A 112,499-nucleotide genomic window follows, 5' to 3' on the forward strand; every position below is an offset into this window, starting at 1 on the left:
TGAAGCTGTGATAGAAGGGCAGCTTGCGCATCTGGTCGGTCGCCGCCTGCACCAGCCGCTCGTTGTTGAACCCGAGCGCTGCGCACCAGAGGCCGGCCACCGTCTCGATATATTCGCGGCCATTGGCATCCGTGACCCGCACACCCTTGCCCCCGGTGATGATCAGCGGGCCCTTCGCGCGGTGCGCCTTGTGCTCGGTGTAGGGGTGCAGCACGTGCGCCACGTCCCGATCGGCGGCCGAGTTGGCGCCGGCGGCGGCGGAGGCGGGAGGGGGAGGGGTCATGGCGGTGGCTCCAGCAGGAACGGGAGATGGCAGACTACGCCCCAGGGTCACGAGCGCAACCTGTTGCAGCGATGGCCTGGGCTTGGCCACGTCGTGCAACCCAGCCTGCCGCCGCTGGTTGAGCCAGCAGGCGACGGCACCCCGGCCGTCGCGCCGATCAAGGAGAACCATGCCATGACGACGCAGCCACGCACGGAAGCGGACCAGGCGGCGCGGCAGGACGGCTCCTCGCGTGAGCCCAGCGACGTGCGGAAGCAGGAGAAGGCCATCGACAAGAGTGTTGAGGACACCTTCCCCGCCAGTGACCCGCCGGCCCAGTCGGAGCCAGGGACCTCGGTAGGGTGGGATGCGCCCGAAGGAGAGGGCAAGGCGAAGCCCTGAGCGCCGGTCCGTCCGGCAAGACCAGGATTGGGCAGCGCCGAAAGGCGGCTGCCCGATTTCCGTTTGGGATGCCCCCAAGGATCGCTGTCATCTTAGCTTCATAAAAGTGAAATAGAAGCGTCGTGCCCATGTCCTAGAACGCCGCCACCGAACCGGTCCTGGCTGCCGCCACCTCAGGCGGCCGCGGGACCCACAAACGGAGAGACATGGTGAGCAATCGGCTTTTGGCCCTGACGGCCGGCATGGCGGTGGCGATCGGCATCACGGCGGCGGCTTCCGCCCAGCAGGCCAGCATCACCGGCGCGGGCGCCAGCTTCCCCGCCCCCCTGTACCAGAAGTGGGGCGAGGCGGCGCGGCAGGCGGCCGGCATCCAGCTCAACTACCAGTCCGTCGGCTCGGGCGCCGGGCAGACCCAGATCCGCAACCGCACCGTGGATTTCGGCGCCAGCGACGCGCCGATGACCGATGAGCAGCTGCAGCAGAACAACCTGCTCCAGTTCCCGAGCACCATGGGCAGCATTGTTCCCATCGTGAACATCCCGGGCGTCGCCGACCACCAGCTGAAGCTGACCGGTGAGCTGATCTCCGACATCTACCTCGGCAAGATCACCAAGTGGAATGACCCGAAGCTTGTCGAGCTGAACCGGGGCGTCGAGCTGCCGAACGTCGCCATCGCGCCGGTGTACCGCGCCGACGGCTCCGGCACGACCTATGTGTGGGTGAGCTACCTGTCCGCCGTGTCGCCGGAATTCAAGCAGAAGGTCGGCATCGGTACCTCGGTGAAGTGGGTTTCCGGTACGGGCGCCCGCGGCAATGAGGGCGTGGCCGGCACGGTGCGCAATGTCCGCGGCGCGATCGGCTATGTCGAGCACGCCTATGCGGCGCAGAACAAGCTGACCACCACGCAGCTGCGCAACAAGGACGGCAATTTCGTCGAGCCGACGACGACGAGCTTCCAGGCCGCCGCCGAGAACGCCGACTGGTCGGCGCCGAACTTCGCCGCCAACCTAGTGGACACGCACGGCGCCACCTCCTGGCCGATCGTGACGCCGACCTTTATCCTGCTGCCGAAGAACCCGCAGGATGCGACCAAGGCGCAGAACGTCATGAAGTTCTTCGACTGGGCGTACAAGGACGGCGACGCCATCGCCACGGAGCTGGAATACATCCCGCTGCCGCCGAAGGTCGAGGATGCGATCCGCGCCGCCTGGGCCGGCATCTCGGCCGACAACAAGCCGCTCTGGCCGGCTCGCTGAGCCAAAGCTGACGCCACGGGCAAGCGGGCGGGCCGAAAGGCGCCGCCCGTTTTGTCCGCCCCGCCAGGATCCCGGGCGGATCAAGGAGTGTGACCTTGCAGCAGGCCGTTTCCCTTTCTGCCGACGCGTCCCGTGGGCCTGAGCCCGGCGGATCCGCAAGCGGTGCCATCCGGCGGGGCAGCAGTTCCGGCGTCCTGGGCGACGCGATCTTCGCCGGCGCGTGCCGTGCCGCGGGCGTGTTCGTCCTGCTGCTGCTCGGCGCCATCATCCTGCAGTTGTTCCTGGGCGGGCTCGATGCCTTCCGCGCCTTCGGTTTGGGCTTCGTCACCGGCACGGATTGGGACCCGGTGCAGGAAGTGTTCGGCGCCGGCGTTTCCATCTACGGCACGGTGGTCACGGCCGTGCTCGCCCTGGTGATCGCGGTGCCCGTCGCCTTCGGCATCGCCTTCTACCTGACCGAGCTGGCGCCCGAATGGCTGCGGCGCCCGGTGGGCACCGCGATCGAACTGCTGGCGGCCGTGCCTTCGATCATCTATGGCATGTGGGGCTTCTTCCTGATCGTGCCATTCATGTCGATGCACCTGCAGCCCTTGATCATCGACACGATCGGCACGCTTCCCGTGATCGGCGAGCTGTTCGCCGGCCCGCCCTTCGGCACAGGCATCCTGACCGCCGCCCTGATCCTGGCGATCATGGTGCTGCCCTTCATCGCCGCCACCATGCGCGACGTCTTCCTGACCGTGCCGCCGGTGTTCAAGGAAAGTGCCTACGGCCTCGGCTGCACCCAGTGGGAGGTGGTGCGCAACGTTGTGCTTCCCTATACGCGGGTATCCGTGGTGGGCGGCATCATGCTGGGCCTCGGCCGCGCGCTGGGCGAGACCATGGCGGTGACCTTCGTGATCGGCAACGCCAACCGCATCTCGACCAGCCTGTTCGGTCCGGGCAACACCATCGCCTCGGTGGTGGCGCTGGAGTTCGGCGAAGCCACGATGGGCAGCCTCAAGCTGTCGGCCCTGCTCGGCCTCGGCTTCATCCTGTTTGTCATTTCATTCATCGTGCTCTCCATCTCGCGCCTGCTGCTGCGCCAGCGGCTGAAGGGCTGACCCGTTTCATGAGCGCGACCACCCTCCATCCCGCCTCCGGCCCGGCCAAGGATCTTCGCGTCGCCGCGGCGCTGGGCCGCCGCCGGCGTGCCACGACCACGGTGATCAAGGTCGCTTGCTACGCGGCCACCGCCATCGGCCTGCTGCTGCTGCTGTCGATCCTCGGCACCCTGGTCTGGAACGGCGGCTCGGCGATCTCCCTGCGCGTCTTCACCGACGTCACCAAGCCGCCCGGTTCCGATGGCGGCCTGCTGAATCCGATCATCGGCAGCCTGATCCAGACCAGCATCGGCACGCTGATCGGCACGCCGATCGGCCTGCTGGTGGGGACCTACCTGGCGGAATACGCCAAGTCATCGCCCCTGGCGAACGCGGTCCGCTTCGTGTCCGACATCCTGCTCTCCGCCCCCTCCATCCTGATCGGCCTGTTCGTGTACCAGTCGCTGGTGGTGCCGATGGGCGGCTTCTCCGGCTGGGCCGGCTGCGCGGCGCTGGCGATCATTGTCATCCCGGTGGTGGTTCGCACCACGGAGGACATGCTGCGTCTGCTGCCCGACACGCTGCGCGAGGCGGTGATTGCTCTTGGCGCGCCGAAATGGAAAATGATCACGCTGGTCTGCTGGCGCGCCGCGGCCTCCGGCATCGTCACCGGCGTGTTGCTGGCGGTGGCGCGGGTGGCGGGCGAGACGGCGCCGCTGCTGTTCACCTCGCTTGGCAACCTCAACTGGTCGCTCAGCCTGGGCGCGCCGATGTCCAGCCTGCCCATCACCATCTATTCCTATGCCGGCTCGCCCTATCCTGACTGGATCGCGCTGGCCTGGGCCGGCGCCCTGATCATCACGCTCGGCGTGCTCGGGCTCAACATCGTCGCGCGCAGCCTGCTGCGCGGCAGGAAGTGAGGTTCACCATGGGTGATTCCATGACCAAGGCCAACGCATCCGCCGCGCCGCAGCAGGCCGGGCTGCACGCCCGCTCCAACGCCGCGCTGAACGAGCCGCGGATTGCGGTGCGCGGGCTGGATTTCTTCTACGGCAGCAACAAGGCCTTGAAGAACCTCGATTTCGACCTGCCGGAACGCCAGGTGACCGGCATGATCGGCCCGTCCGGCTGCGGCAAGTCGACGCTGCTGCGGGTGTTGAACCGCATGTACAGCCTGTATCCGGGCCAGAGGGCCACCGGGCAGGTGCTGATGGATGGCCAGAACATCCTGGACGACAGCACCGACATCAACGCCCTGCGCTCGCGCATCGGCATGGTGTTCCAGAAGCCCACGCCGTTCCCGATGACCATCTATGAGAACATCGCCTTCGGCATCCGGCTGCACGAGAAGCTGTCCAAGTCGCAGATGGACGAGCGCGTCGAGTGGGCGCTGACCCGCGCCGCCATCTGGGGCGAGGTGAAGGACCGGCTGAACAGCTCCGCCATGGGCCTGTCGGGCGGTCAGCAGCAGCGCCTGTGCATTGCCCGCACCATCGCGGTGCGGCCGGAAGTCATCCTGCTGGACGAGCCGACCTCGGCGCTCGACCCGATCAGCACCCTCCGCATCGAGGAGCTGATCGACGAGCTGAAGCGTGACTTCACCATCGCCATCGTCACCCACAACATGCAGCAGGCGGCACGCTGCGCCGACCAGGTTGCCTTCTTCTACCTGGGCGAGCTGGTGGAGGTGGCGCCGGCCGAGCAGATGTTCACGGCCCCCAAGCAGAAGCGCACCCAGGAATACATCACAGGCCGGTTCGGCTGATCCATGGAGACGGGAAAGATGCCCGGCGAGCACATTGTCCGCTCCTATGAGGAGCAGCTGAAGCGGCTGCGCGAGCTGGTCGCGCGCATGGGCGGTCTGGCCGAGCGCCAGGTGGCCGACGCCGCCACCGCCCTGATCCGCCGCGACACCGAGATGGCCACGGCCGTGGTCGGCCGTGATGGCGAGATCGACGCGCTGGAAACAGAGATCGAGAATTTCTGCGTCCGGCTGCTGGCGCTGCGCCAGCCCATGGCGGCGGATCTCAGGCTGATCGTGGCGGCGATGAAGGTGTCGACCGACATCGAGCGCATCGGCGATTACGCGCGCAACGCCGCCAAGCGCGCCATCGTGGTGTCGCAGCAGCCGCAGATCGGCAGCCTGAACGGTTTCCAGTGGATGGCCAGGCTGGTGCAGGAGAACCTAAAGGACGCAATCGACGCGCTGGTGAAGGAAGACGCCGTGGCCGCCGAGCGCGTCTGGGCGGCCGACGCGCCGGTCGACGACATCTACAACGGCATCTTCCGTGAGATGCTGACGCACATGATGGAGGACCCGCGCAACATCACCGCGGCCACCCATCTGCTGTTCATCGCCAAGAATTTCGAGCGCATCGGCGACCATGCCACCAACATCGCCGAAACGGTGCACTACGCCGTTCTCGGCCACATGCTGCCCGAGGACCGGCCGAAATCCGATGCTTCCGCATACACCGTTGTCCGCCCTCCGGTCTGAGCGCGGAAGGAGCCATCCAATGGCCGAGCTGAACGGCATGTCGCGCCCCACCATCCTGGTGGTGGAGGACGAAGCACCGCTGCTGACCCTGCTGCGCTACAATCTGGAGAAGCAGGGCTTTCGCGTCGACGAGGCGGCCGATGGCCAGGAAGCGCTGATGCGCGTGGCCGAGGCGCCGCCCGACCTGGTGCTGCTGGACTGGATGCTGCCGGCGCTGTCCGGCCTGGAGGTGTGCCGCCAGCTGCGCCGCCGTCCCGACACGCGCGACATGCCGATCATCATGGTCACGGCCCGCACCGAGGACCAGGATGCCGTGCGGGCGTTGGACACCGGCGCGGACGACTACATCGCCAAGCCCTTCGTGATGGATGCGCTGCTGGCGCGCATCCGGGCGCTGCTGCGCCGCTCCGGCGGCGTCGCCACCAAGGGCACGCTGGCTTGGCACGACGTGTCGATGGACCAGGATGCGCACCGCGTCACCCGTGCCGGCCGGCCGCTGCATCTGGGCCCCACCGAATACCGGCTGCTGGAGTTCTTCCTGCAGCATCCGGGCCGCGTCTTCTCGCGCGAGCAGCTGCTGGACGCCGTGTGGGGCCGCGACATCCATGTCGAGCCGCGGACGGTGGACGTTCATATCCGGCGCCTGCGCAAGGCGGTGAATGCCGAAACCGAGATCGACATCATCCGCACCGTGCGCAGCGCCGGCTATGCGCTCGACCTGGAGCAGCACTGAGGCAGCCTTCGTCATCGTTGCGCGCCGGGGACGGGCCGGGGAGCGATCTCCGGCCCGTCCTCATGGACGCCAGGGCAGCGTCCCGGCCGGCAGCTTCCGCCCCAGCAGCGTGGCCGTGCCGATCAATCCGATCACCAGCAGCAGCGACAGGCAGGACACCGCGGCGGCTTGGGGCGACTGGCCGCCATCCTGCAGGTTAAACACCAGAACGCCCAGCGTCTGGGTGCCGGGACCATGCAGCAGGCTGCTGACCGTGACCTCGTTCACCGCCAGCAACATCACCAGGATCGCGCCAGCGCCGAGGGCCGGGGCCAGTGGCGGCAGGTGCACGGCGACCAGCCGCCGCAGCGGCCCGGCTCCCATGCCGCGGGCCGCGTCCTCCAGCGCCGGATCGAGCCGGCTGGCGGCGGCCGCCACCGGGCGCAGGGCCAGCGCCTGGAAACGCGCGAGGTAAGCGAACAGGATCAGGCCGATGGTGCCGTACACGGCACCGCCGCCCGGCAGGCCCAGCACCAGCAGGATCACCGACACCGCGGTGCAGGCGCCCGGCAGCGCATAGGGCAGGTCCACCCCGAGCGTGGCCCAGCGCACGAGGCGGTAGCGCAGCGCCAGCGCCACCGGCAGGGCCGCCGCGCCCAGCAGCAATGCCGCTCCGCCGGAGAGCAGCAGGGAATTGCCGAAAGCGGACAGAGTGTGGGCACCCGGTGCCACGGTGGCGGCGAAATGCCGCAGGGTGGCCGTGGCCGTCGTGACCGGCATGCCCATGGCCGGCACCAGGGCCGAGGCAAGCAGCGCCAACAGCGGCAGGAGGAGCACCAGCACGAGGTAGACACCGAGGGGAACCATGGCGAGGCGGGACCATGCGGTGGCCGCCAGCGGCTCAAAGGCCCGTCCGCCGCGCCATCCCGCGCGACGGGCTGCCAGGAACTGCGCCAGCAATCCCGGCAGCGCAACCGCCGCCAGCAGCAGCGACAGTGCCGCGACCTGAGACAGCGCCGCAGGTCCGGTGGCCGACAGGCGCTGCCAGATCAGCACGGTCAGCAGCGTATAGCGGCCGGGGATACCCAGCATGGCAGCGATCCCGAAATTGCCCAGCGCCGCCACGAAGGCAAGACCGGCGCCGGCCATCACGCCGGGCAGCAGCAGAGGCCATACCACCTGGCGCAGCGCCTCGGCGGGCGAGGCGCCGAGGCCGCGCGCCGCGGCCAGCAACTCGCCCGGCACGCGGCGCACCAGCGCGGCGATGGCCAGGAACACCAGCGGCGCCCCCTGGATTCCTAGCAACAGCATCATGCCGCCGGGACCGTGGAACGGATTGGCGCTGCCGAGCGGCGGGGCCAGGCCGAGGGAGATCAGCAGGGGTGAGGAGGGGCCGCCCATCTGGGTAAAGGCCAAGGCCAGGATCTGCGGCGGCACCAGCAACGGCAGGATGCTCAGGAAGATCCACAGGCCGCGTCCCGGCACCGCGCGCAGCAGCAGCAATCCGGCCTGCGCGGCGCCGATCAGCGTGGCCAGCAGCGTGGCGCCGGACGCCACCAGCAGGCTGCGCCAAGCGGCGCGCCAGATCCCGGGATCCTGCAGCATGGGCGCGAAGGCGGGGCCGAGCGCCTCCGCCAGCAGGCGCAGGGCTGGGGCCAGACCGATGGCGGCGAGCCACAACACCGCCACCAGGGCCATCAGGGGCGGGTGTCGTCCGGCGCGGCGGCGCTGCTTCGGCGGGGGCGGACCGGGAACCGCGCGCGGCGCGAGGAGATTACTGGCCGACAAGCTGGTTGAAGCGTCGCAGATCCTGCTCACCGTTGGCGGCGGCCCGCGCGGCGTCGAAGGGCAGCAGCTTGATGCTCTTGGGGTCCGGGAACCCCGCGGGCGGGGCCACTTCGGGGTCGGCGGGCAGGAAGCCCTGGCTTGATGCCAGCTGCTGGCCGTCGCGGGACAGCAGGAAGGACACGAAGGCGGCGGCCGCTTCCGGATTCAGGGTGGTCTTCAGGATCGCCACGGGCTCGGTGATGGCGCTGGCGCCTTCCTCGGGGAAGATGAACTTCACCGGGGCGCCCTTGGCCGCCTCGCGGATCGGCATGTAGTCGACCACGATGCCGAAGGCGCGCTCGCCGCCGGCCACCGCCTGCATCACCGCGCCGTTGCCGCCACGCGGCTGCAGCCCGGCGCCGGCCAGCTTCTCCCAGTAACTCCAGCCCAGGCCGGGCGCCTGCGCCACCGCCTGCACATGGATGGCCGCCGCGCCGGACACGGAAGGAGACGGCATGGCGGTCATGTTGCGCGCCTCGGGCCGCAGCAGGTCGGCCCAGCCCGTCGGCGTGAACGGCGCGCGGGTGTTCATGACGATGCCGGTGGTCAGCAGCTTGGTGCCGAAATAGGTGCGGTCGGGGTCCTGAAGCGCGGCGGGGATGTTGCCGGTCTGCACCTCCGGGCTCGGGCGCAGCAATCCCTCCTTCTTCAGCCCCTCGAAGGTCAGGCTGTCGGCCAGCAGCAGCAGGTCGGCCCGCGGCGCGCCGGCGGCGATCTCGGCCCGCAGCCGCGGCATGATCTGGTTGGTGCCGCCGCGGATCCACTCCACCTGGACCTGCGGATGCTTCTGGCGGAACAGCTCCACTGTGCGGGCGGCATCCGGCTCCAGCTGGCTGGTATAAAGCACCAGCCTGCCTGCGGGCTCGGCCTGCGCAGCGGTGCCGGCAAGAGGGGCTGCCAGCAGGGAAAGGCCAAGAAGCAGAAAGCTTGCGCGCCGCATCGGGTGGTCCTCAGCCAAGGGTCGGCCTCCCCTAGCTGGAGCGGCGGCGAAGGGGCAGGGGGGCTGGATGAACTTTCCATGAACCCCGGCCTTGCGGCACCCAGTTTACAGCCTCCCAGCGCATCCGTAAGACCGGGACGGGGCGGCTTGAACCCTGCAAGACCGGGAAGGATGAATCATGGACGCCAAGGTGGACACCCAGGACGAGATCCTGTTCGAACGGCTGGAAGGCGGGATCGCCCGCGTGACCTTTAACCGCCCACAGGCCCGCAACGCCTTCACCTTCTCCATGTATGAGCGGCTCGGTGAATTCTGCGGGCAGGCCGGAGAGGATCCCGAAGTCCGCGCCATCATCCTGACGGGTGCCGGCGACAAGGCGTTCGCGGCCGGCACGGACATCAACCAGTTCCGCGCCTTCAAGACACCGCAGGACGCCATCGAATACGAGGCCCGGATCAGCAAGATCCTGTCCGCCATCGAGGCGTGCCCGAAGCCCGTGGTCGCCGCCATCAACGGCGCCTGCACCGGCGGCGGCGGCGCCATTGCCGCGGTGTCCGACATCCGCATCGCGTCCGCCCATTCGCGCTACGGCTTTCCGATCGCCAAGACCCTGGGCAACATCCTGTCCATGGCGTCGTTTTCCCGGCTCGTGTCGCTGGTGGGCCCGTCCCGTGCCAAGGAGATGATCTTCACCGCCCGCCTGATCGGTGCCGAGGAAGCCCTCCAGGCCGGACTGCTGCACGAGGTGGTGCCCGAGGGCGGCGACCTACAGGCCCGGGCGCTGGAGGTGGCCCGCACCATCGCCGGAAACGCGCCGCTGACGCTGCGCGCCACCAAGGAGGCGATCCGCCGCCTGGGCCAGAAGATTTCGGCCGAGGAGGGCGAGGATCTCGTGCTGATGTGCTACATGAGCGAGGATTTCCGCGAAGGCATGGATGCCTTCCTGAACAAGCGGCCGCCCCAGTGGAAGGGGCGCTGAGCGCAACCGAAAGACCGCCCGCCCGATGATTCCGCGCCTTGCCGGCCTCCAGCCTCCGGCCACGCCCGCTATTTCCTTTCTGGAGGAGCTGCGGCTGCGCGGCTTCTCGGGCGACCTCACGGCGCGGGATGATGACCGGACGCTGATGGCGACCGACAACTCGATCTATCAGCGCTGGCCGCAGGCGGTGTGCTTCCCGCGCACGGTGGAGGATCTGGTGCGGATCGCCAGGGTTTCGGCCGATCCGCGCTTCCATGGCGTGCATTTTGCCCCGCGTGGCGGCGGCACCGGCACCAATGGCCAGTCGCTGACGGATGGCGTGGTGGTGGACATGTCCCGCCACATGAACCGGATCCTGGAGATCAACGAGGCGGAAGGCTGGGTCCGCGTCGAGCCGGGCGTGGTGAAGGACGCGCTGAACGCAGCGCTGAAGCCGCTCGGGCTGTTCTTCGCGCCGGAATGTTCCACCAGCAACCGCGCGACGATGGGGGGGATGATTTCCACCGATGCCTGCGGCCAGGGCTCCTGCCTTTACGGCAAGACGCGCGACCACGTGCTGGAGCTGACGGCCGTGCTGCTCGACGGCACGGTGTGGACCTCCGCGCCGATGGATGACGCGGAGCTGTCCGCGGTGACCCGGCGGCAGGACATGGTGGGCGCCATCCACCGCGTCGCCGACGGCATCGCCCGCGAGCAGGCGGGGCTGATCGCCGAGCGCTTTCCCAAGCTGAACCGCTGCCTGACCGGCTATGACCTCGCGCACCTGCGGGACGAGCAGGGCCGCTTCGACCTGAACTCGGTGCTGTGCGGCTCCGAAGGCACGCTGGCGATGATCGCCGAGGCCAAGATCCGCGTGCTGCCGATTCCGAAGCGCAGCGCCCTGGTGAATTTGCGCTACGGCTCCTTCGACGCGGCGCTGCGGGATGCGCAGGTTCTGATGGCGCTCGGCGCCGCCTCGGTGGAGACGGTGGACAGCAAGGTGCTGGAACTGGCACGCGGCGATATCGTCTGGGAAGGCATCAAGGAGTTCTTCCCCGACGACCCGGAGGGTGTCGCCGCCGGCATCAACCTGATCGAATTCGTCGGCAACAGCGAGGATGAGGTGCGCGCCAAGCTGGCACCGGTGGAGGCGCGGCTGGCGGCGGAAGGAAAGCAGTCCGGCCGCCGCGGCTACACCCTGGCATGGGACGCGGCGGGCGAGCGCATCCAGGGCATGCGCAAGCGCGGCGTCGGCCTGCTCGGCAACATGCAGGGCCAGAAGCGGCCGATCGCCTTTGTCGAGGACGCCGCCGTTCCACCCGAGAACCTGGCCGATTTCATTGCCGAGTTCCGCGCGGCGCTGGACCGGCGCGGCCTCGAATACGGCATGTTCGGCCACGTCGATGCCGGGGTGCTTCACGTGCGCCCGGCCATCGACATGAAGGAGGAGGGCGCCGAGGCGCGCATCCGCGCCATCTCCGACGAGGTGTTCGCGCTGACCCGGAAGTACAACGGCCTGCTCTGGGGCGAGCACGGCAAGGGGGTGCGCTCGGAATACGTGCCGGAGGTGTTCGGTCCGCTCTACCCGTCGCTGCAGGCGCTGAAGGCGGCTTTCGATCCGCGCAACCAGCTCAATCCCGGCAAGATCGCGGCGCCGGATGGCGAAGCGTTGCTGGCCATCGATGCCGTGCCGATGCGTGGCCAGCTGGATCGCACCGTGCCGGCCGGCGTGCGCGCCGCCTATGAGGAAGCGCTGCACTGCAATGGCAACGGCGCCTGCTTCAACTACGATCCCCAGGATGCGATGTGCCCTTCCTACAAGGGCACCGGGGACCGCCGGCACTCGCCCAAGGGCCGCGCCATGCTGTTCCGCGAATGGCTGCGGCAACTCTCGGCACAGGGCGTCGATCCGGCCGCCGAAGCCCGGCGGCTGCGCGCCGCCTCGCCGCTCTCCGGCCTGGCCGGGCGCATCCGCAACAGCCTGGCCTGGCGCCGCGGCGAGCCGGATTTCTCCCATGAGGTGAAGGAAGCCATGGATGGCTGCCTCGCCTGCAAGTCCTGCTCCGGCCAATGCCCGATCAAGGTGGATGTGCCGACCTTCCGCGCGAAGTTCCTGGAACTCTACCATGGCCGCTACCTGCGGCCGCTCAAGGATCACCTGATCGGCCAGCTGGAGGTGATGCTGCCGCTGGGCGCCAGGATGCCGAAGCTGGCCAATGCGGTGATGGGCAGTGGTGTTGGGCGCGCCCTGGCGGCGCGGGTCGGGCTGGTGGACGCGCCGCTGTTCTCCGGTACCGAGTTGATGGCCGAGGCAAACCGGCGCGGCTTCGGCCGGGCCACGCCCGAGGTCCTTTCGGCCGTGCCGGAGGCGGAGCGAGAGCGCCATGTCGTCATCGTGCAGGACGCCTTCACCAGCCATTTCGAAACGGCGCTGGTGCTGGACTTGGCCGAGGCGTTGCGGCTGATGGGATTCACGCCCTGGATCGCGCCGTTCCGTCCCAATGGCAAGCCGCTGCACGTGCATGGCTTCCTGGCGCGTTTCGGCCGGCAGGCGGAGCGCAACGCGGCGATGCTGCGCGATCTCGCCCGTAGCGGCATCGGGCTGGTGGGCGTTGATCCATCCATCACCCTGACCTATCGCGGCGAATATCGCGACGCTGTGCGGGGCGAGGTGGCGCCGGTGCTGCTGCCGCAGGAATGGCTGGCCAAGCGGCTGCACCTGATCCCGGCCCGTGCCGCGGGCCCGGGCTTCTCCCTGTTGCCGCATTGCACGGAGCGCACCAATGCCGCGTCCTCGGTGAAGGACTGGCAGGCCGTGTTCGCGCATCTGGGGGCGCCGCTGGCGGTGCTGGCTTCCGGCTGCTGCGGCATGGCCGGCACCTTCGGACACGAGGCGGAGCATCGCGACCTGTCGGAGAAGCTCTACGGCCTGAGCTGGAAACCGCATGTGGCCCGAGAGGGCGAGCGGCTGCTGGTCAGCGGCTATTCCTGCCGGTCCCAGGTGAAACGCTTCGATGGCATCACGCTGCCGCACCCGGTGCAGGCGCTGCTTCTGCGGCTGCGGGAGGCCCCGGTGCCGGCGGCGCGGGAACGCGAACTCGCCTGACGCCACCTTGCGGCCAGCGCGCTCTCAGGCTTCGACAGTGTTGCCGGCCCCGGCGATCCCGGGCCGTGACGCGGCGATCGACGGATCCAGGAACGCCCGCACGATGCGGGCCCGCGCGGGGTTGCGCGTCCAGACCAAGCCGACGCGGCGCGGGGGAACCTGCAGCGGCAGGGGCAGCTTCAGCAGCGACAGCCCGGCCGGCCAGGGCGGCGCCCAGTCGGGCACCAGTGACACGCCCAGGCCGCGATCCACCATCACCGCGATGGCGTCCAGCGCGTCCAGCTCGAAGCGTTCGCGCGGGCGGAGACGCGCCTCGCGCAGATAACGATCGGCCAGCCGCCCGCCCCATTGCTGGCGGTCATAGCGGATAAACGGCTCCCGGCTCAGCAGGGCATGCGGGTCCTGGCCACCCAGCGAAGCGGGGACCAGGGCGATCAGCGGTTCCTCTCGCAGCAGGCGCCAGTCGCAGCCTTTGGGCAGGGCAAATTCCGGCTGCACGATCAGCGCGATGTCCAGCTCTCCCGCCACCACCCGCCCATAGAGGTCGGAGGAGATGCCGGGCGAGACATGCACCTCCAGCTGCGGCAGGCGCGCCGCCACGGCGGCCAGCAGCCCCGGCAGCAACCCCGTCAGCCCGGTGGCGATCGCGCCGAGGCGCAGCTCGCCCGAGACACCGCTCTCGGAGGCGCTGTCGCGCAGGTCCCGCAGGTCCCGCAGCAGGAGGCGGGCACGCGGCAGGATGGCGAGGCCGGCTTCGGCCGGCACCACGGCGCGGCCGGCCCGCTGCAGCAGGGGGGCGCCGAGTTCGGCTTCCAGCGTCTGGATGCGCTGGGCCAGGGCCGCGGGAGTCAGGTGCAGGCGGCGGGCGGCGGCGGCGATGGAGCCTTCCTCCACCACCGCGACGAAGCTTTCCAGGAAGCGGGTATCCATAAGGAAAACCTATCGAATGAAAGCAGGAAAGGAAGGGTTTTCCGATCCCTCTCCGGTGGCGCAGGATGAGGTTCCATGACGAACAAGGAAGGCCCTGCCATGCCCGTCGACGTTCAGCCGCTTGATCCCAAGGTGGTGGAGGTGCTGTCCGGCATCTCCACCGCGACGCTGACCACCGTGCTTTTGAAGAAGGGGCTGCGCAATGTGTGGATGCGCGGCACTCGTCCGTTGAAGCCGGGCCAGCCGCGCCTCGTCGGGCGTGCTTTCACGCTCCGCTTCGTGCCGGCGCGCGAGGATCTGGCGACGCCGGAATCCTGGTCGAACCCGATCTCCACCCGCTCCGCCATCGAGGCGATGCCGGAGAACGTGATCGTCGTGGCCGATGCCATGGGCGTCACCGATGCCGGCATCTTCGGCGACATCCTGTGCGCGCGCATGGCGAAGCGGCAGGTCGCGGCGCTGGTCACCGATGGGGTGATGCGGGACGCCTCCGGGGTGATCGGCACCGGCCTGCCGGTGTGGTGCCAGGGCGCGGCGGCGCCGCCTTCCGTGGCGGGGCTGACCTTCGTGAACTGGCAGGAGCCGGTGGGCTGCGGCGGCGTCGCGGTGTTCCCCAACGACGTGGTGGTGGTGGATGACGACGGCGCGGTGCTGATCCCGCAGGCGTTGCTGGCCGCCGTGGTGGAACTCGCCACCGAGCAGGAGGCGATGGAAAGCTGGATCATGTCGGAAGTCGAGGCTGGGGCCGCCTTGCCCGGCCTATATCCGCCGAATGCGGAGAACAAGGCCCGCTACGAGGCCAGCCGCCGCAAGTGAGCTGATCCGCCGCGACGGCCACGCCTCCACCCAAGAGGGGCGGGCCGGCGAGGGCGCCAGAGAACCAAGGGAGACAAGGAAGATGACAGTGAACCGTCGCGGCTTGATCGTGGGTACGGCGGCCCTGGGAGCCTTCGCGGCCCTCGGGCGCCCCGGCTTGGTCCGGAACGCCCGGGCCGCATCGGCTTGGCCGGAGCGGCCAATCACCGTGGTGGTGCCGTTCCCGCCGGGTGGTGGCGTGGATCAGATGGCCCGGCTGATGGCGCAGGCGGCGCAGCGCCACCTGCCGAACAGCACCTTCATTGTCGAGAACCGCCCTGGCGCCGGCAGCCAGATCGGCATGGAATACGCCTTCACCGCCCGTCCGGACGGCTACACGCTGTGCGCCGTGACGTCACCGGCGATGATGACCATTCCTTACGAACGGCCGGTGCGATACCGAGTGGCCGAGTTCGACTACCTGGCCAATGTGGTGGACGATCCGGGCGGGTTGTGGGTGAAGCAGGATTCACCCATCCGCGACCTCGGTGACCTGCTGCAGCGAGCCAAGACCACGTCCGGCGGGTTGAGCCTCGGCACCACCGGCATCGGCTCCGACGACCACCTCCTGATGCTGGAACTGGAGCAGGCGGTGCCCGGCGCCAAGTTCAGCCACGTGCCGTTCAACGGTGCTGCGCCGTTGCAGACCGCAGTGCTGGGCGGCCACCTCGATGTCGGCTGCTTCAACGTCAGCGAAGGCAATCCCGGGTTTCGCGACGGCCGCTTCCGCTGCCTAGCCCAGGCGGGCGCGCAACGCGATCCGGCGCTGCCGGAAATCGCCACGCTGACCGAGCAGGGCGTCGCGGTCGTGGCCGGGGCGCAGCGCGGCATCGTCGGACCGCCGGGCATGCCAGCCGAGGTGCGGCAGGCGCTGCTGAGCGCCTTCGGCGCGGCGCTGGCCGATCCGCAGTTCCAGGCCGATGCCCGGAAAGCGCAACTGCCGTTGAAACCGATGGTGGGGGAGGAGTACCGCAAGGCCGTGCTGGGCCTCGATGCACGGCTGCAGGAGATGTGGTCGCGCAAGCCCTGGCGCGATCAATAGGCACTACGGCGCGGCGTCGCTTCCCGGCGAGCGGCGCCGCGCGATCCGTTCAGACGGATTTGCGCAGGTTGGGCGACGGCTTGAAGCGCACGGTCTTGCTGGCCTTGACCTTCACTGGCTCGCCCGTGCGCGGGTTCATCGCTTTGCGCGCCTTGGTTTTGCGCACGGAGAATGTGCCGAAGCTCGGCAGGGTGAAGCCGCCATGTTTTTTCATTTCCTCGACAATGGACGAAATCAGTTCGCCAGCGGCACGATTCGCGGCGACGCCCGTGCAGCCGGTCGAATCCTGGATGACCTGGGTGATGAAAGCCTTGGACATTGTGTCTCTGACCCGCTTTGCCTCTGCTGAACCTTTGGCACGCGATCGTTTTCGATGCTGTGCTGCCCGACGATCCTTGCCTTGGCCGTGCGGAATGTTCGGCCGCACTGTGGCAGCAAAAAGGCAGAAGCGCCGGCCGTGCCGGCGCTTCCCCTCAGCCCGCCTGAGCCAGCCGGGCCGGTTTGTGCGAAGCCTTCCAGGCGCGAAGCCGCTCCAGGGCCTCGCGCAGCACCTCCACGCGCTTGCAGAAGGCGAAGCGGACGAAGTGGCGCGGCGCATCGGGACCGGCGTAGAAGGCTGACACCGGGATGGCCGTGACCTTGGCCACTTCCGTCAGGTGCCGGCAAAACGCCACGTCATCCCCGGCAAAGCCGAGCGGCGTGACGTCGGCAGTAACGAAGTAGCTGCCCTGGCATGGCAGCATGGCGAAGCCGAGTTCCGTCAGTCCATTCGCCAGAAAATCGCGCTTGTCCTGCAGATCCTCGGACAGCGTGGCGAAGTAAGCATCGTCCTTCTCCAGGCCGACCGCCACGGCCCGCTGCAGATTGGGCGGCGTGGTGAAGGTGAGGTTCTGGTGCGCCTTGGCGACGTTGGGTGCCACAGCACGGTCGCAGGTGACATAGCCGACCTTCCAGCCAGTGAGGCTGAAGGTCTTGCCGGCCGAGCCGATTCGCAGGCAGCGCTCGCGCATGCCGGGCAGTGTCATCAGCGGGATGTGCTTCCAGCCGTCGAACGTCAGGTGCTCGTACACCTCGTCGCACACGGCATAGGTGTCGTGGCGCTGGCACAGCTCGGCGATGAAGGCCAGCTCCGCGGCGGTGAAGACCTTGCCGGCCGGGTTCATGGGCGTATTGAGCAGGATCGCCTTGGTTTTCGGACCGAAGGCGGCGGCTAGTTCGGCGCGCGGCAGCTCCCACTTCGGCGGTGTCAGCCGCACCAGCCGCGGCACCGCGCCGAGCAGCCTCACCACCGGCAGGTAGGTGTCGTAGAGCGGCTCCAGCACCACCACCTCGTCACCCGGATTCAGCACCGCCATCAGCGAGGCGGTGATCGCCTCGGTGGCGCCGGAGGTGACGATCACCTCGGCGTCCGGGTCCACGGTCAGGCCGTAGAACCGCTGGTTGATCCCGGCCACGGCGCGGCGCAGCTCCGGCAGGCCGGTCAGCGGCGGGTATTGGTTGCGGTTGTCGAGCAGCGCGTCGGCGGCGGCGCGCACCACGTCCTCGGGCCCCTCGTAATCGGGGAAGCCCTGGCCGAGATTGATGGCGCCGTGCTGCATGGCGAGCGCCGACATGACCGTGAACACCGTGGTGCCGGTGGCGGAGAGCAAATCGTTCTGCGGCTTCATGATGGGCTTCGGACCGGTCCCGTGATGGGCCCCGCGGCAGAGGCGGGGCATGGCGCGGCCCGCTGCTCCGGGGCGCATTGCACCCCCGCCCCGGCCCCGGGCGCAGCACGATCATGCGGGGGAGGCGGCGCCGATGCAACCGCAACCACCGCATGGCTGCCTTTTAAGAAGGCAGCCTGCCTTCGCCGCGGGCGCCAGCTTGTCCGGAGCCGGGAAAAACCGCGCGGCATCCCATTGCCCGGCCGCCCCACGGCATGCGACACAGCAACCGAGCCGCCCTGACGCCCGAGACGGTCACGGCCGGGTGCGGCATCCGGGGCGGAGAACCCGGGAGGAAGGAAGGACGGGACGCATCCCGCGGCGGCAATGCCGCTCCGGAATGGGGGCCGTAAACGGAGCCGATGAAGAAGATCGAGGCGATCATCAAGCCCTTCAAGCTCGACGAGGTGAAGGATGCGCTGCACGAGATCGGGCTGCAGGGACTGACCGTGGTGGAGGCCAAGGGCTTCGGCCGCCAGAAGGGCCATACCGAGCTGTATCGCGGCGCCGAATACGTGGTCGACTTCCTGCCCAAGGTAAAGATCGAGGTGGTTTGCGCCGATGACTTGGCCGAGCGCGCCATCGAGGCCATCCAGGCTGCCGCCCGTACCGGGCGCATCGGCGACGGCAAGATCTTCGTCTCCGACGTGCAGGAGGTGATCCGCATCCGCACCGGCGAGCGCGGCGAGGACGCGGTCTGACCGCAGCCCCAGGAATTTCTGCCGCCGCCGCCCAGCCGGGTGTGCGGCTCGCACGGGCGCGGCCCCTGGGATGGCGTGAACTCCGCCATTCCGCAGCCGCCACGGTGGCAGGGGCAGGCCCCGGTGCCGTGACGATGGATACTGAGTGTCGTTAGGGAACAGGACCACACACGATGGCGAAGAAGCCCGCAGCCGCAGCGCCCAACGCGGTTTCCAAGGTCATGGAAATGATCAAGGAGAACAGCGTCGAATACGTGGATTTCCGTTTCACGGATCCGAAGGGCAAGTGGCAGCACACCGCCCAGCACGTTTCCACCGTCGAGGAGGAGATGTTCACGGACGGCATCATGTTCGACGGATCCTCGATCGCCGGCTGGAAGGCGATCAACGAATCCGACATGATCCTGATGCCGGACGCGTCCTCCGCGTGCATGGACCCGTTCGCCGCGAAGCCGCAGCTGATCCTGATCTGCGACATCATCGAGCCTTCCACCGGCCAGGCCTATTCGCGCGACCCGCGCTCCACCGCCAAGAAGGCCGAGGCCTATGTCGCCTCCACCGGCATCGGTGACGCCGCGCTGTTCGGCGCCGAGGCCGAGTTCTTCATCTTCGACAACGTGAAGTTTGGCACCGGCGGCAATTACGGCATCTACCAGCTCGACAGCATCGAGGGCCCGGGCGCCAGCCTGAAGGACTACCCCGAGGGCAATATGGGCCATCGCCCGGTGGTCAAGGGCGGCTACTTCCCGGTGAACCCGGTCGACAGCGAAGTCGACCTGCGCGCCGAGATGCTGTCCACCATGATCGAGATGGGCGTGGCCGGCGAGAAGCACCATCATGAGGTGGCGCAGTCGCAGCACGAGCTGGGCACCCGCTTCGGGCCCCTGGTGCAGCATGCCGATCACATGCAGATCTATAAGTATGTGATCCACAATGTCGCGCACAGCTACGGCAAGACCGCGACCTTCATGCCGAAGCCGATCTATGGCGACAACGGCTCGGGCATGCATGTGCACCAGTCGATCTGGAAGGGCGGCAAGCCGGTCTTCGCCGGCAATGGCTATGCCGATCTGTCGAATGAGGCGCTGTATTACATTGGCGGCATCATCAAGCACGCTAAGGCGCTGAACGCCTTCACCAACCCCTCGACCAATTCCTACAAGCGTCTGATCCCAGGCTTCGAGGCGCCGGTGCTGCTGGCCTATTCGGCCCGCAACCGCTCGGCCTCCTGCCGCATTCCCTATGCCACGAATCCGAAGGCCAAGCGCGTTGAGGTCCGCTTCCCCGACCCGACCGCCAACCCGTATCTGGCCTTCGCCGCCATGCTGATGGCGGGTCTGGACGGCATCAAGAACAAGATCCATCCGGGCGAAGCCATGGACAAGGATCTGTACGACCTGCCGCCGGAAGAACTGAAGGGCATCCCGACGGTGTGCGGCTCGCTGCGCGAGGCCCTGGAGGCGCTGGCCGCCGACCACGAGTTCCTGCTGGCGGGCGACGTGTTCAGCCAGGACCAGATTGAGAGCTACATCGAGCTGAAGTGGCAGGACGTGTACCGCTTCGAGCACACGCCGCACCCGGTCGAGTTCGAGATGTACTACTCCGTCTGATCGGCGGGCGATCACGGCAGGGCCAGGAGCGGCAACGTTCCTGGCCTTTCTTGTTCGGCCGCGGGAGCCCGGCTTCGCCCCTCGGACCGGCGTTGTCCTATCCGGCCTCGGCCAGATGCTTCGCGCCGGCTTTCAGCGAGGCTTCGCTGATGCGGATGCCGAGCCCCGGCACCTCCGGCACCACTACCGCCCCATCGTGGTTGGCGATGCGCTCTTCCAGCACATCCTCGGTCAGGACGTGGTGCGGCATGTAGAACTCGCAGCCGAGCGAGATGCCGGGCGTGGCCGCGATCAACTGCGTGCCGGCAGCCAGCGCGATGCCGCCCTCCCACAGCGTGCCGCCATAGCCGGGCAGCCCGGCCGTGTCGGCGATCGCCATCATCGCCTGTGCCTTCAGCAGCCCGCCGCATTTCATCAGCTTCACACTGATGGCATCGGCCGCCTGCCGCCGGATCACTTCCAGCAGGTCCGTGGCATCGAAGCAGCTCTCATCGGCCAGAACCGGAGTATCCAGCGCAGCCGCGAAGCCGGCCATGGCGTCGAGGTGGCGGCGCGGCACCGGCTGCTCGATGAAGGTGGGACGGAAGCGGTCCACGTCGCGCAGCACCGTCATGGCGCGGAAGGGTTCCAGCGCCTGATTGTAGTCCAGCCGCAGGTCGATCGTGTCGCCGAAGGCATCACGGATGGCCTCCAGGTGCGCCATGTCCTCGCGATGCGGCTTCACCCCGGTCTTCACCTTGAACACGCGGTGCCCGGCCGGAACCATGGCCCGCATGCGGGCCATGTCCGCCGCGAAATCCGGATCGGCGATGGAGAAGGAGAGGGGGATCGCGTCGCGCACCCGCCCGCCCAGCAGATCGGCCACGCTCAGCCCGGTGGACTGCCCGAGAATATCGAGCAGCGCCATCTCCACCGCCACCTTGCTCTCCGGATGGCCGACCAGGACCCGGTCCATGGACGCCATCAGCGTGCGCAGGCGGCGCGCATCTGCGCCCACGACCAGCGGGCGCAGATAGGTGTCGAGCGCCGCGAAGGCAGCTTCCGGCGTTCCGGTGAACACTTCCCAGGGCGCGGCCTCGCCCCAGCCCACGATGCCCTCGCGCGTGGTCAGCTGCAGCAGCACCCGCTTGACGCTGCCCTTCACTGCGCCCACGCCCTGGGCGCGGGGCATCCTGATCGGGCTCTCCACCAGCATGACGCGCATGCGGCCGATGACGGGCGCGCGCATCGGCGCGGCGATGGACACCTGCATAGGTTCAGCCTTCGCGCTGGCGGTGGAAGTGGGACAGGAAGGCCCGCGTCGCGTCCTGCCGTGGGGTGTCGATCACCTGCCGCGCCGGGCCGTCCTCGACGATAACGCCGTCGCGCAGGAAGACGACGCGATCCGCGACCTCGCGGGCAAAGGCGATCTCATGCGTCACGATCACCATGGTCATGCCCTCGGCGGCGAGCGACTGCATGACCCCCAGCACCTCGCCCACCAGCTCGGGGTCCAGCGCACTGGTCGCTTCGTCGAACAGCATCATCTCGGGCTGCATGGCCAGGGCGCGCGCGATGGCGACGCGCTGCTTCTGCCCGCCCGACAGGCGTGACGGATACTGCTCCGCCTTGTCGGACAGCCCCACCTTGTCGAGCAATTCGCGCGCCAATGCCTCGGCCTGCGGCTTCGCCATGCGGCGCACCGTCAGCGGCCCTTCCATCACGTTCTGCAGCGCCGTCCGGTGCGGAAACAGGTTGAATTGCTGAAACACCATACCGGTGGTCGCGCGGAACTTCGCCAGGGCGCCGGTGCCGGGCAGGGCGTCGCCGCCGCCGAAATCGAAACGCCGCTCACCCATCCGCACGGTGCCGCCATCCGGCACCACCAGAAGGTTCAGGCAGCGCAGCAGGGTCGACTTGCCGGAGCCCGAGGGGCCGATCAGCGCCACCACCTCGCCGCGGGCGACCCGCAGATCGATGCTGCGCAGCACGGTGTTGTCGCCGAAGCGCTTCTGCAGGCCGGCAACCTCGATCATGGTGTCGCTCATCGCCGTCCTCCTCAATCCGCGCGCGCCAGCCGGCGTTCCAGCCGGCCAACCAGCAGTGTCAGCGGAAACAGCACCACGAAGTAGATCACTGCGATCAGGGTGTAGATCTCCAGCGGCCGGTAGCTGTCATGCGCCGCAGCTTGCCCCTGGTAGAGCAGATCGGGCACTGCCAGCACCGAGACCAGCGAGGTGTTCTTCAACTGGATAATGGATTGGTTCATCAGCGGCGGCACCATCCGCTTCAGCGCCTGCGGCAGCACGATGCGGCGCATCGCCTGATTCGGCGTCATGCCCAGCGCCAGCGCCGCCTCGCTCTGCCCCGCCTCGATCGAGTTGATGCCGCCGCGGATGATCTCGGAATAGAAGGCGCCGCCATACAGGGACAATGCCAGCACCGCGGCGGTGGTGGCCATCATCTCGATGCCGGCCAGGATCGGCAGCGCGTAATAGAACCACACCAGCTGCACCAGGATCGGCGTGCAGCGGAACACCTCGACATAGGCTTGGCTGAGCCAACGCAGCGGAGCGAAGCGCGAGAGCCGCAGCAGCCCCGAGAACAGCCCGACCGCGAGGCCCAGCAGCACGATGGCGGCGGTGAAGGCCAGCGTCACCCACAGGCCGTTCACGAACAGCCAGCGGTATCCCCAGAGAATACCGAAATCCCATTGATACATGCGGTGCGGTCCGGCAGGTGGCACGTGGCGACCCGCCACGCGCCGGTTCAGGTCAGAGCGTGATGCCCGGCGGAAAGTCGGCCTCGGTGATGCCGACGAGGTCCATGTTGGACACGATGGCCGAGCGCACCGCGCCCAGTCCCTTGTTGAACTCGATCCAGGTGTTGACGTAGTCGCGCCAGGTCTTGTCGGCTTCCCGCCGGAAGCCGGCGTTGGATGTGGTGGCGAAGACCGGGGTTGGCACCACGATCTCGGTGTTCGGCATCTTCTTCTTCGCCACCAGCGACAGCATCATCACCAGGCACTGCGCATCGACGCGCCCGGCCTGCACCGCCATCGTCGCCTCGTCGGCGCTTTTGAAGCGCGACACGGTGGCCTTGGGCAGCAGCCGCGTCACCACCTGGTCGTGCGAGGATCCGGTATCAACGGCGAGCTTCACCTCCGGCTTGTTCAATTCGTCCCAGCTTTTCGGCTGAAAGCCCTTCTTGGCCAGGAAGGAGAAGGCGTTGTTGAAGCAGGGCACCGAGAAATCCACCACCAGGGCGCGCTTCGGCGTCGGGTTCAGACCGAAGAAGATGTCGATCTTGTTGGATTGCAGATCGAGGACCGCGTTGCCCCAGGTGGTCTCGGTCAGTTCCAGCTCGGCTTCCAATTCCTCCGCCAGCATGCGGACGAGATCCACATAGAAGCCGCGCCACTGACCGGAGGCGAGATCCTTGTGGTAGTACGGCGCGGCACCCACCACGGCCGCGCTGCGCAGCTTCTTGGTGCGGCGGATGCGGTCAAAGGTCGTCTCGCCGGCGGGCGCCTGGGCGGCGGCGGGATGTGCGGTGGCCGCCATGGCCAGCGCGAGGCCGGCGGCGGTTCCCATCATGCGGCGTGACACCATGGTCCTGATCTCCTGCTCTGCGGGACGGCGACTGAACCGCGATGCGCTGCACCCGATCCGCGTCGGTGCCGACACCGGGCACAGCCATGGCCGCGGCACGCCGTCTTCATAGACGCTTCCGCCGGACAGCGGGAAGCCATGTGGCGGTTCGATGCCGATTGCTGGAACAGGCGGGCCGATCCTACTCTTGTTGCATCACAGCAACTGCAGGGAGCGCTGCCTTGGACCGATTCTTTGGCCTCACCGAGCGCGGCACGAACCCGCGACGGGAGATGCTGGCCGGCCTCGCCACCTTTCTCACCATGGCCTACATCGTGGTAGTCAATCCGGGAATCATGGCCGCCGCCGGCATGGACCAGGGCGCTGCTTTCGTCGCCACCTGTCTCGCGGCCGCGATCGGCTCCGCCCTGATGGGATTGCTGGCGAACTATCCGGTGGCGCTGGCGCCGGGCATGGGGCTGAACGCGTATTTCGCCTTCGCCGTGGTCGGTGCCATGGGCGTGCCCTGGCAGGTTGCGCTGGGCGCCGTGTTCCTGTCGGGCGTGATCTTCTTCGCCGTGTCGATCGCCGGCTTCCGAGAGTGGTTGATCAACTCCATCCCGATCTCGCTGAAGCTCGGCATCGCCGCTGGCATCGGCTTCTTTCTCGGGCTGATCGGCCTGCGGGGCATGGGGCTGGTGGTGGACAACCCGGCGACGCTGGTGTCGCTCGGTTCGCTGAAGGACACCGCGACGCTGCTGTCCTGCATCGGCTTCGTGCTGACGGCGGGGCTGGTGGCGCGCGGCGTCACCGGCGGCATCGTGATCGGCATTCTGGTGACGGCGCTGCTCGGCCTGCCCTTCGGCCTGACGCAGTTCAACGGCATCTTCTCGATGCCGCCCTCGCTGGCCCCGACCTTTCTGCAGATGGATCTGGCCGGAGCCATCGGGCTCGGACTCCTCGGCATCGTGTTCACCTTTTTCATCGTCGACCTGCTCGACAATGCCGGCACGCTGATCGCCACGACCCACCGCGCCGGCCTGATGCGCAAGGACGGCTCGGTGCCGCGGCTCGGGCGGGCGTTGATGGCGGATTCGGGCGGCGCCATGATCGGTGCCGTGCTCGGCACCTCCACCACCGTGTCCTACATCGAGAGCGCCGCCGGGGTGCAGGCGGGCGGCCGCACCGGCCTGACGGCGCTGACCGTGGCGGTGCTGTTCCTGCTGACGCTGTTCCTGGCCCCCCTGGCCACCTCGATCCCCGGCTTCGCCACGGCGCCGGCCCTGGTGCTGGTGGCCTGCCTGATGGCGCAGAGCCTGCGCGACATCGAGTGGGAGGATACGACCGAGTACCTGCCCGCCATCGTGACGGCGCTGGCCATGCCCTTCACCTTCTCCATCGCAACCGGCATCGGCCTCGGCTTCATCGCCTATGCGCTGGTGAAGGTGGTGGCGGGCCGCGCCAGCTCGGTGGGCGGTGCGGTCTGGGTCATCGCCGCGGCCTCGGCGGTGAAGTTCTGGTTGCAGAGTTGAGGAAAGGGGCGGCCGGCCTTCCGGCCGCCCGCCGGATCAATCCGGCGCTTCGGCCAGTTCCAGCAGCGCCTGCCCGTCGCGCCGCATCCGCGCCATCTGGCTGCCGCCGCAATTCGGCCGGCCCAGCGCGGTACTGCCGGGATGCGTCACCTGCAGCTTCGCCTCGACCCGGCAGACCAGCTTGTTGTCCTTCGGTCCGGCTCCATTCCAGCGCCGGATCGCATCGGCCCAGTTGCCGAGGCTATCATGGTGCCGGCGCAGGTAGCGCGCCGCCCAGTCTGCCGAACGGAGCGGATCGAGCGGCCAGTCGCTGGTGCCTGCATGCACCTTGGCATTGACCTGCACGCAGCCGGCCATCACCGATCCCCCGGCCGAAGACCGGGCCAGCAGGGCCCGGGCTTCAGCCCGGGAATCGGGGTAGAAGGCACGCCCGCCCACACTGATGGCATGGGCGTGGAGGCCGGACTCCGCCAGCGCCACGGCCACTAGCAGGCCGTCGGGCAGGTCGTATTTTGCCTCGGCCGCGCGAACGGCATCGAGGCAGGCGGAACGCGGGCCGGCTTCGGCCGGGGTTCCGAACAGCAACGGTGCCGCCAGCAGGGCAACACCGGCGACAAGCCCCTTCCACCCTTTCGGTGGGCTTCTGCGGGGGGCGGTTGGGCCTCTCGGGCGAGGCGGGAAGGCGCTCCTTGCCTCATGGCAGTGGAACGCCGCGGGGCTCGAACGACGGGTAACCGCCGTTCCGCGGATCGCGGGCGTCATGTGTCTTCCGCTACCACGCACCCGCGAACGGGGGAACCAAATTCCGTCTTTGGGGTCCAGTCTTGATCAAGGAAAACGTGGGGTTAAGCCAGCGATGCTGGTCGCCCGGCGATCTCCCGCACCAGCTTGGCCCGCAAGGCGCGGGCAAAATCGGCCCGTCCGGCCGCCGCCATCACGAAAGCGCCGGGGCCACCGATCACCTCCGCCTCGTAGCGCTCCAGCAATCCGCCGCCCTGCTGCTCGATCGCCAGGGCGTTCACCGTGATGCCGGCGGCCACCGCCGCGTCACGGGCCTGCGGCGCGGGTTGCCGGCCGCGCATGTCGGGCGCATCACCGGAAAGGTCGATCACCGCCCGTGTCGCTTCGAACGGGCAGGTGCTGATCAGCGCCGCGGCATGCACCAGGGCGTCCCCGATCGCATTCCAGCTCTGCCGCGAGCGCGGCGCGTCCCGGAAGCGGTTCGCCAGCGCCTCCGCCTCGGCCGGGCTGCGCACCGCCTGCCACGGCACCACGGTGGCCGCGCCGCCCGGCGCGCCCCATTCCACCATGGAAATTGCAACCCCACCCAGCAGCCCACCGCTGATGGCCGCCAGCGCGGCGGGGTGCGTCACCGCTTCCGCGCAGCCTTCGCGCTGGAGGCGGAACTCCTCCGGGCCGATGCTGCCGGAGGCATCCACCGCCAGCACTAAAGCCACATCCACGGCACCACCCAGTGCCGGTGCCGGTGCCGGTGCCGGTGCTGGCTGGGCGCGGCCCGGAACTGGAAGCGGAAGCAGCAGGGCAGAGGCGAGCAGGGGGCGTCGGCGCATCGGGCGTCCTGACTGTTGCGCGGCGAGATGCCAGCGCCCCAGAGTTGGGCGGCCTCGTCAGGCTGGCAAGGCGCTGCCGGACAGGGGAAGCGCGTCGGAGGTGAACGCCCCGGCCGCATTGTGCCGGCGAACGCTGCCGGGACGGGCAGCACTGGCGCCGGCTTGGGCAGCCGGCTGGCCGCGGCGGCCCGGCCCGACCATAATGTTTCGTGATGCCGGCTTGCGCGAACCGCCTGTGGCGCGCTCAACTCCCCTGTCGCCGCCGCTGCGGAGGTCGCCTGCGGGACCAGGGCCCGCCGGCGGGGGCGACGAAGCGCTGCGCAACCCATGAGGACGCCGAAAGAAACGTGGCCGATCGCCCTGCCTCCGCCTTCGATGAGATGCACGCCGATGGTGGCATCCGATCTCCGTACACGGAAATGGCTCAGTTCCTGGAAGCAACCGGGCAGGGCGTGCTGGAGCAGAAGCGGCGCGAAGCGGAGCTGCTGTTCCGGCGCATCGGCGTTACCTTTGCCGTGTATACCGAGGGCGGCGATCCGGAGCGGCTGATCCCCTTTGACGTGATCCCCCGCATCCTGTCCCGCGAGGAGTGGGAGCGGCTGAGCCAGGGGCTGGAGCAGCGGGTGCGGGCGCTGAACGCCTTTCTGGCCGATGTTTACGGCCCGCAGGACATCATCAAGGCCGGCCGCATCCCGGCCGAGCTGGTGCTGCAGAATGAAGGCTACCTGCCGCAGATGGTGGGGTTCACCCCGCCCGGCGGCGTGTATACCGTGATCTCCGGCATCGACCTGGTGCGCACCGGTCCCGACCAGTTCTATGTGCTGGAAGACAATTGCCGCACCCCTTCCGGCGTGTCCTACATGCTGGAGAACCGGGAAGCGATGTTCCGCCTGTTTCCCGACGTGTTCACCCGCCACCGCGTCGCCCCGGTGTCGCACTACCCTGAGGAGCTGCTGGAAACCCTGAAAAGCATCGCGCCGGCCGCCTGCCAGGGCGAGCCGCGCATCGTCGTGCTGACGCCTGGTCCCTACAACAGCGCCTATTACGAGCATTCCTTCCTGGCCGACGAGATGGGCGTCGAACTGGTGGAAGGGGCCGACCTCTTCGTGCGCGACAAGGTGGTGTACATGCGCACCACCGCCGGGCCGCAGCGGGTGGACGTGATCTATCGCCGCATCGACGACGACTACCTCGACCCCGAGGCGTTCCGGCCGGACAGCGCGCTTGGCGTCGCCGGGCTGATGGCGGCCTACAAGGCGGGCAACGTGGCGCTGGCCAATGCCCCCGGCGCCGGCATCGCCGACGACAAGGCGGTGTACCCCTTTGTGCCCGAGATGGTGCGCTTCTACCTCAAGGAAGAGCCGATCCTGCAGAACGTGCCCACCTTCATGTGCGAGCGCGAGGCTGACCGGGACCACGTCCTGGCCAACCTCGACAAGCTGGTGGTGAAGCTGGCCCGCGGTTCCGGCGGCTACGGCATGCTGGTCGGGCCGCACGCGACGGAGACGGAGCGCGCCGAATTCGCCGCGCGCATCCGTGCCCGCCCCGGCGACTACATCGCCCAGCCCACCCTGGCCTTGTCCACCGTGCCGACGCTGTGCGACGGCGGGGTGGCGCCTCGCCATGTGGACCTGCGGCCCTTCATCCTGTTCGGCCGCAGTGTCCGGATGGTGCCGGGCGGGCTGACCCGGGTGGCGCTGCGGGAAGGCTCGTTGGTGGTCAATTCCAGTCAGGGCGGCGGCACCAAGGACACGTGGGTGCTGGACGACCCGCTGGCGCCGGGCCAGTCGCAGTCCATGGGACCGCAGGGCATGACGCAGAGCATGGGCGGCATGAGCCAGACCATGCCGCCCATGTCCCCCATGGCACCGATGCCTCCGCTTCCGGGGCGGCGTGGCCCGGCCAATGATCCCGGCCAGGGGGGGCGCTGATGCTGTCCCGCACCGCCGACAGCCTGTTCTGGCTCGGCCGTTACTCAGAACGCGCCGGCAATGTCGCCCGCGGACTTGGCGCCACGCTGCGCATGGCGCTGCTGGCCGAGCCGGTGGACGGGGTGGAGCGCGAATGGCGCGCCCTGATGGTGGCCGCCGGCTGCGAGCCGGGCTTCCGCGAGCGGCACGACACCGCGGCGCAGGAAGCCTCGGTCCACTGGCTGACGCTGGACCCGGCCAATCCTTCCGGCATCGCCGCCTGCGTCGAGGCGGCGCGGCGCAATGCCCGCACCGTGCGCACGGCCCTGACCGTCGACATGTGGGAGGCCATCAACGACACCTGGATCGAGTTCCGCCGCTTCGACTCGGGCGCGATCTGCGGCGACCGGCTGCCCGGCTTCCTGGATTGGGTGAAGTCGCGCACCCTGCTGTTCAACGGCGCCGCCGCCGATACCATGCTGCGCGACGATGCCTGGCGCTTCACCCATCTCGGCACCATCCTGGAGCGCGCCGACAACACTGCCCGGTTGCTGGATTCCCGGCATGGCGCCTTTGCGCCCGATGCGGCGGCGGATGCCGCCTGCTACGCGCACTGGCAGGCGGTGCTGCGCTCGGTGGGCGCGTTGCGGGCCTATCAGCACGTCTACCACACTCGGCTGGACCCGGCGCGGGTGGCGGAACTGCTGCTGTTGCGCCCCGAGCTGCCCCGCTCGCTGGTGTCCTGCTACGCGCAGGTCGAGCGCACGCTGGAGGCCATTTCCGCCGCCAATGGCGGCAATCCCGGGGAATGCCAGCGCTTGGCCGGCGAGCTGCACGCCCGGCTCCGCTTCGGCCGCGTCGGGGGCATCCTCGATCACGGGCTGCATGATTTCCTGACCGGCGTGATCGAGGAGAACATCACGCTGGGCCAGGAGATCGCGAGGCGCTATCTGAACGGCCAGACCGCCTGACGCGCGATCATTCCCGCACCAGGATCGCCCGCCCAATCGAGGAGAATGGTGCCGGCATGACCTACTGCGTCGGCTTGTGGCTGGAAGAGGGCCTGGTGATGCTGGCCGACACCCGCACCAATGCGGGCGTCGACCACATCTCCACCTACTCCAAGATGTACACCGCCACCGTTCCCGGGGAGCGGATGCTATGTCTGATGGCGGCCGGCAACCTGGCCATCACCCAGGCGGTGTGGAGCCGGCTGCAGGAAGGCGTGGTGCTGGAAGGCGAAACCCACACCCTGACCAGCGTCGGCAGCATGTTCCGCGCGGCGCAGTTGGTCGGTGCCGCCATCCGCTCGGTGTATGACCATGACGGCCCGATGATGGAGAAGCAGGAGGTGCGCTTCTCCGTGTCGCTGCTGCTGGGCGGCCAGATCGCCGGCGGGCCCATGAAGCTCTACCTCGTGTATTCGGCCGGCAACTTCATCGAGGCCACGCCCGAAACCCCGTTTCTGCAGATCGGCGAGCACAAATACGGCAAGCCGATCCTGGATCGCGCCGTGAGCCGGGCGACGCCGCTGGAGGATGGGGTGAAGCTGGTGCTGGTCAGCATGGACAGCACGCTGCGGTCCAATCTGACCGTGGGGCCGCCGCTCGACCTGCTGGTATACGAGGTGGACAGCTTCCGTATCCGGCTGCAGAAGCGCATCACCGAGGAAGACCCTTATTTCCGCAATCTGCGCGACGCCTGGTCGGCAGCGCTGCGGGATGCCTACCGGCTGGTGCCGGCGCCCGGCTGGTTCTGAGCCTAGCCGCCGAACCGCAGCGCGGTTGAGACCTGCCCGGCGGCCCGGTGCTATCGACCCAGGCCACCGCCCGCGGCCCGGCCCGCCCGCGCAGATCCCGCGCTATCGCTGAGGGCGTGGCTGCCGGGGTGGCGCCGCCACTCCACCCTGGCCCGCCGGCCGCCTGGCGCAGCCAAATGCCGCGCCGCGCATTGATACGGTCATGCCCGCGCCTCACCCCGACAGCTGGACCCGCATCACGCCCGAAGGCTTGTATTGCGAGCCCGGCGGCTTCCACATCGACCCGGCCCGCGCGGTGGAGCGGGCGGTCATCAGCCATGGCCATTCCGACCATGCGCGGCCGGACCATGGCGCCGTGCTGGCCACCCCCGAGACGCTGGCGATCATGACTGCGCGGCTGGGTGAAGGCCGAGCAGGACGGGAACAGCAGGCGTTGCCCTATCATCAGACCCTGGTGCAGAACGGCGTTCGCGTCACCCTGGTGCCGGCGGGGCATGTGCTGGGCTCGGCGCAGGTTGTGCTGGAATGGCGGGGCAGCCGCCTCGTGGTGTCCGGCGACTACAAGCGTCAGCCCGATCCCACCTGCCTGCCCTTCGAGGCGGTGCCCTGCGATGTGTTCGTCACCGAGGCGACCTTCGCCTTGCCGGTGTTCCGCCACCCACCGATGCGGCATGAGGTGCAGCGGCTGCTGGACAGCGTGCGGCTGTTTCCGCAACGGGCGCATCTGGTCGGCTGCTACGCGCTGGGCAAATGCCAGCGGCTGATCGCCGGCCTGCGGGAGGCAGGGTATGACCGGCCGCTCTTTCTGCACGGCGCCCAGGCCTCGATGTGCCGGCTCTACGAACGCCGTGGCATCGCCCTTGGCGAGTTGCTGCCGGTGCCGCGGCCGGAGAAGCGCGGCGCAACCGTGCTGCCGGGGGAGATCGTGTTGGCGCCGCCTTCCGCCGAGGCCAATCCCTGGGCGCGCCGCCTGGCGGACCCGGTGACGGCGCTGGCCTCGGGTTGGATGCGGGTGCGGCAGCGCGCCAAGGCCCGCGGTGTCGAGTTGCCCCTGGTGATCAGCGACCACGCCGACTGGGACGACCTTCTGGCCACCTGCGCCGAGGTGGAGGCGCCGGAAGTCTGGGTCACGCATGGCCGGGAGGAGGCGCTGATCCACGCGCTCGCTGCGCGCGGCGTGCGCGGGCGCGCCTTGCACCTGATCGGCCGCGAGGAGGATGAGGGCGCCGATCCCGTTCCGGCCGAGGAGGAGGCCGCGGGATGAGCCTGCCCGCCTTCGCCGAACTGCTGGAACGGCTGGTCTTCACCCCCGGCCGCAATGCCAAGCTGGCGCTGATGAAGCGCTTCTTCGCCACCCAGCGCGACCCGGATCGCGGCGTCGCCCTGGCCGCCATCAGCGGTGAGCTGAGCTTCACCGCCGCCAAGCCGTCCCTGGTGCGCGATCTTGTGGCGACGCGGATCGACCCGGTCCTGCTGGCCTGGAGCCACGACTACGTTGGTGACCTCGCGGAAACCGTGGCGCTGATCTGGCCTGAGCCGACGCACCGCCCGAACCGGCCGCCGCCCGATCTGGCGGAGGTGGTGGAGGCGCTGGAACTCGCCCCCAAGGCCGACATTCCCGGCATGCTGTCGGAATGGCTCGACCTGCTCGACCCTGGCGGCCGGCTGGCGCTGATCAAGCTGGTGACGGGCGGGCTGCGGGTCGGTGCGTCCGGCCGGCTGGCACGTCAGGCACTGGCGGAATGGTCCGGCCAGCCGGTGGAGGAGATCGAGGAAGTCTGGCACGGCGTGCCGCCGCCCTACCTGCCGCTCTTCGCCTGGCTGGAGGGCAGGGCGGAGCGACCCGACCCGCGCGACGCACCGGTGTTCCGCTCGCCCATGCTGGCGCAGCCGCTGGAGGCGCCGGACGTCGCGGCGCTCGACCACACCGCGTTCCGCGCCGAGTGGAAATGGGACGGCGTCCGCGTCCAGGCCTCGGCCGGGCCCGGTGGGCGGCGCCTCTGGACCCGCACCGGCGAGGACATGTCCGGCGCTTTTCCCGAGATCCTGGAAGCGCTCGACTTCCACGCCGTGGTGGATGGCGAGTTGCTGGTGATCCGCGATGGCGAGGTGGCGCCCTTCGCCGACCTTCAGCAGCGGCTGAATCGCAAGGTCGTCGGGCCGAAGATGCTGAAGGATTATCCCGCCGGCCTCAGGCTCTACGACCTGTTGTTCGAGGCCGGCGAGGATCTGCGCGCCCTGCCATTCGATGCGCGGCGGGACCGGCTGGAGGCATGGTTCGCCCGGGTGAAGCCGGCGCGCATGGATCTTTCGCCGCAGGTCGCCTTCTCCTCGATGGAGCAGCTGGCCGCGCTGCGCGACGGTGCCCGCGCCGCCGGCATCGAGGGGCTGATGCTGAAGCGCGGTGACGCGCCCTACATTGCCGGGCGGCCGAAAGGTCTGTGGTGGAAGTGGAAGCGGGCGCCGCTCGCGGTGGATGCGGTGCTGATGTACGCCCAGCGCGGCCATGGCAAGCGTTCCAGCACCTACAGCGACTACACCTTCGGCCTGTGGCGCGCCGACGGCGAGGGCGGGGAGGAGCTGGTGCCGGTGGGCAAAGCCTATTCCGGCTATACCGACCAGGAACTGGTCTGGCTGGACCGCTGGATCCGCAATCACACCACGTCCCGGTTCGGACCGGTGCGAGAGGTGGAGAAGGAGCTGGTGCTGGAAGTGGTGTTCGATGCGGCGCAACTCTCCAGCCGGCACAAATCCGGCGTGGCCATGCGCTTCCCCCGCATCAGCCGGCTGCGGCCCGACAAGCCGGCCGCCGAAGCCGACCGGCTGGAAACACTGATGGCGATGGTGGAGAACCGCCCGGAATAATTGCCGCGTAAGCGGGAACTCGGCCGCCGCCGGCGCGTTGCTCCCGCCAGCAGACCCGACGCCGTTCGGGCGGGGTGGGGAGCGGAGAATCGCATGCTCAAATGGGCGTTGATCTTTCTGGTGATCTCGGTGGTGGCCGGCGCGCTGGGCTTCAGCGGGATTTCTGCGGCCACCGGGCGCATCGCCAAGATCCTCTTCGGCGTGTTCCTGCTGTTGTTCGTGATCGTTGTGGTGCTGGCCCTGCTGGCGGGCGAGATCGTGTTCTGACGTGTTCCGGGCTGCGCAGCCTGTTGACGTGCCGCGCGACCCGGATTATTTCCGGCCTCCTTGGCGCCCAGTGGCGGCGAGATCTGGTATGGCGGCCTTAGCTCAGTTGGTAGAGCGCCACGTTGTGGTCGTGGATGTCACGGGTTCGAGTCCCGTAGGTCGCCCATCCCCTCCTCACCGGTATCTGATCCGGTCCAGCAGCATCAGCCCGCCTCCTGCGAGCAGCCCCCAGAACGCTGCACCGATCCCGAATAGAGCCAGGCCCGAGGCCGTGGTGGCGAAGGTGAGGGTGGCCGCCAGCCGGTTGCGCTCCTCCGCCATGGCCGAGGTGAGCGCGCCGCCCAGGGCCCCGAGCAGCGCCAGCCCTGCCACCGCCTGGATCAGCAGCGGCGGCGAGGCGGCGATGAAGGCCGCGGCGAAGCCTGCCCCCAGTCCCAGCACCACGTAGAACACGCCGGCCGCCGCGGCCGCCACCCAGCGCCGGGCGGGATCGGGATGCGCATCCGGCCCGGCGCAAAGCGCCGCGGTAATGGCGGCGAGGTTGAAGGAATGCGCCCCCAGGAAAGCGATCAGCGCGCTGATCGCGCCGGTCACGGCGAAGATCGGGCCCGGCGCCGGGCGGAAGCCCTGGCTGTTCAGCACCGCCAGCCCCGGCACGTTCTGCGACGCCATGGTGACCAGGAACAGCGGCAGGCCGATGCCAATGGCCGCACCGAACTCCGGGCGCGGCAGCAGCCATTCCAGCCGCGGCATGGCCGCAACCATGGATGGTATCGGCGTCGTCAGCCCGATCAGCAGGGCGGTCACGGCCACGGCCGCTGGCACCGCCCACAGCCGCGCCCAGCGCCAGCACAGCGCCCAGACCAGCACCACCGGCAGGGCGAGCGCCGGCATGGCGCCCACCGCCTGCATCGGCGCCAGGCAGATTCCCAGCAATACGCCGGCCAGCATGGCGTTGGCGAGGCTGGCCGGAATGGCCGAGACGGCGCGACCGAAAGGCCGCCACAGCCCGGCTGCCAGGATCAGCAGCCCGGCCACCAGAAAAGCGCCGCAGGCCACCGCGAAGCCACCCTCCGGCGTGCCCGTGCCGGCCAGCAGCGCGGCGCCCGGTGTCGACCAGGCCAGCACGATCGGCATCCGCTGGCGCAGGCTCAGCCACAGCCCGAGCAATCCCTGCGCCAGGCACAGTGCCATCAACCCCGACGCGGCCTGTCCTGGCGTCGCGCCCATTGCGGCGAAGCCCTGCAGCACCACCGCGAAGGAGGACGCGAATCCAACAACCGCCGCCAGCACGCCGGCAATGATCGGCTGGGCGAGACCGGAGAATCTTGGGGTGGCAGGCGGCATAAGCTGGTCTCGAAAATATTGGAAGCAGAGCGGAGACTGGGCGTAATCTTGGATCCGATCAATGCATGGATGGTGCATGGTGCCGCGCGAAGGAGCCGCCACGCCGCTCGATGCCCTGGATTTGCCCGGCGGGCAGGGTTGGCAGACGGCGGCCGGATTCACCGAGGCCGTGCTGAAGGCGGCCATCCTGGACGGGCGGCTGCCAGCCGGGACCCGCCTCGGCCAGGAGGAACTGGCACGCCGCCTCGGCGTCAGCCGGATGCCGGTGAGGGAGGCGCTGGCAAGGCTGGAGGCGCAGGCGCTGGTGGAAACGGTGCCGCATCGTGGCGCGGTGGTGGCGGCGATTTCCGCCGCCGACGCCGCCGATCTTTATGCCATCCGCCTGGCGCTGGAGCCCGCAGCCTTCGGTCTCTCGATCCCGCAGATGGGCGCGGATCACTGGCACCGCGCCGCCACTCTGATCACCGCCATGGACGATGAGCAGGATGCGGGCCGCATGGGGCAGCTCAACCGGCAATTCCATGTCGCGCTGTATGCGCGCGCCGGACATCCTCGCCTGTTGGCGCTGGTGTTGCAGCACCTTGCCGCCTTTGACCGCTACCTTTGCTTCCACCTCGCTCTCCAGGGACCACGCGGCATGAGGCAGGACGAGCACCGGGCCATGCTGGCAGCGGGCCGGAACGGCGAGGTGGCGGAGGCGGTGGCGCTGTTGCGACACCACATCACGGCCGCGGCCCGCGACACTGCGGCGTTCTTTGAGGAGCGGGCAGGCAGGACGGATAAAGGCAGCGAACGCCGACGGTGATCATCAAACCGTCACGGAATCGTCATTCGGCTGACGCCGCCCAGCGCTTCCTTGCGGGCTTCCGCGATGCCCCTGCATCCCCCTGCCGCATAAACCGGAAATTCCCTGGAATGCCTGACACCCTTTCGCCGGCCGATGCCGGCAAGCCCATCGAGATCGAGGACATCGGCAGCAATCCGAGTCCGCGCAACACCATCGGGGAACTGGTGGAGCGCCGCCTGTCCCGCCGCGCCGCGCTGGGGGGGCTGCTGGGCGCTGCCGCCATGGCCACCCTGTCGGACCAGCTGCTCGCATCCGGTGGCCGGGCGCTGGCGCAGAACGCCAGCCCCTCCAGCCTCGGCTTTCGCGAGATCGCTCACCAGATGGGCCCGCGGGACGCGGTGCCGGACGGCTATCAGATCCAGACCGTGATCCGCTGGGGCGACGCGGTGCTGCCCCACGCGCCGGCCTTTGATCCGCGCAACCAGAGCGCCGCCGCCCAGGCCGCGCAGTTCGGCTACAACAACGATTATGTGGATTTCTTTCCGCTGCCGCGCGGCAGCCGCAGCGCGGATCACGGCCTGCTGGCGGTGAACCACGAATATGCCGACACGCAGCTAATGTTTCCCGGCATGGGCGATGACGAAACCTCGCGCCTGCGCTCCTCGCGCGAACAGGCGGCGGTGGAGATGGCGGCGCACGGCATGTCGGTGGTGGAGATCCGACGCGAGAACGGCCGGTGGGCGCCGGTGCGTGCCGGCAGCCTCAACCGCCGCATCACCGCCACCACTCCGATGCGCATCGGCGGCCCCGCCGCCGGGCATGAGCGGCTGAAAACGTCCGCCGACCCGACCGGCACCCGCGTGCTCGGCACGCTGAACAACTGCGCCGGCGGCAATACGCCCTGGGGCACGGTGCTGACCGCCGAGGAGAACTTCAACCAGTATTTCGGCGGTGCCGCGGCCAACACCGGTGCGCAGGCGGCGATGTACAAGCGCTACGGCATCGTCGAGAAGGCCAGCTATTCCTGGCCGCAATACGAGGACCGCTTCAACCTCGACAAGGAGCCGAACGAGCCGAACCGCTTCGGCTGGATCGTCGAGTTCGACCCGTATGATCCGGACAGCGTGCCGGTGAAGCGCACCGCGCTGGGCCGCTTCAAGCATGAGGGCTGCACCCATGCGGTGTCCGCCGATGGCCGCGTGGCGTTCTATTCGGGCGATGACGAGCGCTTTGACTACGTCTACAAATTCGTGACCGCCCGCGCCTGGAACCCGGAGAACCCGGCTGCCAACCGCGACCTGCTGGATGACGGCACGCTGTTTGTCGCCCGCTTCCATGAGGATGGCCGCATGGAGTGGCTGCCGCTGGTCCATGGCCAGGGCCCGCTGACCGCCGCCAACGGCTTCAACAGCCAGGCGGATGTGCTGATCGAGACGCGCCGTGCCGCCGACCTGCTGAAGGCGACGCCGATGGACCGGCCGGAGGATGTGCAGCCCAACCCGGCGAATGGCCGCATCTACGCCATGCTGACCAACAACACGCGCCGCAAGCCGGAGCAGGTGGACTCCATCAATCCGCGTGCCGCCAACGCGCATGGCCATGTGATCGAGATGATCCCGCCCGGCGCCGGCACCGGCGAGGTGGATCATGCGGCGACCGAGGGACGCTGGGAGATTTTCCTGGTCGCCGGCCGGCCCGGCGTCGATGCCGGCGCACAATACCACCAGAGCACCAGCGCCGAGGGCTGGCTGTCCTGCCCCGACAACTGCACCTTTGACGCCAAGGGCCGTGTCTGGATCTCAACCGACGGCGCCCCCGGCACCTCCAAGGTGGCGGACGGCCTGTACGCCGCCGACACGGACGGCGCCGGCCGCGCGCTGACCCGCCTGTTCTACCAGGCGCCCACCGGGGCCGAGGTGTGCGGCCCCTGCCTGACGCCGGACGACCAGACCATGTTCCTGGCCATCCAGCACCCGGGCGACGACAAGGGCAGTTCCTTCGACAACCCCTCGACGCGCTGGCCGGATTTCCAGGAGGGCATGCCGCCGCGGCCTTCCATCATCGCCATCACCCGCAGGGGCGGTGGCGTGATCGGCAGCTGATCCGGCCGCAACACCCCCGCCGGCGCTGCTTGATTGGCGGGGCCGGCGGGGCAATCTGAAGGGGCATGAACCCGCTTCCGTTCCCGCCGGCGCCGCGCGCCGGCACCCCCCCCGTGCCGGACGCCCTGCGGCGCCTGGGCGGCTTCGCGCTGCTTGGGGCGTCGGTCTGGCTGGTGGCGATCATCGCGCTGTTCCGCGCCCTGGTGGGGCTGTTCACATGACCGAGCAGGATCTCCTGGGCCGGCTGGCGCTGCGGCTGCGGCGGCTGCGCGGCACGCTGCTGGTGCTGCTGGCCTCCCCGCTGCTGCCGGCATTGTTTCTGGCGCTGTTCGGCGGCGCGCAGCGGCCAATCCTCGGGCTGTTGCTGGGCCTGGGCCTGACCGTGCTCGGCGTGCTGCGGCTGCGCCGCGGGCGGATCAGGCAGGGTGCCATCCTGGTAGGGCTGGCCACAGGCCTCGCCGCCGCCATGGCGACCGGTGTGGCGCCGCTCGGCGCCGTCGTGTTCGCGCTGATGGCCGGGTTCGGCACCATCCTGCTTTATGCCGACGCACCGCCGGCCGAGGAGCCGCCGGCGGCGCCGGACGCGCTGACGCCGGCCCGCAACCGCCTCGCCGCGCTGGAGCGCGCCGATCCGCGGCTGCGCCCGGCGCTGTTGGCGTTGCGCGAGCTGGTGGCCGATCTGACGTTGCGCACCGACGGCGTCGCTGGCGCCGGCCATGAGGCGCGGCGCTTCCTGAACCTGCAGCTGGACGGGCTGGAGCGGATCGAATCGCGCCTGCGGCTGGGTGCCGAGCCGCCGCACGGCCTGATGCCGCTGGTGACCGAGATGGCGCGCGGCAGCCAAGCGCTCCGGCAGCGGCTACGGCACGAGGAGAAGGAAGCGCTGGAAATTCAGGTGAAGGTCCTGGCCGACCGGCTGCGCGAAGAGGGCTACGCATGAGCACCACGACCGAGAACACCCTGAACACGACGGTGGCGGGCGAGCGCGTGGATCAGCTTGCCGCCGCCATCGACCTGCGCGACCCGGCCACCATTCTGCGCTTCGGCGCCGACGCGCAGAACCGCGCCACGGCGGCGGCCGACGCGATGCTCGGCGCGGTGCGCAACCAGGCCACCGGCGAGGCGGGCGAGGCGCTATCCGGCCTTCTCACCACGTTGCGTGGCTTCGATGTGACGCAGATGTCCGGGAAGCCCGGATTGATGGGCCGGATCGCGCGGCTGGCCCGGCGTGGGCAGACCCAGGCCGTGGCGATCCTGCAGCGCTACGAGGGCGTGCGGGGGCAGGTGGAGGCGATCGGCGACCGGCTCGATACGCACCGCACCCGGTTGCTGGAGGATGTGGAGCGGCTGGAGCGCCTGTACGGCGCCACGCTGGAGTGGTTCCATGCCCTGGCCGAGCACATCGCGGCGGGCGAGGTGGTGCTGGCCCGCACCGATGCGGAAGCCATTCCTGCCGCCGAACGCGCCGCCGCCGATCCGAAGAACGATCTCGCGCCGCAGCAGCTGCGGGATCTGCGGGCCGCGCGGGATGAACTGGATCGCCGCGTGCATGATCTTCGCCTGACGCGACAGGTGGCGATGCAGTCACTCCCCGGCATGCGGCTGATCCAGGAGAATGATAAGGCGCTGGCCGCCAAGATCCATTCGGTGCTGGCCAACACCGTGCCGTTGTGGCGCACCCAGCTGGCGCAAGCATTGGCGATCCAGAACATGCGGGAGGCCAGCAACGCCGTGCGCGCCGCCACCGACCTGACCAACCAGCTGCTCACCGCCAATGCCGAAACGCTGCGGCGCGGCAATGCCGAGGCGCGGGCAGAGCTGGAACGCGGCGTGTTCGACCTCGCCGCCGTGCAACAGGCCAACGCGGCCCTGGTGGCGACGCTGGAAGACAGCGTGCGCATCGCCGAGGAAGGCCGCAACGCGCGCCAGCATGCGACGCGCGAACTGGCCAAGGCGGAACTGGAGATCCGCCGGGCCCTGAGTTCCACCAAGGCCTGAGTTCCTCCAAGGCCGGAGCCTGGCGCTCCGGCCCTGCGCCGGTGTCAGCCGGCGCCGCCCCCGGTGACCCGCCAGATCACGTCGCCCACGTCATCGGCCATCAGCACCGCGCCGTCAGGGCCGAGCGTCACCCCCACGGGGCGTCCATAGGAAACGCGCTCATCCGGAGCCAGGAAGCCCGACAGGATGTCGCGCGGCGGTCCGTCGGGGCGTCCATTCGCGAAGGGCACGAAGACCAGCTTGTAGCCGCTCAGCGTGCTGCGGTTCCAGGAGCCATGCTGCCCGATCGCCATGCCTTCCGGAAAGCCCGGCAGCGTGCCAGCAGGCAGCCAGCAGAGCCCCAGCGAGGCGGTGTGACCGCCCAGCGCATAATCCGGGGTGATGCTGCTGGCGACCAGAACAGGGTCCTGCGGCACGCGGTCATCCACGGTTTGGCCCCAGTAGCAATAGGGCCAGCCATAGAAGCCGCCGTCGCGCACCGAGGTCAGGTAGTCGGGCGGGGTTTCGTCGCCGAGGCCGTCGCGCTCGTTCACCACCGTCCAGAGCACGCCGCTTCCCGGCTCCCATGCCAGGCCCACGGCGTTGCGCAGCCCGCTGGCGAAGATGCGGCTCTTCCCGCTGGCCAGGTCGAGCTCGTAGATGGCGGCCCGTCCCTGCTCGGCGTCCATGCCGTGGTCGCCGATGTTGCTGAGCGAGCCGACGCCCGCGTAAAGCTTGCGCCCGTCGGGGCTCACCAGCAGGCTGCGCGTCCAGTGGCCCCCCGGCTTGAACTCCACCAGCTTGCGCCCCGGCGCGGTGATGCGCGTCGCGCCGGCCTCGTAGGGGTAGGCGACGATGCCATCCGTGTTGCCGACGTAAAAGGTGTCGCCCACCAACGCCATGCCGAAGGGCTGGTTCAGGCCCTCCAGGAACACCTCCTGGACCTCCGCCACACCGTCACCATCGGCATCGCGCAGCAGGGTGATGCGATTGGCGCTCTCGCCCATGGCGGCGGCGCGCTTCATGGTGCTGATCATCGCGTAGTCGAAGAGCGAACGGGCCGGGCGCGGCACGCTGCTGGACTCGGCCACCAGCACGTCGCCGTTCGGCAGCACATGGATCCAGCGCGGGTGCTTCAGGCCGCGGGCGAAGGCGTTGACGGTGAGGCCCGGCGCCGCGATCGGGGCTTGCCCCGGGGCCCAGCCCTGGGCCGTGGGCATTTTGAGCGTTGGAACCTTGCCCTGCGACCTGGCCGGCGGAATGGCCGGGGTGCGGCCCCAGGCCGGCTCGGGCGCGCCGCCGGCCATTCGCCGCGTCAGCACCGTCGCGGCGCCCACTCCCGCGACGACGCGTGCAAAAATACCTGACAGGTTCAAGGCGTAGCTCCTCTAGGATGCGCGTCACGCTAGGCGAGACCACTGCGCATGGAAATCCTCCGCCAGGCGGCCCAGGCCCGATCCGGCCGAATGAATGCCCGGCATGGGGCAACACCGCCGGCGAGGCTTGACGGCGGCTCCCGCAGGGTTTCCCCTTCTCTTGAAAAACCAATGGGGAGGATCCGATGCGAGGCTGGGCCGTTGTTGAAGCCGGAGCGCCGCTGCAGGACATCGAATTGCCGACGCCGGAGCCGCAGGGCGAGGAAGTGCTGCTGGAGGTGACGCATTGCGGCGTCTGCCATTCCGATCTGCACATCTGGGAAGGTGAATACGATCTCGGCAGCCGTGGGCGCATGTCGCTGAAGGATCGTGGCGTGGTGCTGCCGCTGGCCATGGGGCATGAGGTGGTCGGCCGTGTGGTGAAGCTCGGGCCGGAGGCGAAGGGCGTCGAGGTCGGTGACCAGCGCGTAGTGTTTCCCTGGCTCGGCTGCGGCCGGTGCGAGCGCTGTCAGGCTGGGCAGGACAACATGTGCGCCGTGTCGGCCCGCTCTCTCGGCGTCTTCCAGCATGGTGGCTACGCCACCCATGTGCTGGCGCGCAGCCCGCGCCACATGGCCGCCTTCGACGGCATCGACCCCGCAGTGGCCGCGACCTATGCCTGCTCGGGCATCACTGTGTATTCCGCGATCCAGAAGGTGATGCCGCTGCCGCCGGAGAAGCCAATCGTCGTGGTTGGCGCAGGCGGGCTGGGGCTGAACGCGGTGGAGATCCTGAAGGCTCTCGGCCACAAGCGCATCGTGGTCGTGGACGTGTCGGAAGCCAAGCTGGAAGGGGCCCGCGCCGCCGGTGCCACTGACACGGTGCTGGCCGGGGATGACGCCACGACGGCCCGCATCCTGGAAGCCGCCGGCGGACCGGTGGAGGCGGTGATCGACCTGGTGAATGGCACCGCCACGGCGCGCTTCGCGTTCGACGCGCTGATCAAGGGCGGCAAGCTGATCCAGGTCGGTCTGTTCGGGGGCGAGCTGAACCTGCCGCTGCCGCTGATGGCCACCAAGGCGCTGACCGTCCAGGGCAGCTATGTCGGCAGCCCGCAGGATCTGCGCGAGGTGATCGGCCTTGCTCAGCAGGGCAAGCTGTCGCCGCTGCCGGTCAGCACCGAGCCGGCCTCGGCGGTGAACAGCGTGCTGAACCGGCTGCGCGACGGGCAGGTCCGCGGCCGCGTGGTGCTGACCGCCGCCTGACGGAGGGAGCCGGCGGCGTCAGGCCGCCGGCTGCAGTTCGCGGGCAACTGGTGGTGTCTGATTCACGGCGCGGGCCGTGGCCTGGGCGTAGCGCCGCGCCAAGGCGGCGCAGACGAAAAGCTGGATCTGGTGGAACAGCATCAGCGGCAGCACCACCAGCCCCACCGCCTGCCCGGCGAACAGGATATTGGCCATCGGGATGCCGGTGGCCAGGCTCTTCTTGGAGCCGCAGAACACCGCAACCACCTCATCTGCCCGCTTCAGCCCGATCATGCGCGCCGCCACCCAGCTGCCCAGCATCGCCAGCGCCAGCAGCACAGAGTCGAGCAGCACCAGGATGGCCAGGCTGGACGGCGCCAGCTGCTGCCAGATCCCGGCCACCACGCCCTCGCTGAAGGCGCTGTACACCACCAGGAGGATCGAGCCGCGGTCCACCAGCCCCGTCAGCGCCTTGTGCCGCCCCATCCAGCTGCCGATCCAGGGCCGCATCACCTGGCCCACAACGAAGGGCAGCAGCAGGTTCAGCGCAATGCTCCACAACGCATCCAGGTTGAAGCCGCCCGATCTGGCGCTGAGCAGCAGCGCCACCAGGGCGGGCGTCATGACGATGCCGGCCAGGTTGGACAGCGTCGCCGCGCACAGCGCGGCCGGCACGTTGCCGCCGGCGATCGAGGTGAAGGCGATGGAGGATTGCACGGTGGATGGCAGCACGCAGACGAACATCAGTCCGAGCGCCAGGGCAGGGGGCAGCCAGCCGCCCGCCAGCCAGACCAGGATGAGGCCTAGCAATGGAAACACGCCGTAGGTCGCGGCGAAGACCAGCCCCTGCAGCCGCCAGTGCAGCAGGCCTTCCAGCAGGTTCCGCGGCGCGAGGCGCGTGCCATACAGGAAGAACAGGATCGCCACCGCCGCCGAAGCCGCATGTTCTGTCCACACGGCGCCCTGTCCCCGGACCGGCAGCACCGCCGCCAGCGCCACGGTGGCCATCAGCAGCAGCAGGAAGGTGTCGACCGGCAGGCGGGACAGCAGGCGTCGGAACATCGCGGGCGCTCTCGGCAGGAGGATAGACCCGGATCATAGTCATTCCGCGTCGCGATGCTTCGGATAACAGCCATCGCGAATCATGATAGACCATTGGGATGTTGTCCCCGGTTCTGCTGCGCTCCTTCCTGGCCGTCACCGAAACACGTTCTTTCACCCGCGCCGCCGAGCGTCTCGGCCTGCGGCAATCCACGGTGAGCCAGCACATCGGCAAGCTGGAGGCCGCCACCGGCCGCATCCTGCTCGCCCGCGATACCCATGCCGTCGGGCTGACGCCGGATGGCGACGCCCTGGTGGAGTTTGCCCGCGGCGTGTTGCAGGCCCATGAGCGGCTGGCACGCTTCCTTGACGGGACGCGGCTGCGCGGCCGCATCCGGCTCGGCGCGTCGGAGGATTTCGTGTCGGCCCGGCTGGCGGAGGCCCTGGCAGAGTTCACCCGCGCCCACAGCGCGGTGGATCTGGAGCTCACGGTCGGCCTGTCGGGCACGCTGTACGAACGCTTCGACGCGGGCGAGCTGGACGTCATCGTGGCGAAGCGACGCACCGGCGACCGCCGCGGCGCATTCGCCTGGCGCGAGCAGGTGGCCTGGGTCGGCCGTCCCGGCTGGCGGCCGGACCCTGCGCTGCCGCTGCCGCTGGTGCTGTATCCGCCGCCCTCCATCACCCGGGCGCTGGCGTTGCAGGCGCTGGAGCAGGCGGGGCGGTCCTGGCGCATCGCCTGCACCTCCTCCTCGCTCAGCGGGTTGCGCGCCGCGGCCATGGCCGGTCTCGGCGTGGCGCCGCATTCGGCACGGCTGCTGCCGCTGGGGCTGGAAACGCTGCCGGCCTCCCGCCACCTGCCCGAACTGGGCCAGATCGAGTTCGTGGTGATCGGCCCTGGGCCGCAGCACCGGCCGGCGGCGGCGCTGGTGGCGGCGCTGCTGGAGCGGCCGGAACGTCTGCATCCCGGTTGAGGCGGCCCTGGCATTGCCGGCCCCCGCGCCCCATCTTCGCCGCCATGCCGTTCACTTCCAGGTCGGACGCGCAGGACGGCATCCAGATCGCGGTGTCCTCCGAAGGCGCGCTCCACTACGCGATCCCCTGCCGCCCCGAATCCCTGCCGCCGGTCAGCCCGCACGCGCTCAGCCTTGCCTGGGACGCGGCCCGTGCCGCCGCTGCCGCCGAGGCCTGGGGGCCGCACCGCACCCTGGTGTTCCGCGACGGCCCGGTTCTGGTACTGGCCGACGCCGATGCCGCCTGCTGGGCCGAGGCGGTGGACCGCGCCGTCGGGCTGGAAAGCCTGTCCGGACTGGCGTTGTGCCTGCGGTTGCTGGCGCTGGTAGAGCTGCTGGCCCGGGCGCGCTGGATGAGCGGCCTGTTCGCCATCGCGGCCGACGGGATCGAGCTGCACCCGGCGCTGCTGTCCGCCGCGGCCACGGAGGCGCTGGATGCCGCCGCGCGGTTCGACGAGAGCGGCATGAAGCGTCTATTGTCCAACCGCATCGCCGGCGCTGGCGAGGCGGCGGCGGAAACGACATCGGGGTAACGGCTCCGGCTCGGGCTCCGCTCCGTGCGGGCGCTGGCCCAGGACCCTGCCGGAGCGCCCGATGAAACGCCTTCTTTCTTTGTGCCTGCTGATCTCCGCCTGTGCCGCCCCGGCGCCGCGCGGTACCGAATCGGCCCAGCAGGAGGCCGCCGCGGCGGCGTGCCGGCAGGAGGCGGAGCGCACTATGCGCTACCGCGAGCGCGGCCAGACGATGCGTTGGGACGAGGCCGAGTCGCGCATCGGCTCGGCCGGCTTCATGGGCAGCTCCTTCCGCAACCAGCAGCTGGGTGCCCGCTACGAGCAGGACCGCATGGTGCAGGATTGCTTGCGCGGTCAGCAGCCGGGCACGGCGCCCGCCACCGCCGCGCCGCCGCAGGGAGGCGGGCGGGGCTCCTGAGCTGCCCGCGTTCCGGTCGCCCTTCGGCGCGCTTAGCCGCGCCTTGGCGACCCGCAACGCCCGGATCTTCTTCGCAGCCAGCCTGGCGTCCTGGACCGGCCTGTGGATGCACCGCATCGCCGTGGCCTGGCTGACCTGGGAACTGACGCACAGCGCATTGTGGGTCGGATTGGTGGCCTTCGCCGACCTTGCGCCCGCGGCGGTGATCAGCCCCTTCGCAGGAGCCATCGCCGACCGTGTGGACCGACTGCGCCTGGCCACGGTGTCGCAGGCCGTGATCGGCGTCGAGGCGGCCACGGTGGCGACGTTGATCGCCACAGGCCACATGCGGATCGAGTACCTTCTGGCCCTGGAATTGCTGTCCGGCACCGCCGCCAGCTTCGCGCAACCAGCGCGGCAGACGCTGATGTCCGGCATCGTCGGCGCCGCCGACCTGCCGGCCGCGGTGGCCTGCAACTCCCTGGTGTTCAATGTCGCCCGCTTCATCGGCCCGGCATTGGCCGGCCCGGTGATCGCCGGTTTCGGCGTGGCGCCCGCCATCGCTTGCAACGCCCTGGCCTATGGCAGCGCCGTGCTGACCATGCCGTTGCTGAAGGTGGATCCGGCGCACCGGCGCGGCCACCCCGCCACCGCCAGCCTGCTGGGCGAGATCCGGGAAGGCTTCGCCTACATCACCCGCCATCCCGGGCTCGGTCCGCTGTTCGCCTATGCGGCCATCATCGGAGTGCTGCTGCGTTGCGTGCAGGAGATGCTGCCGCCGCTGGTAGAGCGGCACTTCCACCGCGGCGCCGAATCGCTCGCCATGCTGACCGCCTGCTTCGGGATCGGCGCGCTGGTGGCCGGGCTGTGGCTGGCGGCGCGCGGGCGGGTCCAGGGCGCCACCAGGCTCGCCATCCTGGCCGGCCTCTGGCAGGCCCTGGCCACGGCCGCCTTCATCATCACCGACTGGTTCGCGGTGGGCCTGGTCTGCGCCGCGCTGATCGGCGCCTCGGCCTCGCTGCACGGCATCTCGGTGCAACAGCTGGCGCAGATGGCGGCGGCACCGGCGATGCGCGGCCGCGTGCTGGCATTGTGGGGCCAGATCACCCGCGCCTGCCCCGCGCTGGGCGCGCTGATGCTCGGGGCATCCGGCGAGGCGTTCGGGATGAAATGGCCGATCCTCACCCTGTCCGCCCTGGCGCTGCTGGTGTTCGCCTGGGGTATGCGGCGCGAGGCGGGGATCGAGGCGTCGCTGGAAGCCCCACCGCAGCCATCGAAGGAGGTCGGCGAGGCGGAGCGTGGCGCCCATCGGGCGGCACCTCCAACGCCGCAGGCCGGCAGAGAGCGTGCGGAGCCAAGGGAAGACGAGGCGCCGCCCGGTGCCGGAGCCGACGCGCCGCCCGGACCGGAAATCGAACGGAAACACGGCTGATCCGCCCGCCATCCAGGAGCGGCGCCGTGCTGCACAAGGCCAGAACCTGAACGGTGGCCGGACAGGCCGCGCGGTTGCACGGCGAACACTCGCCCGTCCGCCTCATGGCGGATGGCGCGGCCGGTGGGCTTGACGCTGACGCAGACCCGGGCAGGACCATCCCTGCCTTGCGGGCTCACCGGGTGCATCCTAGAAGCGCGGAGCCTGATGCCGCCGCCGACGGGATGTCCCTGCGGCGGGCGGCTCCGTAGCAGGGGAGCCTCGAACCGATGGCCAAGATCACTCGCCACAACAGCAACCCGGTTCTGTCCGGTGCCGTCGAGTACCACAACTTCGTTTTCCTGGCCGGCATGACCGCCGACGACCTGTCGCAGGATGTCGTGGGCCAGACCCAGCAGGTCCTGGCCAAGATCGATGCCGCGCTGGAAGGCCACGGCACCGACAAGACCCGCCTGTTGCAGGCCCAGATCTGGCTGAAGGACATTCGCGACCGCGACGCCATGAACAAGATCTGGTCCGGCTGGCTGCCGGAGGGCGGTGCTCCGGTCCGCGCCTGCGTCGAGGCCAACATGGCCGACCCGCGCCACCTGGTTGAGATCATGGTCACTGCCTGCCGCTGAGCGACGTCGCGGATTATTGTCAAGCTGCCGCTACGGCGCTGTCCCTTCCGTGGGGCAGCGCCGATTCCTAAAGCGGATCAGAGGCTTGGCGGGTCTTGTTGTATATTTGCAGCAACACTGTGGCATTTGTTCGCGTGCGCAGCAGTGTTGGGAATGCAGTCATATTAACGGCATCTGAACCCGCCCGGATCCTGCGAATCGCTACGATGCGGGAACTTTGGTCGGGGGGCGGGATTGCCGCTTCGCTCACGGTTTTGCTACCGCCATGTCGCCACGGCGAAAAGCCGGGTGGGGGACAGTGATTTGGGGGTCGCATGCGGGTGAGCAGCACAATGCTGGCTTTAGCCGTTCTGGTGGGCAGTTCGGGCTTGGGAGCGACGCAGGCCGATGCAACCACGGGTCGCAACGCCCGCGAGGCCACGAAGCAGCCAAGGGTGATGCTGCAGCAGGCCGCTGTGCGGAGCGTGAAGCCGCAGAATGTCAAGCTGAACCCGGTCCGCCGCGCCGCGGTGGAGAATTCCCGTGCCGAGCTGGCCTCGCCCGGTCCGATCTCCTGTGTTCCTTATGTGCGTGCAGTCACCGGCATCGGTATCACTGGCAATGCCCATACCTGGTGGAACGGCGCCGCGGGGGTTTACGCCCGTGGCCAGCGCCCAGAGCCGGGGGCCGTGCTCAGCTTCCAATCGTCCGGTGGCATGCGCCTCGGACATGTGGCGGTGGTGTCGCGCGTGGTCGGCAAGCGCGAGCTGCTGATCGACCATTCGAACTGGGAAGGCCCCGGCATCCGCAAGGGTACCGTGATGCACAACGTGTCGGTGATCGACGCGTCCGAGCGCAATGACTGGACCGAGGTCCGGGTGCAGATCGGCCGCAGCGACGAGGCCTATGGCCGCATTTATCCGACCAACGGCTTCATCTACAACCGGGCTCCGGGCAGCCGTCCCGGCAGCCAGATCCTGATGGCACGCGACGAGGCCGGGTTCGAGGAAGTTGCCGAGGCACCCTCCGGTGCCGCCCCGCACGCCGCGCATCTGAGCGAGTCGCTGCGCGGCCTCAACCTCGACGCCGCCATCCGCTGATCTGCCCGGACGCTCTCGCAGGCACTCGATTGCCCTGAGCGTCCGGTCGTCGCATTCTCCGCCCCCCGTCAGGATCGAGGAGGCGGCGATGACCGCGACGAGGCCGCATTCGGCGCATTGGGGAAGTTTCGATGCCGTGGTCGAGCAGGACCGCGTGGTCGGCGTCCGCCCCTTCGCCGCCGACCCGAATCCGGGCGCCCTGCTGCACTCCATTCCCGGCACGGTGCATGCCGAAAGCCGGATCGATCGTCCCTATGCGCGGTCCGGCTGGCTGCGCGGTGAGCGGGCCGGCGCCGAGCGGGGCGACCGCGACTTCGTGCCGATCGAGTGGGACCACGCCATTCGCCTGGTGGCGGAGGAAACGGCGCGCATCCGCGCGGAACACGGCCATTCCAGCATCTTCGGCGGCTCCTATGGCTGGTCCTCGGCCGGGCGGTTCCACCATGCCCGCAGCCAGTTGCAGCGTTTTCTCGGCCTTGGCGGCGGCTATACCACGCAGCTGACCAACTACTCCTATGGCGCCGGCATGACGCTGATGCCGCATATCCTGGGCACCAATGACGTGCTGCAGGGGCCGGTGACCGACTGGTCCAGCATCGTCCGGCACACCCGGCTGATGCTGTGCTTCGGCGGCCTGCCGCTGAAGAATGCCCTGGTCACCGCCGGCGGCGCGGGTGCCCATGAATACGTGCCCTGGTTGCGGCGCGTGGCCGAGGCCGGGGTGCGGTTCATCAACATCTCGCCCTTCCGCGGCGATGCGCCCGACTTCCTGCAGGCCGAATGGGTGCCGATCCGGCCCAACACGGACACCGCGCTGATGCTGGGCATGGCGCATGCGCTGCTGGCGGAGGGGCTGGAGGATCGCGGCTTCCTGGCGACGCACTGCACCGGCTGGGAAAAGCTGCGTTCCTACATCCTGGGCGAGACGGACGGGCAGGCGAAGACCCCGGACTGGGCTGCGGCGATCACCGGCATTCCTGCCGAGCGGATCCGTGCCCTGGCCTGGGACAGCGTGCGGCAGCCCAGCATGCTGACCGCCACCTGGTCACTGCAGCGCGCCGAGCATGGTGAGCAGCCCTGGTGGATGCTGGTGGCGCTGGCTGCCATGCTCGGCGGCATCGGCCGCCCGGGCGAGGGCGTGGTGTTCGGCTATGGCTCGCTGAACGGCATGGGCACGCCCCGGCGCGGCCTGCCCTCGGTCGGCCTGCCGGCGACGCGCAACCCTGGCGGCATCGGCATCCCGGTGGGCCGCGTCACGGAGTTGTTCGAACGCCCCGGCCAGATCCTGCAGTATAATGGGCGCGACATCGTGCTGCCCAAGATCAGGATGATCTGGTGGGCAGGCGGCAACCCGTTCCACCACCACCAGGACCTCAACCGCCTGCGGCGCGGCTGGAACCGTGCGGAGACGATCATCGTGCAGGAGCCCTGGTGGACCGCGGCGGCCCGGCACGCCGACATCGTGTTGCCGGCCACCACCACGCTGGAGCGCTATGACATCGGCTCCTCCTCCTCCGACCGCTTTGTACGGGCGATGCACCGGGCGATCCCGCCGCAGGCGCAGGCGCGCGACGACCATGCCATGCTGGCCGACATCGCCGATGTTCTCGGCTATCGCGAGCGCTTCACCGAGCAGCGCGACGAGGCCGCCTGGCTGCGTCACCTATACGAGCGCTGGCGCCAGGCGGCTGCCCGCGCGCATTTCGAAGCACCGGACTTCGACCGCTTCTGGGCGGAGGGGCATGTCGAGGTGCCGCCACCCGAGGAGGATTTCGTGCTGTTCGCCGACTTCGCACGCGATCCGCAGGCGCACCCGCTGAACACGCCGTCCGGCAAGGTCGAGCTGTTCTCCGACACCATCGCCAGCTTCGGCTACGCCGAGATCGGTGGCCATCCGCGATGGCAGGAACCGGGCGAATATCTCGGCGCCCCGATGGCGGAGCGCTTTCCGCTGCACCTGCTCTCCTATCAGCCGGCGACGCGGCTGCACGGGCAGCTCGATCCCGGCCCGGTTTCCGCGGCCAGCAAGGTGCAGGGACGCGAGCCGCTGCTGATGCATCCGGACGACGCCGCCGCACGTGGCCTGGAGGAGGGCGCGGTGGTGCGGGTGTTCAACGACCGCGGCGCCTGCTTGGCCGGGCTGCGGCTGGATGACGGGTTGCGGGCGGGGGTGGTCGCCATGGCCACCGGGGCCTGGTGGGACCCGCTGCCGGAGGAAGGAGCGCTCGACGTGCACGGCAATCCGAACACGCTCACTCGGGATGTCGGCACGTCGCGGCTGGGGCAGGGTTGCACGGCGCAGTCCTGCCTGGTGCAGGTGATGGCGCATCATGGCGTCCTGCCGCCCGTCACCGTGCACCGGGCGCCCCGCTCCCGGGAGCGCGTGGCTTGATCCGCAGCGGACGCCGCGGCCTGCTGGCCGCCGGGGCGGCAGCCCTGATGGCCGGGCGCGCGACGCCGGGCCTGGCCCAGGCGGGGCGCCTTTCCACCCTGGACATGCCGCCCCAGTTCCTGCCGCTGAAGCTGGATGACACCGTGGCCGCCGGCTACCGGCGCGACGTTCTGGTGCGCTGGGGGGACCGCGTCACCTACGATGCCGCCGTGTGGAACCCGATGGCTCCCACGCCGGCCGCGGCGGCGACCCAGTTCGGCTGGGATGGCCGCATCTGCGGCATGGTGGTGCCGCCCACCGGCACCGACGGCGTGCCGCGCGCCCTGCTGGCGGTGGTTCATCCTTTCGTTGATCCCGCCATGGCCTTTGCCGGCGGCACCGACCGGCCGGCGGTGGCGGCGATGATGCAGGGTGCCTCCCTGCTCAACATTGTCCGCCTCAACGGGCGCTGGACCGTGGTGGATGGCGGTTATCAGTCGCGCCGGCTGACGGCGGCCACCCTGTGCCGGATCACCGGCCCGGCGGCCGAGGCGATGGGCGGCCTGGTTCAGGGGCTGCTGGGCCCGATGGGGGGTTGCGCCACGCCCTGGGGCACCATGTTGCTGGCGGAAGGCGATCCGTCGCCATGGCTGACGCGGCTGTCGCGGGTGGATGCGCGCTTCTCGGATGCCGCGCGCTACGGATGGGTGGCGGAGCTGAACCCGCTCGATCCCGGCGCGCTGCCGATGAAGCGCAGCGCCCTGGGCCGCTTCGCGCATGCCGATGCCGCCGCCACCCGCTCCCGCGATGGCCGCGCCGTGATCTACCTGCCCGATGCCGGCGGCGGGGGCTACCTGTACCGCTTCGTTTCCGCAGGACCGTCGGACGCTCCCGATGCGCTGGACCGCGGCTCGCTCTCGGTGGCACGGATGTCGGCCGGCCGGCTGACCTGGCTGCCGCTGCCGGGCGCGCTGGATGTGCTGATGAACCCGGCCGGCGCCGCCAGGGCGGCAGGTGCTTTCGGCTTCGAACGCCCGAGCGGCATCACCGTCGATCCGGGCAACGGCGTGGTCTACCTCGCATGTCGCGGCCTAGCCGGACCACCCTCGCAGGCGCTCGGGCAGCGCATCGGCGGCGGCATGGGGCAGGTGCTGGAACTGGCGCCTGACGGCGGCGATCCGGCGGCCGGCGGTGCCGTCGCTAACGTCCTGCTGATGGGCGGCATGCCGGATGCGCATTTGGCGCGACTGGCCCGCAGCTGGCCTGCCTCGCCCGCCGCCCTGTCGATCGACGGGGCAGGGCGGCTCTGGATCGGCAGCGACCATCGCGGCCGCGGCTTCGAGGCACCGGACGCGCTGTTCGGCACCGATACGGCCGGACCAGGACGCGGCCTGGCGCTGCCGATCTACGCGGCGCCCGTGGGCGCGGCGATCGGCGGCTCGGCGATGACGCCGGATGCGGCGACGCTGTTCGCCATCGTGCGCACGCCCGGCGCCACGCCCGGGGCCAGCTTCGCGGCGCCCAGCACACGCTGGCCGGCCTTCGATCCGGCGCTGCCGCCGCGCACGACCCTGATCGCGCTGTCCAGCATCAGCGGCGCCCCGGTGGGAGGCTGAAGGCCGCAGCGATCCTGTCCAAGTTGTAAGGCTGGACGCGAGTTAACAAAAATAGGTTTGCCGAACTGCACCGCCCCTGCTGCCTTGCGCGTCCAGCCTGCCCGGCGATTCTGTTGCCTTGATGCGCCTCCGCCCCCGTATTGCCGGGGCGTGCTCCGTGACGTCTCACCGGACCGGTCCTGCACTCTTGAGCAAGGGACGGTCATGCCTCTTACGACGCGCCGCCAGCTGCTGTCCGCGACAGCGTTGGTGGCCACCACGTCCTCGGCCCTCGGCCGCAGCGTCACTGGACGCCTTCCATGGTCGCCCAACGAAGCGTATCCGCCGGAGCTGGTCCGCCCCGGCGGCTGGATGTTCCTGCGTCCCGAGGAAGTCGCCACCCTCGAGGCCATTGTCAGCCGCCTGATCCCGGCCGATGATCTGAGCCCCAGCGGACAGGATGCGGGTTGCACCGTGTTCATCGACCGGCAGCTGGCCGGGCCGTGGGGTACCTATGAATGGTACTACATGCAGGGGCCCTTCGCGGAGAAGCCGCTGCCCACACAGGGCATCCAGTCGCCGCTGGTGCCGCAGCAGCAATACCGCACCGGGCTCGCCGCCCTCGCCGCCTATTGCCGGGAGAACTTCGCAGCCCGGACCTTTGAGCAGCTTTCCGCCGCGGAGCAGGACAAGCTGCTCGCGGCGATGGAGAAGGGCGAGGTGCAGCTGCCGGGCCTGTCCGCGCCGAAGCTCACCACCACCGCGTTCTTCAACCTCGTGCTGCAGAACACGATGGAGGGGTTCTTCGCCGACCCGATCTACGGCGGCAACAAGGACATGGCGAGCTGGAAGATGATCGGCTTCCCCGGCGTCCGCTACGACTACCGTGATGTTCTCGCCAATCCCGGCAAGCCCTACACCAAGCCGCCCGTTGCGATCATGGGCCGCCCCGACTGGAACGGACGTCCAGCATGAGCGCCACCCGCCTCCCCAAGAAGGATGTCGTCATTATCGGGCTCGGCTGGACCGGCTCGATCATGGCCTGTGAGCTGGCCCGCATGGGCCTCGACGTGGTGGCGATCGAGCGCGGACCCTGGCGCGACACCGCGAGCGACTACAACATCGGCACCGCGCCGGACGAACTCCGCTACGCCATCCGGCAGGACATTTTCCTGCGCACCGCGCAGACCACCGACACGGCGCGCAACACGCCGGACCAGGTGGCGCTGCCGATGCGCAAATGGGGCTCCTACCTGCCCGGCAACGGCGTGGGCGGCGCCGGCGTGCACTGGAACGGCCACACCTGGCGCTTCTTCCCGAGCGATTTCCGCCTTCGCTCGCACTACACCGAGCGCTACGGGGCGAACTTCATCCCCGAGGATATGACGATCCAGGACTATCCCGTCTCCTATGACGAGCTGGAGCCGCATTACGATTTCTTCGAGAAGGTTTGCGGCATCTCCGGCAAGGCGGGCAACATCCGCGGCGCCATCCAGGAAGGCGGCAACCCGTTCGAGGGATGGCGCTCGGACGAATACCCAACCCGGCCGCTGAAGCCGAACCTGGCGCAGATCATGTTCCAGAAGGCGGCAGCGGAGGTGGGGATGCACCCGTTCCCGCTGCCTTCCGCTAACATCTCGGAAGCCTATACCAACCTCTATGGCGTCCGCATGGCGCCGTGCACCTATTGCGGCTTCTGCGAATGGTTCGGCTGCGCCAATTATTCCAAATCGAGCCCGCAGACCTGCGTGCTGCCGGCTCTGGTCCGGCTGCCGAATTTCGAGGCGCGCACCTTGTGCGAGGTGACGCGCATCAACAAGACGCCCGACGGCAAGATGGCCAGCGGCGTCACCTACGTCGACTCCTCCGGGCGCGAATGGGAACAGCCGGCCGAGATGGTGCTGCTCTGCGCCTATTCGACCTTCAACGTCCGCCTGCTGATGCTGTCGCAGATGGGCACGCAATACGACCCGGTCAGCAACACCGGCACGCTGGGGCGCAACTACGCCTACCAGACCAATGCCGGCTGCCTCGGCTACTGGGACAAGGACACCAACTTCAATTCCTTTGCCGGTGCAGGCTCGCTCGGCATGATGGCCGACGACTTCAACGGCGATAATTTCGACCACACGGGCCTCGGCTTCGTCGGCGGCGCCAACATCAACTGCACCACCACCAATGCGCGGCCGATCTCCTCGCGGCCGGTGCCGCCCGGCACGCCGCGCTGGGGCACGCAGTGGAAGAAGGCGACGGCGGAAACCTACGGGCACACGCAGAGCGTCGGCTCGCAGGGCAGTTCGATGGCCTATCGCGACGTTTATCTGGATCTCGACCCAACCTACAAGGACCGCGTCGGCAATCCGCTGATGCGCATGACCTTCGATTTCAAGGAGAATGATCTGAAGATGTCGCGCTTCATCGTCGACCGGACCGAGGAGGTCATGAAGGCGATGGGCGCGAAGCAGATCGTCAAGACCTATAAGCGTGGCCCCTGGAGCGTGGTGCCGTACCAGACCACGCACAACACCGGCGGCGCGGTGATGAGCGCGACGCCGGACAAGGGCGTGGTCAACCGCTACACCCAGCACTGGGACGTGCCCAACCTATTCGTCGCAGGCGCCTGCCTGTTTCCGCAGAATGCCGGCTACAACCCGACCGGCACGGTGGGCGCGCTGACCTATTGGGCGCTCGACGCGATCAAGAACCAGTACCTCAGGAACCCCGGACAGGCGCTGGTGCAGGCATGATGCGGAACACGCTCCTGGCGGCAGGCATCGCCACCGTCGCCATCGCCACCGCAGGCCCGGCGCGCGCGGATGTCGACAACTTCACCGAGGTGGCGCGCGGCCGCTATCTGGTGACCACCGGCGATTGCATGGGCTGTCACATCGGGCCGGACGGCACATCGCTGGCCGGCGGCCACCTGCTGGAAACGCCTTTCGGCATGATCGCGGTGCCGAACATCACGCCGGACAACGAAACCGGCATCGGCAAATGGTCACAGCAGGATTTCCACGGCGCCATGACACGGGGCGTGCGGCCCGACGGCACGCATCTGTACCCGGCCTTTCCCTACACCGCCTTCACCAGGATGACGCGCAAGGACATCGACGACGTTTACGCCTACCTCCGGACGCTGGAACCGGTGAACCATGCGGTGGACCGGGACACGCTGCCCTTTCCGTTCAACGTCCGGATGGCGATGCTGGGCTGGAACTGGCTGAATTTCACGCCGGGCGAGTTCAGGCCCGATCCGAACAAGTCGGGGGAGTTCAACCGCGGCGCCTACCTCGTGGAAGGGCCGGGGCATTGCGGCCTGTGCCACACGCCGCGGAACATGCTGGGCGGCGACCAGGGCGGCAAGCACCTGGAGGGTGGCGCGCTGCAGGGCTGGTTCGCGCCCAACATCACCGCCGACAAGCGTGTCGGCATCGGCGCCTGGAGCCAGGCGGAGATCGTCGATTACCTGCGAGATGGCCACACCGAGCGCGGCGCCGCCAGTGGCCCGATGGCGGAGGTGGTGACCTACTCCACCAGTCAGATGACCGAGGCGGACCTGAAGGCCATGGCGACCTATCTGCTGGAACGCGGTGCCGCGGCCGAGCCTGCCCCAACCGTGATCGCTGGCAGCGACGCGCGGGTGCAGAAGGGCGCGGCGATCTATGACGATACCTGCGCCGCCTGCCATGTCGGCGACGGCAGCGGCGTGGCCGGCATGTTCCCGCGCCTCAGGGACAACCAGCTGGTGCGGCAGGCGGATCCGACGGGCGTGCTCCGGGTGATCCTGCAGGGTGCGCAATCGGCTTCCTCGCCCCGCATGGTGACGGCGCCATCCATGCCGGCACTGGGTTGGCGGCTGGACGACCAGCAGGTGGCGGACGTGGCGACCTTTATCCGCAATTCCTGGGGCAATGCCGCAGCGGCGGTGACGCCCGACCAGGTGAGGGCGATGCGCGAGGTCACGGCAGGCGTGGCCTCTCCGGCGGAACACTGACGCCGCACGGAAGCGTGAGAAGCGAAGGGGCCTTTCGAGTCCGGCCCTCCGCCCATTCTTCCGCAGGGACGGCGCCGTGGTGGCTGATCCCGCCGCGATGTCCATGGAAAGGCGGACGATGGATTACGGGATCAAGGGTCAAGGCGCCGTGGTGACCGGGGGCGACTCCGGCATCGGGCTGGAGACGGCCCGCAAGCTGCTCGGCGAGGGAGTCCGGGTCGTGCTCAGCGAGCAGACGACCGACCGGCTGCGAGGCGTGGTGGAGTCCCTGCGCGGCCTCGGGGAGGTGCATGGCGTCGCAGCTGATCTCACCAAGACTGATGAGGTGACGGCGCTGAAGGATTTCGCGCTGCGGCAGTTGGGCCGGGTGGATATTCTGGTGAACAGTGCCGGCATCACCGGCGCCCAGGGCGTCTTTCACGAGCAATCCGACGCTGATTGGTGGCAGGCGCTCGACACCAATCTGATGTCGATGGTCCGCATGGTTCGCGCCTTTGTGCCCGGCATGCTGCAAGCCCGGCATGGCCGGATCGTGCTGGTGGCCTCCGAGGACGGCGTGCAGCCTTACGCCGACGAACTTCCCTACTGCGCCACCAAGGCGGCCATCCTGAACCTCACCAAGGGCCTGGCGAAATCCTACTCCTCGCAGGGGATTCTGCTGAACTCCGTCAGCCCGGCCTTCATCGAAACGCCGATGACCCATGCCATGATGGAGAAACGGGCCAGGAAGAACGGGACCTCCTTCGAGGAAGCCGTGCGGAGCTTCCTCAAGGGAGAGCGCCCCGATCTGGAACTGCATCGGCGTGGCAGGGCGGAGGAGGTCGCCGCGGCGATCCTGTTCCTGTGCTCCGCCGGCGCCAGCTTCTGCACCGGCAGCAACATCCGCGTGGATGGCGGCGCCGTGTCCACCATGGCGCTGTAATGGCCTCGGCCCCCGCGCCCCTGGCGCCGGGGCCTTTGGCCGTTCAGCCGCGCCGGAATTGCTCGCGCGGCGCAACGCGCAGCACTGCATAACCCAGCAGGCCGGCCACCACGGAACCGCCGAGAATGCCGAACTTCACTTCCTCCTGCAGCAGCGGCGCGTTGGCGAAGGCCAGCAATCCGATGAACAGGCTCATGGTGAAGCCGATGCCGCACAGCAGCGCCACGCCGAAGAACTGGCCCCAACTCGCACCGGCCGGCAGGTCCGCCGCGCCGCTCCTGATCAACAGGGCCGATGCGCCGAACACGCCGATCACCTTGCCCAGCAACAGACCGACCGCGACACCGAGCGTCAGGGGTTCCAGCAGAATCTCCGGGCCGATGCCGCTGAACGACACGCCGGCATTGGCGAAGCCGAACAACGGCACCACGAAGAATGCCACCGGCCCGGCGAGCGCATGCTCCAGGCGGTGGAGTGGGCTCTGCGCACCGGTTGCTTCCGGCGTGCCGGGCGTGAGGTGGATCGGAATGCACAGCGCCAGCAGCACGCCGGCCAGGGTGGCATGCACGCCGGAGCGCAGCACGAACAGCCACAACACCGCGCCCAGCAGCAGGTAGGGCCACAGGCTGCGGACGCCCATGCGGTTCATGCCGTACAGCACGGCCAGAACCGCGGCGGCCAGGCCGAGATCCGGCAGCGACAATCCGCTGGTGTAGAACAACGCGATGATCACCACGGCGCCAAGATCGTCGATGATCGCCAGCGCCGCCAGGAACACCTTCAGCGACGCCGGCACGCGGGGCCCGAGCAGCGACAGCACGCCGAGGGCGAAGGCGATGTCGGTGGCCGACGGGATGGCCCAGCCGCGCAGCGCCTGCGCATCACCGGCATTGAAGGCCACGTAGATCAGCGCGGGCGCCACCATGCCGCCCAGCGCGGCGATTCCCGGCAGCATCCGGCGGCTCCAGGAGGAAAGCTGGCCGTCCAGCATCTCCCGCTTGATCTCCAGCCCCACCATCAGGAAGAACACGGCCATCAGCGCGTCGTTGATCCAATGCAGCACGCTGAGCGGCCCGAGATAGGCATGCAGGGCCGCGAAGTAGCCGGGCGCGAGCGGCGAGTTCGCCACCAGCAGCGCCAGCACCGCGGCTCCCATCAACACCAGGCCACCGGCAGCCTCGCTGTCCAGGAAGTTTCGCAACATCGAGGGAATGCGGCCGCCGCCTGCTTTCATGCCTATGCTCCTTCCGCCGCTGCCGCGGCTCGTTCCAACGGTTGCGGCCACTGTTACCCCGTTGTCACAGGCTTGACGAGGCGCATGCCCCTGGCCGGACGCTCGCCGCCGCCGCAAGATACAGGGAGGATCTTTGCTGCTGATGATGCTGGATGGGATGGGTGTTGAACTGGAACCAGGAACAGCTGGGCGCCCTGCTGGAGGCACCGCCGCTGCCGGTCACCGAAGCTGAGGCCGAGGCGCTGGCCGCCGCGCACTTCAACCGGCGGGGCCGTGCCGTGGCGCTCGGCGGCGAGCGCGACCGCAACTTCCACCTCCGGGTGGAGGACGGGCCCGGCTTCGTGCTGAAGGTCATCCAACCCGCCGAGGATGCGGCGGTCACGACGTTCCAGGGCCTGGCGCTGGAGCATGTGGCGGCGGCTGATCCCGCGCTGCCGGTGCCTCGCCTGTACCGACCGGCCGACGGTTCCGGAACCGAAGCGTTGTGGACACCGGAGGACCGCCCTGCTTGCCGGTTGCGGCTGCTGGATTATCGCGCCGGCCGGCCGCTGCACCTGACGGCGCCGAGCCCAACCCAGCGCCGCGCGGTGGGCGCCTCGCTGGCACGGCTGGATCTCGCCTTCCGGGGGTTCACCCATCCGGCGGAGCGGCACCCGCTCATGTGGGACATCCAGCATGCGCCGCGGATGCGCGGATTGCTGGCGCATCTGCCGCAGGTGGGGGATCGCGGACTCGCCGCCGCCGCACTGGACCGGTTCGAACGCCATGTGCTGCCGCTCCTGCCGCAGCTGCGCGCGCAGGTAATCCACAACGACTTCAACCCGCACAACATCCTCGCCTCGGCGGAGGACGACACGGTGATCACCGGCATCATCGATTTCGGCGACATGGTGCGTGCTCCCCTGGTGCAGGACCTCGCCACCGCCTGTGCTTACCAGATGCAGCCCGAGGGACACCCGCTGTCCGGCCCGGCCGAGCTGGCGCAGGCCTTCCACGCCCTGTCTCCGCTGTGGCCGGAGGAGATCGCCATCCTTGGCGATCTGATCGCGACGCGGCTCACCGTTTCGGTCGCGATCAGCGGGTGGCGCGCCGCGCGGCAGCCAGAGAACGCCGCCTACATCCTGCGCAACTACAACCGGGCCTTGTCTGGCCTGCGACGCCTCGGCGTGCTGCCGCGCGAGGAGGTGCAACGCTACCTGAAGGAAAGGCTCGCCGCATGAGCAGCACCATGATCAACGCCTTCGATCCCGGCGCCACCAACGGTGTCGCGGCCCGGGAGCAGGCCATGATTGCCCGGCGGCAGAAGCTGCTCGGCCCCGCCTACCGGCTGTTCTACAGCAACCCGGTGCACCTGGTGCGGGGCGAGGGGGTCTGGCTCTACGACCCGGACGGCAACCGCTACCTCGACGTCTACAACAACGTGGCCTCGGTCGGGCACTGCCACCCCCACGTGGTGGCGGCGCTGGCCCGGCAGGCGGCGGTGCTGAACACCCACACCCGCTACCTGAACGACACCATCCTCGACTATGCCGAGAAGCTGCTGGTGCATTTTCCTCCCGAGCTGTCGCACGTGATGTTCACCTGCACCGGCAGCGAGGCGAATGATCTGGCCTATCGCGCGGCCTGCGCCCATACCGGTGGAACCGGCATGATCGTGACGCAGCTGGCCTATCACGGCGTCACGGTGGCGATCTCGGAGATGTCGCCCTCGCTCGGCGGCGGCATCACCCTGGGCCAGCAGGTGCGCACCGTACCGGCGCCTGACCTGTACCGGGGCGGTGGCGAGGATGTGGGGGAGGAGATGGCCCGCCATGTCCGCGCCGCTATCGCCGACCTGCAGGCGTGCGGGATCCGCCCGGCGGCACTGCTCGTGGATACCATCTTCTCCTCGGACGGCGTGTTCGCCGATCCGCCTGGCTTCCTGGCACCCGCCGTTGCCGCCATCCGGGACGCTGGCGCCCTGTTCATCGCCGACGAGGTGCAGCCCGGATTCGGCCGCACCGGGGAAGGGATGTGGGGCTTCTCCCGCCACGGCCTGGTGCCGGACATGGTCACCCTGGGCAAGCCTATGGGCAACGGCCATCCGATCGCCGGCATGGTCGCCCGGCCGGAGATCCTGGAGCGCTTCGGCAGCCGCACCCGCTACTTCAACACCTTTGGCGGCAATCCGGTCTCCTGCGCCGTGGGTCAGGCCGTGCTGGAGGTGATCGAAGGCGAGGACCTGGTGCGCAACGCCGCGGAAACCGGCGCCTATCTGCGCCAAGGACTGATGGCGTTGGCCGAGCGCTTCGAAATCATCGGCGACGTGCGCGGCGCCGGGCTGTTCGTCGGCGTCGAGCTGGTGGCCGACCGTGCCGGCAAGACGCCGGCTACCGCCGAAACCGCACGGCTGGTGAACGGCCTGCGTGACCGGCGGGTGTTGATCAGCGCCGCCGGTCCGGCAGCCAACGTGCTGAAGATCCGTCCGCCGCTGGTGTTCCGGCGGGAGCACGCGGACCTGTTCCTGGAGGCCATGGAAGCTGAGCTGACGGCCTTGCCGGCGGGCTGAGCTAGGTCCGGAGCCAGGCACCGTTCCGGCAAGGTTTCCGCTTCTGTTCCCATCGCAAGCTGCCTCTTGCGTTCATGTTCCGTTTATGTTCGCATGTGGTCATGCCGATGCCGTTCCCGAACCCCTGCGCTCCGGCCACCTGGGCCACCCCGTATCCCCCGGGGAGCCCCCCCGACAGGTGCGACTCCCGGAACGTTCCCTGCCAGGGATGGCGCGGCGAGGCGCGGGCAGGGGATGTTCCCCTGTCCGCGTCGCTCCCCTGGCTTTGGAAGATGGCGCGAGAGGTGATGCTCGGGGCCGTGCTCGGCATCGGGGGTGGCTGGATGGCGGGCCATCTGGCCTTTTTCCTGTTCGGCTAGTTCGTTTACCGGATGGGACTACGATGCCGCCATGAAGGCAGGTCCTCCTTACCGGTGCTTGCCGGAGCCCCCGGCATCCTCTCGCGTCCGGACATGGAACATGCCGGCTCGGGACCGGGAACATCCTAGGGGAAACCTCGCGGCAGCGGCATAGGCCATGGCCTGCTGCGGCATCAAACCGACAGAAAGCGCGCCCGCAGTGCCGCATCCCGCATCAATGCCGGCATGGCGCCCACGTGGCGGACCACGCCGGATTCCAGCACCACGGCCTGATCGGCCACCGTTGCGGCGAAAAGTAGATTCTGTTCCGACAGCAGGATCGACATGCCCTCAGCCTTCAAGGCGGCAACAGCCCCGGCCATGCGTTCTACGATAACCGGTGCCAATCCTTCCGAAGGCTCGTCCAGCAGCAGCACCGCGGGATTGCCCATCAGGGTCCGGGCGATCGCGAGCATCTGCTGCTCGCCGCCGCTCATGCGGCTGGCAGGGCGGCGCCGCATGGAGGCCAGGGCGGGAAACAGGGCGAAGACCCGGTCTGCGGTCCAGGGCTCCCGCCCGTCGCGCGGCGGGCGGCGGCCGACCTCCAGATTCTCCGCTACCGTCAATCCGGCGAAGATCCGCCGTTCTTCCGGCACATAGCCGAGGCCGACTCGCGCGATGACGTGCGGAGCCTGCCCGGCCAGTTCCCGACCCTCCAGCCGCACCGATCCGGCGCTGGGCGGCACCAGCCCCATGACCGCCTTCATGGTGGTGCTTTTGCCGGCGCCGTTGCGGCCGAGCAGGCACAGCACCTCCCCCGGGGCCAGCGCCAGGGACACGCCGTGCAGGATGTGGGCCCGGCCGTAATGCGCGTGCAGCGCCTGCACCTGCAACATCAGCCGGTCATTCCCCCGAGATAGACCTGTCGCACCAGGGGATCGACGCGCACCGCTTCGGGCGCGCCCTCGGCGATCAGCCGGCCGCGATCCAGCACCAGAACGCGGTCGGCATGGGCGAACACGACGTCCATGTCGTGCTCGGTGAACAGCACGGCGATGCCGGCGGCGCGCGCGATGCCGGCGGTCTGCGCCATCAACGCCCCGCGCTCGGCCGGCGCCATGCCGGCAGTGGGCTCGTCCATCAGCAGCAGCCGCGGCTGGTTGGCCAGCGCCATGGCGAGTTCCAGCCGCTTCAGGTCGCCATAGGCCAGGATGCCGCAGGGCCGCCCGGCCTGCGCTTGCATGCCGACGCGCGCCAGCAGCGCCTCGGCCTCACCGGTCAACTGGTGGCGCGCCGGCCGCCAAAGGCCGAGCAGCCGGCGCGCATGCGACAGCAGCGCCATCCGGACATTGTCCAGCACTGTCATGGAGCCGAAGGTCGCGGTGACCTGAAAGGTCCGGCCGACGCCGAGCCGCCATATGGCGCGCGGCGGCCGGCGGGTGATGTCGCGCCCACCCAGCCGGATGATGCCGGCATCCGGGCGCAGCTGGCCGTTCAGCATGTTGAAGCAGGTGCTCTTGCCGGCGCCATTGGGGCCGATCAGCGCTAGCATCTCGCCCGGCGCCAGGGCCAGGGACACGCCATCCACCGCCCGGTTGCCGTCCCAGGATTTCACCAGCCCCTCGGCCTGCAGCACCGGGGTCATGCGCCGCGCCGGCGATAGAAGGCGCGGGCCAAGCCGCCGGGGAAGAACAGCACCAACGCCAGGATCACCAGGCCCAGCAACAGGCGCCACAGATCTGTCAGCCGCGATAACTGCTCCTGCAGCCCGGCATAGGCCACGGCTCCCAGGATGGGGCCGGACAGGCTGTGCACCCCGCCAAGCAGCACCATCAGCAGCGCATCCACGCTGCGCGGGATGTCGAGCGAGGATGGGAACACGCTGCCCTTGCCATAGGCGAAGAGTGCGCCGGCCACGCCGGCCATCGCGGCGGCCAGGGCGAAGGCGAGCCAGCGGATGCGGAAAGCATCGATGCCGATCGCCTCGGCCCGGAGGGGAGAATCCCGCTGCGCCCGCAGCGCCATGCCGAAGGGGGCGTGAATGGCCCGCCGCAGCATCCAGACGCCGAGGCCGCACAGCGCGAGCGACAGGTACCAGAAGGCCAGCCGGCCGCGCGCCCATTCGCTCGGCCAGACACCGAGGATGCCATTGTCGCCGCCCGTCACCTCCACCCACTGGAATGCGACGCTCCAGGCGATCTGCGCAAAGGCCAGGGTGAGCATGGCGGAATACACCCCCGACAGACGCACGCAGAACCAGCCAAACAGGAAGCCGACCAGGCCAGCGAAGAACGGCGCCGCCACCAGCCCGACCTCCATGGGCGCGCCGAGGTGGCGGGCCAGCAGTGCGGCGGCGTAGGCGCCGGCGCCGAAATAGGCGGCGTGACCGAAGCTGGCCATGCCGCCCGGCCCCATGATCAGGTGCAGTGAGGCGGCAAACAGCACCAGAGCGGCGAAATCGGCCAGCAGGATCAGCGGATACTCGCCCAGAAAGGGTGGCAGCAGCAGAAGCGCCGCCAGCGCGGCCATACCGGCACCTTGTAGCCAGCGCGGAGCGGGGCCAGGCAGGGGCGCCGCGGCCTCGGTGGCGGGCGGCGGGCCCTCCGGCTTGCGGCCGAGCAACCCGTAGGGCCGCAGCACCAGCACAATGGCCATCACCAGAAAGGCCAGCACCAGGGTGATGCGGGGAAGCACCAGAATGCCGAAGGCGTGCAGTTCGCTGATCAGCAGCGCCGCCAGGAACGCACCGGGCAGGCTGCCCAGCCCGCCGACCACCACCACCACGAAGGCCTGCACGATGATGGCCATGTCCATGTGGATGGTCACCGCCTCGCGCGGCAGTTGCAATGCTCCGCCCAAGCCGGCCAGCGCCGAGCCGAGACAAAAGACGCCGGTGAACAACAGCTGCTGGTCGACGCCCAACGCCGCAACCATCTCACGGTCCTGCGTCGCGGCACGCAGCAGGATGCCGAAGCGGGTGCGGTGGAACAGCAGCCATAGCAGGCCCAGCACCACGGGACCCACGGCGATCAGGAACAGGTCGTAGCGTGGAAAGCGCAGGCCGAAGATCTCGGTGGCGCCGCGCAGCAGCGGCGCACGCGGGCCGAACTTGTCGTCGGCGCCCCAGAGCAGCAGCACCAGATCCTGCACCACCAGCACCAGCGCGAAGGTGGCGAGCAGCTGGAACAATTCCGGCGCGCGGTAGATGCGGCGCAGGATCACCATCTCCGCCGCTGCTCCCAGGAGCCCCACCGCCAGCGCCGCCAGCAGGATGCCGCCCCAGAACCCCCAGCCACCCCATTCCGCCAGCGGGGCATGGCTGACCAGCGTCCAGGCGAGAAAGGCGCCCAGCATGTAGAAACTGCCATGGGCGAAGTTGACGATGCGGCTGACCCCGAAGATCACTGTCAATCCGGACGCCACCAGAAACAAGGAGGAGGCGCTGGCGAGACCGGTCAGCGCCTGGACGGCAAGGGTTTCCAATGCCGGCTCAGTTCTGCCGCGGACGCCATTCCCGCACCTGCTCGTCCGGCGGCAGGTAGCGCGCGCCATCGGCATAGCGCCAGTCCACCATGCGGCCGACCCGGCCTTGCAGTTTGGTACGGCCGACGAAAGCGCCGAGGGTGGATTGGTGGTCGAGGGCGCGGAACTCCACCTCGCCGGTGCCGTAGCCGGTAGGGTAGCGCAGCCCTTCGAAGGCCGCGACCATGGCCTCGGTGTCGGTGCTGTTCGCCTGTCGCAGCATGGTGGCGATGGCAAGCGCCGTGTCATGGCCGACAATGGAGCCGCAGCGCGGCAATTCGTTGAAGCGGGCGCGATAGGCATCGCGCAGGGCGGTGTGGACCGGGTTGTTCAGCTCGTCGCGGGGATAGCCGGTGACGATCCAGCCATCGGGGCATTCCTCGCCCAGGGGCTCCAGGTATTCCGGCTCGCCGGTCAGCATGGAGGCCACGACCCGATCCTCGAACAGGCCGCGCGTATTGCCTTGCCGAACAAAGTTCAACAGGTCGGTGCCGAAGGTGACGTTGAAGATGGCATCGGGCCGCAGCCGCTCCAGCGCCTGCGACGTGGCGCCGGCATCGATGCGGCCGAGGGCCGGGAACTGCTCCCCGACGAACTCGACATCCGGGCGGGCGTGGGACAGCAGGGCCTTGAACCAGCGCACGGCGGACTGGCCGTATTCGTAATTGGGCGCAATGGTGGCCCACCGCTTGGCCGGCAGCTTCGCGGCTTCCTCCACCAGCATGGCGGCCTGCATGTAGGTGCTCGGCCGCAGCCGAAAGGTGTAGCGGTTGCCGCGGGACCAGACGAGGGCATCCGTCAGCGGTTCAGAAGCGCAGTACAACACCTTGTTCTGCAGAGCATAATCGCCCAGCGCTAGCCCGACATTCGACAGGTAGCCGCCACCCAGCAGCGCGACACGCTCGGAGGCGACCAGCTCTCCCGCGATGCGCACCGAATCCTCTGGCCGGCCGGCATCGTCCCGGAACAGGGTTTCCAACGGTCGGCCATGAATGCCGCCCTCGGCGTTGATGCGCTCCTGCGCCAGCAGCCAGCCATTGCGGTAAGGCCCGAGAAATGCCGGCTGGGCGGTGTAGGAATTGATCTCGCCGATGCGGATCGGCGCATTTCCCTGGGCCCGCAGCACGGCAGGCGCCGCAACGCCCATGGCCACGCCGGTCAGCAGGCCACGCCGGCCGAGGCGGGGGAAGGAGTTGCGGAATTCCATGGCCTTGCTGTCCTTCTCTCTGCGCCCGAAAGAGCGGTCTGCGTCAGGCTGAAGCGGCCTCATGCAATGCCGTCAGCCGCTGCGGCAGGGCCGACAAGGCCGGCTCGGCCGCGTTGGCGAAGGCGAGCCGCAGGTGGCGCTGCTGACCCGGCCCGAAGAATGGCCCCGGCAGGGTGAGCAGACCATGCCGGCTGGCCAGATCTTCCGCCACTGACAGGGCGTCGGGTAGGTCCTCCGGCAGCCGGAGATAAGCGAAGTATGTGCCCAGGGAGTCGATCTTCCAGGCCGGCGCGGCTCGCATCGCTCGCTCGAACCCGACTGCCCGCTCCTGCATCAGGCGGCGATTGCCGTGGCGCCACTCCCGCAGCGCCGGTATCGCCCAGGCCAATGCTGCCTGAGCCGGCCGGGATGCGCAGATCTGCCAGCTGTCGAGCAGTTTCAGCAGCGCTTGCCGGAACGCCCCGCCGCCCAGGATGGCGCCGACCCTGTGGCCCGGCAGGCAATAGGATTTGCTGAAAGAATAAAGGTGTACGACATGATCCTCCCAGCTCGGTTCAGAAAACAGCTGGTGGGGAGAGGTGCCATCCTGGGGAAGGAAGTCGCGGTAGGTTTCGTCCAGCACCAGCCAGACGCCCCGCTCCCGGCAGAGGATCGCGATGCGCGCCAGCAGGTCAGACGGAATCACTGCACCGGTCGGATTGTTGGGACTGACCAGCACCAGCGCCCGGCTGCGGGGCGTCAGCGCCGACGCCAGCCGGTCCGGGTCGGGCAGGAAGCCGTCCTCAGCCCGCAACGGTAGGGGAACGGCCGGGATGCCGAGCAGCTCCAGGGTCATGCGATGGTTGAAATACCAAGGCGTTGGCAGAATAACCTCATCCCTGGAGCCAGCCAGAACGCTGACCGCCATGGCAAAGGCCAGATTGCAGCCCGAGGTGATCGCCACCTGATCCGGTGCAACGGGTGCCTCGTAGAAGTGGCTGATCTCCGTGGCCATGGCTTCCCGCAGCGCCAGGTCGCCCTCAATGGCACCGTAGGCGGCGGTGGCCGAAGAGCCTGCCGCTTCCGCCAGCCTCGCCAGCAGGCCGGGATGCGCCGGATATCCCGGCACCGCCTGAGTCAGGTCCAGCATCGGCCCGGCGGCACCATCATAACGTGCTGCCCAGGCGCGGGCCGTCGGGATCGGTGGCTCGGCAGTGGCGTGGACGCGGCAGGACAGAAGCGGAATGGGCATGGCCGCGGAGAGTGTCACGCGGCCGTCGGCACGCCCAGAGCAAGACTGCGCCAGATCGGCACTTCCCGCCGTTTTAGTCGGCCTCGCCTGCCGGACGACCGGTGCAGTGCCGCCAGTGATGCCAAAGCAGCCGCGCCGCCAGGGAACGCCAGGGGCGCCACGCCTCCGACAGCGTTGCCAGCGCTCGCGGCGGCGGGCGGGCTGGCAACCCCTTCAACTGCTGCACCGAGGCAGCGAGCGCTACATCGCCATAGGGAAAGATGTCCGGCCGCCCTTCGGCGAACAGCAGATGAACCTGCGCCGTCCAGGGCCCGAGGCCGCGCTGCGCCGACAGGTGATCGATCGCCACCTGGTCCGGCATGTCCGACAAGGCATCCAGGCGCAGCGCACCGTCCAGGCAGGCCTGCGCCAAGCCACGCAGGTGGGCCACCTTGGGCCGGGAGAGGCCGGCGCTGCGGAAGTCCACGTCGTCCAGCAGCAACAAGCCGCGGGGTTCCAGGGCGCCCGGCAGGGCGGCGAAGCGGCGCCAGATGGCGTCCGCCGCATGGTTGCTGATCTGCTGGCCCAGCACGGTCCGCGCCAGCCCGCCGAAGCCGCGTGGCCGGCTTCGCCAGGGAAGCGGGCCGGCTGCGGCCTCGATGCCGGCGAAGTCCGGATCGGCCTGGCACAGCTCCGCCATGGCCAGGGTGGCCCAGCTAGGTCCGGTCATCGTGGCGCCTCATCTCGTTTCGGGTCCCAATGCAACGAAACGCAACGGCGCGGGCCAGGGCAAAAGCCTGTAACATGATGAGCGGGCATCATCGCCATATCTCTTCTATGGTCGACAACATGGAACCCCCTCCGCACATTCTCGTCGTCGATGATGATCGGGAAATCCGCGATCTCCTGTCGAAGTTCCTGGAGCGACAATCCTGCCGGGTGACGGCCGCCCGGGATGCGCGGGAGGCGCGGCGGCTGTGGCCGCTCGGCCGCTATCACCTGGTGGTGCTGGACCTGATGCTGCCGGGCGAATCGGGCCTGGAGTTCGCCCGCTGGCTGCGCAGCCAGTCGGACGTGCCAATCGTGATGCTGACCGCGATGAGCGAGGAAACCGACCGGATCGTCGGGCTGGAACTCGGGGCCGATGATTACGTGGCCAAGCCGTTCAACCCGCGCGAATTGCTGGCGCGCATCCGCGCCGTGCTTCGCCGCGCCAGCGGTGAGGGCAACAGCACCCAGGAGCCGCCGGCCAAGGCGATCCGCTTCGCCGGCTGGACGCTGGAGCCTGCCCGCCGCCGGTTGCTGAACCAGGACGGGGTGGAGGTGCCGCTCACGGGTGGCGAGTATGAATTGCTGATGGTGCTGGTGGAGCGGCCCAACCGGGTGCTGACCCGCGACATGCTGATGGATCTGCTGCGCGGCCGGCAGGCCGGGCCGTTCGACCGCGCCATCGACGTCGCGGTGTCGAGGCTGCGGCGCAAGCTGGAGGATGACGGGCGCAACCCCAGCCTGATCAAGACGGTTCGGGGCGGCGGCTACGTGCTGGCCGCCACGGTGGAGAAGGCGGCCGAACTGCCGCAGGGCCTCGCCCTCGCCGGCGGCACCGCGCCCTGATGCGCCGCCGATGATCCGCCGCCTGCTGCCCTGCAGCCTCGCGGGGCGCACGGCTCTGTTTCTGACGCTGGCGCTGATGCTGGTGCAGGCGGCCGGGCTGACCATCCATGCGCTGGACCGGCTGGATCTGCAGCGGATCATGTTGTCCCGGGAGGTGAGCACGCGCGCCTTCATCTTCTGGCGCACGGCCGTGCTGGCCAGCCCGGACCGCCGGCCGACCATGTTGCAGGAGGTCGACCTGATGCGCGGCCTGCGGGCCGATCTGTCCGAGCTTCCAGCGGTGCGGCCCGGCATGCCGCCGCCGCCGCTCGGCCTCGCCGAGCTGTTCCAGGTCAAGCAGTGGCGCACCCTGCCGCCCCATCTGCGTCCCCGGACACTGCTGGTCGCGGGCGGCCCGACGATGCGCGACCTGGTGGTGGCCAGCCAACTGCCCGATGGCAACTGGGTCAATCTGTGGCTGTCCGTTCCGGTTCTGCGGCCCTGGCATTCCAGCGCCTTCCTGGTCGCCTTCCTGCTGATGACTGGTGCGGCGCTGGCATTGATCCTCTGGGCAACGCGGCGCCTGACCCGGCCTGTTTCGGCCCTGGCCCGGGCCGCCGAGCGGCTGGGCCGAGACGTCAACGCGCCGCCCCTGCCGGAGAACGGGCCGCGCGAGGTGGCCACTGCGGCGCGTGCCTTCAACACCATGGCCGAGCGCATCCGCCGCTTCGTGGGCGACCGCACGCAGATGCTGGCCGCCATTGGCCACGACCTGCGCACGCCGATCACGAGGCTGCGGTTGCGCGCCGAGTTCCTCGATGATGACGAGCAGCGGCGCAAGATGCTGGCGGACCTGGACGAGATGGAGGCGATGGTCAACGCGACCCTGGCCTTTGCCCGCGATGACGCGGCGACCGAGCCCTCGGTGCCGCTCGACCTCGCGGCGCTGTGCCGGACGGTGCTGGACGAGGCCGCCGATGCCCGCCCCGAGCTGACCAACGAGGCCGCCTCCTATGAGGGGCCGGAGCGGCTGCGCATCCGCGCCCGGCCAATGGCGCTGAAGCGCGCCCTGGCCAATCTGGTGGGGAATGCGCTGAATTACGGCGGCACGGTGCGCATCCTGCTGGATGGCCATGGCAGCGGAGCGGAATCCAGCCTGGTGCGCATGCGGGTGGAGGATGACGGCCCTGGCATCCCGGAAGACTGCCTGGAGGTGGTGTTCCAGCCGTTCCGCCGGCTGGAGACCAGTCGCAATCGGGAAACCGGCGGCACCGGCCTCGGCCTGCCGATCGCCCGCAACATCCTGCGCGCCCATGGCGGCGACGTGGTGCTGCGCAACCGGCAGCAGGGCGGCCTGTGCGCCCTGGTAACCCTGCCGGCCTGAGGTTCAGGCGAGCTTCAGCTCCTCCCGCACCAGGCTGACCCAGTATCCGGCGCCATACGGGATGGCATCGTCGTTGAAGTTGTAGGTTGGCGTGTGCAGCCCTTCCGAGGTGGCTCCACCCGCGCCCTGGCCCAGGAAGATGAACGCGCCGGGACGGGCGTCCAGCATGTAGGCGAAGTCCTCGCCGCCGGTGACCGGCTGCGCCTCGCCATCGGTGTTCCCGCGCCCGACCAGCGCGGCGGCAGCGTCGATGGCAGTGGCGGTCTGCTCGGGGTGGTTCACCAGAGGCGTGCCGTTGCGGTTGTACTTCACCTCGGCCGAGCAGCCGAAGCTTCCCGCCAGCCCCTGGGCCAGCTCGTTCATGCGCCGCTCGATGGTGTCGCGCACATGCGGCAGAAAGGAACGGGCGGTGCCGCCGACGCGGATCTCGGACGGCATCACATTGGTAGAACCGAAGGAGCCACCATCAATGGCGCCGACGCTGACCACGCCCGCCTCGATCGCGGCGATGTTGCGGCTCACAATGGTCTGCAACGCCAGGATGAACTGCGCCTGCAGCACGGTGACGTCGGTGGACAGGTGCGCCGCCGCGCCGCCATGGCCGCCGGTGCCGCGGAAGGTCACCACCCAGCGATCCGGCGCCGCCATGAACGGGCCGGGGCGGATGGCGAACTGGCCGAGCGGCAGGCCCGGCTCGTTGTGCAGGCCGTATACGGCGTCGACCGGGAAGCGCTCGAACAGGCCGTCCGCCAGCATCGCTTTGGCGCCGCCGCGGCCTTCCTCGGCCGGCTGGAAGATGAAGTGCACGGTGCCGCCGAAATCGCGGTGCTGCGACAGGTAGCGCGCGGCGCCCAGCAGCATCGTCGTGTGGCCATCATGGCCGCAGGCATGCATGGTGCCGGGGTTGGTGGAGGCATAGGGCAGGCCGGTGGCCTCGTGGATCAGCAGCGCGTCCATGTCGGCGCGCAGCCCGATGGCGCGTTGGCCCGCCAGGCGGCCCTTCAACGTGCCCACCACGCCAAACCTGCCGACGCCCTCCGTGACGTCCAGCCCGTATTCCCGCAGCCTGGCGGCCACCAGGGCGGAGGTCCGCTTCTCCTCCATCCCCATCTCGGGGTGCGCATGGATGTCCTGGCGGATGGCGGCGAGGTCCGGCTGCAGCGCGCGCAGCTCAGCGAGAAGGGTGTCGTTCACGGCATGCTCCCGGATGCCCGGACAGGCATGGCCGAGCCGCGCCTGCCGGGAAAAGCCCTGTCATGAACCGCATGACGGCGGAAGAAAAGCACCCGTGAAGGGCGGCGCTGGCAAATCTTCAGCGAGCGGCGCATAGCGGGGCGACAAGCAAGGACATGATGATGGACAAGGACGCGCTGACCGCCTGGGCGCTGAAGAATGGCTGGGAGATGATCGGCGGCCATCCCAGCCTGGCCAAGCCGAACGCACCGAAGGAAGCCATCGTGCGGTTGGTGTTCAAGGCGACGGTGGTGGCCCTGGAGGTCAAGAAACCGGCCGGAAAGTGGGAAAAGGTCGGTGGCGACAGCTATGCCAAGGTCACCCCGCCGCAGGATGACGATTTGCTGCCCGCCGGTCTCGGCTTCGAGAAGGTGCCCAGCATCACCAAGCTGATGCAGGATAGCCGCGACCGGAAGGTGTTCTCGGCCTTCGGGTGAAGCCGGGCGGCGGCCGCGCCCGGCCTCACCGCATCAGGCGCCGGCGGCGGCCCGCATCCGCGCCAACGCCTCCTCCCGGCCGAGCGCGAATAGCACCGCGTCGATCGGCGGCGACTGGGTGCTGCCGGTAAGCGCCGCCCGCAGCGGCTGCGCCACGGCGCCGAGCTTCATGTTCTTCACCTCGGCATAGTCGCGCAGCCATTGGTCGAGGTCGGCACGCTCCCACGGCGCGCCCGACAGGAACTCGGCCAGGTCGAGCAGCCGGGCCTTGCTGTCGTCGTTCAGCTGTGCCTGCGCCTTGGGCTCGAAGGCGAGGGGTACGCTGGCAATGGCGAAGCGGCACATGGACGCCGCCTCCAGCAGGGTGCGGGCGCGCGGCTGGATGTCCGGCATCAGGGCGCGCACGGTGGTGGCGGCGCCGTGTGGCAGCGGGCCATCGCGCCGCAGGATCTCCAGCACCTCGCCGGTCACCGCGTCCGAGTCCTTCTGCCGCAGGTACTGCGCGTTCAGATGCGTCAGCTTGGCGTAATCCATGCGGCTGGCGGCGCGGCCGACATCCTTGAGGTCGAACAGCTCGATGGCGCGATCACGCGGCACGAACTCCTCGTCGCCATGACCCCAGCCGAGGCGCAGGAGATAGTTGCACACGGCTTCCGGCAGGAAGCCCTGGTCGCGGAACTCCAGCGCCCCCACCGCCCCGTGCCGCTTCGACAGCTTGGCGCCATCCGCGCCGTGGATCAGCGGAATGTGCGCGAAATGCGGCCGGGTCCAGCCCATGGCGTCGTAGATCATCGCCTGACGGAAGGTATTGGTCAGGTGGTCGTCGCCGCGGATCACGTGGGTGATGCGCATATCATGATCATCCACCACCACCGCGTGCAGATAGGTCGGCGTGCCATCGGAACGCAGGATGATCATGTCATCCAGCTCCGTGTTCTGTACCCGGACCTCGCCCTGTACCAGGTCGCGGATCACCGTCTCGCCCTCGCGCGGAGCCTTGATGCGGATCACCGGCTTGACGCCCGGTGGCGCCTCGGCCGGATCGCGGTCGCGCCAGCGGCCGTCATAGCGCGGCGGCCGGCCTTCCTTCATGGCCATCTCCCGCATCTGCACCAGCTCCTCGGGCGTGCAGAAGCACAGGTAGGCCTTGCCCTGCGCAAGCAATTCCCGCGCCACCGCGGCATGGCGGGCCTCCTGGGCGGTCTGCATCACCGGCGGCTCGTCCGGCGTCAGGCCGAGCCAGTCCAGACTCTCGATGATCTGCCGCACAGCTTCCGGCGTTGAGCGGGCGCGATCCGTGTCCTCGATCCGCAGCAGGTACTGGCCGCCATGGTGACGGGCGAACAGGAAGTTGAACAACGCCGTGCGGGCCCCGCCGATATGCAGGTAGCCGGTGGGCGAGGGGGCAAAACGGGTGCGTACGGTCATGGCTCGGCGTCTTCCTTCGAGCCGGTGCTTCTAACATCCCTGCCGCCTGCTGTAGAGTGCGCGCAGAGGTTGATAATTCATGTCAGATCTTGTCGTCGATCCGAAGCGCCCGGTCTCCTGGCCGAGTTTCAGCCTGGGCAACGGGTGGCGCGGCGTCGCCGGGGCCCTGGCCGGGGACTGGCATCGCCTGCCGCTCTGGCTGCCGGTGGCGTTGGGCATCGGCATCCTGGGGTATTTCAGTCGCACCACCGAGCCTTCCGGTGTCTGGTGGCTGTTGCCCGCGCCGGTGCTGGCCGCGGCGCTGCTGCTGCGGCACCGGCCGTGGCTGGGGTGGGCCCTGGGCTATGCCGGCGTGGTGCTGCTGGGTTTCGCCCTGGCCGGGTGGCATGCGGCCCGGATGCCGCCGCCCCTGGAACTGCCGCGTCGTGCCGTGGTGCTGGAAGGACAGGTGGAACGCGTCGAGAAGCTGCCGAAGGGGCTCCGCGTCACGCTCGGCGCGGCGCGGCTCGGACCGGATGAGCCGCCACTGGTGCGCATCCTGCGCATCCGGCTGCGGGACGATGACCCGTTGCAGCCGATGCCGGGAGAAAGGCTCCGCGTCCGTGCGCTGGTGCGCGAGCCCTCGGCTCCGGTTCAGCCGGGTGGCTGGGACTTTCAGCGCGACGCCTTCTTCAGTGGCCTCGGCGGCTCCGGCTTCGCGCTGGGTGCGGCGGAGCGGCTGGGCGAGGCCGCCGCCCCACGCCCCTTCGCCCGGCTGCGCCGCTGCATCGAGCAGCGGGTCATGGCGGCGGTGCCCGGTGGCGGCGGAGCCGTCGCGGCCGCCCTGTTGACCGGAAGCCAGAGCGGCATCCCGAAGGAAGACATGCAGGCCATGCGCGATTCAGGGCTGGCGCACCTGTTGTCCGTCTCCGGCCTGCACATCGCGATCGTCATGGGTCTGGGCTTCGGGTTGCTGCGCTTCGGCATTGCCCTGGTTCCGGCGCTGGCGCTGCGATTCGACAGCAAGGTCGTCGCGGCCCCGGGCGGACTTCTGCTCGGCTTCGGCTACCTGCTGCTGACCGGGCTGCAGGTGCCCATGCTGCGCTCCTTCGCCATGGCGGCAGTGGTGACGCTGGGGGTGATGCTGGGGCGCCGCGCGCTATCGCTGCGCGTACTCGCCGCCGCAGCCGTCGTGGTGATGGCGATCCAGCCGGCGGCGCTGCTGGGACCCTCCTTCCAGATGAGCTTCGCCGCCGTGCTGGTTCTGATCGCCTGGGCGGAAGCGAGTGGCCGCTGGATGGCATCCTGGCGCCGCGGCGACGAGTGGTGGCGGCGCCCCACCGTGCTGGCGGGCGGCATGGTCCTGACCTCACTGCTGGCTGGGCTGGCCACCACCCCCTACGGCCTGCACCATTTCGGGCGGCTGCAACTCTACGGCGTGGCGGCCAACATGGCGGCGGTGCCGGTGACCTCCTTTCTGGTGATGCCGGCCGGCATGCTCGCGGTGGCGGCCATGCCGTTCGGCCTGGAGGCGGTCCCGCTGCGTCTGATGGGGTTGGGCGTGGAGCTTATCCTCTGGGTGGCCCGGACCGTGGCGAGCTGGCCCGGCGCCGCGATCTCGGCCATGCCGATCCCGCCGGCCGGCTTGGCGCTGACCAGCCTGGGGCTGCTGTGGCTGTGCCTGTGGCGGGCCCGGTGGCGGCTGCTGGGTCTGCCGATGCTGGTGCTCGGACTGGGCAGCGCAGTGCTGGTGACGCCGCCCGACCTGCTGATATCGGCCGACGGCAAGCTGATCGCCCTCCGACTGGAGGACGGGCTGCTGTTGCAACGGACCAGCGGCGCTTCCGGCTTTGTTCGCGCCAACTGGCTGCGCAGCCTGGGAGAGGAGGAGGCGGAGGCGCTGCCGGCGAGTGCGGCCCGCGAAGATGGGGCTCTGCAATGCGATGCGCTGGTGTGCCGCTTCCAGCCGCGTCCCGAGGTGGCCGCGGTGCTGCTGCTGCGCACGGCCAAGCCGAAACGCGGCCAGGATCCGGCCGAGATCCGGTCCGAGCCTTATTGCGGCCAAGCGGCGCTGCTGGTGTCCGGCGAGCCCATCCGGGGCCGCTGCCGCAACAGCCGAACGCTGGACCGGTTCAGCGTGTGGCGCAACGGCGCCCATGCTGTCTGGCTGCTGCCGGGCGAGGCCCGGGTCGTGTCCGACCGGGAATGGCGCGGCAGCCGCCCATGGGTGCCGCCGCCGCCGGTTCCGGCGGCACGCCGCGCCGCGGCCGCCCTCAGTAGCGGCGCAGCAGCCCCACGAGTCGACCCTGCACCTTGACCCGGTCGGGGCCGAAGATGCGCGTTTCATAACGCGGATTGGCGGCTTCCAGGGCGATCGAGTTGCCCTTGCGGCGCAGCCGCTTCAGCGTCACCTCGTTCTCATCCACCAACGCCACGACCACTGCACCGTTCTCGGCCGTGTCGTCGCGGCGGATGATCACCGTGTCGCCATTCAGGATGCCGGCGCCTTCCATGGAGTCGCCAGACACCTCCAACGCATAGTGATCGCCGCCGCCGAGCAGCGCCGCCGGAACCTCCACGGTGCCGCCGCCGTCCCGCAGCGCCTCGATCGGCTGACCAGCGGCGATGCGGCCATACAGCGGCAGGTGCACCGCCGCGGCCTCCGCCGCGTTGCGGCTGGCGCCGGGCAGGTTGGAGGCGAAATTGCCGCGGATTACGTTCGGCGCGAAGGCAGGCGCCCCGGCCCGGGCGGCCTCGGCGGCGGGCGCCACGCTGTCCGGCAGCCGGATCACCTCCAGGGCCCGGGCGCGGTGTGCGCGCCGCTTCAGGAAGCCACGTTCCTCCAGGGCGGTGATCAGCCGGTGAATGCCCGACTTGGAGCGCAGGCTGAGGGCTTCCTTCATCTCCTCGAACGAGGGCGAGAACCCCGTGTCGCGCAGATGCCTGTCAATGAAAACCAGCAACTCGTGCTGCTTGCGCGTGAGCATGCGCGGCCCCCCGTGAACATCCTGGCCGTCCCGACGACCAGCCACTGCCGGGCTGCGAACAAACCGGCAACCCAGCCGATGTTCTACGAAAGTTCCATCGCTCCGGTCAACAGCATTGCCGCCGATTTCGCTGATGTTTCAGAGGCCGAGCGGCGCCAGCTCCAGCACCTCGACACGATCGCCCGCCTTGGCGGCCGCTGCATGCGGCAGCCGCCGGATCAGGGCGTGGCAATTGGCCAGGATGCGCAGCATGGAGCTGTCCTGCCGGTCCGCCGGGGTGGCCAGCAACTGCCCCTCGGTGCCCCGTTCCAGCGTGGCGCGGAGGTAATCCTCGCGACGGTCGTTTTCGGGCAACGGCGCGGTCAGCACGGCGGCTTGCAGGGCGGGGGGCGCCGGCGGCAATCCGGACAGCACGGACAGGGCCGGCTGCAGGAACAACACGCCGCAGACCAGGGCGGAGACCGGATTGCCGGGCAGGCCGAGCAGCGGCGTATCGCCGAACCGTCCCCAGATCAGCGGCTTGCCCGGCCGCATGGCGATCTTCCAGAAGTCGAGCGCGAAGCCTTGGGGCCCCAGCGCCTGCTGCACCAGGTCGTGCTCGCCGACGCTGGCGCCGCCGGTGGTCAGCACGAGGTCGCAGGAGCGTGCCGAGTCCGCGGCCATCGCGATGGCGTCCGCATCGTCGGCGGCGATCGGCAGCACCAGCGGCACGCCGCCACCCGCCCGCACCAGCGCCGCCAGGGCATGCGCGTTGGAGGACACGATGCCGCCGGCCGGCAGCGGCTCGCCCGGCAGCCGGATCTCGTCTCCCGTGGCCAGGATGCCGATGCGCGGCTGACGGTGCACCGTCAGCCAGGGATGGTTGGCGGCTGCGGCCAGCCCGAGGTCCCGCGCGGTGAGCCGCTTGCCGGGATGCAGCAGCACGTCGCCGGCCCGGAAGTCGAGCCCGGCCGGGCGGATCCAGCGGCCGGGGCGGACCGTTTCGCGCACCGCGACGGCGGTGCCATCGGCTTCCGCATCTTCCTGCAACAGGATGCCATCGGCGCCGGCGGGAACGGGCGCGCCCGTGAAGATGCGCACCGCCTCGCCGGCGCCGACCCTGCCGGCGAAGGGATGCCCTGCGGGAGCCGACCCGATCACGCGCAGAACGGCGCTCTCCGTCGCGTCAGCCGCCCGCACGGCGTAGCCGTCCATCGCCGACATGTCGGCCGGCGGCTGCGTCAGCCGCGCGGTCACCGGCGCCGCCAGCACGCGACCCCAGCCTTCCGGCAGCGGGATCGTTTCCGGCCCGGTCGGCGCCAGGCTGCCCAGGATGCGGGCCCGCGCCTCCTCCACCCGGATCATGGCGCTTCCCACAATCCCGACTTGCCGCCTTCCTTGCGCGCAAGGTGGATGCCCTCCACCCGCATACCGCGGTCGATCGCCTTGCACATGTCGTACACGGTGAGCGCCGCGACCGAGACGGCGGTCAGCGCCTCCATCTCGACGCCAGTGGGGCCGGTGGTCTTGACCCGCGCCTCGATGGTCACGCTGCCCGGCGCGACCGGCACCAACTCCAGCTTCACCGAGGTCAGCGCCAGTGGATGGCAGAGCGGGATCAGATCGGCGGTGCGCTTGGCCGCCATGATGCCCGCGATGCGCGCCACGCCGAGCACGTCTCCCTTGCCGAGCGAGCCGGCGCGGATCGCGGCCAGGGTGGCCGGCGCCATCTCCACCCGGCCGCGGGCGACGGCCAGCCGCTCCGTTGCCGGCTTGGCGGAAACATCCACCATCACCGCACGCCCTTCGGCATCGAAATGGGTGAAGCCGGCCGGGGTAGGGGCGGGAGCCCGCGGCGGATCGAAGCCTTCGCCGCCCTCGCTCATCCGGCCTGCACCATGGCGCGGGCCGCCGTGGTGACGTCCGGTTGCCGCAGCAGATGCTCGCCCACCAGGATGCAGCGGGCACCGGCCGCCGCCATGCGGCGCACATCCTCTGGGGTGCGCAGCCCGCTCTCCGCCACCGGGATCCGATCGGCCGGGATCTGCGGAACCAGCGCCTCGGCCGTGCCGAGATCAGTCTTCAGCGTGCGCAGGTTGCGGTTGTTGACGCCGATCAGCCGGGTGTTCAGCCCCAGGGCGCGGTCCAGCTCGCGCTGGTCGTGCACCTCGGCCAGCACCGCCATGTCCAGGCTGCGGGCCACATCCTCCAACTCCCGCGCCTGAAGGTCCGACAGCGCCGCCAGGATCAGCAGGATGCAGTCGGCGCCCATCGCCCGCGCCTCGAACACCTGGTACGGGTCGATCATGAAATCCTTGCGCAGCGCCGGCAGGTGGCAGCTGGCGCGGGCAGTGACCAGATCGGCCGGCGTACCCTGGAAGTATGGCTCGTCGGTCAGCACCGAAAGGCAGGCGGCGCCGGCCTCGCAATAATCCCGGGCCAGCCCGGCGGGGTCGAAGGGATCGCGGATCAGCCCGCCCGAGGGCGAGGCCCGCTTGATCTCGGCGATCAGCCCGATGCGGCCATCGGCGACGGCAGCGCAGAGCGCCCCGGTGAAGTCGCGCGGCGGGTCCAGGTCACGCGCGCGGCGCTCCATCTCGTCGAGCGACGTCGCTTCCTTGCGGGCGCTGACTTCCTTGTGCTTGTCGGCCAGGATGCGCAGCAATGTGTCGGGCAGGGCTTCGGCGTTCAAGGCGGTCTCTCTGGATCAGGTTCCGGCGGCGTCGGGCTGCGTGGCACGGCGCAGCCGTTCCAGCACCGCCAGGGCCGCGCCCTCGTCGATGGCACGCGCGGCGCGCCCGGCCGCGCCTCTCAGATCGTTCCCGTCACCCGCCACCACAAGGGCGGCGGCGGCGTTCAGCACCACGCAGTCGCGATAGGGGCCACGCTCCCCCCGCAACAACGCTTCCAGCGCCGCCGCGTTGTGCGCCGGATCGCCGCCGCGCAGCGAATCCGCCGCAGCTTCCGACAGGCCGGCATCGCCGGGGGTGACGGCGAATTCGCGGATGCTGCCGCCCCGCAGCTCCACCACCTGGCTCGGCCCGGCGACTGTCAACTCGTCCAGCCCCTGACCATGCACGAGCCAGGCCCGCTCGGAACCGGTGCGCGACAGGGTCTCGGCCATCGGGCGCAGCCATTGCGCGGCAAAGGCGCCGGTCATCTGGCGCTTCACCCGCGCCGGATTGGTCAAGGGGCCGAGCAGGTTGAAGATGGTGCGCGTCCCGAGCTCGACGCGCGGGCCGGCCGCGTGGCGCAGCGCGGCGTGATGGCGCGGCGCCGCCAGAAACACCATGCCGGCCTCCCGCAGCACCCGCGGCAGCTCCGGAATCGGCACGTCGAGGTTGATGCCCAGCGCGGCCAGCGCGTCGGACGCCCCGGATTTCGACGACAGAGCCCGGTTGCCATGCTTGGCCACCGGCACGCCGGTGCCGGCCACCACCATGGCGGCGGCGGTGGAGATGTTCAGCGTGCCTGCGGCGTCGCCGCCGGTTCCGACAATGTCCACCGCCCCCGGCGGGGCCTCAACCGCGATCATACGGGCGATCATGGCACGTACCGCCCCGGTCATTTCGGCCACCGTTTCACCGCGCAGCCGCATCGCCATGAGCATGGCGGCGATCTGCGCCGGGGTCGCGGCGCCTTCCATGATGATGCCGAAGGCGGCTTCCGCCTCGTCCTCGGACAAGGTTTGCCCATCGGCCAGCCTGCCCAGCAGCGGCTTCAACGAATTCATGCGCCGGATCCGGGGCAAGGCGCTGCGGAAGGGATCGTCATGGCGTCGCTGCTGTTCCTCGCCGCATCCGCATCACCGGGCCGTCACTTGGCCCAGCACCTGCTCGTTGTAGGTCACCTCGGCCCGGGCCCGCAGCGCCGCGAGGTATTGTTGTTCCAGGTCCCCCAGCATCGCCTGTTCCACCGCTCCGCGCACCTGGCCCAGCGCCAGCGCGTCGGCATCGGGGTTGAACGGCAGGATCTCGACCGGCTGGGCGACGGCGAAGCCTTCCACCGTCTCGGCCATGGTGGCCTCACCCGGTGCGGCGGCGAAGACCGGCTGCAGCAGCTCGGGCGGCACCGGCTGCGGCTGGCCGGGGTTCTGCCCCTGCGGCGCCGGATTGCGGCCGAAGGGCGGGGTACGGCGGGGTTGCAACCCGGCCTCGCTCGCCGCTTCCGGCAACGGCTTGCCGCCCTTCACCGCCGCCAGCAGCGCGGCGGCGCGCTCTTCTTGCGACCGGCGGCGGGCATCGGCCGCCCAGGCGGCCCGCACCGCATCGGCCACCTCGGCGAAGGGGCGCAGCGCCGGAGGCTTGACCTCTTCGACGCTGAAGGCGAACAGCGCGGCCTGCCCGGCCTCGGCCAGGCGCGGCGCCTCGCCCTGCGGGGCGGCGAAGATGGCGCGCAAAGCCATGTTGCGCGGCTCGCCGGACAAGGGCAGCGCGGCCTCCTGACCATCCGGTGCGCGGCCGTTGCTGTCGGTGGTCACCTCGGCCAGCGCCAGGCCGAAGCGCGGCGCAACCTCGGCCAGGGTGGCGCCGCCGGCCAGCGCGTCTTCCACCTGGTTGGCGCGCTCATAGGCGATATCGGCAGCGCGCTCCTGCCGCACCGCGGCGGCGACCTCGGCCTTCGCGGCCTCGAAGCCGCGGGCGGAACCGGGCTCGATGCCGGTCACCTTGATCACGTGCCAGCCGAACGGGCTCTGCACCGGGTCGCTGATGGCGCCATCGGACAGCGCGAAGGCAGCCGTGGCCAGTTCCGGCACCGGCAGCCCCGAGCGGTCCACGGTGCCGAGCGACACCGCCTGGCCGCCGGCCTGCTGTGCCGCCTCGGTGATGGCGGCGAACTCGGCGCCGCCGCGCCATTGCTCGGCCAGGGCGCCGGCGGCCTCCTCGCTCTGCAGCACGGCCTGCTCCAGGCTGCGGCGTTCCGGTGTCTCGAACTGGTCGCGCCGTGCCTCGTAGGCGGCCCGCAACTCGTCATCCGTGGGCTGGATCTCGCTGGCCAGCGTCTCGGGCGACAGCACGGCAAGGGTGTAGCGGCGATATTCCGGCGCCGAGAAACGATCCGGGTTGTTCTCGTGGTAGCGGGTCAGCTGCCCCTCGGTCGGGGCCGGCGGCTCCGGCGCGGCGGCCAGCGGCAGGATGACGAGGTCGGCCACCCGACGCTCCCGCTCCCAGGCCAGCAGCGGGCGGGTGAGGGTGTCGGGACCGGCGGCGCCGGCGCGCACCGCGCCCACCATCTGCTGCCGCTCCAGGTCGGCGCGCAGCAGGGCCAGGAAGTTCTGCTCGGTCAGGCCGTTGTTTCGCAGGAAGCCGTCGAAGGTGGGCCGGCTGAAGCGGCCATCCACGCCCTGGAAGGCGGGAATGCTGAACACGTAGTCGCGCACGGCGGTTTCCGGCGCGGCCAGGTTCAGGCGTTCCGCCTCCTGCCGCTGCACCCGCTCCAGCACCAGGCTTTCCACCGCCTGGCGGGCGATGGCGCCGCTCATCTGCGGCGTGATCTCCATGGCTCCTCCCAGCTGGCGCTGAATCCGCGTGATCTCGCGGCGGGCCGCCTGCTGCGCCTCGGGCAGCTCGATCGGCTCGCCACCGACCCGCGCCACGGCGGAATCCCGGCCGAAATTGCGGACGATGTCCTCGATCCCCCAGATGGCGAAGGACAGGATCAGCAGCACAAAGAGAACCTTGGCGAACCAAGTGCCGGTGAGGCGGCGAAGCGCAGTGAGCATGGTGTTCCGCAAGAGTGAAGTGCGCCGGACCATAGGCAAAAGCCGGGCTGTTGCCAAACACCGGCGCGGCTTGTAGCCGCTGGGAGCATTCGCGTTCGAAAAGGAAGTTCATTACCATGACCCCAGGCGTGCGCCCGCTGATCGCCGGCAATTGGAAGATGCATGGCAGCCTGAGCGAGGCCCGGGCCCTGGCCGGCGCCGTGGCGGAAGGCAAGGTGCAAGGCGCCGAGCTGTTGGTTTGCCCGCCATTTCCGTACCTGTTGCCGGTGCAGGGCGCCCTGGCCGGCAGCACCGTGGCGCTGGGGGCCCAGGATTGCCACGCGGCGGCCAAGGGCGCGCACACCGGCGATATCTCAGCTCCCATGCTGAAGGATTGCGGCGCCGGATTCGTGATCCTGGGCCATTCCGAGCGCCGTGCCGACCATGGTGAGGACGATGCCGCGGTTCGCGCCAAGGCGGAGGCGGTGCTGGCGGAAGGGCTGGTGCCGGTGGTCTGCGTCGGCGAGAGCGAGGCGCAGCGCCTGTCCGGCGAGGCCGAGGCCGTGGTGGCCGGACAGCTGGCCGGAAGCCTGCCGGAGGGCTTCGCCCAGGCCCACGGCGTGGTCGCCTATGAGCCGGTCTGGGCGATCGGAACCGGCCGCACGCCGACCGAAGACGACATCGCCGCCATGCATGCGCGCATCCGTGCCGAGCTGGCCGCGCGGTTCGGCGCGGCTGGCGGAACGCTGCGCATCCTGTATGGCGGCTCGGTCAAGCCGGGCAACGCCAAGGCGATCCTGGCGCTGCCCCATGTGGACGGCGCGCTGGTGGGCGGTGCCAGCCTCGTGGCGGCCGATTTCCTGGCCATCGCCAGCGCCGTCTGAGGCGGATGGTTCAGCAGGCTTGATCCTGGCATGATATCTGACTTAAGTCAGATTATCATGCCATTCGATCCTGTTTTGCGGTTTCGTCGCTTCAGCCGGGCCGTCACCTCGGAGGTGGGGGCCGTCGATACATCCTTTCTCGGGCGCGGCCGCCCGCTGGGCGCCGCCCGGGTGCTGAACGCCATCGGCCACGGCCGGGCCGACGTGGCGGAGATCCGCGACTATCTCGGCCTCGATTCCGGATTGATGAGCCGGCTGCTCCGTAGTCTCGAGGACGAAGGCCTCGTCACCACCCGCCCGCATTCCGTCGATGCACGCCGCCGGGTCGCGCGGCTGACTGAGGCGGGAGAGCGTGAGTTCCGCCAATATGAGGACCTCTCCAACGCTCGGGCCGAGGCGCTGCTCGCGCGCCATCCGCGGCCGGAGGCGCTGCTGGCGGCCATGGACCTGGTGGCGTCCGCCCTGGGGCGCGACCGCCTCTCGCTGCGCGAAGCGGACCCGCGCACCGCGGAGGCACGCCATTGCCTGTCGGAATATTATGCCGAGCTGGCGCGCCGCTTCGAGCGCGGCTTCGATGTTGCCTTGTCCCGCGATCCGGACGCCGCCGACATGATCCGCCCGCGCGGGGTTTTCCTGATCGGCTTCTCGGATGGCCTGCCGCTCGGCTGCGTCGGCCTCAAGGGCAGCGGCGGCGAGGTGGCGGAAATCAAGCGCCTCTGGGTTTCCCCGGCCGCGCGTGGGCTGGGGCTGGGCCGCCAATTGATGGAGGCGGTGGAGCAGGCGGCCCGTACGTTGTCGATCCGGGTGCTGCGGCTCGACACCAACTCGGCCCTGTCCGAGGCGCTGCGGCTCTACCGTCGCTCGGGCTGGACCGAGATCGGGCGCTTCAACGATGATCCTTATCCCGACCTGTTCTTCGAGAAGCGCCTGTGACGGCGGGTGCCGCAGCCCCGGCTTGCCCCTGATGGAGCAGCGCGCGAGGATGGCGCCATGCCGAACGACCTGACCCCGCGCGTCCTGGACGCGCTCGACTCCGCCCGCGCCGAGACCGAGGCCAGCCTGATCGAGTGGCTGCGCATCCCCAGCGTCAGCGCCCAGCCCGCCCATGCCCCGGATTGCCGCCGCGCCGCCGAATGGCTGGTGCGCGAGCTAGCCGCGCTGGGCTTCGAGGCCGGGCTGCGCGAGACCCCCGGCCATCCCGTGGTGATCGCCAGCCATCCGGGCCCGCAGCCGACCCCGGGGCGGGATGTGCCCCATGTACTGATCTACGGCCACTACGACGTGCAGCCGCCGGAGCCGCTCGAGCTCTGGACCAGCCCGCCCTTCGAGCCGACGCTCACCGAGGGGCCGCGCGGGCCGCGCATCACGGCGCGCGGCGCGGTGGACGACAAGGGGCAGGTGATGACCTGGCTCGCCGCGCTGCGGGCCTGGCACAAGGTGGCGGGCGGTCCGCCGGTGCGGGTTTCGGTGCTGGTGGAGGGCGAGGAGGAGATCGGCAGCCCCAGCCTCGACCCGGTGCTGGAGGCGGAGAAGGCGGTGTTGTCGGCCGATGTGGCGCTGATCAGCGACACCAACATGTGGGCGCCCGGCGTGCCGGCGCTGACCGTCAGCCTGCGCGGCATGGTCTACACCCAGATCGACCTGCGCCTGGGCGCCCGCGATCTTCATTCCGGCTTGTTCGGGGGTTCGGCCGTCAATGTGCTGAATCTGCTGACGCGGATCCTGGGTGAGCTCAAGGATGAGAATGGCCGCGTCCAGATTCCCGGCTTCTACGACAACATTCCCGAGCCCACCGCCGAGCAGCGCGCCACCTGGGATGCGCTGGGCTTCGACGAGGCCGCCTTCCTCGGCAGCCAGGGCATGTCCACCTCCGGCGGCGAGAAGGGCCGCTCCGCACCGGAGCGCCTGTGGGCCCGCCCGACTGCCGACATCAACGGCATCTGGGGCGGCTACATGGGGGAGGGCACCAAGACGGTGATCGCCTGCGAAGGCCATGCCAAGCTGTCCTGCCGGCTGGTGCCGGGGCAGGACCCGGCGAAGATCACGGACGGTATCCGGCAGTTCGTCCAGTCGCGGCTGCCGCCCGATGCGAAATTCACGCTGCAGGTGTTCGGCGAGGCGCCTGCCGTGGCGGTGCCGGCGGATTCGCCATGGCTCGCCGCCGCGGAGGCGGTGCTTCAGGAGGAATTCGGCCGCCCGGCCGTGCGTGCCGGCGGTGGCGGCTCCATCCCGGTGGCCTCCAGCCTGAAGGGCATCCTGGGTCTGGACTGCCTGATGATGGGCTTCGGCCTGGATGACGATCAGGTGCACAGCCCGAACGAGAAGTTCGAGATGGCCTGCCTGCATTCCGGCGCCCGCAGCCATGTCCGGCTGCTGGGCAAGCTCGGCGGCGGGTAAAAAGCCGGCGTCTTCTCCGGAAACCGGCCGGGGTGGTCGAGCCGCCCCGGCGTTCTCGTGCTCAGCCGCGCGCCACCGCATCGCGGATCAGGCCGAGGCTTTCCTCCACCATCACCGCCGTGACGTCGAGGTGGAAGCAAGCGCGCAGCCTGCCGCCCAGGCCGGACATCTGCACGCCCTGCAGGCGCAACGCGCGAACCAGGGCGTCCGGGGTGATGCCGGTGGCGGAGGGATCGAAGAACACCAGGTTGGTGTCCGGCTCCTCCACCACCATGCCGGGGATCTGCCGCAGGCCGCGTGCGAACGCCTGGGCGTTGGCATGGTCCTCGGCCAGGCGATCGATGTTGTGGTCGAGCGCGTAGAGGCAGGCCGCCGCGCAGATGCCGGCCTGCCGCATCGATCCGCCCAGGCGCTGCTTCCAATGCCAGGCCTTGTCGATGAACTCCGCCGAGCCGGCCAGCACCGCGCCGAGCGGCGCGCCCAGCCCCTTGGTGAAGTCGAGCCACACCGAGTCGAAGCCGGCCACCATCTCGGCCGCCGGGATCCCGGCGGCGACCACGGCGTTCATCAGCCGCGCGCCGTCCATATGGGTGGCCCAGCCCTGCTCCCGCGCCACGCCGACCACCGCGTCGAGCCGCGCCTGCGGCCACACGGCGCCGCCGCCAATATTGGCGGTCTGCTCCACCTCCAGAAGGCGCTGCGGCGGGGCGTAGCGGCTGCGATGCCGGATCGCGGCGCGCAGCGCTTCCTCCGTGAACATCCCCCGCTCGCCCTGCAGCGGATGGATCTGCACGCCGGACAGGGAAGCATGGGTGCCGCCCTCGCTTTCCAGGATGTGCGAGGTCTCATGCGCCAGCACCTCATCGCCGTGCCGGCAATGGGTGCGGATGGCGATCACGTTGCACATGGTGCCGGATGGCAGGAACACCGCCGCCTCCTTGCCCATCAGCGCGGCCATGCGGTCACACAGGGCGTGCACGGTGGGATCGTCGCCGTACTGCTCGTCGCCAACCTCGGCCCGCATCATCGCGTCCTTCATGGCGGCGGTGGGGCGGGTCTGGGTGTCGGAATACAGGTTGATGCGGACCGGCGGCGCCCCCGCAGGCGGGCGGGAAGGGGCATGCACCATGGAGGGCACCTTTCAGGCTGGGGATCAATCCGACATGTCGGCGATGCTGGTGCGGATGCGGCGGATCAGGCGGTAGACGGCCAGAACCGCAAACACCGCGATCAGGGAAGGCAGCAGCCAGTCGGGCCATTCCTGCAGCCATGCCGCGCCGGCGGCGCGCCAAGCTTCCAGCGCGATCGTCAACAGCAAGGGCAGGAGTGATCTCAACATGGCAGAGGCGCAGCATGCCAGTCTCCGTGCCGGCCGTCACCCCGCCCGCCTCGCCGATGGCTACTCGGCAGCCGGGGTTCCGTCCGCCGCCGGCCGTGCCGGGGCCGCCGCCGTCTGCGTGTTGCGCCCGTACAACACCATGGCGCGGCGCTCGAAGGCTCGCACCATCAGCCGCACCGCCTCGTTGAACACGGTGCCGATCACCGCCTGCAGCAGGCGCGACTTGAATTCGAAATCAACAAAGAAGTCGACCTCGGTGCCGCTCTCGACCGGAGTAAAGGTCCAGGTGTTGTTCAGGTAACGGAACGGGCCGTTCTCATACTGAACCCGGACGCCCTTCGGCCGGTCCAGCACCACGCGGGACCGGAAGGTCTCGCGGAACATCTTGAAGCCGATGGTCAGGTCGGCCAGCAGCTCCGTCTCGGTTTGCGACACGATGCGGGCGCCGACGCACCAGGGCAGGAATTCCGGGTAGCGGCGAACATCGGCCACCAGGTTGAACATCTGCTCCGGCGTGTAGCGGAGGATGCGCTTCTCGGCATGGGTCGGCATCAGTCGGCGGCGACGGCGCGAAGCTGGGCGTTACGGGCATCGCGCAGGGCGGCGAAATCCCGGTCCGCATGGTAGGAGGAGCGGGTCAGCGGGGTCGCAGACACCAGCAGGAAGCCCTTGCCACGGGCCATCCGGGCATAGTCCTCGAACTCCGCCGGCTCCACGAAACGGTCCACCGCCGCGTGTTTCACCGTGGGCTGCAGGTACTGACCGATGGTCAGGAAGTCGATTTCGGCGCTGCGCATGTCGTCCATAACCTGCAACACCTCCATCCGGGTTTCACCAAGACCGACCATCAGGCCCGATTTCGTGAAAATGGATGGGTCGAGCTCCTTCACCCGGTCCAGCAAGCGCAGCGAATGATAGTACCGCGCCCCGGGCCGGATGGTCGGATACAGCTTCGGCACGGTTTCCAGATTGTGGTTGAACACGTCCGGCCGGGCCTCGACCACCGTTTCCAGGGCGCCGTGCTTGCGCAGGAAATCCGGGGTCAGGATCTCGATGGTGGTCTCGGGGGCGGCGCTGCGGATCGCCGCGATCACCTCGGCGAAATGCCGGGCACCGCCGTCCTTGAGGTCATCGCGGTCGACGCTGGTGATCACCACGTGGCGCAGGCCGAGCTTGGCGACGGCGTCGGCCACGCGGCGCGGCTCATCGGCATCCAGGTGCTTGGGCTGGCCGGTGGTGATGTTGCAGAAGGAACAGGCGCGGGTGCAGATCTCGCCCATGATCATCATGGTGGCGTGACGCTGGGACCAGCACTCGCCGATATTGGGGCAGGCCGCTTCCTCGCACACCGTCACCAGCTTGTTCTCGCGCATCAGGTTGCGCGTTTCGTGATAGATCGGGTGCGTCGGCGCCTTGACTCGGATCCAGTCCGGCTTGCGCTTGATCGGGTTGTCCGGCCGGTGCGCCTTTTCCGGATGGCGCAGCTTCCTGGCCTCGGTGACAGGCGCCTCGAGGTTGAGCGGCGCCGGCGCGCCCTCGGCATTGGATACCGCGCCGCCAGCCCGGTGGTCGATCAGGATACGCGTGGCCATTCGGGAACCCCGGTGCAGTGCGTGCGGCGGCGCGACGTGCCGCCACCCCCTCTATATGAGCAATCCGGGCGCGGATGCGAGGCTCAGGCACCCCGCGGCCGCACCCGTCAGGCCTCAGATGTGGATCACCCGGCCATAGGCATCAAGCACCGACTCATGCATGGCTTCCGAGACGGTCGGGTGGGGGAACACCGTGTGCATCAGCTCCGCCTCGGTGGTCTCCAGGGTGCGGGCGATGGTGTAGCCCTGGATCATCTCGGTGACTTCCGGCCCGACCATGTGGGCGCCGAGCAGCGCGCCGGTCTTGGCGTCGAACACCGTCTTGACGAAGCCTTCCGGCTCGCCAAGCGCGATGGCCTTGCCATTGCCGATAAAGGGGAAGCGGCCGACCCGGACCTCGTGCCCGGCTTCCTTGGCGCGCGCCTCGGTCAGCCCGACGGAGGCGACCTGGGGGCGGCAATAGGTGCAGCCGGGGATATTGGACACGTCCATCGGGTGCGGGTGGTTGCCGGCGATGGCCTCCACCACCACGATGCCCTCGTGGCTGGCCTTGTGCGCCAGCCAGGGCGCGCCGGTCAGGTCGCCGATGGCGTAAACGCCGTCCTCGCCGGTGCGGCCGAATTCGTCGGTGACGATGTGGGTCCGCTCGACCTTCACCTTGGTGCCTTCGATGCCGATGTTATCGACATTGCCGACGATGCCCACCGCCGAGATCAGGCGATCGGCCTGGATCTCCTGCACCTTGTTGTCCACCTCGACCACCACGGCCACGCCGTCGCCGGTCTTGCGGACGCCCTGCACCTTGGCCGAGGTCAGCACCTTCATCTTCTGCTTCTCGAAGGATTTGCGCACGAAGGCCGAAACCTCGGCGTCCTCCACGGGCAGGATGCGGTCCATCGCCTCGATCAGCGTCACCTCGGCGCCCATGTTCAGGAAGAAGGAAGCGAATTCGGAGCCGATGGCGCCGGAGCCGATCACCACCAGGCGCTTCGGCATGGTGTCCGGCACCAGCGCCTCGCGGTAGGACCAGATCAGCTTGCCATCCGGCTCGATGCCCGGAATGACGCGGGCGCGGGCGCCGGTGGCCAGGATGATGTGCTGGGCCTCAATGTCGGCGACCGGCTTGCCATCCTTGGTGACCGACAGCTTGCCCTTGCCGGCCAGCTTGCCGTGGCCGTCGAACACCGTGACCTTGTTCTTGCGCAGCAGGCCCTTCACGCCGGCGGAGAGCTGCCCGGCGACGCCGCGCGAACGCTTCACCACCTTGGCGAAGTCGAAGCGCGGATTGTCGGCGGCGAAACCGTACTGGTCGAGGCTGTGCAACAGGTGGTTGATCTCGGAGGCGCGCAGCAGCGCCTTGGTCGGGATGCAACCCCAGTTGAGGCAGATGCCGCCCAGATGTTCGCGCTCCACCAGCGCGACCTTCATCTTCAGCTGCGCCGCGCGGATGGCGGCGACGTAGCCACCGGGGCCGCCACCCACCACCACCAGGTCGAACTGCTCGGCCATGTTCTGCTTGTCCTCGTCAGGCCACGCCAGCAAAGGCGGTCAGCGCCTCGCCCGAAAGCCGTTGATCGGTCCATCCATCCTGCGCCACCGCGCCGATCCGCCGGTAAAAGGCGATGGCCGGCTCGTTCCAGTCCAGTACCGCCCATTCCACGCGGGCATAACCGCCCTCGACCGCAATCTGCGCCACCTTGCGGAACATCGCGCTGCCCACACCCAGCCGACGATGTTCGGGCTCCACGAACACGTCCTCGATCCAGAAACCGGCCTTGCCGGTGAAGGTCGAGAAGGTCTCGTACCAGAGGCAGAAACCGATCGCCTCGCCTTCGACCTCGGCGATCAGGCCGTGGACCCGCTTGGTGGCCAGCGCGGCGTAGAAATCGGCTGCGCCGGCCTTTGCCTCATGCCCCAGCTTCTCGTATTCCGCCAGGGCGACCACCAGCCGCGACACCGTTTCGGCATCGCGCGGGCGGGCCTCGCGAAGGGTGAAGCCGGGGGAGGAGCTCACAGCATCAGGCTCAGCGGGTCTTCCACCACCTTCTTGAAGGCGGCGATGAACTCGGCGGCGAGGGCGCCGTCCACCACGCGGTGATCCACTGAGAGGGTGCAGGTCATCACGGTGGCGATGCCCAGCGCGCCATCCTTGACCACCGGCCGCTGCTCCCCGGCGGAAACCGCCAGGATGCCGGCCTGCGGCGGGTTGATGATGGCCGAGAAATCCCGCACCCCGAACATGCCCATGTTGGAGATGGAGAAGCCGCCGCCCTGGAACTCCTCGGGCTTCAGCTTGCCGGACTTGGCGCGGGCGGCCAGGTCCTTCATCTCGTTGGAGATGGCGGCCAAGCCCTTTTGGTCGGCCTTGCGGATGATCGGCGTGATCAGCCCGTCCGGGATCGACACCGCCACCGAGATGTCGACGTCGTGGTACTGGATGATCGCGTCATCGGTCCAGGTGGCGTTGACGTTGGGGTATTGCCGCAGCACCCGCGCCACAGCCTTGATCACCAGGTCGTTGACCGACAGCTTGAAGGCGCCCGGGCCCTCCTTCGGCGCGCGGGAATTAAGGTCGGCGCGCAGCTTCAGCAGCGCGTCGAGCTCGATATCCATCGAGACGTAGAAGTGCGGAACGGTCTGCTTGCTCTCGCTCAGCCGGCGCGCAATCACCTTGCGCATCGAACTATTCGGCACGGCGGTGTGCGGCGCCGTGATCGCAGGAGCGGGAGCCTTCGGCGCGGCGGCCGCCTGCGGCGCGGCAGCGGCGGGTGAGGCGGCAGCTTTCGCCTCCGGAGCAGCCTGCGGCTTGCCCGCGGCGCCTTCGATATCGGCCTTCACGATGCGGCCATTGGGGCCGGAACCCTGGATTCCCGAGAGGTCGATGCCCGCCTGCTGGGCCATGCGGCGTGCCAGGGGCGAGGCGAAGACCCGGTCGCCCTTCTCGCCGCCGGAGGCCGGCCGGTTCTCCGTCGCAGTGGCCGCCTTCGGCTGCTGCTCGGCGGGGCCGGAAGCCGGCTTGCTGTCCGGCGCGGCGTCCTGCTTCGGGGCCGGACCGGGCTGGGCAGCGGCCTTCGGGGCGGCGCCGGCATCGGCCGGCACTTCCTCGCCTTCCTCGACCATGATGCCAATGGGGGCGTTGACCTTCACCCCCTCCGTGCCGTCCGGCACCAGGATCTTGCCGAGCACGCCTTCATCGACGGCCTCGAACTCCATGGTGGCCTTGTCGGTCTCGATCTCGGCGATCACGTCGCCGGCCTTGACCGCCTCGCCTTCCTTCTTCAGCCAGCGCGCCAGGTTCCCCTCGGTCATCGTCGGGGAGAGGGCGGGCATCAGGATGTTGGTGGCCATGATCCCGCTTCCTCTTACTTCTTGTAGGTGACGCTTTTGGCGGCATCGACCACGTGGTCGACCGTGGGCAAGGCGAGCTTCTCGAGGTTGGCCGCGTAGGGCATCGGCACGTCGAGCCCGGCGACCCGCACCGGCGGTGCGTCCAGGTGGTCGAAGGCGTGCTCGATCACCTGCATCGCCACCTCGCAGCCGATGCCGGAGAAGGCCCAACCTTCCTCGACCGTGACCAGGCGGTTGGTCTTCTTCACCGAGGCAACGATGGTGTCGATGTCGAGCGGGCGGATGGTGCGCAGGTTGATCACCTCCGCATCGATGCCCTGCTCGGCCAGCTTCTCCGCCGCCTTCAGCGCCAGACCGACCTCGATCGAGAAGGCGACGATGGTGACGTCCTTGCCCTTGCGCTCGATCTTCGCCTTGCCGATCGGCAGAATGAAATCCTCGTCGGTCGGGCATTCGAAGCTCTGCCCGTAGAGGATCTCGTTTTCCAGGAAGATGATCGGGTTGGGGTCGCGGATAGCGGCGCGCAGCAGGCCCTTGGCATCAGCGGAGGACCAGGGTGCCACCACCTTCAGACCGGGCACATGCGCGTACCAGGATGCATAGCACTGCGAGTGCTGGGCGGCGACGCGGGCGGCCGCGCCGTTCGGGCCGCGGAACACGATCGGGCAGCCCAGCTGGCCGCCGGACATGTACAGCGTCTTGGCGGCGCTGTTGATGATCTGATCGATCGCCTGCATGGAGAAGTTGAACGTCATAAACTCGACGATCGGGCGCAGGCCGCTCATGCCGGCGCCGACCGCCATGCCGGTGAAGCCGTGCTCGGTGATCGGCATGTCCACAACGCGCTTCGGGCCGAACTCGTCCAGCAGGCCCTGCGACACCTTGTAGGCACCCTGGTACTGGGCGACTTCCTCGCCCATCAGGAACACCTTGTCGTCGCGGCGCATCTCGGCGGCCATGGCATCGCGCAGCGCCTCGCGCACCGTGATGCTCTTGGTCTCGCCCCATTCCTTCTCCGGCTCCGGCGAGGCGGCGGGCTGGGTTTCGGCGGCGGCGCCTTCCTTGCGGGCGGTGCCGCGGGCGGCGACGGCACCGTAATCCTCGGCTTCCTTGGCCACCTGCGCGGTTTCGCCGCCGGCCTGCACGGCGTTGGAGACCGGCTGCTCCGGCCCGTGCGCGGCATGGCCGGCATCGCCGCCATCCAGCTCGGCGATCACCGAATTCACCTGCACGCCCTCGGTGCCCTCGGGCACCAGGATCTTGGTGATCTCGCCCTCGTCGACGGCTTCCACTTCCATGGTCGCCTTGTCGGTCTCGATCTCGGCGATCACATCACCGGCGGCGACAGTGTCGCCTTCTTTCTTCAGCCAGCGGGCCAGCTTCCCCTCCGTCATGGTGGGGGAGAGGGCGGGCATCAGGATCGTGGCACCCATCGTCTCAGCGGGCCTCCAGCAGGATGTCGGTCCAGAGCTCTTTCTCGTCCGGCTCGGGCGAGGTCTGGGCGAATTCGGCGGCATCGGCGACGATGCGCTTCACGTCGTCGTCCACGGTCTTGATCTTGCCCTCGTCCAGGCCGCCATCGAGCAGGATCTTGCGCAGCGTCTCGATCGGGTCGTGCTGCTCGCGCATCTTCTGGACTTCTTCGCGGGTGCGGTACTTCGCCGGGTCGGACATAGAATGGCCGCGATAGCGGTAGGTCTTCATCTCCAGGATGTAGGGGCCCTTGCCTTCGCGGCAGTGGGCGACGGCCCGCAGCCCGGCCTCGCGCACCGCCTGGACGTCCATGCCATCTACCTGCTCGCCCGGGATGCCCCAGGGCGTGCCGTCCTTGGAGCGGTCCTTGGACGCGGAGGCGCGCTCGGCGGAGGTGCCCATGCCGTATTTGTTGTTCTCGATCACGAACACCACCGGCAACTTGAGCAGGGCCGCGAGGTTGTAGCTCTCGAACACCTGGCCCTGGTTGGCCGCGCCGTCACCGTAATAGGTGAGGCAGACAGTGCCGTCGTTGCGGTACATGTTGGCGAAGGCGAGGCCGGCACCGAGCGAAACCTGCGCGCCGACGATGCCGTGGCCGCCGTAGAAGCCCTTCTCGCGGCTGAACATGTGCATCGAGCCGCCCTTGCCCTTGGAGTAGCCGCCCGAGCGCCCGGTCAGCTCCGCCATCACGCCGCGCGACTCCATGCCGGTGGCCAGCATGTGGCCGTGGTCACGGTAGGAGGTGATCACCTGGTCACCAGGCTGCAGGCAGGTCTGCATGCCGACCACCACGGCTTCCTGGCCGATGTAGAGGTGGCAGAAGCCGCCAATCAGGCCCATGCCGTAGAGCTGGCCGGCCTTTTCCTCGAAGCGGCGGATCAGCAGCATGTCGCGATAAGCCTGGAGCAGCTGCTCCTGGGTCATGCCGCCGGCAGTGTTGCTGGTTGCGGCGGAGGTGGGCGTAGGGGTCGCCTTGCCGCGACGCTTGGTGGGGCCCGCTTTGGCGGCTTGGACCATCCGGCTGCTCCATTCTGCCCGCCTCCCGCACGAGATTGGCGGAGGCGCAAAGCGGAAATACGGGGCGAGGCGCCGTCCTGCAACCCGGGCGCCGAGGCTAAGTCCCTGATGCTGCGGTGCAATATAATGATTAACGGAAAGCCGGTTAAGAGCGACGCGGCACGTGCGCTTCTGAAACCAAACGAAATGAACCCATTCCGCGGCAGCGATGACGCCCTGCGCGGTCCTACGTCACGAACCAGTGCGCAGCCATCCGCTGGTCACATGGGCGCAGGGCCGCTCGTCATGTTCCGCCCGGAGCCAGACCTCGGCATACACGCTGCGCCGGCCCTCGCGCACCAGCCGCGCCTCGGCCAGCACGGCGGCCGTGCCGGCGGGACGCAGGAAGTGGATCGACAGATTGGCCGTCAGCGCGTCGGCCTCCTGTGCGCCCGAGGCCATCACGGCTGCCCAGATCGCCACATCGGCGAGGCCCATGAGTGCCGGGCCGGACAGGGTGGGGCCCGGCCGCCACAAGGCTGGATTGGGCGGCAGGCGCAGCACGGCCCGGCCATCCGCCGCCGACAGGACCTCGATGCCCCAGTCGGCGGTCAGCCGAAGTCCCTGCTGCATCAGCGCGGTCAAGGCTGCGGGGGTCACCGCCCGGCCACCACGCGGCCGATGCAGGGATTGCCGCCGATCCAGTAGCAAAGCTCGGCCGGATGGCCGACGCGGAACAGGGACAGGTCGGCCCGCAGCCCCGGGCGCAGCACGCCGCGATCCGTCAGCCCCAATGCCGCCGCGGCGTGGCGCGTGACGCCCAGCAAGGCTTCCGTGACGGTCAGCCGGAACAAGGTGCATCCCAGGTTCAGCATCAGCAGCAGGGAACGCGCGGGGGAGGAGCCGGGGTTCATGTCGGTGGACAATGCCATGCGCAGCCCCGCCGCGCGCATGGCGGGGACATCCGGCAGCCGGATCTCCCGCAGAAAATAGGTGGCGCCGGGCAGCAGCACGGCGACGCTTCCGGCCGCCGCCATGGCCTGCAGGCCGCCGGCGCTGGCATGTTCCAGATGGTCGGCCGACAGCGCCCCGAAGCGCGCCGCCAGCGCGGCGCTCCCCAGATCGGAGAGCTGGTCGGCATGCAGCTTCACCGGCAGCCCGGCCCGTCGCGCTGCCTCGAACACGCGGGCTGTCTGCGCCGGGGAGAAGGCGATCCCTTCGCAGAACGCGTCCACCGCATCGGCAAGCCCCGAGGCGGCGGCGGCCGGAACGGCTTCATCCACCACGAAGCCGGTATAAGCCTCGGCACCGCCCGGCCAATCCGGCGGCACGGCATGCGCGGCTAGCAACGAGGTCACCACCTCCACCGGATGCTGTGCCCCGAGGCGGCGGGCCACGCGCAGCATCTTCATCTCGTCCGCCAGGGTCAGGCCATAGCCCGACTTGACCTCCACCGTGGTGACGCCTTCCGCCATCAACCCGAGCAGGCGCGGCGTCGCGGCATCGAGCAGCTCGCCCTCCGTCGCGGCACGCGTCGCACGGACGGTGGAGAAGATGCCGCCGCCGGCACGCGCGATCTGCTCATAGGTGGCGCCGTTCAGCCGCTGCTCGAACTCGGCGGCGCGGTGGCCGCCGAACACCAGGTGGGTGTGGCAGTCGATCAGGCCCGGCAGGATCCAGGCCCCGTCGCAATCCGTGGTCTCGGTGGCGGAACCGGTCAGGGCGGCGCGCGAACCCACCCAGGCGATCTGGCCATCCTTGGCGGCCACCGCGCCATCCTCCACCAGGCCGAGCGGCGATCCCGCCTCTCCATCCATGGTGGCGAGCTTCGCGTTCAGCCAGATGCGATCGAACATGCCGCTCAGCCTTCCACCGGGCCTGACAGGTCGCCTTGCTCCACCAGCCGCTTCGCGGCAGCGATGTCAGGCGCCATCAGCCGGTCCTCGTTCCATGGCGCGGCCACGGCGCGGATGCGTGCCAGCACCGGCCGCAGAGCGGGCGAGGTTTCCAGCGGCGCGTGGAAACCGATGCCCTGCGCCGCGGCCAGGACCTCGACCGCCAGGATGCCGGCGGTGTTGTCCGCCATGTCCGCCAGGCGCAGCGCTGCGCCGGTGGCCATGGAGACGTGGTCTTCCTGATTGGCGCTGGTGGGCAGGCTGTCCACCGAGCGCGGTGTGGCCAGGGCCTTGTTCTCGCTGGCCAGCGCCGCCGCCGTCACCTGGGCGATCATGAAGCCTGAGTTCAGCCCGCCATCGCGCACCAGGAAGGCCGGCAGGCCGGACAGGGCAGGGTCGGTCAGCAGGGCGATGCGCCGCTCGGACAGGGCGCCGATCTCGGCCAGCGCCAGCGCGATGATGTCGGCGGCGAAGGCCACCGGCTCGGCGTGGAAATTCCCGCCCGACAGCACCTCGCCTTCCGCGGTGACCAGCGGATTGTCAGTCACGGCGTTGGCCTCCCGCCGCAGCACCTCGGCCGCGTTGTCGAGGATGTCGAGGCAGGCGCCCATCACCTGCGGCTGGCAGCGCAGGCAATACGGGTCCTGCACGCGCGGATCGCCCTGCCGGTGGCTGTCGCGGATGGCGCTGCCGGCCAGCAGGTCGCGCAACAGGGCAGCGGCGCGGATCTGTCCCGGCTGGCCGCGCAGAGCATGGATGCGCGGATCGAACGGTGTGTCGGAGCCGCGCGCCGCGTCCGTGCTGAGGGCGCCGGCCACCAGCGCGCTGCGCCACAGCGATTGCGCCGCGAACAGCCCGGCCAGCGCCAGGGCCGTGGACACCTGCGTGCCGTTCAGCAGCGCCAGGCCTTCCTTGGGGCCGAGCTCCAGCGGGGCGAGGCCGGCGCGGCGCAGCGCCTCGGCCCCCGGCAGAACATCCCCGCCCAGCATGGCCTCGCCCTCGCCGATCAGCACCAGCGACAGATGCGCCAGCGGCGCCAGGTCGCCCGAGGCGCCGACCGAGCCGCGCGCCGGAATGGCCGGCAACACGTTCCGCTCCAGCAGCGCCACGAGCTGCGCGATCACCTCCGGCCGCGCGGCCGATGCGCCGCGGGCGAGCGACAACGCCTTCAGCGCCAGGATCAGCCGCACCACCGGCGCCGGCAGGGAAGGTCCGATGCCGGCGGCGTGGGAGCGCAACAGGTTGCGCTGCAGCTTCAGCAGATCGTCCCGGTTGATGCGCTGGCTGGCCAGCTTGCCGAAGCCCGTGTTGACGCCGTACAGCGCCTCGCCTTCCTCGATGCGCGCCGCGAGGGCGGTGACTGAGGCCATGACCGGCGCTTCCCAGCCCGGGGGCAGAGCGAGCGTCTCGCCTTCCATGATCAGGCGCAGATCGTGCAGCGTGGCGCCGCCAGGGGCGATGATCATCGGCCGTTCTCCAGCATCGGCAGGTCGAGCCCCTGTTCCCGCGCGCAATCGATGGCGATGTCGTAGCCGGCATCGGCGTGGCGCATCACGCCGGTGGCGGGATCGTTCCACAGCACCCGCTTCAGCCGACGCGCCGCGTCCTCCGTGCCGTCGGCGACGATCACCATGCCGGCATGCTGCGAATAACCCATGCCGACGCCGCCGCCATGGTGCAGCGACACCCAGGTGGCGCCGGACGCGGTGTTCAGCAGCGCGTTCAGCAGGGGCCAGTCGCTGACGGCGTCCGAACCGTCGCGCATGGCCTCTGTTTCCCGGTTGGGTGAAGCGACGGAGCCGGAATCCAGGTGGTCGCGCCCGATCACCACGGGGGCCGACAACTCGCCCCGGGCCACCATCTCGTTGAAGGCGAGGCCGAGCCGGTGCCGCTGCCCGAGTCCGACCCAGCAGATCCGCGCCGGCAGGCCCTGGAACCGAATGCGCCTCTGCGCCATGTCAAGCCAGCGGTGCAGGTGCGGGTCATCGGGGATCAGTTCCCGGACCTTCGCATCGGTGCGGCGGATGTCCTCCGGATCGCCCGACAGCGCCGCCCAGCGGAACGGGCCGATGCCGCGGCAGAAGAGCGGGCGGATATAGGCCGGCACGAAGCCCGGGAAGCCGAAGGCGCCGCTCAGCCCTTCATCCTTGGCCATCTGCCGGATGTTGTTGCCGTAGTCGAGCACGGCGCTGCCCATCGCCTTGAAGTCCAGCATGGCCTGCACATGCGCCACCATGCTGCGCTTCGCGGCGGCCGCCACGGCCTTGGGATCGCTCTCGCGCTTGGCTTCCCATTCCGCCAGCGTCCAGCCGGCGGGCAGGTAGCCGTTCGACGGGTCATGCGCGCTGGTCTGGTCGGTGACGATGTCCGGCACCACGCCGCGTCGCACCAGCTCGGGGAAGATCTCGGCGGCGTTGCCGACCAGGCCGACGCTGATCGGCTTCTTCTCGATGCAGGCGGCGCCGATCATCGCCAGCGCCTGGTCGACCGAGGTGGCGCGGCGGTCGAGGTAGCCGGTTTCCAGCCGCTTCTCGATGCGCGAAGGCTGGCACTCCACCGCCAGCACGGAAGCGCCGGCGAACACCCCGGCCAAGGGCTGCGCGCCGCCCATGCCGCCGAGCCCGGCGGTGAGAATCCAGCGCCCGGCCAGATCGCCGCCGAAATGCTGGCGCCCGGCCTCGACAAAGGTCTCATAGGTGCCCTGCACGATGCCCTGGCTGCCGATGTAGATCCAGGAACCCGCCGTCATCTGGCCGTACATCATCAGCCCGGCGCGATCGAGCTCGGAGAAATGCTCCCAGTTGGCCCAGGCCGGCACCAGGTTGGAATTGGCGAGTAGCACGCGCGGCGCGTCCTTGTGCGTCTCGAACACCCCCACCGGCTTTCCCGACTGCACCAGCAGCGTCTGGTTCTCCTCCAGCCGCTTCAGCACGGAGACGATGGTCTCAAAGCTCCGCCAGTCGCGCGCGGCGCGGCCGATGCCGCCATACACCACCAGCTCGCCCGGGCGTTCGGCCACCTCGTCATCGAGGTTGTTCATCAGCATCCGCATCGCCGCCTCCGTGGTCCAGTGGCGGGCAGCGAGGGTGGAACCGCGCGGTGCGCGGATGCCGGGGGCGTTGCGGAAGCGGCTATGCGACATGGACGTGTCTTCCGATGCGGTCAATCGAGCGCGCCGCCAAGGCGGTAGCGCGAACCGGGATGGGTGAGAAAGGCGCGGGTGGCCACCACCTGCCAGGACCAGGTGCGGCGATGCACCAGCAGGCAGGGCTCGTCGGCGGTGATGTCGAGCGCCTGGGCGATGAGGGGATCCGGCCGCACCGCTTCCACCACATGCTCCACCCGCTCCGGCGGCGCGCAGGAGGTGAGATAGCGATAGGGCGTGACGCGGGTGAAATCCTGCTCCAGGAAGCGCGGCGCGATCACCGGGTTGGCGTAGCGATCCTCGAACTGCACCGGCACGCCGTTCTCGCTGTGCACCAGGCGGCAGCGGAACAGCTCCGCATCCTCCGGCAGACCGAAGGCAGTGGCGAGGGCGGCATCGGCGCGGCAGCGGCCCTGGTCCAGCACGCGCGCGCCGTGACGGCTGCCGCGCAGCGCCATGTCCTCGGCGATGTCGCGCAACTCCAGCAAGGAGGATTGCGGCTTGGCATCGGCAACAAAGGTGCCGACGCCTTGCACGCGCACCAGCAGCCCGGCATCGGCCAGCTCGCGCAGCGCCCGGTTCACCGTGACGCGGGACACGCCGGTCAGCTTCACCAGCTCGTTCTCCGAGGGCACACGGTCGGTGGCACTCCATTCGCCGCTGGCGACGCGGCTCAGGATCAAGGCCTTGATCTGCTGGTAACGCGGCGTGGCGGGTGAGGGTGCCGGGCGCAGCGTCCCGGTTCCGGTGGAGGACATGGCGTCTAGCATGGGTTGTCTTGACAAGTCTCGTCAACCGGGAAGACGATGCCGCCGACGCGCCAGATGGAGTTTTCCGCCATGCCCCGCTTCCACGCCCGCGATGCGCTGCTGCCCGAGGGCTGGGCGAGGGACGTGCTGATCGAGACGGATGCCGCCGGAACGATCCTGGCCGCGACGCCGGAACGACCACAGGATGATGCGGACATCCTGCCCGGGGTGGTGATCCCCGGCATCGCCAACCTGCATTCCCACGCCTTCCAGCGCGCCATGGCGGGCGGTGCCGAGCGCCGTTCCCCACCCGGTGCGCGCACCGCCGAAGGTGGCGAGGATTCCTTCTGGACCTGGCGCCAGACCATGTACCGCTTCGTGGAACGCTTCACGCCGGAGGATGCCGAGGCGGTGGCGGCGCAGCTCTACGCAGAATGCCTCGAATGGGGCTTCACCAGCGTCGCCGAGTTCCATTACCTGCACCACCAGCCCGACGGCACGCCCTATCCGGAGCCGGCGGAGATGGCGCTGCGGCACCTCGCCGCCGCCCGCGCCACCGGGATCGGCATCACCCTGCTTCCCAGCCTGTACCGCCATGGCGGCATCTTCGGGCGCGACCCGGCGCCGGGGCAGCGCCGGTTCCTCAACGACCTCGACGGCTACTGGCGCATCGTGGACGGCATCGGCGCCGCCATCGTCGGCGACCCGCAGGCCGGACTCGGCCTGGCGCCGCATTCCCTGCGCGCGGTGACGCCGGCGATGCTGGCGGAATGCGCGCGCTTCGCCGGCCCGATCCACATCCATGCCGCCGAGCAGCGTCGCGAGGTGGAGGAATGCCGCGCTGCCACCGGCGCCCGGCCGGTGGAGTGGCTGCTGGCCAACCTCCCGGTGGATGCGCGCTGGTGCCTGATCCACTGCACCCACATGACGCAGGCGGAGGCCGCCGGTCTTGCCCGGTCCGACGCGGTGGCGGGGTTGTGCCCCAGCACGGAAGCGTCGCTCGGCGACGGCATCTTTGACCTGCCATCCTACCTGGAGGGCGGCGGCCGGCTCGGCTTCGGTACCGACAGCCATGTCGGCACCTCGCCGCGCGACGAGATGCGGCAGCTGGAAACCAGCCAGCGCCTGACGCTGCAACGTCGCTCCGTCGCCACGGCCGAGGCCCGGCCCCATCCAGGCCGCAACCTGCTGGAGGCGGCGGTGGCGGGCGGCGCCCAGGCGAGCGGCCGGCCCGTCGCAGGCATCGCGACCGGCCAGCGCTGCGACCTTGTGGTGCTGGACACGGAGCATCCGGCCCTGTGCGCTCGCTCGGGCGATGAGCTGCTGGATGCCTGGGTGTTCAGCGGCCAGCAAAACCCGGTGCGGGAGGTGGTGGCGGGCGGACGCAAGGTGGTGCGCGACGGGCGGCACGTCGGGGCACCCGCCATCGCGGCGCGCTTCCGGGCAGCGATGCGGAGGCTGGCGGCATGAGCCCCGTGATCCGTTCGGCACGGCGGGAGGAGATGCCGCTGCTGCTCGACTGGGCGGCGGCGGAAGGCTGGAATCCGGGCCTCGCCGACGCGGCCGCCTTCCGCGCCGCCGATCCGGAGGGCTTCCTGCTGGCCGAGGAAGGCGGCGAGCCGGCGGGCGGCATCTCCGCGGTGCGCTACGGGAAGGAGCACGGCTTCATCGGCTTCTACATCGTGCGGCCGGGCCGGCGCGGCCGCGGCCTCGGCATGGCGCTGTGGCGGGCGGGCATGGCACGGCTGGCCGGGCGGGTGGTCGGGCTGGACGGAGTGGTGGCGCAGCAGGCGAACTATGCCCGCTCCGGCTTCGCGCTGGCGTGGCGCAACATCCGCTTCGCGGCGGAGGCGCCCCGGCCGGTGCCGGATGCCGCGGGTGAGGTGGTGCCGGTGGCGATGCTGCCCTTCGAGGCGCTGGCGGCGCTGGATCGCGAGGTGTTCCCGGCCGCCCGCGATGCCTTTCTCCGCGCCTGGATCGGCGCGCCGGGGCATCGTGCCCTGGCGGTGCTGCGCGGCGGGCAGCCCGTCGGCTTCGGCGTGGCGCGGCCCTGTCGCGCCGGAAGCAAGATCGGTCCGCTGACCGCCATCGACGCGCCCGCTGCCCGTGCCCTGTTCAATGCGCTGGCGCAGGGGATGCCCGGCCCCGTCTTCCTCGACCTGCCCGAGGCCAATGCGGCGGCGATGGCGCTGGCCGCCGAGGCTGGCATGGCGGCCGCCTTCGAAACCGCCCGCATGTATGCCGGGCCCGCCCCGGCGCTGCGGCTGGAGCGGATCTTCGGCATCGCGTCGTTTGAGCTGGGCTGATCAGCCGCCGGCGGCCACCGCCTCGGCGGCGCGCATGACGCGCAGGAAATTGCCCGACCACAACAGCCCGATGGCCTGCGCGTCATAGCCGCGCCGCAGCAGCTCCGCGGTCAGCCCGGCGCTCTCGCCGGCATGCATCCAGCCCTCGACACCGCCGCCGCCATCGAAATCCGAGGACAGGCCGACATGGGCGATGCCCATGCGCTGCACGGCGTAATCCACATGGTCGGCCATGTCCGCCACCGTGGCGCGCACCTTGCCATCGGCGCCGGGGCCGCGCAGGAAGCCTCCCACCGCGGTGATCTGCATCAGGCCGCCCGTGGCACGCAGCGCATCCATCTGCTCGTCGTCCAGATTGCGCGGATGGTCGCGCAGGGTGCGGCAGCAGGTATGGGTGGCGACGATCGGCGCACGGGACAGTTCCACCGCCTGCAGCATGCTGCTCTTGGCGGCGTGCGACACGTCCACCATCAGGCCGAGGCTGTTCATCTCGGACACGGCGGCGCGGCCCAGCTCCGACAGGCCGCCATGCAGGGAAGGGCCGTCACCCAGGTCGGGGCGCGGGATCGCCGCATCGGCCAGGGCGTTATGGCCGTTATGCGTGATGGTGACGTAGCAGGCGCCGAGGCCGCGCCACAGCGCCAGCCGCGACACATCCTCGCCCATGCCGTAGCCATTCTCCACCGCCAGCAGCACGCCGAGCTGGCGATTGCCGGCCAGGGCTTCCAGCTCGGCGGCGCGGGTGACGATGCGGCAATCCTCGCCGGCGCCGGTCGCGCGGATCACCCGCAGCATCGCCTCGGCGCGCAGGGCGGCCTGGGCGTGCTGCTCGGGCGTGCGCGGGCCCTGCGGCAGATAGGCCGCGAACACCACGGCACGCAGGCCGCCGGCCCGCATCTTGGGAAAGTCGACGCAGCGCCCGGTGGCATCCCGCGGGTCCGGCGTGTCGGGCCAGGGGATGTCCACGTGGGTGTCGAGCGTCAGCGTTGCGGCATGGACGGCGTGGGCGGGCAGGCTGTCGGTCATGACTCGTCCGGCGGCGGTGGGGACGGCATCAGCGTCCGCCCCCCGGCAGCGCCCGTCAACCGGGCGCCAGCGCCGCCGTCACGAGGCCGAGCATCCGCGGCAGCGCCGCCGGGTCCAGCCAGCGGAACACCGCCACCAGATCATGCCGCGGGTCGATCCAGATCACGTTGCCGCCCGCACCCTGGGCGAGGAAGCTTTCCCGGCTCGCATCCGGGTAGCGCCCCTGCCGGTTCAGCCACCACAGCAGGCCGTAATCGCCGTTCAGGGCGCAGGGGGTGGTGCAGGCGGCTACCCAGCCTTCCGGCAGCACGCGGCGGCCATCCCAGCATCCGTCCTGCAGCATCAGCTGGCCGATGCGCGCCTGGTCCTCGGCATGGGTGAACACGCCGCCACCCCAATGGCCGCCGCCGGACACCGACTGGATGTTGCGGCCGTCGATCTCGATGACGCTGGTGCGATAGCCTTCCCAGCGCCCTTCCTGGCTGCCGCCGATCGGGCCGGTGATGCGCTCCGCGAACACCTCGGGCAGCGGTCGGCGGAAGCGGTGCAGCAGGGCCAGCGACAGCGCGTTGACCCTGACATCATTGTATTCCCAATAGGTGCCGGGTGCCTTGAGGGGGCGGTCGATGCCCTTGGGGCCGGCGCCTTCGCGCTTCAGGTCACGGCCACGGTCGATTCGCTCGGCCTTGCCGAACAGCGTTCCTTCCCATTCGCTGGTCTGCTCCAGCAGCATCCTCCAGGTGATGGCACCGTTGCGCTCACCGGCGAAGGCGGGATCGGACACGGTGGCGGAGACCCGGTCCTCCAGGCTGCCGATCAGCCCATCGCCCAAAGCCAGGCCGGCCAGCAGCGCCAGGTAGCTTTTGGCGACGCTGAAGGTCATATCGACCTGCCGCGTGTCGCCCCAGCGGGCGGCCAGTCTTCCGCCGCGCAGGATCAGCCCGTTCGGCGCGCCGCGCGGCGCCGTGTTGCCCAGCACCGCATTGTCGGGCGGCGGCTCGAAATAGCCGGATTCGAGGTGCGCCAGCAGGTCGCGGGGGAAGGGGCTGTCATGGGCGCCCGCGAAGTGGACGGCCTCGGCAAGGGCGGCGGGGTTGAAGCCGGCATCCGCCGGTTCAACGGGCTCGAACGGGAAAGGAGTCTGCATGTCGGCCACGGTGGCCCCGGGCCGCGCCTCCCGCAAGCGGTGGGGATGCAGATGCTGGGAAGCATCCTTATCTGTTGCCTCGAGCAAGGAGGATTTCCATGCCTGAAACCGCGAACACCGAGACCGCCATCCTGGGCGGCGGCTGCTTCTGGTGCATCGACGCCGCGTTGCGAGACGTGCGGGGCGTGACGGAAGTGGTGTCCGGCTATGCCGGCGGCCATGTCGAGAACCCGACCTACGAGCAGGTCTGCGGCAAGCGCACCGGCCATGCCGAAGTGGTGCGCGTCGCGTTTGATCCGTCCGTGCTGTCCTATGCCGATCTGCTGCGGATGTTCTTCACGCTGCACGATCCGACGACGCAGGACCGGCAGGGTGCCGATGTGGGCCCGCAATACCGCAGCATCATTCTCGCCACCTCCGAGGCACAGGTTGAAACGGCGCGGGCGGTGATGCGCGAAATCGAGGAAGCAGGAATCTGGCCGGGCAAGCTGGTGACGCAGCTGGAGCCGGCGGGAACCTTCTGGCCGGCCGAGCCGGAACATCAGGACTATTTCAACCGCAACCCGTGGGCCGGATATTGCCGCGTGGTGGTGGCACCAAAGGTGGGCAAGTTCCGCAAGAGCTTCGCGGATCGCCTGAAATCTCAGGCTGCCTGATCAGGGGACACAAAAGCGGACGGCGCCCTAGCATAAGCCGGGCGCCATCAAACGCTTTACTAGTTCCTTTGCGGAACTCTTCCTCCCCAAACTCGGCCTGCGTTGCAATCCCGAGAACCCCCTTGTAGCAGGTCTTGTATAAGACACAAGTGTGCATTTCGGGGACTTGATTAGGCTCCGCTGATCGGTGAACACAGCTTATGATGCAGGTGCTAACAACATCTGCCATCGGAGACCCGTCCCCCGCCATGTCGATCCTCGCACCGCCTGCCGCCGTTCGGCTGGATGCCCGTCCCCTGTACCGGCAGGTGGAAGAGATCCTGCTCGGGCGGATCGTCGGCGGCGACTGGCCGCCCGGCCACGCGGTGCCCTCCGAGCCGGAGCTGGCGGCCGAGCTCGGTGTGTCGCAGGGCACGGTCCGCAAGGCGATGAGCGCGCTGGAGCAGCGCCATGTGATCGAGCGGCGGCAAGGTCGCGGCACCACCGTGGCGAAGCACAACAGCGAAACGGCGCGGCACCACTTCTTCCGCCTGCGCGACCTCAGCGGCCGCGCCGTGCTCTCGCGGATCATGGTGGTGTCCAGCGAGCCGGGGCGGGCGGAGCCCTGGGAAGCCGCGGCGCTGGGGCTGGAGGAAGGCGCCCCCGTGCATCACCTGAGGCGCATCCGTCTGCTGGATGGCTCGCCGCGCATCTTTGAGCGCTGTTCCCTGTCCAGCGCCCTGGTGCCGGGCTTCCAGTTGCCGGCAGGGGAGCTGGCGCAGGAACTCTACGTCTACCTGCAGCAGCGGCATCAGGTGACGATCCGCCGCGCCGAGGAGGAACTCTCCGCCGCTGCGGCCGACACGGAAACCGCCGAGGCGCTGGGCAAGCCGGCCGGCACGCCGTTGCTGATGGTGCAGCGAATCGCCTATGACGTGGCAGACCGCGCGGTCGAGGTGCGCCTGTCGATGATCGACACCGAGCGGCACCGCTATGCCGTGCACCTGGACTGAGGGTGGCGCCGCTGGCCTTCTGCTTGCACCTGAGGGGGCAGGGTGGTAATGGCCGCGCCTTCCTGTTTGACCGCTGATCTGAACAGCGCATTGTTGAAAAGAGAGGCCCGGCGCCATGGCCGTTCCGAAGAAAAAGGTTTCGCCCTCCCGCCGCGGCATGCGTCGCAGCCATGAGGCCCTGTCGACCCAGGCGCACCATGAGTGCCCGAATTGCGGCGAGCTGAAGCGCCCGCACCATGTCTGCGCGTCCTGTGGCCATTACGACGGCCGTGAGGTGGTGTCCGCCGGCAAGTCCCTGAAGGCTGCGGTTCGCGTCTGACACTGACTGATCCGGCCAGGGAACACGGCATCTTGTCGCAGGCGAGCACGCCAGAAGGCAGCACCGCATCGGTGCCGCCGGCTTCAGGCTTTGACCTCGCCATTGACGCCATGGGAGGCGACAACGCCCCCGAATCGGTGCTCGATGGCCTGGAACTGGTTGCCGAGCGTCATCCCAAGGCACGCATCCTGCTGGTCGGCGATGAGGTTCGGCTGGGCGCGCTGTTGTCGCGCCGGCCGAAGGCGGCTCGCATCTGCTCGCTGCGGCACGCGCCGGATGCGGTTCCGGGCGACATGAAGCCCACCGCGGCCTTGCGCATGCGCCAGTCCTCGATGCGCATCGCCATCGACGCCGTGGCGGCGGGCGAGGCTGCTGGCGTGGTGTCGGCGGGCAACACCGGGGCGCTGATGGCGCTGGGCAAGATCGTGGTGAAGACGCTGCCGGAGATCGACCGGCCGGCGCTCGCCGCCATCGGACCTTCGGCCCGGGGCGAGGTGGTGCTGCTCGACCTGGGCGCGAACGTGACTTGCGAACCCCGCAACCTGGTCGAGTTCGCCGTAATGGGTGATGCCTTTGCAAGGGTCGTGCTGGGGCTGCCTGAGCCATCGATCGGCCTGCTGAACGTCGGCAGCGAGGAGCTGAAAGGCGACGACCGCGTCCGCCAGGCAGCTGAGATGCTGCGCGACTCCGTGTTGGCGCCGAACTTCCACGGCTTCGTCGAAGGACATGACATCACCGCTGGCACCGTGGACGTGGTGGTGACCGACGGCTTCACCGGCAACATCGCGCTGAAGACCGGCGAGGGCGCCTTCAAGCTGATGGGCGGGCTGCTGAAGCAGGTCTTCACCTCGTCCCTGATGGCTAAGCTGGGCTATCTCCTGGCCAAGCCGGCGCTGGAACGGCTGCGCGACTTCATGGACCCGCGCCGCTACAATGGCGCCGTGCTGATCGGCCTGAACGGCGTCGTGGTGAAGAGCCATGGCGGTACCGACGGGGTTGGCTTCGCCCATGCTGTGGACGTGGCCATGGACATGGTGGAGCATCGCTTCAACCAGCGCATCCGCGAGAAGCTAGCCACCCTGCCGCCCAAGGGCCGCGCCGTGGAGGGGGAGGCGGGTCCCGCCACCTCCGGCGTTGGCCTCGGCTGATGGCCGATCGGAATCCCCTGCCATGACCCTGCGCGCGCTGATTGCCGGCACCGGCGGCTACCTGCCCGAAACCGTTCTGGACAACGACGCCCTGGCGGCGCGCTACGGGCTCGATACCTCGGATGCCTGGATCCAGGAGCGCACCGGTATTCGCCAGCGCCATCTCGCGGCGCCGGGGCAGATGGCGAGCGACCTGGGCGCCGCTGCGTCGCGCGAGGCGCTGGCGCAAGCCGGCCTGGACGCCGGCTCGGTGGACGGCATCATCGTGGCCACCGCGACGCCGGACGCCGTGTTTCCCTCCACCGCCGCGCGGCTGCAGGCCAAGCTCGGCATCACCCGCGGCTTCGCCTTTGATGTGGCGGCGGCCTGTACCGGCTTCGTGTATGCCTTGTCGGTGGCTGACGCGATGATCCGCGCCGGCCAGGCCCGCTGCATGCTGGTGGTAGGTTCGGAAGTGTTCTCCCGCATCCTCGACTGGAGCGACCGCGGCACCTGCGTGCTGTTCGGTGACGGTGCCGGCGCCGTGGTGCTGCGTGCCGCCGATGCGGCCGAGGCGGGCGATCGCGGCGTGCTGTCATGCCATCTGCATGCGGATGGCCGCCATGCCGACATCCTGCAGGTGGAAGGCACGCCCGGCCTGCTGCGCATGGCCGGCCGCGACGTGTTCCGGCACGCCGTGTCCAAGCTCGCCTCCGTGGTGGATGAAGCGCTCGCCGCGAACGGACTGGCCACCGGAGACGTGGCCTGGCTGGTTCCGCACCAGGCCAACCTGCGCATCATCGACGCCATGGGCCGGAAGCTGGGCCTGCCGCCGGAGCGGGTGGTGGTGGCCGTCGACCGGCATGCCAATACCTCCGCCGCCTCGATCCCGCTGGCTTTGGCCGAGGCCGCACGGGATGGCCGCATCAACCGGGGGGACTTGGTTCTGATGGAGGCGATCGGTGGCGGGCTCACCTGGGGCGCGGCGCTGGCGCGCTTCTGAGCCTCGGCTTCTCGCAAGAATGTCAAGATCGGAAGCGTAACCATTCGGGTGCAGCGATGTTCTGGGGCTGGGTGGCATCTGTGCCACGCCACCGCCGCAGACGAGGACACCGCTCCATGGCCCGCGACCTCCCACAGCCCCTGCTGACATCGGTCCAGGATCGCGACATCTGGCGCCGGGCACGCCCGGCCTACCAGCCGGAAGAAGGACGCGCGGACCGGTCCGACTGGATGAGCCTCGTGAAGGCGGCTGCCCTGATCCTGGTGCCGCTGGCCATGCTGGCCCTGCTGCTCAGCCGCTAGGTTTCCGGCAGAAGGAAGCGTCGCCTCTGCCGGCGGCGCCAGTTTGGTGAAACTGCCGCAGAAATCGGCAGCGATCTTGTTGCGCATCAAAATTTCATACCGCCACCGACACACCCGGCCCTTGGCGCGGGGGTAGGGCGGCCTGTATGGTCCGGCCGCCTTGCGGAAGCTTTTGTGCAGTGCACCTCCGTTCAGGCTGGGGGATCGAAGAAATGCTGATCACTGTGCCGCCGGATTACCGGCCCTCGGAAACCGAGGAATTCATGAGCCCCCTGCAGCAGGCCTATTTCCGGCAGAAGCTTCTGCGCTGGCGCCAGGATCTCCTGCGCGAGGCCACCGATACCTTGGCCAGCCTGAGCGAAGGCGGCATTGCCGAGGCAGATCTGGCGGACCGGGCGAGCGTGGAAACCGACCGGGCCCTGGAGCTGCGCACCCGGGACCGTGCCCGCAAGCTGATCTCCAAGATCGATCAGGCGCTGGAGCGGATCGACAACGGCACCTATGGCTATTGCGAGGAATCCGGCGAGCCGATCGGCCTGCGCCGGCTGGAGGCGCGGCCCATCGCCACCTTGTCGATCGAGGCGCAGGAGCGCCATGAGCGCATGGAGCGCGTCCACCGCGACGACTGACCGGGCCAGAGGGAGGCGCAGGGGGCGATAGCCCTTGCATTTCCGCACGATCCGGTGCATCTGCCGCCACAATGGATGGCCGTCAGGAATCGCCCCACAGGCGGTGCCGCAGCCCTTCGTTCCAAAGGGCCTTTGCAGACCGGCTTCGGCGGATAGGATAGCCTGTCCGATAAAGCCCCAGGTTTCCTGAGGCACCGGCTCGGTTGGTAGGCCAACCAGGCGGACGCGCGGGACGGGAAGCCGCGTCAGGCTTGTTTCATGTTTCCCGCGCGGTTCAGGCCGCGTTTCATTCTTCTGCGCGGCCCAGGCCGTGTTTTCGTTTCCGCGCGGCTGCCGCCGCGATGCGTATTGGAGGCCCCCCGTGGCGCGCACCCCGCTCGAGAAGATCCGCAATATCGGCATCACGGCGCATATCGACGCCGGCAAGACCACGACGACCGAGCGGATCCTGTATTATACCGGCAAGTCTCACAAGATCGGTGAGGTCCACGAGGGCAACACCACCACCGACTACATGGAGCAGGAGCGTGAGCGTGGCATCACGATCACCTCCGCTGCCGTGACGGCCGAGTGGAAGAGCCACCGGATCAACGTCATCGACACTCCGGGCCACATCGACTTCAACATCGAGGTGAACCGCTCGCTGCGCGTGCTCGACGGCGCCGTGTTCATCATCGAGGGCGTGGCCGGCGTGCAGCCGCAATCCGAGACCAACTGGCGCCTGGCCGACCGCTACAACGTGCCTCGCATCATCTTCATCAACAAGCTGGACCGTACGGGCGCCGATTTCTACCGCGCCGCCGCCACGCTGACCGAGAAGCTGGGCATCAACTGGATCGCGTTGCAGCTGCCGATCGGCATCGAGGACACCCTGAAGGGCGTCGTCGACCTGGTCGAGATGAAGGCGCTGATCTGGGAAGGCGACGAGCTGGGCGCCCAGTACCATGAGGCGCCGATCCCGGACGACCTGAAGGACAAGGCCGCCGAATACCGCCAGTTGCTGCTCGACACCGCCCTGTCGGTCGATGACGCGGCGATGGAGGAATACTTCGACAAGGGCGACGTCTCGGTCGAGACCCTGAAGCGCTGCATCAAGCGCGGCACCATCGACGGCACCTTCCGCCCGGTGTTCTGCGGCTCGGCCTTCAAGAACAAGGGCGTGCAGCCGCTGCTGGACGGTGTGGTCGATTACCTGCCCGCGCCCACCGACGTCGCCGGCATCAAGGTGGCGCTGGAGGAGGGCGTTGAGGAGGATCCGGCGAACCCCGCCCGCATCATCCCGGCCCGCGAGGACGCGCCCTTCGCCGCGCTGGCCTTCAAGATCATCAACGACAAGTACGGCAACCTAACCTTTGTCCGCGTCTATGCAGGCGTGATCCGCTCCGGCGACACCTTCATGAACACCACGAAGGGTCACAAGGAGCGCATCGGCCGCATGTTCCAGATGCATGCCGACAAGCGCGAAGAGGTGAAGGAGATCTACGCCGGCGACATCGTCGCCATCGTGGGCCTGAAGGACACCGGCACGGGCGACACCCTGGCCGATGCCTCCGATCCGGTGGTGCTGGAGCGCATGGCTTTCCCGGTTCCGGTCATCGACATCTCGGTTGAGCCGAAGACCAAGGACGGCGTCGAGAAGATGACTCTCGGCCTGCAGAAGCTGGCCGGAGAGGATCCCTCGCTGCGCCTGAAGACCGACCAGGAGACCGGCCAGACCATTCTGTCCGGCATGGGCGAGCTGCACCTCGAGATCATCATCGACCGCCTCCGCCGCGAGTATGGTGTGGACGCCAACATTGGCGCGCCGCAGGTGGCCTATCGCGAGACGATCACCAAGGCGCACACCGAGACCTACACCCACAAGAAGCAGTCGGGTGGTTCGGGCCAGTTCGCCGAGGTGAAGATCACCTTCGAGCCGAAGGAGCGGAACGAGGGGATCGAGTTCGTCAACGGCGTCGTCGGCGGCGCGGTGCCGAAGGAATACATCCCGGCGGTCGACAAGGGCATCAAGGTCCAGGCCGACACCGGCGTGCTCGCCGGCTTCCCGACGGTGGACTTCAAGTACACCCTGACGGATGGCAAGTACCACGACGTCGACTCCTCGGCCCTGGCCTTCGAGATCGCTGCCAAGGCCTGCTTCCGCGAAGGCATGAAGAAGGCTGGCCCGGTTATCCTGGAGCCGATCATGGACGTGGAAGTGACCACGCCGCAGGATCACGTCGGTGACGTGGTGGGTGACCTCAACCGTCGCCGCGGCGTGATCCAGTCGCAGGACATGGCCGGCACCTCGGTGATCGTGCGCGCCCATGTGCCGCTGAAGGAGATGTTCGGCTACATCTCCAACCTGCGGGGCATGACCAAGGGTCGTGCGTCCTTCTCGATGTCCTTCCACCACTACGACCCGGTGCCGCGCAACGTTGCCGACGAGATCATGAAGCAGAGCGCCTGAAGGCGCCTGCCTGCGGCCCTTAACAGGGCCGCAGGCAGAGGCCCCGGCCGGTGCGACATGCCGCATCGACCAGGGTTTCCGGCCAGGATGCGCGACGCGGGCGACAATGTCGTCCGCGTCGTTTGCGTTTCAGCCGGGAAGGCAGCGGATGATGACGGAATGGCCGCGTGCCGGGACCGGGCGCGTGCCGGCCGGGCAAGTGGCCACGGTGTTGCGCTGCGGCGGCCTCAGCCCGGCATCCCAGGCCGGCCTGCCGGCGGACCTGGCGCCGTCGCACCGCCCGGGCTTGCCCCGGACCGGCCTGCCGCCATGCGGGCACAGCCAGCGGCGAATCGCCGCCATTTCCGATGAATCCGGCTTGCGGTAAGGCTCTGCCCAGGCAGCAGGCTGGGCCAGCAGCAGCGGCACGATCAGCAATCGCAGGGCAGGGCGCATGCTGTTCCGCTTATCATGCGGGGAGGGGTCCCGACGATGCGGCTCCCTCTTGAACTCGAACACGGTCGCGGCGACATGCAATGCATGGACCCGCGATCTGATGACCGCCCTGTTATCGACATGACCCCGGAGGGCGAGTTCCGGGGCCCGACGCCCCGCCCGACAACGTGGCTGGATCGCCTGCTGGTGCGCCTGGGCGGCGTCGCCGCGCTGGTGACCATCTTGGCGGTAGGTGTCGTGGTGGCGGCGCTGGCTGTGGCGTTTTTCGCCATCGCTCTGCCAGTGGCGTTGCTCGCGGGCCTGATCGCCTTTGGCAGCCTCTGGTGGCGCATTCGCCGGGCCGGAGCTGGTGGGCGCCCG

At 69.4% G+C, this 112,499-nt stretch carries 105 protein-coding genes and 1 tRNA gene (2 of these 106 only partly in view); 59 read left to right on the top strand and 47 right to left on the bottom strand.

Annotated elements, in window-relative coordinates:
* A protein-coding gene (locus D2K64_RS06590; RefSeq protein ID WP_120007441.1) for an aspartate aminotransferase family protein crosses the window boundary here: on the bottom strand, positions 1–283 show its 5' end (the start). The gene continues 1,136 nt to the left of window position 1, outside the view; 283 of the gene's 1,419 nt are visible here — the first part of the coding sequence; its start codon is at positions 281–283; its stop codon lies beyond the left edge, outside the window.
* Between the two features lie 174 nt (positions 284–457).
* On the opposite strand from D2K64_RS06590, the gene D2K64_RS06595 reads away from it, so the two are divergent.
* The 7 genes from D2K64_RS06595 to phoB all read left to right on the top strand — a co-directional run bounded on the left by D2K64_RS06595 (position 458) and on the right by phoB (position 6,232).
* A complete protein-coding gene (locus tag D2K64_RS06595; protein ID WP_120007442.1) occupies positions 458–664 on the top strand; it encodes a hypothetical protein in 207 nt (68 codons plus the stop codon).
* Positions 665–870: 206 nt separating this feature from the next.
* Entirely contained in the window at positions 871–1,920 is a 1,050-nt protein-coding gene (gene pstS, locus D2K64_RS06600; RefSeq protein ID WP_120007443.1) for a phosphate ABC transporter substrate-binding protein PstS, read from the top strand.
* 95 nt (positions 1,921–2,015) lie between these two features.
* Entirely contained in the window at positions 2,016–3,023 is a 1,008-nt protein-coding gene (pstC, locus tag D2K64_RS06605) for a phosphate ABC transporter permease subunit PstC (protein ID WP_370764486.1), read from the top strand.
* Positions 3,024–3,031: 8 nt separating this feature from the next.
* On the top strand, positions 3,032–3,922 hold the full coding sequence (pstA, locus tag D2K64_RS06610) for a phosphate ABC transporter permease PstA (protein WP_120007445.1): 891 nt from the start codon (positions 3,032–3,034) through the stop codon (positions 3,920–3,922).
* A gap of 8 nt (positions 3,923–3,930) precedes the next feature.
* Entirely contained in the window at positions 3,931–4,767 is an 837-nt protein-coding gene (pstB, locus tag D2K64_RS06615; protein ID WP_238384055.1) for a phosphate ABC transporter ATP-binding protein PstB, read from the top strand.
* Positions 4,768–4,785: 18 nt separating this feature from the next.
* Positions 4,786–5,499 carry a phosphate signaling complex protein PhoU gene (gene phoU / locus D2K64_RS06620; protein WP_120007649.1) on the top strand — a complete coding sequence of 238 codons (714 nt, stop codon included), beginning with the start codon at positions 4,786–4,788 and terminating at the stop codon, positions 5,497–5,499.
* Between the two features lie 19 nt (positions 5,500–5,518).
* Positions 5,519–6,232: a phosphate regulon transcriptional regulator PhoB gene (phoB, locus tag D2K64_RS06625; RefSeq protein WP_120007446.1), complete on the top strand. Its 714-nt coding sequence runs from the start codon at positions 5,519–5,521 to the stop codon at positions 6,230–6,232.
* 60 nt (positions 6,233–6,292) lie between these two features.
* On the opposite strand, the gene D2K64_RS06630 is transcribed toward phoB, so the two are convergent.
* On the bottom strand, positions 6,293–7,909 hold the full coding sequence (locus D2K64_RS06630; RefSeq protein WP_120007447.1) for an ABC transporter permease: 1,617 nt from the start codon (positions 7,907–7,909) through the stop codon (positions 6,293–6,295).
* A gap of 76 nt (positions 7,910–7,985) precedes the next feature.
* Positions 7,986–8,978, bottom strand: a complete 993-nt coding sequence (locus D2K64_RS06635; protein ID WP_120007448.1) for an ABC transporter substrate-binding protein — start codon at positions 8,976–8,978, stop codon at positions 7,986–7,988.
* A 178-nt stretch (positions 8,979–9,156) separates the two neighbouring features.
* On the opposite strand from D2K64_RS06635, the gene D2K64_RS06640 reads away from it, so the two are divergent.
* Positions 9,157–9,957, top strand: coding sequence for an enoyl-CoA hydratase/isomerase family protein (locus D2K64_RS06640; RefSeq protein ID WP_120007449.1), 801 nt, complete (start codon positions 9,157–9,159; stop codon positions 9,955–9,957).
* A 25-nt stretch (positions 9,958–9,982) separates the two neighbouring features.
* Positions 9,983–13,042 carry a D-2-hydroxyglutarate dehydrogenase YdiJ gene (gene ydiJ / locus D2K64_RS06645; RefSeq protein WP_120007450.1) on the top strand — a complete coding sequence of 1,020 codons (3,060 nt, stop codon included), beginning with the start codon at positions 9,983–9,985 and terminating at the stop codon, positions 13,040–13,042.
* 24 nt (positions 13,043–13,066) lie between these two features.
* Here ydiJ and D2K64_RS06650 read toward each other — a convergent pair whose 3' ends face one another.
* Positions 13,067–13,972, bottom strand: a complete 906-nt coding sequence (locus D2K64_RS06650) for a LysR family transcriptional regulator (protein ID WP_120007451.1) — start codon at positions 13,970–13,972, stop codon at positions 13,067–13,069.
* Between the two features lie 99 nt (positions 13,973–14,071).
* On the opposite strand from D2K64_RS06650, the gene D2K64_RS06655 reads away from it, so the two are divergent.
* Together D2K64_RS06655 and D2K64_RS06660 are read left to right on the top strand one after the other, a co-directional pair.
* Positions 14,072–14,788 (top strand): ribonuclease activity regulator RraA, encoded by a 717-nt coding sequence (locus D2K64_RS06655; protein WP_120007650.1) that lies wholly within the window; start codon positions 14,072–14,074, stop codon positions 14,786–14,788.
* An 82-nt stretch (positions 14,789–14,870) separates the two neighbouring features.
* Positions 14,871–15,869 carry a Bug family tripartite tricarboxylate transporter substrate binding protein gene (locus tag D2K64_RS06660; RefSeq protein ID WP_120007452.1) on the top strand — a complete coding sequence of 333 codons (999 nt, stop codon included), beginning with the start codon at positions 14,871–14,873 and terminating at the stop codon, positions 15,867–15,869.
* A 49-nt stretch (positions 15,870–15,918) separates the two neighbouring features.
* Here D2K64_RS06660 and D2K64_RS06665 read toward each other — a convergent pair whose 3' ends face one another.
* Positions 15,919–16,188: an HU family DNA-binding protein gene (locus D2K64_RS06665; protein WP_120007453.1), complete on the bottom strand. Its 270-nt coding sequence runs from the start codon at positions 16,186–16,188 to the stop codon at positions 15,919–15,921.
* A 154-nt stretch (positions 16,189–16,342) separates the two neighbouring features.
* Positions 16,343–17,536 carry an aminotransferase gene (locus tag D2K64_RS06670; RefSeq protein WP_120007454.1) on the bottom strand — a complete coding sequence of 398 codons (1,194 nt, stop codon included), beginning with the start codon at positions 17,534–17,536 and terminating at the stop codon, positions 16,343–16,345.
* 401 nt (positions 17,537–17,937) lie between these two features.
* Between D2K64_RS06670 and D2K64_RS06675 the strand changes: the two genes are divergently transcribed.
* On the top strand, positions 17,938–18,276 hold the full coding sequence (locus D2K64_RS06675) for a P-II family nitrogen regulator (protein WP_120007455.1): 339 nt from the start codon (positions 17,938–17,940) through the stop codon (positions 18,274–18,276).
* A 173-nt stretch (positions 18,277–18,449) separates the two neighbouring features.
* Positions 18,450–19,886, top strand: a complete 1,437-nt coding sequence (glnA, locus tag D2K64_RS06680) for a type I glutamate--ammonia ligase (protein WP_120007456.1) — start codon at positions 18,450–18,452, stop codon at positions 19,884–19,886.
* A gap of 97 nt (positions 19,887–19,983) precedes the next feature.
* Here glnA and D2K64_RS06685 read toward each other — a convergent pair whose 3' ends face one another.
* From D2K64_RS06685 to D2K64_RS06700, 4 genes are read right to left on the bottom strand one after another with little or no spacing between them, the layout of a single operon-like run.
* Positions 19,984–21,138, bottom strand: a complete 1,155-nt coding sequence (locus tag D2K64_RS06685; protein ID WP_238384056.1) for an enolase C-terminal domain-like protein — start codon at positions 21,136–21,138, stop codon at positions 19,984–19,986.
* 4 nt (positions 21,139–21,142) lie between these two features.
* Complete coding sequence (locus tag D2K64_RS06690; protein WP_120007457.1) at positions 21,143–21,913, bottom strand: amino acid ABC transporter ATP-binding protein; 771 nt, start codon at positions 21,911–21,913, stop codon at positions 21,143–21,145.
* A gap of 11 nt (positions 21,914–21,924) precedes the next feature.
* Positions 21,925–22,626 carry an amino acid ABC transporter permease gene (locus D2K64_RS06695; RefSeq protein ID WP_456316369.1) on the bottom strand — a complete coding sequence of 234 codons (702 nt, stop codon included), beginning with the start codon at positions 22,624–22,626 and terminating at the stop codon, positions 21,925–21,927.
* 13 nt (positions 22,627–22,639) lie between these two features.
* Positions 22,640–23,476 (bottom strand): transporter substrate-binding domain-containing protein, encoded by an 837-nt coding sequence (locus D2K64_RS06700; RefSeq protein WP_120007459.1) that lies wholly within the window; start codon positions 23,474–23,476, stop codon positions 22,640–22,642.
* A gap of 221 nt (positions 23,477–23,697) precedes the next feature.
* Here D2K64_RS06700 and D2K64_RS06705 point away from each other — a divergent pair, with 221 nt between their 5' ends.
* Complete coding sequence (locus D2K64_RS06705) at positions 23,698–24,987, top strand: NCS2 family permease (RefSeq protein ID WP_238384057.1); 1,290 nt, start codon at positions 23,698–23,700, stop codon at positions 24,985–24,987.
* Positions 24,988–25,023: 36 nt separating this feature from the next.
* Here the strand turns inward: D2K64_RS06705 and D2K64_RS06710 are convergent, their stop codons facing one another.
* Positions 25,024–25,572 carry a transglycosylase SLT domain-containing protein gene (locus tag D2K64_RS06710; protein ID WP_238384058.1) on the bottom strand — a complete coding sequence of 183 codons (549 nt, stop codon included), beginning with the start codon at positions 25,570–25,572 and terminating at the stop codon, positions 25,024–25,026.
* A 260-nt stretch (positions 25,573–25,832) separates the two neighbouring features.
* On the bottom strand, positions 25,833–26,558 hold the full coding sequence (locus tag D2K64_RS06715; protein WP_120007461.1) for a DUF1194 domain-containing protein: 726 nt from the start codon (positions 26,556–26,558) through the stop codon (positions 25,833–25,835).
* A 419-nt stretch (positions 26,559–26,977) separates the two neighbouring features.
* Between D2K64_RS06715 and D2K64_RS06720 the strand changes: the two genes are divergently transcribed.
* The 7 genes from D2K64_RS06720 (at position 26,978) to D2K64_RS06750 (ending at position 33,523) form a co-directional block, all read left to right on the top strand.
* Entirely contained in the window at positions 26,978–28,489 is a 1,512-nt protein-coding gene (locus tag D2K64_RS06720) for a circularly permuted type 2 ATP-grasp protein (RefSeq protein ID WP_370764494.1), read from the top strand.
* Positions 28,489–29,439: an alpha-E domain-containing protein gene (locus tag D2K64_RS06725; protein WP_120007462.1), complete on the top strand. Its 951-nt coding sequence runs from the start codon at positions 28,489–28,491 to the stop codon at positions 29,437–29,439. Before D2K64_RS06720 ends, D2K64_RS06725 begins: the two co-directional genes overlap by 1 nt.
* Positions 29,440–29,495: 56 nt before the next feature.
* The gene (locus D2K64_RS06730; RefSeq protein ID WP_120007463.1) at positions 29,496–30,227 is read left to right on the top strand and encodes a proteasome-type protease; all 732 of its coding nucleotides are present in this window, start codon (positions 29,496–29,498) and stop codon (positions 30,225–30,227) included.
* 202 nt (positions 30,228–30,429) lie between these two features.
* Entirely contained in the window at positions 30,430–31,491 is a 1,062-nt protein-coding gene (locus tag D2K64_RS06735) for a ligase-associated DNA damage response exonuclease (RefSeq protein ID WP_120007464.1), read from the top strand.
* A complete protein-coding gene (locus D2K64_RS06740; RefSeq protein ID WP_202910535.1) occupies positions 31,488–33,092 on the top strand; it encodes a cisplatin damage response ATP-dependent DNA ligase in 1,605 nt (534 codons plus the stop codon). Before D2K64_RS06735 ends, D2K64_RS06740 begins: the two co-directional genes overlap by 4 nt.
* Positions 33,093–33,185: 93 nt before the next feature.
* Positions 33,186–33,359, top strand: a complete 174-nt coding sequence (locus D2K64_RS06745) for a DUF1328 domain-containing protein (protein ID WP_120007465.1) — start codon at positions 33,186–33,188, stop codon at positions 33,357–33,359.
* Between the two features lie 91 nt (positions 33,360–33,450).
* Positions 33,451–33,523: transfer RNA gene (locus D2K64_RS06750), tRNA-His, on the top strand.
* A 10-nt stretch (positions 33,524–33,533) separates the two neighbouring features.
* Here the strand turns inward: D2K64_RS06750 and D2K64_RS06755 are convergent.
* Positions 33,534–34,706: a benzoate/H(+) symporter BenE family transporter gene (locus D2K64_RS06755; RefSeq protein ID WP_120007466.1), complete on the bottom strand. Its 1,173-nt coding sequence runs from the start codon at positions 34,704–34,706 to the stop codon at positions 33,534–33,536.
* A 76-nt stretch (positions 34,707–34,782) separates the two neighbouring features.
* Between D2K64_RS06755 and D2K64_RS06760 the strand changes: the two genes are divergently transcribed.
* The 5 genes from D2K64_RS06760 to D2K64_RS06775 all read left to right on the top strand — a co-directional run bounded on the left by D2K64_RS06760 (position 34,783) and on the right by D2K64_RS06775 (position 39,593).
* Complete coding sequence (locus D2K64_RS06760; protein ID WP_120007467.1) at positions 34,783–35,511, top strand: GntR family transcriptional regulator; 729 nt, start codon at positions 34,783–34,785, stop codon at positions 35,509–35,511.
* A gap of 110 nt (positions 35,512–35,621) precedes the next feature.
* The gene (locus tag D2K64_RS06765; protein WP_120007468.1) at positions 35,622–37,595 is read left to right on the top strand and encodes a PhoX family protein; all 1,974 of its coding nucleotides are present in this window, start codon (positions 35,622–35,624) and stop codon (positions 37,593–37,595) included.
* 65 nt (positions 37,596–37,660) lie between these two features.
* Positions 37,661–37,816, top strand: coding sequence for a hypothetical protein (locus D2K64_RS24270; protein ID WP_157985747.1), 156 nt, complete (start codon positions 37,661–37,663; stop codon positions 37,814–37,816).
* Positions 37,813–38,535 carry a hypothetical protein gene (locus D2K64_RS24275; protein WP_157985748.1) on the top strand — a complete coding sequence of 241 codons (723 nt, stop codon included), beginning with the start codon at positions 37,813–37,815 and terminating at the stop codon, positions 38,533–38,535. The genes D2K64_RS24270 and D2K64_RS24275 overlap by 4 nt, the downstream gene beginning before the upstream one ends.
* Complete coding sequence (locus D2K64_RS06775) at positions 38,532–39,593, top strand: toxic anion resistance protein (RefSeq protein WP_120007469.1); 1,062 nt, start codon at positions 38,532–38,534, stop codon at positions 39,591–39,593. Before D2K64_RS24275 ends, D2K64_RS06775 begins: the two co-directional genes overlap by 4 nt.
* A 44-nt stretch (positions 39,594–39,637) precedes the next feature.
* Here the strand turns inward: D2K64_RS06775 and D2K64_RS06780 are convergent, their stop codons facing one another.
* Complete coding sequence (locus tag D2K64_RS06780; RefSeq protein WP_120007470.1) at positions 39,638–40,948, bottom strand: PQQ-dependent sugar dehydrogenase; 1,311 nt, start codon at positions 40,946–40,948, stop codon at positions 39,638–39,640.
* A 185-nt stretch (positions 40,949–41,133) separates the two neighbouring features.
* Here D2K64_RS06780 and D2K64_RS06785 point away from each other — a divergent pair, with 185 nt between their 5' ends.
* Complete coding sequence (locus tag D2K64_RS06785) at positions 41,134–42,192, top strand: alcohol dehydrogenase (RefSeq protein WP_120007471.1); 1,059 nt, start codon at positions 41,134–41,136, stop codon at positions 42,190–42,192.
* A gap of 18 nt (positions 42,193–42,210) precedes the next feature.
* Here the strand turns inward: D2K64_RS06785 and D2K64_RS06790 are convergent, their stop codons facing one another.
* Positions 42,211–43,233, bottom strand: coding sequence for a bile acid:sodium symporter family protein (locus D2K64_RS06790; RefSeq protein ID WP_120007472.1), 1,023 nt, complete (start codon positions 43,231–43,233; stop codon positions 42,211–42,213).
* Between the two features lie 98 nt (positions 43,234–43,331).
* Between D2K64_RS06790 and D2K64_RS06795 the strand changes: the two genes are divergently transcribed.
* The 12 genes from D2K64_RS06795 to D2K64_RS06850 all read left to right on the top strand — a co-directional run bounded on the left by D2K64_RS06795 (position 43,332) and on the right by D2K64_RS06850 (position 57,147).
* A complete protein-coding gene (locus D2K64_RS06795; protein ID WP_120007473.1) occupies positions 43,332–44,186 on the top strand; it encodes a LysR family transcriptional regulator in 855 nt (284 codons plus the stop codon).
* A 44-nt stretch (positions 44,187–44,230) separates the two neighbouring features.
* Positions 44,231–44,758, top strand: coding sequence for a hypothetical protein (locus tag D2K64_RS06800; protein ID WP_238384059.1), 528 nt, complete (start codon positions 44,231–44,233; stop codon positions 44,756–44,758).
* Between the two features lie 61 nt (positions 44,759–44,819).
* Complete coding sequence (locus D2K64_RS06805) at positions 44,820–45,155, top strand: hypothetical protein (RefSeq protein ID WP_157985749.1); 336 nt, start codon at positions 44,820–44,822, stop codon at positions 45,153–45,155.
* A 43-nt stretch (positions 45,156–45,198) separates the two neighbouring features.
* The gene (locus D2K64_RS06810) at positions 45,199–46,566 is read left to right on the top strand and encodes an MFS transporter (protein WP_120007475.1); all 1,368 of its coding nucleotides are present in this window, start codon (positions 45,199–45,201) and stop codon (positions 46,564–46,566) included.
* Between the two features lie 269 nt (positions 46,567–46,835).
* Positions 46,836–47,186: a RidA family protein gene (locus D2K64_RS06815; protein WP_120007476.1), complete on the top strand. Its 351-nt coding sequence runs from the start codon at positions 46,836–46,838 to the stop codon at positions 47,184–47,186.
* 332 nt (positions 47,187–47,518) lie between these two features.
* Complete coding sequence (locus tag D2K64_RS06820) at positions 47,519–48,265, top strand: CHAP domain-containing protein (RefSeq protein ID WP_238384060.1); 747 nt, start codon at positions 47,519–47,521, stop codon at positions 48,263–48,265.
* A gap of 88 nt (positions 48,266–48,353) precedes the next feature.
* Positions 48,354–50,657 carry a molybdopterin-dependent oxidoreductase gene (locus D2K64_RS06825; RefSeq protein ID WP_120007478.1) on the top strand — a complete coding sequence of 768 codons (2,304 nt, stop codon included), beginning with the start codon at positions 48,354–48,356 and terminating at the stop codon, positions 50,655–50,657.
* Entirely contained in the window at positions 50,654–52,252 is a 1,599-nt protein-coding gene (locus D2K64_RS06830) for a PhoX family protein (protein WP_120007479.1), read from the top strand. Before D2K64_RS06825 ends, D2K64_RS06830 begins: the two co-directional genes overlap by 4 nt.
* A gap of 204 nt (positions 52,253–52,456) precedes the next feature.
* A complete protein-coding gene (locus D2K64_RS06835; protein WP_120007480.1) occupies positions 52,457–53,206 on the top strand; it encodes a gluconate 2-dehydrogenase subunit 3 family protein in 750 nt (249 codons plus the stop codon).
* Positions 53,203–54,978 (top strand): GMC family oxidoreductase, encoded by a 1,776-nt coding sequence (locus tag D2K64_RS06840; RefSeq protein ID WP_120007481.1) that lies wholly within the window; start codon positions 53,203–53,205, stop codon positions 54,976–54,978. The genes D2K64_RS06835 and D2K64_RS06840 overlap by 4 nt, the downstream gene beginning before the upstream one ends.
* Positions 54,978–56,225: a cytochrome c gene (locus D2K64_RS06845; protein WP_120007656.1), complete on the top strand. Its 1,248-nt coding sequence runs from the start codon at positions 54,978–54,980 to the stop codon at positions 56,223–56,225. Before D2K64_RS06840 ends, D2K64_RS06845 begins: the two co-directional genes overlap by 1 nt.
* Before the next feature lie 118 nt (positions 56,226–56,343).
* Entirely contained in the window at positions 56,344–57,147 is an 804-nt protein-coding gene (locus D2K64_RS06850) for an SDR family NAD(P)-dependent oxidoreductase (RefSeq protein WP_120007482.1), read from the top strand.
* Between the two features lie 43 nt (positions 57,148–57,190).
* Here the strand turns inward: D2K64_RS06850 and nhaA are convergent, their stop codons facing one another.
* Complete coding sequence (nhaA, locus tag D2K64_RS06855) at positions 57,191–58,381, bottom strand: Na+/H+ antiporter NhaA (RefSeq protein WP_120007483.1); 1,191 nt, start codon at positions 58,379–58,381, stop codon at positions 57,191–57,193.
* A gap of 161 nt (positions 58,382–58,542) precedes the next feature.
* On the opposite strand from nhaA, the gene D2K64_RS06860 reads away from it, so the two are divergent.
* A complete protein-coding gene (locus D2K64_RS06860; protein WP_157985750.1) occupies positions 58,543–59,601 on the top strand; it encodes a phosphotransferase in 1,059 nt (352 codons plus the stop codon).
* On the top strand, positions 59,598–60,929 hold the full coding sequence (locus D2K64_RS06865; protein ID WP_120007485.1) for an aspartate aminotransferase family protein: 1,332 nt from the start codon (positions 59,598–59,600) through the stop codon (positions 60,927–60,929). Before D2K64_RS06860 ends, D2K64_RS06865 begins: the two co-directional genes overlap by 4 nt.
* Positions 60,930–61,461: 532 nt before the next feature.
* On the opposite strand, the gene D2K64_RS06870 is transcribed toward D2K64_RS06865, so the two are convergent.
* From D2K64_RS06870 to D2K64_RS06895, 6 genes are all read right to left on the bottom strand, one after another.
* A complete protein-coding gene (locus tag D2K64_RS06870) occupies positions 61,462–62,163 on the bottom strand; it encodes an ABC transporter ATP-binding protein (protein ID WP_120007486.1) in 702 nt (233 codons plus the stop codon).
* Complete coding sequence (locus D2K64_RS06875; protein ID WP_120007487.1) at positions 62,163–62,912, bottom strand: ABC transporter ATP-binding protein; 750 nt, start codon at positions 62,910–62,912, stop codon at positions 62,163–62,165. Before D2K64_RS06875 ends, D2K64_RS06870 begins: the two co-directional genes overlap by 1 nt.
* Entirely contained in the window at positions 62,909–64,750 is a 1,842-nt protein-coding gene (locus D2K64_RS06880) for an ABC transporter permease (protein WP_120007488.1), read from the bottom strand. Before D2K64_RS06880 ends, D2K64_RS06875 begins: the two co-directional genes overlap by 4 nt.
* A gap of 7 nt (positions 64,751–64,757) precedes the next feature.
* Positions 64,758–65,996, bottom strand: a complete 1,239-nt coding sequence (locus D2K64_RS06885; RefSeq protein ID WP_120007489.1) for an ABC transporter substrate-binding protein — start codon at positions 65,994–65,996, stop codon at positions 64,758–64,760.
* A gap of 43 nt (positions 65,997–66,039) precedes the next feature.
* Entirely contained in the window at positions 66,040–67,227 is a 1,188-nt protein-coding gene (locus D2K64_RS06890) for an aminotransferase (protein WP_120007490.1), read from the bottom strand.
* Positions 67,228–67,300: 73 nt separating this feature from the next.
* Positions 67,301–67,936 carry a DNA-3-methyladenine glycosylase family protein gene (locus D2K64_RS06895; RefSeq protein ID WP_120007491.1) on the bottom strand — a complete coding sequence of 212 codons (636 nt, stop codon included), beginning with the start codon at positions 67,934–67,936 and terminating at the stop codon, positions 67,301–67,303.
* 119 nt (positions 67,937–68,055) lie between these two features.
* On the opposite strand from D2K64_RS06895, the gene D2K64_RS06900 reads away from it, so the two are divergent.
* Both D2K64_RS06900 and D2K64_RS06905 read left to right on the top strand, forming a co-directional pair.
* The gene (locus D2K64_RS06900; RefSeq protein WP_120007657.1) at positions 68,056–68,820 is read left to right on the top strand and encodes a response regulator; all 765 of its coding nucleotides are present in this window, start codon (positions 68,056–68,058) and stop codon (positions 68,818–68,820) included.
* Positions 68,821–68,830: 10 nt separating this feature from the next.
* Positions 68,831–70,183: an ATP-binding protein gene (locus D2K64_RS06905; RefSeq protein ID WP_120007492.1), complete on the top strand. Its 1,353-nt coding sequence runs from the start codon at positions 68,831–68,833 to the stop codon at positions 70,181–70,183.
* Positions 70,184–70,186: 3 nt separating this feature from the next.
* Here the strand turns inward: D2K64_RS06905 and D2K64_RS06910 are convergent, their stop codons facing one another.
* On the bottom strand, positions 70,187–71,377 hold the full coding sequence (locus D2K64_RS06910) for a M20 aminoacylase family protein (RefSeq protein ID WP_120007493.1): 1,191 nt from the start codon (positions 71,375–71,377) through the stop codon (positions 70,187–70,189).
* Between the two features lie 158 nt (positions 71,378–71,535).
* Between D2K64_RS06910 and D2K64_RS06915 the strand changes: the two genes are divergently transcribed.
* A complete protein-coding gene (locus D2K64_RS06915; protein ID WP_238384061.1) occupies positions 71,536–71,853 on the top strand; it encodes a hypothetical protein in 318 nt (105 codons plus the stop codon).
* A gap of 33 nt (positions 71,854–71,886) precedes the next feature.
* Here the strand turns inward: D2K64_RS06915 and gltX are convergent, their stop codons facing one another.
* The gene (gene gltX / locus D2K64_RS06920; RefSeq protein ID WP_120007494.1) at positions 71,887–73,281 is read right to left on the bottom strand and encodes a glutamate--tRNA ligase; all 1,395 of its coding nucleotides are present in this window, start codon (positions 73,279–73,281) and stop codon (positions 71,887–71,889) included.
* Positions 73,282–73,360: 79 nt separating this feature from the next.
* Between gltX and D2K64_RS06925 the strand changes: the two genes are divergently transcribed.
* The gene (locus tag D2K64_RS06925; protein ID WP_120007495.1) at positions 73,361–75,577 is read left to right on the top strand and encodes a ComEC/Rec2 family competence protein; all 2,217 of its coding nucleotides are present in this window, start codon (positions 73,361–73,363) and stop codon (positions 75,575–75,577) included.
* Here D2K64_RS06925 and lexA read toward each other — a convergent pair.
* From lexA to D2K64_RS06955, 6 genes are all read right to left on the bottom strand, one after another.
* Positions 75,534–76,247 (bottom strand): transcriptional repressor LexA, encoded by a 714-nt coding sequence (gene lexA, locus D2K64_RS06930; RefSeq protein WP_120007496.1) that lies wholly within the window; start codon positions 76,245–76,247, stop codon positions 75,534–75,536. The genes D2K64_RS06925 and lexA overlap by 44 nt on opposite strands.
* A 138-nt stretch (positions 76,248–76,385) precedes the next feature.
* A complete protein-coding gene (locus D2K64_RS06935; protein WP_120007497.1) occupies positions 76,386–77,591 on the bottom strand; it encodes a molybdopterin molybdotransferase MoeA in 1,206 nt (401 codons plus the stop codon).
* A complete protein-coding gene (gene moaC / locus D2K64_RS06940) occupies positions 77,588–78,112 on the bottom strand; it encodes a cyclic pyranopterin monophosphate synthase MoaC (RefSeq protein ID WP_120007498.1) in 525 nt (174 codons plus the stop codon). The genes D2K64_RS06935 and moaC overlap by 4 nt, the downstream gene beginning before the upstream one ends.
* Positions 78,109–78,918, bottom strand: coding sequence for an indole-3-glycerol phosphate synthase TrpC (gene trpC / locus D2K64_RS06945; protein WP_120007499.1), 810 nt, complete (start codon positions 78,916–78,918; stop codon positions 78,109–78,111). Before trpC ends, moaC begins: the two co-directional genes overlap by 4 nt.
* A gap of 15 nt (positions 78,919–78,933) precedes the next feature.
* Positions 78,934–79,959, bottom strand: coding sequence for an anthranilate phosphoribosyltransferase (trpD, locus tag D2K64_RS06950; protein WP_120007500.1), 1,026 nt, complete (start codon positions 79,957–79,959; stop codon positions 78,934–78,936).
* Between the two features lie 72 nt (positions 79,960–80,031).
* Positions 80,032–81,948, bottom strand: coding sequence for a peptidylprolyl isomerase (locus D2K64_RS06955; RefSeq protein WP_162306158.1), 1,917 nt, complete (start codon positions 81,946–81,948; stop codon positions 80,032–80,034).
* A 128-nt stretch (positions 81,949–82,076) separates the two neighbouring features.
* Here D2K64_RS06955 and tpiA point away from each other — a divergent pair, with 128 nt between their 5' ends.
* Genes tpiA through D2K64_RS06970 form a run of 3 tightly spaced genes read left to right on the top strand, consistent with a single transcriptional unit; the run spans position 82,077 to position 85,208 of the window.
* Positions 82,077–82,811, top strand: coding sequence for a triose-phosphate isomerase (tpiA, locus tag D2K64_RS06960; protein ID WP_202910553.1), 735 nt, complete (start codon positions 82,077–82,079; stop codon positions 82,809–82,811).
* Between the two features lie 57 nt (positions 82,812–82,868).
* Complete coding sequence (locus D2K64_RS06965; RefSeq protein WP_120007503.1) at positions 82,869–83,744, top strand: bifunctional helix-turn-helix transcriptional regulator/GNAT family N-acetyltransferase; 876 nt, start codon at positions 82,869–82,871, stop codon at positions 83,742–83,744.
* Between the two features lie 57 nt (positions 83,745–83,801).
* A complete protein-coding gene (locus D2K64_RS06970) occupies positions 83,802–85,208 on the top strand; it encodes a dipeptidase (RefSeq protein ID WP_120007504.1) in 1,407 nt (468 codons plus the stop codon).
* Between the two features lie 61 nt (positions 85,209–85,269).
* Here D2K64_RS06970 and D2K64_RS06975 read toward each other — a convergent pair whose 3' ends face one another.
* The 14 genes from D2K64_RS06975 to hutC all read right to left on the bottom strand — a co-directional run bounded on the left by D2K64_RS06975 (position 85,270) and on the right by hutC (position 99,769).
* Complete coding sequence (locus D2K64_RS06975; RefSeq protein ID WP_120007505.1) at positions 85,270–86,337, bottom strand: threonine aldolase family protein; 1,068 nt, start codon at positions 86,335–86,337, stop codon at positions 85,270–85,272.
* A gap of 24 nt (positions 86,338–86,361) precedes the next feature.
* Positions 86,362–86,526: a hypothetical protein gene (locus D2K64_RS24280; protein WP_157985751.1), complete on the bottom strand. Its 165-nt coding sequence runs from the start codon at positions 86,524–86,526 to the stop codon at positions 86,362–86,364.
* A gap of 81 nt (positions 86,527–86,607) precedes the next feature.
* A complete protein-coding gene (locus D2K64_RS06980; protein ID WP_120007506.1) occupies positions 86,608–87,099 on the bottom strand; it encodes a type II toxin-antitoxin system RatA family toxin in 492 nt (163 codons plus the stop codon).
* Positions 87,099–88,139, bottom strand: coding sequence for a lipoyl synthase (gene lipA / locus D2K64_RS06985; protein ID WP_202910536.1), 1,041 nt, complete (start codon positions 88,137–88,139; stop codon positions 87,099–87,101). The genes D2K64_RS06980 and lipA overlap by 1 nt, the downstream gene beginning before the upstream one ends.
* A gap of 114 nt (positions 88,140–88,253) precedes the next feature.
* Positions 88,254–89,648, bottom strand: coding sequence for a dihydrolipoyl dehydrogenase (gene lpdA / locus D2K64_RS06990; RefSeq protein ID WP_120007660.1), 1,395 nt, complete (start codon positions 89,646–89,648; stop codon positions 88,254–88,256).
* Between the two features lie 16 nt (positions 89,649–89,664).
* The gene (locus D2K64_RS06995) at positions 89,665–90,153 is read right to left on the bottom strand and encodes a GNAT family N-acetyltransferase (protein WP_120007507.1); all 489 of its coding nucleotides are present in this window, start codon (positions 90,151–90,153) and stop codon (positions 89,665–89,667) included.
* Complete coding sequence (locus tag D2K64_RS07000) at positions 90,150–91,487, bottom strand: pyruvate dehydrogenase complex dihydrolipoamide acetyltransferase (protein WP_120007508.1); 1,338 nt, start codon at positions 91,485–91,487, stop codon at positions 90,150–90,152. The genes D2K64_RS06995 and D2K64_RS07000 overlap by 4 nt, the downstream gene beginning before the upstream one ends.
* A 14-nt stretch (positions 91,488–91,501) precedes the next feature.
* Positions 91,502–92,920 (bottom strand): pyruvate dehydrogenase complex E1 component subunit beta, encoded by a 1,419-nt coding sequence (locus tag D2K64_RS07005; RefSeq protein WP_120007509.1) that lies wholly within the window; start codon positions 92,918–92,920, stop codon positions 91,502–91,504.
* A 4-nt stretch (positions 92,921–92,924) separates the two neighbouring features.
* Positions 92,925–93,887: a pyruvate dehydrogenase (acetyl-transferring) E1 component subunit alpha gene (gene pdhA, locus D2K64_RS07010; RefSeq protein WP_238384076.1), complete on the bottom strand. Its 963-nt coding sequence runs from the start codon at positions 93,885–93,887 to the stop codon at positions 92,925–92,927.
* 324 nt (positions 93,888–94,211) lie between these two features.
* Positions 94,212–94,619, bottom strand: a complete 408-nt coding sequence (locus tag D2K64_RS07015; protein WP_157985752.1) for a PaaI family thioesterase — start codon at positions 94,617–94,619, stop codon at positions 94,212–94,214.
* Entirely contained in the window at positions 94,616–95,815 is a 1,200-nt protein-coding gene (gene hutI, locus D2K64_RS07020; protein ID WP_202910538.1) for an imidazolonepropionase, read from the bottom strand. Before hutI ends, D2K64_RS07015 begins: the two co-directional genes overlap by 4 nt.
* A 5-nt stretch (positions 95,816–95,820) precedes the next feature.
* Complete coding sequence (gene hutH / locus D2K64_RS07025) at positions 95,821–97,320, bottom strand: histidine ammonia-lyase (RefSeq protein WP_120007513.1); 1,500 nt, start codon at positions 97,318–97,320, stop codon at positions 95,821–95,823.
* A complete protein-coding gene (hutU, locus tag D2K64_RS07030) occupies positions 97,317–98,996 on the bottom strand; it encodes a urocanate hydratase (protein ID WP_120007514.1) in 1,680 nt (559 codons plus the stop codon). Before hutU ends, hutH begins: the two co-directional genes overlap by 4 nt.
* 20 nt (positions 98,997–99,016) lie before the next feature.
* Entirely contained in the window at positions 99,017–99,769 is a 753-nt protein-coding gene (gene hutC, locus D2K64_RS07035) for a histidine utilization repressor (RefSeq protein ID WP_238384062.1), read from the bottom strand.
* Between the two features lie 69 nt (positions 99,770–99,838).
* On the opposite strand from hutC, the gene D2K64_RS07040 reads away from it, so the two are divergent.
* Together D2K64_RS07040 and D2K64_RS07045 are read left to right on the top strand one after the other, a co-directional pair.
* Positions 99,839–101,218 carry a formimidoylglutamate deiminase gene (locus D2K64_RS07040; protein WP_120007661.1) on the top strand — a complete coding sequence of 460 codons (1,380 nt, stop codon included), beginning with the start codon at positions 99,839–99,841 and terminating at the stop codon, positions 101,216–101,218.
* Positions 101,215–102,054 carry a GNAT family N-acetyltransferase gene (locus D2K64_RS07045; protein WP_120007516.1) on the top strand — a complete coding sequence of 280 codons (840 nt, stop codon included), beginning with the start codon at positions 101,215–101,217 and terminating at the stop codon, positions 102,052–102,054. The genes D2K64_RS07040 and D2K64_RS07045 overlap by 4 nt, the downstream gene beginning before the upstream one ends.
* Here D2K64_RS07045 and D2K64_RS07050 read toward each other — a convergent pair whose 3' ends face one another.
* Together D2K64_RS07050 and D2K64_RS07055 are read right to left on the bottom strand one after the other, a co-directional pair.
* A complete protein-coding gene (locus tag D2K64_RS07050; RefSeq protein WP_120007517.1) occupies positions 102,055–103,080 on the bottom strand; it encodes a dipeptidase in 1,026 nt (341 codons plus the stop codon).
* Between the two features lie 55 nt (positions 103,081–103,135).
* Positions 103,136–104,227, bottom strand: a complete 1,092-nt coding sequence (locus D2K64_RS07055) for a serine hydrolase domain-containing protein (protein ID WP_120007662.1) — start codon at positions 104,225–104,227, stop codon at positions 103,136–103,138.
* Between the two features lie 98 nt (positions 104,228–104,325).
* Between D2K64_RS07055 and msrA the strand changes: the two genes are divergently transcribed.
* From msrA to fusA, 8 genes are all read left to right on the top strand, one after another.
* Positions 104,326–104,883, top strand: a complete 558-nt coding sequence (gene msrA, locus D2K64_RS07060) for a peptide-methionine (S)-S-oxide reductase MsrA (protein WP_120007518.1) — start codon at positions 104,326–104,328, stop codon at positions 104,881–104,883.
* Positions 104,884–105,131: 248 nt separating this feature from the next.
* Entirely contained in the window at positions 105,132–105,875 is a 744-nt protein-coding gene (locus D2K64_RS07065) for a GntR family transcriptional regulator (RefSeq protein ID WP_120007519.1), read from the top strand.
* A gap of 115 nt (positions 105,876–105,990) precedes the next feature.
* Positions 105,991–106,194: a 50S ribosomal protein L32 gene (gene rpmF, locus D2K64_RS07070; RefSeq protein WP_120007520.1), complete on the top strand. Its 204-nt coding sequence runs from the start codon at positions 105,991–105,993 to the stop codon at positions 106,192–106,194.
* A gap of 32 nt (positions 106,195–106,226) precedes the next feature.
* Positions 106,227–107,342, top strand: coding sequence for a phosphate acyltransferase PlsX (gene plsX / locus D2K64_RS07075; RefSeq protein ID WP_277819086.1), 1,116 nt, complete (start codon positions 106,227–106,229; stop codon positions 107,340–107,342).
* 22 nt (positions 107,343–107,364) lie between these two features.
* Positions 107,365–108,324: a beta-ketoacyl-ACP synthase III gene (locus D2K64_RS07080; RefSeq protein WP_120007521.1), complete on the top strand. Its 960-nt coding sequence runs from the start codon at positions 107,365–107,367 to the stop codon at positions 108,322–108,324.
* A gap of 116 nt (positions 108,325–108,440) precedes the next feature.
* Complete coding sequence (locus D2K64_RS07085) at positions 108,441–108,626, top strand: hypothetical protein (RefSeq protein WP_120007522.1); 186 nt, start codon at positions 108,441–108,443, stop codon at positions 108,624–108,626.
* Positions 108,627–108,838: 212 nt separating this feature from the next.
* Positions 108,839–109,255, top strand: coding sequence for an RNA polymerase-binding protein DksA (gene dksA, locus D2K64_RS07090; protein WP_120007523.1), 417 nt, complete (start codon positions 108,839–108,841; stop codon positions 109,253–109,255).
* Between the two features lie 361 nt (positions 109,256–109,616).
* Entirely contained in the window at positions 109,617–111,704 is a 2,088-nt protein-coding gene (fusA, locus tag D2K64_RS07095) for an elongation factor G (RefSeq protein ID WP_120007524.1), read from the top strand.
* Positions 111,705–111,833: 129 nt separating this feature from the next.
* Here the strand turns inward: fusA and D2K64_RS07100 are convergent, their stop codons facing one another.
* Positions 111,834–112,139, bottom strand: coding sequence for a hypothetical protein (locus D2K64_RS07100; protein ID WP_120007525.1), 306 nt, complete (start codon positions 112,137–112,139; stop codon positions 111,834–111,836).
* A gap of 84 nt (positions 112,140–112,223) precedes the next feature.
* Here D2K64_RS07100 and D2K64_RS07105 point away from each other — a divergent pair, with 84 nt between their 5' ends.
* Positions 112,224–112,499 carry the 5' portion of a hypothetical protein gene (locus D2K64_RS07105; RefSeq protein ID WP_120007664.1) on the top strand. Its footprint extends 24 nt past the window's final position, so 276 of the gene's 300 nt are visible here — the first part of the coding sequence; it begins with the start codon at positions 112,224–112,226; its stop codon lies off the right edge, out of view.

The sequence above is a fragment of the Teichococcus vastitatis genome (assembly GCF_003604215.1).
GTDB lineage: Bacteria > Pseudomonadota > Alphaproteobacteria > Acetobacterales > Acetobacteraceae > Pseudoroseomonas > Pseudoroseomonas vastitatis.

What these genes read in the sequence shown, in the direction of transcription:
- hutH (WP_120007513.1), bottom strand. Translation starts at nt 97,320, where the DNA reads ATGATCATCGCCCCTGGCGGCGCCACGCTGCACGATCTGCGCCTGATC.
- D2K64_RS24270 (WP_157985747.1), top strand. Translation starts at nt 37,661, where the DNA reads ATGAACCCGCTTCCGTTCCCGCCGGCGCCGCGCGCCGGCACCCCCCCC.
- nhaA (WP_120007483.1), bottom strand. Translation starts at nt 58,381, where the DNA reads ATGAAAGCAGGCGGCGGCCGCATTCCCTCGATGTTGCGAAACTTCCTG.
- D2K64_RS06665 (WP_120007453.1), bottom strand. Translation starts at nt 16,188, where the DNA reads ATGTCCAAGGCTTTCATCACCCAGGTCATCCAGGATTCGACCGGCTGC.
- lexA (WP_120007496.1), bottom strand. Translation starts at nt 76,247, where the DNA reads ATGCTCACGCGCAAGCAGCACGAGTTGCTGGTTTTCATTGACAGGCAT.
- moaC (WP_120007498.1), bottom strand. Translation starts at nt 78,112, where the DNA reads ATGAGCGAGGGCGGCGAAGGCTTCGATCCGCCGCGGGCTCCCGCCCCT.
- D2K64_RS06725 (WP_120007462.1), top strand. Translation starts at nt 28,489, where the DNA reads ATGCTGTCCCGCACCGCCGACAGCCTGTTCTGGCTCGGCCGTTACTCA.
- D2K64_RS24275 (WP_157985748.1), top strand. Translation starts at nt 37,813, where the DNA reads ATGACCGAGCAGGATCTCCTGGGCCGGCTGGCGCTGCGGCTGCGGCGG.
- D2K64_RS06730 (WP_120007463.1), top strand. Translation starts at nt 29,496, where the DNA reads ATGACCTACTGCGTCGGCTTGTGGCTGGAAGAGGGCCTGGTGATGCTG.
- D2K64_RS06745 (WP_120007465.1), top strand. Translation starts at nt 33,186, where the DNA reads ATGCTCAAATGGGCGTTGATCTTTCTGGTGATCTCGGTGGTGGCCGGC.
- hutC (WP_238384062.1), bottom strand. Translation starts at nt 99,769, where the DNA reads ATGCTAGACGCCATGTCCTCCACCGGAACCGGGACGCTGCGCCCGGCA.
- D2K64_RS06635 (WP_120007448.1), bottom strand. Translation starts at nt 8,978, where the DNA reads ATGCGGCGCGCAAGCTTTCTGCTTCTTGGCCTTTCCCTGCTGGCAGCC.
- D2K64_RS06840 (WP_120007481.1), top strand. Translation starts at nt 53,203, where the DNA reads ATGAGCGCCACCCGCCTCCCCAAGAAGGATGTCGTCATTATCGGGCTC.
- D2K64_RS06825 (WP_120007478.1), top strand. Translation starts at nt 48,354, where the DNA reads ATGACCGCGACGAGGCCGCATTCGGCGCATTGGGGAAGTTTCGATGCC.
- D2K64_RS06835 (WP_120007480.1), top strand. Translation starts at nt 52,457, where the DNA reads ATGCCTCTTACGACGCGCCGCCAGCTGCTGTCCGCGACAGCGTTGGTG.
- D2K64_RS06700 (WP_120007459.1), bottom strand. Translation starts at nt 23,476, where the DNA reads ATGGTGTCACGCCGCATGATGGGAACCGCCGCCGGCCTCGCGCTGGCC.
- D2K64_RS06595 (WP_120007442.1), top strand. Translation starts at nt 458, where the DNA reads ATGACGACGCAGCCACGCACGGAAGCGGACCAGGCGGCGCGGCAGGAC.
- D2K64_RS06885 (WP_120007489.1), bottom strand. Translation starts at nt 65,996, where the DNA reads ATGGAATTCCGCAACTCCTTCCCCCGCCTCGGCCGGCGTGGCCTGCTG.
- D2K64_RS06740 (WP_202910535.1), top strand. Translation starts at nt 31,488, where the DNA reads ATGAGCCTGCCCGCCTTCGCCGAACTGCTGGAACGGCTGGTCTTCACC.
- D2K64_RS06805 (WP_157985749.1), top strand. Translation starts at nt 44,820, where the DNA reads ATGAAACGCCTTCTTTCTTTGTGCCTGCTGATCTCCGCCTGTGCCGCC.
- glnA (WP_120007456.1), top strand. Translation starts at nt 18,450, where the DNA reads ATGGCGAAGAAGCCCGCAGCCGCAGCGCCCAACGCGGTTTCCAAGGTC.
- D2K64_RS06790 (WP_120007472.1), bottom strand. Translation starts at nt 43,233, where the DNA reads ATGTTCCGACGCCTGCTGTCCCGCCTGCCGGTCGACACCTTCCTGCTG.
- D2K64_RS06850 (WP_120007482.1), top strand. Translation starts at nt 56,344, where the DNA reads ATGGATTACGGGATCAAGGGTCAAGGCGCCGTGGTGACCGGGGGCGAC.
- D2K64_RS06795 (WP_120007473.1), top strand. Translation starts at nt 43,332, where the DNA reads ATGTTGTCCCCGGTTCTGCTGCGCTCCTTCCTGGCCGTCACCGAAACA.
- D2K64_RS07085 (WP_120007522.1), top strand. Translation starts at nt 108,441, where the DNA reads ATGGCCCGCGACCTCCCACAGCCCCTGCTGACATCGGTCCAGGATCGC.
- trpD (WP_120007500.1), bottom strand. Translation starts at nt 79,959, where the DNA reads ATGAATTCGTTGAAGCCGCTGCTGGGCAGGCTGGCCGATGGGCAAACC.
- D2K64_RS07080 (WP_120007521.1), top strand. Translation starts at nt 107,365, where the DNA reads ATGACCCTGCGCGCGCTGATTGCCGGCACCGGCGGCTACCTGCCCGAA.
- pstB (WP_238384055.1), top strand. Translation starts at nt 3,931, where the DNA reads ATGGGTGATTCCATGACCAAGGCCAACGCATCCGCCGCGCCGCAGCAG.
- pstA (WP_120007445.1), top strand. Translation starts at nt 3,032, where the DNA reads ATGAGCGCGACCACCCTCCATCCCGCCTCCGGCCCGGCCAAGGATCTT.
- D2K64_RS07045 (WP_120007516.1), top strand. Translation starts at nt 101,215, where the DNA reads ATGAGCCCCGTGATCCGTTCGGCACGGCGGGAGGAGATGCCGCTGCTG.
- D2K64_RS06915 (WP_238384061.1), top strand. Translation starts at nt 71,536, where the DNA reads ATGATGGACAAGGACGCGCTGACCGCCTGGGCGCTGAAGAATGGCTGG.
- msrA (WP_120007518.1), top strand. Translation starts at nt 104,326, where the DNA reads ATGCCTGAAACCGCGAACACCGAGACCGCCATCCTGGGCGGCGGCTGC.
- D2K64_RS07100 (WP_120007525.1), bottom strand. Translation starts at nt 112,139, where the DNA reads ATGCGCCCTGCCCTGCGATTGCTGATCGTGCCGCTGCTGCTGGCCCAG.
- D2K64_RS06865 (WP_120007485.1), top strand. Translation starts at nt 59,598, where the DNA reads ATGAGCAGCACCATGATCAACGCCTTCGATCCCGGCGCCACCAACGGT.
- D2K64_RS06675 (WP_120007455.1), top strand. Translation starts at nt 17,938, where the DNA reads ATGAAGAAGATCGAGGCGATCATCAAGCCCTTCAAGCTCGACGAGGTG.
- D2K64_RS06735 (WP_120007464.1), top strand. Translation starts at nt 30,430, where the DNA reads ATGCCCGCGCCTCACCCCGACAGCTGGACCCGCATCACGCCCGAAGGC.
- D2K64_RS06785 (WP_120007471.1), top strand. Translation starts at nt 41,134, where the DNA reads ATGCGAGGCTGGGCCGTTGTTGAAGCCGGAGCGCCGCTGCAGGACATC.
- D2K64_RS06965 (WP_120007503.1), top strand. Translation starts at nt 82,869, where the DNA reads ATGCCATTCGATCCTGTTTTGCGGTTTCGTCGCTTCAGCCGGGCCGTC.
- D2K64_RS06925 (WP_120007495.1), top strand. Translation starts at nt 73,361, where the DNA reads ATGTCAGATCTTGTCGTCGATCCGAAGCGCCCGGTCTCCTGGCCGAGT.
- D2K64_RS07065 (WP_120007519.1), top strand. Translation starts at nt 105,132, where the DNA reads ATGTCGATCCTCGCACCGCCTGCCGCCGTTCGGCTGGATGCCCGTCCC.
- D2K64_RS06970 (WP_120007504.1), top strand. Translation starts at nt 83,802, where the DNA reads ATGCCGAACGACCTGACCCCGCGCGTCCTGGACGCGCTCGACTCCGCC.
- D2K64_RS06755 (WP_120007466.1), bottom strand. Translation starts at nt 34,706, where the DNA reads ATGCCGCCTGCCACCCCAAGATTCTCCGGTCTCGCCCAGCCGATCATT.
- ydiJ (WP_120007450.1), top strand. Translation starts at nt 9,983, where the DNA reads ATGATTCCGCGCCTTGCCGGCCTCCAGCCTCCGGCCACGCCCGCTATT.
- D2K64_RS06685 (WP_238384056.1), bottom strand. Translation starts at nt 21,138, where the DNA reads ATGCAGGTGTCCATCGCCGCGCCGATGCGCGCGCCCGTCATCGGCCGC.
- lpdA (WP_120007660.1), bottom strand. Translation starts at nt 89,648, where the DNA reads ATGGCCGAGCAGTTCGACCTGGTGGTGGTGGGTGGCGGCCCCGGTGGC.
- D2K64_RS06900 (WP_120007657.1), top strand. Translation starts at nt 68,056, where the DNA reads ATGGAACCCCCTCCGCACATTCTCGTCGTCGATGATGATCGGGAAATC.
- hutU (WP_120007514.1), bottom strand. Translation starts at nt 98,996, where the DNA reads ATGTCGCATAGCCGCTTCCGCAACGCCCCCGGCATCCGCGCACCGCGC.
- D2K64_RS07050 (WP_120007517.1), bottom strand. Translation starts at nt 103,080, where the DNA reads ATGACCGACAGCCTGCCCGCCCACGCCGTCCATGCCGCAACGCTGACG.
- D2K64_RS06955 (WP_162306158.1), bottom strand. Translation starts at nt 81,948, where the DNA reads ATGCTCACTGCGCTTCGCCGCCTCACCGGCACTTGGTTCGCCAAGGTT.
- D2K64_RS06905 (WP_120007492.1), top strand. Translation starts at nt 68,831, where the DNA reads ATGATCCGCCGCCTGCTGCCCTGCAGCCTCGCGGGGCGCACGGCTCTG.
- hutI (WP_202910538.1), bottom strand. Translation starts at nt 95,815, where the DNA reads ATGTTCGATCGCATCTGGCTGAACGCGAAGCTCGCCACCATGGATGGA.
- D2K64_RS06845 (WP_120007656.1), top strand. Translation starts at nt 54,978, where the DNA reads ATGCGGAACACGCTCCTGGCGGCAGGCATCGCCACCGTCGCCATCGCC.
- D2K64_RS06760 (WP_120007467.1), top strand. Translation starts at nt 34,783, where the DNA reads ATGGTGCCGCGCGAAGGAGCCGCCACGCCGCTCGATGCCCTGGATTTG.
- D2K64_RS07040 (WP_120007661.1), top strand. Translation starts at nt 99,839, where the DNA reads ATGCCCCGCTTCCACGCCCGCGATGCGCTGCTGCCCGAGGGCTGGGCG.
- D2K64_RS06690 (WP_120007457.1), bottom strand. Translation starts at nt 21,913, where the DNA reads ATGAGCGACACCATGATCGAGGTTGCCGGCCTGCAGAAGCGCTTCGGC.
- pdhA (WP_238384076.1), bottom strand. Translation starts at nt 93,887, where the DNA reads ATGACCCAGGAGCAGCTGCTCCAGGCTTATCGCGACATGCTGCTGATC.
- D2K64_RS06980 (WP_120007506.1), bottom strand. Translation starts at nt 87,099, where the DNA reads ATGCCGACCCATGCCGAGAAGCGCATCCTCCGCTACACGCCGGAGCAG.
- lipA (WP_202910536.1), bottom strand. Translation starts at nt 88,139, where the DNA reads ATGGCCACGCGTATCCTGATCGACCACCGGGCTGGCGGCGCGGTATCC.
- D2K64_RS06975 (WP_120007505.1), bottom strand. Translation starts at nt 86,337, where the DNA reads ATGGTGCATGCCCCTTCCCGCCCGCCTGCGGGGGCGCCGCCGGTCCGC.
- D2K64_RS07005 (WP_120007509.1), bottom strand. Translation starts at nt 92,920, where the DNA reads ATGGGTGCCACGATCCTGATGCCCGCCCTCTCCCCCACCATGACGGAG.
- D2K64_RS07000 (WP_120007508.1), bottom strand. Translation starts at nt 91,487, where the DNA reads ATGGCCACCAACATCCTGATGCCCGCCCTCTCCCCGACGATGACCGAG.
- gltX (WP_120007494.1), bottom strand. Translation starts at nt 73,281, where the DNA reads ATGACCGTACGCACCCGTTTTGCCCCCTCGCCCACCGGCTACCTGCAT.
- rpmF (WP_120007520.1), top strand. Translation starts at nt 105,991, where the DNA reads ATGGCCGTTCCGAAGAAAAAGGTTTCGCCCTCCCGCCGCGGCATGCGT.
- D2K64_RS06895 (WP_120007491.1), bottom strand. Translation starts at nt 67,936, where the DNA reads ATGACCGGACCTAGCTGGGCCACCCTGGCCATGGCGGAGCTGTGCCAG.
- phoB (WP_120007446.1), top strand. Translation starts at nt 5,519, where the DNA reads ATGGCCGAGCTGAACGGCATGTCGCGCCCCACCATCCTGGTGGTGGAG.
- D2K64_RS06715 (WP_120007461.1), bottom strand. Translation starts at nt 26,558, where the DNA reads ATGCGCCGACGCCCCCTGCTCGCCTCTGCCCTGCTGCTTCCGCTTCCA.
- D2K64_RS06775 (WP_120007469.1), top strand. Translation starts at nt 38,532, where the DNA reads ATGAGCACCACGACCGAGAACACCCTGAACACGACGGTGGCGGGCGAG.
- D2K64_RS06670 (WP_120007454.1), bottom strand. Translation starts at nt 17,536, where the DNA reads ATGAAGCCGCAGAACGATTTGCTCTCCGCCACCGGCACCACGGTGTTC.
- D2K64_RS06935 (WP_120007497.1), bottom strand. Translation starts at nt 77,591, where the DNA reads ATGATCCGGGTGGAGGAGGCGCGGGCCCGCATCCTGGGCAGCCTGGCG.
- D2K64_RS06870 (WP_120007486.1), bottom strand. Translation starts at nt 62,163, where the DNA reads ATGTTGCAGGTGCAGGCGCTGCACGCGCATTACGGCCGGGCCCACATC.
- D2K64_RS06640 (WP_120007449.1), top strand. Translation starts at nt 9,157, where the DNA reads ATGGACGCCAAGGTGGACACCCAGGACGAGATCCTGTTCGAACGGCTG.
- D2K64_RS06765 (WP_120007468.1), top strand. Translation starts at nt 35,622, where the DNA reads ATGCCTGACACCCTTTCGCCGGCCGATGCCGGCAAGCCCATCGAGATC.
- D2K64_RS06660 (WP_120007452.1), top strand. Translation starts at nt 14,871, where the DNA reads ATGACAGTGAACCGTCGCGGCTTGATCGTGGGTACGGCGGCCCTGGGA.
- D2K64_RS06875 (WP_120007487.1), bottom strand. Translation starts at nt 62,912, where the DNA reads ATGACCCCGGTGCTGCAGGCCGAGGGGCTGGTGAAATCCTGGGACGGC.
- D2K64_RS06800 (WP_238384059.1), top strand. Translation starts at nt 44,231, where the DNA reads ATGCCGTTCACTTCCAGGTCGGACGCGCAGGACGGCATCCAGATCGCG.
- D2K64_RS06655 (WP_120007650.1), top strand. Translation starts at nt 14,072, where the DNA reads ATGCCCGTCGACGTTCAGCCGCTTGATCCCAAGGTGGTGGAGGTGCTG.
- D2K64_RS06820 (WP_238384060.1), top strand. Translation starts at nt 47,519, where the DNA reads ATGCTGGCTTTAGCCGTTCTGGTGGGCAGTTCGGGCTTGGGAGCGACG.
- D2K64_RS06720 (WP_370764494.1), top strand. Translation starts at nt 26,978, where the DNA reads ATGGCTCAGTTCCTGGAAGCAACCGGGCAGGGCGTGCTGGAGCAGAAG.
- D2K64_RS06650 (WP_120007451.1), bottom strand. Translation starts at nt 13,972, where the DNA reads ATGGATACCCGCTTCCTGGAAAGCTTCGTCGCGGTGGTGGAGGAAGGC.
- D2K64_RS06815 (WP_120007476.1), top strand. Translation starts at nt 46,836, where the DNA reads ATGGCCAAGATCACTCGCCACAACAGCAACCCGGTTCTGTCCGGTGCC.
- D2K64_RS07055 (WP_120007662.1), bottom strand. Translation starts at nt 104,227, where the DNA reads ATGCAGACTCCTTTCCCGTTCGAGCCCGTTGAACCGGCGGATGCCGGC.
- pstS (WP_120007443.1), top strand. Translation starts at nt 871, where the DNA reads ATGGTGAGCAATCGGCTTTTGGCCCTGACGGCCGGCATGGCGGTGGCG.
- dksA (WP_120007523.1), top strand. Translation starts at nt 108,839, where the DNA reads ATGCTGATCACTGTGCCGCCGGATTACCGGCCCTCGGAAACCGAGGAA.
- D2K64_RS06890 (WP_120007490.1), bottom strand. Translation starts at nt 67,227, where the DNA reads ATGCCCATTCCGCTTCTGTCCTGCCGCGTCCACGCCACTGCCGAGCCA.
- D2K64_RS06630 (WP_120007447.1), bottom strand. Translation starts at nt 7,909, where the DNA reads ATGGCCCTGGTGGCGGTGTTGTGGCTCGCCGCCATCGGTCTGGCCCCA.
- phoU (WP_120007649.1), top strand. Translation starts at nt 4,786, where the DNA reads ATGCCCGGCGAGCACATTGTCCGCTCCTATGAGGAGCAGCTGAAGCGG.